This is a genomic window from Streptomyces virginiae, assembly GCF_040638905.1.
GTDB lineage: Bacteria > Actinomycetota > Actinomycetes > Streptomycetales > Streptomycetaceae > Streptomyces > Streptomyces virginiae_B.
Genome location: NZ_JBEZYV010000007.1, coordinates 54,128 through 168,250, shown reverse-complemented (window position 1 = coordinate 168,250; position 114,123 = coordinate 54,128). Strand labels below are relative to the sequence as shown.

Sequence of the window (114,123 nt, the reverse complement as noted above, 5' to 3'; positions counted from 1 at the left end):
ATCGACACCCCCGGCCACGCCGACTTCGGTGGTGAGGTCGAGCGCGGTCTGTCGATGGTGGACGCCGTCGTCCTGCTGGTGGACGCCTCAGAGGGTCCGCTGCCCCAGACCCGCTTCGTCCTGCGCAAGGCCCTGCAGGCGAAGATGCCGGTCATCCTCTGCATCAACAAGACCGACCGCCCGGACTCCCGGATCGACGAGGTCGTCAACGAGACCTACGACCTCTTCCTGGACCTGGACGCGGACGAGGACCAGATCGAGTTCCCGATCGTCTACGCCTGCGGCCGTGACGGCGTCGCCTCGCTGACCAAGCCGGAGGACGGCACCGTCCCCGCGGACAGCGACAACCTGGAGCCGTTCTTCTCCACCATCCTGGAGCACGTCCCGGCCCCGGTGTACGACGAGGAGGCCCCCCTCCAGGCCCACGTCACGAACCTGGACGCCGACAACTTCCTCGGCCGCATCGCGCTCGTCCGCGTCGAGCAGGGCGAGCTGCGCAAGGGCCAGACCGTCGCGTGGATCAAGCGTGACGGGACCATCTCCAACGTCCGCATCACCGAGCTGATGATGACCGAGGCGCTCACCCGCAAGCCGGCCGAGGTGGCGGGCCCGGGTGACATCTGCGCGGTCGCCGGTTTCCCCGAGATCATGATCGGCGAGACCCTGGCCGACCCGGAGAACCCGATCGCCCTGCCGCTGATCTCGGTCGACGAGCCGGCGATCTCCATGACCATCGGTACGAACACGTCCCCGATGGTCGGCCGCGGCGGCACCGGCAAGGGCGCGGACGCCAAGTCCGCGGTCAAGGACCGCAAGGTCACCGCCCGCCAGGTCAAGGACCGCCTGGACCGCGAGCTGATCGGTAACGTCTCCCTGCGCGTGCTCGACACCGAGCGCCCTGACGCCTGGGAGGTCCAGGGCCGCGGTGAGCTCGCGCTCGCCATCCTGGTCGAGCAGATGCGCCGTGAGGGCTTCGAGCTGACCATCGGCAAGCCGCAGGTGGTCACGCAGGAGATCGACGGCAAGGTGCACGAGCCGGTCGAGCGCATGACGATCGACGTCCCCGAGGAGCACATGGGCGCGGTCACGCAGCTCATGGGCGTCCGCAAGGGCCGCATGGACAACATGTCCAACCACGGCTCCGGCTGGGTCCGCATGGAGTTCGTCGTCCCGTCCCGCGGCCTCATCGGCTTCCGCACGGAGTTCCTGACGGGGACCCGCGGTACCGGTATCGCGCACTCCATCCACGAGGGCTACGAGCCGTGGTTCGGCCCGCTGGTGACCCGTAACAACGGTTCGCTGGTCGCGGACCGCGCGGGCTCGGTCACGCCGTTCGCGATGATCAACCTGCAGGAGCGCGGTGTCCTGTTCACCGACCCCGGCACCGAGGTGTACGAGGGCATGATCGTCGGCGAGAACTCGCGCTCCGACGACATGGACGTGAACATCACCAAGGAGAAGAAGCTCACGAACATGCGTGCGGCTTCGGCGGACAACACGGAGAACGTGATTCCGCCGCGCAAGCTCTCCCTGGAGCAGTCCCTGGAGTTCTGCCGCGACGACGAGTGCGTCGAGGTGACCCCGGAGGCGGTCCGCATCCGCAAGGTCGTCCTGGACCAGAAGGAGCGCTCGCGCACCGCGTCGCGCGCCAAGTCCGGCAAGTAACAGCCCCGTTCGGGCCGCCGGTCCCGGGTCCGCCCGGGCGGCGGCCGCGGCGGTCGTGGCCGGCCGCACGGGCGTGGTAGAACAGCAGCCCCTTCCCTCACGGACTCCGTGCGGGAAGGGGCTGTTCGCTTTTGTCAAGCGGATTTTTGCGTTCAGGTGTCCGCATACCGACCGTGACACTCCGGATGATGAGCTAACCGTCCGTTTCGCACGTGTCTGTCTCCTATCCGTTTGTCCGGATTTCGGGTTTCTGCTGCGGATCGATGTTGTGAAAACGAGACCACTTAAGTGTGGTTTACGGCCTGGCAGTCCCTGAGGATGGCTCCATTGAGCTCGGGTCAATGGGTCACGCGATGTGGGGATCGCGCCGACTCACGAGCACACTATGGGCAGGAAACCATTCGCCGTCAGGGGTGTCGGCGAGGTTTTCATGCCCCTCAAGTCGATCAGTGGACTCATGAGGAGGAAACCCATGCGCGGTGCCAAGAGCGCCAAGTGGGTCGTGGGCGCGGTTCTCGTCGCCCTGACCGCTACCGCCTGTGGCGGCGGTGACGGTGACAGCAAGGACAAGGGCAACTCTGCCGGCGGCGGCACGTTCCGCCTGGGCAGCACGGAGCCGGACACCATCGACCCGGGGCGTGCCCACGAGTCCACGGGCATCCTGCTGTCCAACGCCCTGTTCACCGGCCTGTACTCGAACACGCCGGACGGCCTGGCCGAGCCCGCGCTGGCCGAGTCGGCGAGCTCGGACGAGGGTTGCACCTCCTGGACCTTCAAGGTCAAGGCGGACACCAAGTTCTCCAACGGCGAGGTCGTCGACGCCGAGGCGTTCGCCCGCGGTTGGGCGCGTTCCGCGCACAAGGCCGCCGCGTCCGACGTGGCGTACCACTTCGCCGGCATCAAGGGTTACGCGGAGCTGCAGGACGGCTCGGCCAAGACCTTCTCCGGTGTCACCACCCCGGACCCGCACACCATCAAGGTCGACCTGTCCAAGGCCGACTGCGAGTTCGTGCTGAAGACGGCGCACACCGCCTACAGCCCCGTCCCGAAGGTCGCCAAGGTCGGCGAAGAGGACAAGGCGTTCGGCGAGGCCCCCGTCGGCAACGGCCCGTTCAAGATGGACGGCAGCTGGGAGCACAACAAGGCCATCAACCTCGTCCGCAACGACGACTACGGCCTGACGAAGGCGAAGCTGGACAAGGTCCAGGTCACCCTCCTCAACGACAAGACCGCGCACCAGCTCGAGTACGACGGCTTCCAGGCCGGCACCTTCGACTACGCGCACATCCCGACGCCGATGCTGAAGACGGCCGAGGCGAAGTTCAAGCCGCAGAACAAGTGGTTCGCCAAGGACACCAACGGCATGAACTACGTTCTGCCGATCGGTGACAACGGCCCGACCAACAGCAAGGACGCCCGTCTGGCGATCTCCTACGCGATCGACCGCCAGGCCATCGCCAAGGGTGTCTTCCAGGGCTTCCAGACCCCGTCGACGACCATCGTGCCGCCGGCGTTCCCGAAGGCGTACCAGAAGGACCTCTGCACCTCCTGCGTCAAGCAGGACGTCGCCAAGGCCAAGGAGCACGCCGAGAAGGCGGGCCTGAAGCCGGGCAGCGAGATCAAGTTCTCCTTCAACACCGGTGCGGGCCACGAAGAGTGGGTCCAGGCCGTCGCGCGTCAGCTCGAGGACGTCCTCGGCCTGAAGGTCAAGCTGGACGGCAAGGACTTCCCGGGCATGCTCAAGGAGCAGCAGGGCGCCCAGGCCACCGGCATCTACCGCTTCGCCTGGGGCGCGGACTACCCGACCCCGGAGAACTTCCTGTTCCCGCTGCTGCACTCGGCATCGATGAACAAGGACGCCGAGGGCAACGTGAGCGGTGACAACCGCGCCCGTTACAACAACCCCGAGTTCGACAAGCTGGTCGACACGGCCCGCGCCACCAAGGACGAGGCCGCGCGTACCGCGATGTACAAGCAGGCCGAGAAGATGGCCATGGACGACATGGCCCTCATCCCGACCTTCAACCGTTCCCAGTTCCGCCTGATGGCGACCGACAAGTTCAACGGTCTGGACGACATCAACTTCAACGAGGACCCGATCCTCGAGAAGATCTCGCTCAAGAAGTAATCGGTTCGGACGGTATATCCGTCAGGAGCGAACGTGCCGCGGCCCCCGGGTGACCGGTGGGCCGCGGCCCCGCTCGGCAGGCCGTTTTTACTTCGGCACCCCTCACATCCGCGGGCAATCCCCGCAGGCCGAGAGCCGGCCCGTTCACTGGGCCGGAGGCCGCTGCTCCCAGAAGCGGCCAGGTAGAGAGGCACAAACATGGGAAGGTACGTCGCCCGTCGCCTCGGGCAGATGGTCATAGTCCTCATCGGCGCGACCATGGTTCTGTTCGCTTGTCTGTTCGTTCTCCCCGGTGATCCCGTGGGTTCGATCGCGGGCAGCGACAAGGCTCGTGACCCAGCGGTGGTCGCGGAGCTCAAGGCGCGTTACGGGCTCGACAAGTCGCTGCCCGAGCAGTATGTGAACTACGTGTCGAAGGTCGCGACCGGAGACCTCGGCGAGGACTTCGTCCAGCGCCGCGAGGTGTCCGAGATCCTCGGCCCCAAGCTGGCGAACACCGCGAAGCTGGCCCTGCTGGCCATCGCTCTCGTGACGGTGTTCGGTATGGGCGTCGGCATCATCGCCGCCCTGTACAGATACAGCATCTTGGACATGGCCACGACATTCTTTACGACCATGGCCGTCGGCTTCCCGACGTTCGTGATCGGCATGCTGCTCATGAAGTGGTTCGCGGTCGAGCTCCAGTGGTTCCCGCAGCTCGGCGGCGACAAGCTCGAAGGCATGGTCCTTCCCGCGGTCACCCTCGCCATCACCGACATCGCGTTCGTCGCCCGCCTCACCCGCGGCACGATGCTCGAGGTGCTGCGAGCCGACTACGTGAAGACCGCCGTGGCCAAGGGACTTCCGCGCCGTCGCGTGCTCTTCAAGCACGTGCTCCGCAACTCGTCCATCCCGGTTGTCACTTACCTGGGCATCTCGTTCGGCGCACTTCTCGGTGGCGCGCTCATCACCGAGGCGATCTTCAACTGGGACGGTGTCGGTCTGGCACTGGTTCAGGCGATCCAGCAGCAGAACAACCCGATCGTGATCGGCGTGGTGACCTACAGCGTCGCCATCTTCGTCGTCCTCAGCCTCATCGTGGACCTGCTGTACGCGGCCCTCGACCCGCGTATCCGCCTCAGCTGACCGCCCCCCAAGGAGGATTTCCTCATGTCTGAGCTCGTCAAGAGCCCGGCGATCGGGGACGAGAGCCCCGTGCCGGCCACCCCGGCCGCCCCTGAAGCAACCCCCAAGCAGCTCACCCAGTGGGCCGAGATCCGCCACCGCTTCGTCCAGAACAAGCTGGCCGTCGTCGGTCTCGTGATCATCTGCCTGCTGTTCCTGACCGCGATCTTCGGCAACATGTTCGCGCCGTTCGACCCCGGCGCGCAGGACCTGGAGAACACCCTCGCGTCGCCCAACGCCACGCACTGGCTGGGCACCGACGCCCTGGGCCGCGACATGTTCTCGCGCCTCATAGCCGGTACCCGCGTGGCCATGTTCGTCGGCCTCGCCTCGATCTTCTTCGCCGTGCTGATCGGTGTCGCCCTCGGCGCCATCGCCGGTTACTTCGCCGGCTTCGCCGACACCCTCGTCATGCGCATCGCGGACGTCTTCCTCGCGTTCCCGCTGATGATCGGCGCCGTCGTCATCATCCTGGTCACCGGCCGCGGCATCACCCCGGTGATCATCTCGCTCGCGGTCTTCTCGTGGGCGACCGTTTCCCGACTGCTGCGCAGCTCGATCCTGTCGGTGCGCGAGATGGACTACGTCCACGCGGCCAAGGCGCTCGGCGCCAGCGGCGGCCGGATCGTCCGCAAGCACATCCTGCCCAACTCGCTGACCCCCGTTCTGGTCTACGCGACCTTCAACGTCGGCACCACGATCATCGGCGTCGCGGCCCTCTCCTTCCTCGGCGCCGGTGTCCCGGTCGACGTCCCGGAGTGGGGCAACATGCTGGCGGCCGGTCAGGCCTTCATCGGCGTCCACGACTACCTGTGGCTGTACCCCAGCCTCTTCGTCGTCGTCACCGTGCTCGGCTTCGCCTTCGTCGGCGACGGCCTGCGCGACGCGCTCGACCCGAAGCTGCGGTAGGGCCGCCCGATGCTCCGAGACAACATCAGCAAGCAGGACGAAGGTGGCGGCGTGACGACGTCGGAGATTCTCAGCGTTGCGGAGACGGGCGGCGGGTCCGCCGTGCCGCTGCTGGAGGTGGACAACCTCCAGGTCGAGTTCAAGACCCGTGACGGGGTCGCCAAGGCCGTCAACGGCGTGAGCTACAGCGTCAGCGCGGGCGAGACCCTCGCCGTGCTCGGCGAGTCCGGCTCCGGCAAGTCCGTCACCGCGCAGGCGATCATGGGCATCCTCGACAGCCCGCCCGGACGCGTCTCCGGCGGCGAGGTGCGCTTCCACGGCAAGGACATCCTGAAGATGTCCGACGAGGAGCGCCGCAAGCTCCGCGGCGACAAGATGGCGATGATCTTCCAGGACGCGCTGTCCTCCCTGAACCCGGTCTACTCGGTGGGCGACCAGCTCGGCGAGATGTTCCGGGTCCACCGCGGCATGTCCAAGAAGGACGCCAAGGTCAAGGCCATCGAGCTCATGGACCGCGTGAAGATCCCCGCCGCCAAGGCGCGCGTGGGGGACTACCCGCACCAGTTCTCCGGCGGCATGCGCCAGCGCATCATGATCGCCATGGCGCTGGCCCTGGAGCCGGACCTGATCATCGCCGACGAGCCCACCACGGCTCTCGACGTGACCGTCCAGGCCCAGGTCATGGACCTGCTCGCGGAGCTCCAGCGCGAGATGAACATGGGCCTGATCCTGATCACCCACGACCTCGGCGTGGTCGCCGACGTCGCGGACAAGATCGCGGTCATGTACGCGGGCCGGATCGTCGAGACCGCTCCGGTCCACGAGATCTACAAGCGCCCCTCGCACCCGTACACCCGGGGCCTGCTGGACTCGATCCCGCGCCTGGACCAGAAGGGCCAGGAGCTCTACGCGATCAAGGGCCTGCCGCCCAACCTGCTCCGCATCCCGGCGGGCTGTGCCTTCAGCCCCCGGTGCCCCATGGCGCAGGACATCTGCCGTACGGAGATCCCGGTCCTGCACCCGGTCACCGAGCAGGACGGCACCGAACTGCCCGGCCGCGGCAGCGCGTGCCACTTCTGGAAGGACCAGATCCATGGCTGAGCTCAGCAAGACGACCACCGAGCGCGAGCCGATCCTCCAGGTCCGCAACCTGGTCAAGCACTTCCCGCTGACCCAGGGCATCCTGTTCAAGAAGCAGGTCGGCGCCGTCAAGGCCGTCGACGGCGTGTCCTTCGACCTGTACCAGGGCGAGACCCTCGGCATCGTGGGCGAGTCCGGCTGTGGCAAGTCCACGGTCGCCAAGCTCCTGATGAACCTGGAGCGGGCCACCGCCGGCGAGGTCTTCTACAAGGGCCAGGACATCACCAAGCTGTCCGGCCGCGCGCTGAAGGCCGTGCGCCGCAACATCCAGATGGTGTTCCAGGACCCCTACACCTCGCTGAACCCGCGCATGACGGTCGGCGACATCATCGGGGAGACCTTCGAGATCCACCCCGAGGTGGCCCCGAAGGGCGACCGGCGCCGCAAGGTCCAGGAGCTCCTGGACGTCGTGGGTCTGAACCCGGAGTACATCAACCGCTACCCGCACCAGTTCTCCGGCGGCCAGCGCCAGCGCATCGGCATCGCCCGCGGCCTCGCGCTGAACCCGGAGATCATCATCTGCGACGAGCCGGTCTCCGCGCTCGACGTGTCGGTGCAGGCCCAGGTCATCAACCTGATGGAGAAGCTGCAGGACGAGTTCAACCTGTCCTACATCTTCATCGCGCACGACCTGTCGATCGTCCGGCACATCTCGGACCGCGTCGGCGTCATGTACCTCGGCAAGATGGCCGAGATCGGCAGCGACGCCGAGATCTACGAGCACCCGACCCACCCGTACACCCAGGCGCTGCTCTCGGCCGTCCCGGTCCCCGACCCGGCCGCCCGCGAGGGCCGCGAGCGCATCATCCTCACCGGAGACGTCCCGTCCCCGGCCAACCCGCCGTCGGGCTGCCGCTTCCGCACCCGCTGCTGGAAGGCCCAGGACAAGTGCTCCACCGAGGAGCCGCTGCTGGCGATCCCGGAGCGCTTCAAGGGCCAGGACACCCCGGCCGCGCACAACTCCGCGTGCCACTTCGCCGAGGAGAAGGCCATCCTGGCCGTCTGACGCACACGCTGGACCCCACGGCCGGCCCCCGGCGCCCCACGGCGCCGGGGGCCGGCCCCTTTTGCGGTCGGACACCGCGCAAACCGGTTGCGACCCAGGGATCCCGGGTCCGAGAGTGACGCAATGACCATCACCGTACGGCCCGCCGGTCCAGGGGACGCCACCGACATCTGCGCCCTGCTCAACACCGTGGACATGATCGAGATCGGCCGGCCCGAAACCGACCTCGGCACCGTGGAGTCCGACCTCAACGCTCCCGACGTGGACCTGGCCACCGATTCCTGGCTCGCCTTCGAGGGAGGCCGGCTCCTGGCCTACGCCATGGTCTGGGCGGACTCCGGACCCGGCCGCGTCGACGGTGACCACTACGTCCTGCCCGGCCACGACGAGGCCGCGACGCTGCTGCTGGAACGCATGGAGGCCCGGGCCCGCGAGATCACCGGCGGCACGGGCACCCTCAAGATCCAGCTCAACGTGGCACCCACCATCGACCTGGCCCTCCTGGCCGGGCGCGGCTACCGCACCGTCCGCCGCTACCAGGTCATGACGCGCTCCCTGTCCGCGGCCGCCGACCGCGCGCCCACCCCGCCCGCCGGACTCCTCCTGCGGGCGTGCGGCGACGACGAGGCCGACCGCCACCGGGTCCACGCCCTCGTCGAGGAGACCTTCGCCGCCCACTTCGGCCATGTGGACCGCCCGTACGAGACCTGGCTGGACCACGTCGAGGGCCGCGGGCTCGACTGGTCGCTGGTCTGGATCGCGAGCCTGCCCGGCGAGGGCGACGTGGCCGTACTGCTCACCCGGGACGACCGGACGAGCATGGCCTGGATCAGCCACATAGGCGTACGCAAGGACGTGCGCGGCCGGGGCGTCGGCGGCTTCCTGCTGCGCCACGGCTTCGCCGCCTACGCGGCGCGCGGCCGCGACACCATCGGCCTCGGCGTGGACACCCACAACGCCACGGGCGCACTCGCGCTCTACGAGGCGCACGGCATGGCCCTGCACTACGGCGTCGACGCATGGGAGCTGGCTTTGCACCCCCAGGGGTGACAGGGGCGTGACGCGAGGGTGCAATCGGTCCAACCATGCGCGTGGGGGACCGCACATAGGGTGACATTGGCCCCTAAGTGAGTCTTGGGAGCCATAGGAGGCACTCCATGCGCGGAGCCACCCACGCCAAGTGGGCCGCAGGTGCAGTGGCCGTCGCCCTCGTGGCGACGGCCTGCGGCGGCGGGAGCGACAGCGGCGGAGGTGGTGGCGAAGCAGGGATCGTCAGCTCGTCGTGGGGTGACCCGCAGAACCCGCTGGAGCCCGCCAACACCAACGAGGTTCAGGGCGGCAAGGTCCTCGACATGCTCTTCCGCGGCCTCAAGCGCTACGACCCCGAGACCGGCGAGGCCAAGAACATGCTCGCCGAGTCCATCCAGACGACGGACAGTCAGAACTTCACCGTCACACTGAAGGACGGCTGGAAGTTCAGCAACGACGAGCCGGTCACCGCGCAGTCCTTCGTGGACGCCTGGAACTACGGCGCGGACGTGCGCAACAAGCAGAACAACGCGCCGTTCTTCTCCGACATCGTCGGCTACGACGACGTGCACCCGACGTCCGGCGAGCCCAAGGCCAAGACGATGTCCGGACTGGTGGTCAAGGACCCCAAGACCTTCACCGTCGCCCTCAAGAACAAGTTCTCCACCTGGCCCGAGACCCTCGGCTACCAGGCCTTCTCGCCGCTCCCCAAGGCCTTCTTCACCGACCACACCGCCTGGCTGGACAAGCCCGTCGGCAACGGCCCCTACCTGGTGGACTCGTACAGCAAGGGCACCGGGATGAAGCTGCGCAAGTGGGACGCGTACCCCGGTGAGGACAAGGCGCAGAACGGCGGCGTGGACCTGAAGGTCTACACCGACAACAACACCGCCTACACCGACCTGATCTCCGGCAACCTCGACCTCGTCGACGACGTCCCGGCCCAGCAGCTGAAGAACGTCAAGAACGACCTCGGCGACCGGTACATCAACCAGCCGGCCCTCATCATCCAGACCCTCACCTTCCCGCTGTACGACCCGCAGTGGAGCAAGCCCGGCATGGAGAAGGTCCGCCAGGGCATCTCGCGGGCCATCAACCGCGACGAGATCACCAAGCAGATCTTCCGGGAGACCAGGACCCCCGCCAAGGACTGGACCTCGCCGGCGCTCGGCGAGAAGGGCGGCTTCTCCGCCACCGCCTGCGGCGACGCCTGCGTCTACGACCCGGCCGAGGCCAAGAAGCTCATCCAGGAGGGCGGCGGGCTCCCCGGCGGCAAGGTCACGCTGACCTCCAACGTGGACACCGGCTCGCACCGCGACTGGATGGACGCCGTCTGCAACAGCGTGAACAACGCGCTGGGCGAGGGACCCGTCTGCACGGTCAACCCGGTCGGCACCTTCGCAGACTTCCGCAACCAGCAGAGCAGCTACAAGCTGACCGGCCCCTTCCGCTCCGGCTGGCAGGCCGACTACCCGCTGATCCAGAACTTCCTGCAGCCGCTCTACTACACCGGCGCCTCCTCCAACTACGGGAAGTTCAGCAACAAGGAGTTCGACGCCCTCATCGACCGGGCGAACCAGGAGAGCGACGCGGCCAAGGCCATCACCAGCTTCCAGGAGTCGGAGAAGATCCTCGCCGAGCAGATGCCGTCCGTCCCGCTCTGGTACCAGAACGGCAGCGCCGGCTACTCCGAGCGGCTGGAGGACGTGGCCCTCAACCAGTTCAGCGTCCCGGTCTACGACCAGATCAAGGTGATCTGACCCCCACCCGGATCCCGGCCCCCCGCACCGCGGGGGGCCCGCCGCGCCCGCCAACAGCATGGAGCACTCCATGGGACGTTATGTGATCCGGCGGCTGCTCCAGATGATCCCGGTGTTCATCGGCAGCACGTTCCTGATCTTCTTCATGGTGTACGCGCTCGGTGACCCGGTCGCTGCCCTCTTCGGCGACAAGGCCCCCGACCCGGCCACCGCCGCCCGCATCCGCAAGGACCTCTACCTCGACCAGCCCCTGTGGAAGCAGTACCTGCACTACATGGGGCAGATCTTCCAGGGCGACTTCGGCACCGCCTTCAACGGGCAGTCCGTCACCGAGCTGATGGCCGGCGCCTTCCCCGTCACCCTGCGCCTGACCCTCGTCGCGATCTTCTTCGAGGTCGTCATCGGCATCACCCTCGGCGTGGTCAGCGGCCTGCGCCGCGGCAGGACCGTCGACACCTCCGTGCTCGTGCTCACCCTCGTCGTCATCTCGGTGCCCACCTTCGTGACGGGCTACCTGCTCCAGTTCCTCTTCGGCGTCACATGGGGCTGGGTGCGGCCCACCGTCTCCCCGGACGCCCCCCTCAACGAGCTGATCCTGCCCGGCATCGTCCTCGCGCTGGTCTCCCTCGCCTACGTCACGCGCCTCTCGCGCACCTCCATCGCCGAGAACGTCAAGGCCGACTACGTCCGCACCGCCACCGCCAAGGGCCTGCCCCGCCGCCGGGTCGTCACCCGCCACCTGCTGCGCAACTCCCTGATCCCGGTGGTCACCTTCATCGGCACCGACATCGGCGCCCTGATGGGCGGCGCCATCGTCACCGAGCGGATCTTCAACATCCACGGCGTCGGCTACCAGCTCTACCAGGGCATCCTGCGCAACAACTCGCCCACCGTCGTCGGCTTCGTGACCATCCTCGTCATCGTCTTCCTGCTGGCGAACCTGCTCGTCGACCTGCTCTACGCGGTCCTGGACCCGAGGATCCGTTATGCCTGATCCCGAGCGCCCCGGACCCGCCGGCTACGACCCGGTCGGCCCCCGCCCCAAGGAAGCCGTCTCGCCCACGGGCCAGGGGGGACCCATGGATCTCGCGCTCGACGAGGCAGAGAGCGTCGAAGGCATCGAGAAGACCGCCGGACCGGGCGCGTCCGGCCCCAGGGAGCGGGCTCGCTCCCTGTGGTCCGACGCCTGGCACCAGCTGCGCCGCAACCCCGTCTTCATCGTCTCCGCAGCTCTGATCCTCTTCCTCGTCGTCATCGCGATCTGGCCGCAGCTCATCGCGAGCGGCGACCCCCTGCAGTGCGACCTCTCCAAGTCCCAGCAGGGCTCCGCCCCCGGCCATCCCTTCGGCTACGACACCCAGGGCTGCGACGTGTACACCCGCACCGTCTACGGAGCCCGCGCCTCCATCACCGTCGGCGTCTGCGCCACCCTCGGCGCCGCCCTGCTGGGCTCCGCCCTCGGCGGGCTCGCCGGCTTCTTCGGCGGCTGGGGCGACTCCCTGCTCTCCCGGGTCGCCGACATCTTCTTCGGCATCCCGGTCGTCCTCGGCGGCCTGGTCTTCCTGTCCGTCGTCACCGGCACCACCGTCTGGCCCGTGGTCGGCTTCATCGTGCTCCTGGGCTGGCCGCAGATCGCCCGCATCGCCCGCGGCTCGGTGATCACCGCCAAACAGAACGACTACGTCCAGGCCGCCCGCGCCCTGGGCGCCGGCAACGCCCGGATGCTGCTGCGGCACGTGGCGCCCAACGCCGTCGCCCCCGTCATCGTCGTCGCCACGATCGCGCTCGGTACGTACATCGCCCTGGAGGCGACCTTGTCCTTCCTCGGCGTCGGCCTGCGCCCGCCCACCGTCTCCTGGGGCATCGACATCTCCAACGCGGCCTCGCAGATCCGCAACGCCCCGCACATGCTGCTCTGGCCCGCCGGCGCGCTCAGCGTCACGGTGCTCGCCTTCATCATGCTCGGCGACGCGGTGCGCGACGCCCTCGACCCCAAGCTGCGCTGAGGAGCCCCGCACATGCTGCTCGAGGTCCGCGACCTGCACGTGGAATTCAAAACGCGCGACGGAGTCGCGAAGGCGGTCAACGGAGTCGACTACTCGGTGGACGAGGGCGAGACCCTCGCCGTGCTCGGCGAGTCCGGCTCCGGCAAGTCGGTGACGGCCCAGGCCGTGATGGGGATCCTGGACGTACCGCCCGGCCGGATCGCCGCCGGCGAGATCCTCTTCAAGGGCCGCGACCTGCTGAAGATGAAGGAGGACGAACGGCGCAGGATCCGCGGCGCCGAGATGGCGATGATCTTCCAGGACGCACTGTCCTCCCTCAACCCGGTGCTGACCGTCGGCGCCCAGCTCGGCGAGATGTACGAGGTCCACCGCGGCACCTCCCGCAAGGAAGCCCGGGCCAAGGCCGTCGAGCTGATGGACCGGGTGCGGATCCCCGCGGCGAAACAGCGGGTGGGGGACTACCCGCACCAGTTCTCCGGCGGCATGCGCCAGCGCATCATGATCGCCATGGCCCTGGCCCTGGAGCCCTCGCTCATCATCGCGGACGAGCCGACGACCGCCCTGGACGTCACCGTCCAGGCGCAGGTGATGGACCTGCTGGCAGAGCTGCAGCGAGAGCTCAACATGGGCCTCATCCTGATCACCCACGACCTCGGCGTCGTCGCGGACGTCGCCGACAAGATCGCGGTCATGTACGCGGGCCGGATCGTCGAGGCGGCCCCGGTCCACGAGATCTACAAGGCGCCCGCGCACCCGTACACGCGCGGCCTGCTGGACTCCATCCCCCGCCTGGACCAGAAGGGCCAGGAGCTGTACGCGATCAAGGGCCTGCCGCCCAACCTGCTCCGCATCCCGCCCGGCTGCGCCTTCAACCCGCGCTGCCCGATGGCGCAGGAGGTCTGCCGCAGCGACGTCCCGCCGCTGTACCCGGTGACGGAGTCGCCCGTGCCGAGGGCCAGCGCCTGCCACTTCTGGAAGGAGTGCCTCCGTGGCTGAGCCCCTCCTCGAGGTGAAAGACCTGGTCAAGCACTACCCACTCACCCGGGGCGTCCTCTTCAAGAAGCAGGTCGGCGCGGTCAAGGCCGTCGACGGGGTCTCCTTCGACCTGCACGCCGGCGAGACGCTGGGCATCGTGGGCGAATCCGGCTGCGGCAAGTCCACCGTGGCCAAGATGCTGGTCAACCTCGAACGGCCGACCGCCGGTTCGATCGCCTACAAGGGCGAGGACATCAGCCGGCTGTCGGCGCGCGCCCTGAAGGCCGTGCGCCGCAACATCCAGATGGTGTTCCAGGACCCGTACACCTCGCTGAACCCGCGCATGACGGTCGGCGACATCATCGGGGAGCCGTACGAGATCCACCCCGAGGTGGCCCCCAAGGGCTCGCGCCGCGGGCGCGTCCAGGAGCTCTTGGACGTCGTCGGCCTCAACCCGGAGTACATCAACCGCTACCCGCACCAGTTCTCCGGCGGCCAGCGCCAGCGCATCGGCATCGCCCGCGGCCTGGCCCTCCAGCCCGAGATCATCGTCGCCGACGAGCCGGTCTCCGCCCTCGACGTCTCCGTCCAGGCGCAGGTCGTCAACCTGCTGGAGAAGCTCCAGGACGAGTTCGGCCTGTCCTACGTGTTCATCGCGCACGACCTCTCGATCGTCCGGCACATCTCCGACCGGGTCGGCGTCATGTACCTCGGCAGGATCGTCGAGATCGGCACCGACAGCCAGATCTACGAGCACCCGACCCACCCGTACACCCAGGCGCTGCTTTCGGCCGTGCCGGTCCCCGACCCGCAGGCCCGTGCCCACCGCGAGCGGATCATCCTCTCCGGAGACGTCCCGTCCCCGGCCAACCCGCCCTCGGGCTGCCGCTTCCGCACCCGCTGCTGGAAGGCACAGGACCGCTGCGCGACGGAGGTCCCGCTGCTCGCGGTCCCGGAGGTCTTCTCCTCCGGTCCGGCGGCGCATCCTTCGGCGTGTCACTTCGCGGCGGAGAAGCGGGTGGTCCCGCACGTACCGCCGGACGAGACCGACCGGCCCGGGGGACTGCACAAGGACTGAGACGCTCACCCCGGCGACCGATCATTTCCGGCCACCCGTCGCGTTCCGCTTGCGGGGGCGCGCGCGCTTCGTCAACTCGGTTTACGTGTCGGCAACTTGACCGTTTCTGCCCCGAGATCTGGGGCATGCAGGCTGGGTGCCGTGCGGCCGTGCGGGTGCCGACAGCCGGCCGGGGGGCGTAAACGCTCCCCGGCCGGCCTTTGTGTGACCCCGGCCGTGCGCGGCATGCGCCCCTTGTGCTGCCGGATTTCGATCGATGCGCTGGCACGGATAGTTATGATCCGTAGCGCACGGTGGGTATGACTCTCGCCGAGCACGAATACGCGTACCGATGTCCGCTCGACGTGGAGGTGAAACGCCGTGGCACTCTCGATCTCTGCCGTGGTGCTGCTGGCGATCATCGTCTTCCTGCTGGTCCGCCGCGCGGGCCTGAAGGCGGGACACGCGGTGGTCTGTGTGCTGCTCGGCTTCTACCTGGCGAGTTCCACCATCGCCCCGACCCTCAGCCAGCTCACCTCGAACGTGGCGAGCATGATCAGCGGCATCAAGTTCTGACGGGCGTCCCGGCGGCTGCCGCCGGGGCCCGCCGGGCGGGGCGGGCAGGCCTGTTCCGGCGCGGGGCACCCCCTACGCTAGGCCCATGAACGGTCTTCCCGCCCGTCGTCTGCTCTTCGTGCACGCGCACCCCGACGACGAGTCGATCAACAACGGCGTCACCATGGCCAAGTACGCGGCCCAGGGCGCCCACGTCGCGTTGGTGACCTGCACCCTGGGCGAGGAGGGCGAGGTCATCCCGCCCGGTCTGGCCCACCTGGCGGCCGACCGCGACGACACCCTCGGCGCCCACCGGATCGGCGAGCTCGCCGCGGCCATGGCCGAACTGGGCGTCCATGACCACCGGTTCCTCGGCGGCCCCGGCCGCTTCCGCGACTCCGGGATGATGGGCGCCCCGCAGAACCGCCGCCCGGAGGCCTTCTGGTCCGCCGACGTGGACGAGGCCGCCGCGTACCTCGTGGAGGTGATCCGGGAGCTGCGCCCGCAGGTGCTCGTCACCTACGACCCGGACGGCGGCTACGGGCACCCGGACCACATCCAGGCCCACCGGGTCGCCATGCGCGCCGCCGAACTGGCCGCGGAGAAGGCGTACCGGCGCGACCTCGGGGATCCCCACACGATCGGGAAGATCTACTGGAACCGCGTCCCGCTCTCGGTGGTCGAGGAGGGCTTCGCCCGGCTGAGCGCCGCCGGGGACGGGGTGTCCTTCCCGGGACTGGCCTCCCCCAAGGACGTGCCGGGGGTCGTCGACGACGAGCGGATCACCGCCGAGATCGACGCCGACGAGGCCCTCGTGGCGGCCAAGGCGGCCGCCATGCGGGCCCACGCCACCCAGATCGCCGTGGACGGGCCCTTCTTCGCCCTCTCCAACGACCTGGCGCAGCCGCTGTTCGCCCGTGAGTACTACGAACTGGTCGAGGGCAGACCGGGCGTCGCGGCGGGCGAGCGCGAACACGACCTCTTCGCGGGGGTGGACGCGTGACCGGCACCCTGACGGCGGGCCGGCTCGCCGGCTGCCTGGGCCTGCTGGTGCTGGGCGCGCTGACCGGCGCGGCCGGCTGGCTGGTCGTCGACCTGTGGTTCCCCGGCGGGCTGCTGCTCGCGCTGCTGGCCCTCTTCGGGCTGTTCCTCGGCGGCCGGCTCGCCCTCGGGACCGGCCTCGGGGTGGGCGGCGGCGCGGTCGGCTGGTTCCTCGCCTACGTGGTGCTCAGCCTCCCGCGCCCCGAGGGGGACTTCATCCTCAGTTCGTCCGGAATCGGCATGTACGCCTACCTTTTGGGCGGAACGGCGCTGGCTGTGATGTGCGCCACGATCACCCTTCCCGCCGATCGGCCGGTTTCGGCCTCCCGGCCCGTCAAGTGACGTGGTGTCGGACCTCGTAGGGCGCCCGGCGGACCGGTGGGGGCGGGGGCTCTCGTGGCGCTTCAGGGGGGTTTGACGGGCCCCAAAGGGAACCCCTGATTCCCGCCAGTCAGTTGCGCGCGGGCGGCGGCCAGTATGGTGGACGGGCCGCCGAGCTGCCCGCGCACGGTATGACGGGCGGCGGAGCCAACCGGGAGAACCTGCCTTGAGTCGTGAAACCGACAGTTCGTCCTCCGGGCCCAAGGGGCACGGGGGAGCCGCTTACCCCTCGGGTACGCCGCCGTACGGAACCGGCCAGTACCCGTCCACGACTGTGCCCGGGCCCGGCGCGGCGACCGCCCCGGAGGAGAACCCTGTGACCTCGAACCCGTCCACGCCCGAATCCGACGGGCCCAAGACCGAGACCACCCTGACGACCCGGATCCGGATCAACATCCCGGGCTCGCGGCCGATCCCCCCGGTGGTCGTGCGCAAGTCGATGGGCACCAACACCGGCACGTCCGGCGGGGCACCGACCCCGTCGGAGCCGGCGCCCGGGCAGCAGGCCGAGCCCCCGCTCCCGCAGCGATCCGGTCCCCGCCCGACCCGTGTCGAGGCCGCGCCCGAGCCGGACCCGGCCCCGGCGAAGGCCGAAGAGGCCGCCAGCAACTGGTTCGCGCCCCGCAAGCCGCCCGCCCCCGCCCCCACGGCGCCCGCGGCGCCCGCCGCGGCGCAGATGCCGCCGGCCGCCCCGGCGCCGCCGCTCGCCAAGCGGGTGCCCGGTGCGACGCCGACCCCGCCGCCGCCCGCGCCCGGCGCCGGCTTCGAGCCCCCGCGGCACACCCAGGCGCCGCCGGCGCCGGACGCCGCGTACGCGCCGCCGCGCACCCCGCCGCCGCCCGTCGCCGACTACGGCACGGGCTACGCCCCGCAGCAGGCGCCCGCCCCGGCGGCCCCGGTGCCCGGCGGTCCCGGCGTCGGCACGACCCAGGGCTTCCCCGCGTACGGGACCGGCCACGGCGACGGCGGCCCGTCCACCGAGGCGTTCCCCGTCTACGACAGCCAGGCCGACGGCCCCGCCGGCCCCACCGGCGGCCCGGGCTTCGGCTCCCGTCCCGCCGGCGGCGGCCCGTCCGCCGCGGAGGCCGCGGGCTGGCCCGGTCCGGACCTGGACGGCCCGCTGCCGACCCCCGTACCGGCCCCCGCGCCGGCCGCCCCCCGCTCCACGCAGCCCGCGGACAAGAAGACCGCCGCGAAGCCCGCCAAGAAGGGCCGCTCCAAGCTGGTCCTCATCGGCGGCGGCATCGTGGCGCTCGTCGGCGTCGCCTACGGCGCAGGGCTGCTTCTGAACCACTCCGACGTCCCCAAGGGCACTACCGTCCTCGGCGTCGACATCAGCGGCAGCCGCGACGAGGCCGTCTCCAAGCTCCAGACGGCCTTCGGCACCCGCGCCGCGGCACCGATCCAGCTGAGCGTCGGCGGCAAGCCGGTCGAGCTGAAGCCCGACAAGGCCGGCCTGACCCTGGACAGCCAGACCACCGTCCGCAACGCCGCCGGCAGCGACTACAACCCCGTCACGGTCATCGGCTCGCTCCTCGGCAACGAGCGGGTCGCCGACGCCGTGATGCCCGTCGACGAGGAGAAGCTCACGGTCGCGCTCCAGGAACTCGCCGGCACGGCGGGCTCCGTCACCGAGGGCACGATCACCTTCGACACCGGCAAGGCCGTCGCCGTCCCCGGCAAGGCGGGCACCACCCTGGACGTGGACGGCTCCGTCGACCTCGTCACCAAGGCCTTCCGCGATCAGGTCGGCACGGGGAAGGCCGCCGTCCTGCAGCTGCCGACCACCACCAGGGAACCGACGATCAACCAGGCCGAACTGGACCGTGCGATGAAGGAGTTCGCGGAGCCCGCGATGTCCGCCAACGCCACCGTCAAGGCCGGCCCCAAGTCGATCGCCTTCGGCAAGCTGTCGCTGCCCAAGATCCTCAGCATGCAGGCCGTGGACGGCCGCCTCACCGAGAAGTTCGACCTGGAGGCGCTCAAGGCGACCTACGGGAACACCTTCGACGGAGTCATGATCACCCGCGGCACCGGCGCCAAGACGGCGGTGACCCCGCAGGACGTCGTCGGCGCGCTCGCCAAGGCCCTGCGCGGCAAGACCCCGGCCGAGCGGACCGTGGTCATCGACACCAACCCCAGCTGAGACACGGCGTCGACGGTGCCCCCGCCCGGGATCCGGGCGGGGGCACCGTCATGTCCGCCGCATGGCATCCGCCACCTGGCGCGCACGACGCGGTGGCGATTCAAAACCTGGCGGCGCGCAACCGCGCCGGAGCGGTGCACGTGGCCCGCGAGAAGGGCTGTTCCTGACGGTCCGCGCCACCGCGGGGGCTCCGCCCCCGACCCCGGTCCTCAAAACGCCGGACGCCGGACGCCGGACGCCGGGCGCCGCGAGGCGGGGGCCGGTTCCAACGGGCCGGGCGCACGCCGGGGCGTCTCCTCGGGCGCCGAATCGGTTCTCGGGGTCGGCAGGTACGGCGGCGGTGCGTTCGGCGCCTGCGGGGATCGCCCCGACGTACACCCGGCCCCGCCGGAACCGGGGGTGGCGGAACCTGCTGTGGCGGACGGCGCCCGGCGCCGGGCGGAACCCGCACCTGGCGGGGCCCGCGGGACCCCGCCCCTGCCGGAGCCCCCGGCCCCGGCGGAATCCCCGCGCACCCCGGCCGGGCGGCGCCGGGCGCGGGCGGGCTCGCGGTCAGTTCAGGAGGGCGCGGGCCGAGACGGCTTCGGCGCGGATGCGGGCCGCCGCGTCGTCGTCCACCGCCGCGACGACTTCGGCGTACGCGTCGAGTTCGGCCGCCCCTTCCCGGAAGGAGCCCCGCTCCACCAGCAGCCGCGCCCGCTCGTAGCGCAGCGACGCCGGATGCGACGGCAGCAGCAGCGACAGCTCCAGCGCCCACAGCGCCACCCCGGACTGCTCCGGGCGGGTGGAGGCCCACGCGCGGATGTTGGTCAGGATCCGCAGCACGATGTCCAGCGTCCTGGCCGGTGCGCGAGGCCCCGACGCCAGCTCCGCCGGCCCGGCGCCCAGGGAGGCGCCGCCCGCGAACGGGTCCACCACCACGCCCTCCTCCGGGTCGCCGAAGCCCACCACGAAGTGGCCCGGCAGCCCCAGCCCGTACACCGGCGCGCCCGCCCGCCGGGCGACCTCCAGCCACACCACCGACAGCAGGATCGGCAGACCGCGCCGGCGCCGCAGCACCTCGTGCAGCAGCGAGGACGACAGCCGCTCGTAGTCCGCCGGGGTGCCGTGGAAACCGAGGCGCCCGCCCAGCAGTTCCGTCACCGCCGAGGCCCACGCGCGCCCGTCCCGCAGACCGTACGGCAGCATCCCGGCCAGCCGGTCCAGCTCGATCTGCGCCCAGTCCATGGCACGTTCGTCCAGCTCCGGATCCGCCTCAGCCGCCAGCAGCAGGCACATCAGCGCCAGGTCGGGCCGCTCCGACCGGGCCTGCGCCGCGAACTGCTCCCGCCAGGCCGGCGTGCTCACCGGGCCGCCCGGAAGTGGTGGTAGACGTGGTGCGTCGAGAAGCCCAGCCCGTCGTACAGCGCCAGCGCCCCCGCGTTGTCCGTCTCGACCTGCAGCCACGCCGCCGACGCGCCCTCCTCCAGCGCACGCCGCGCCAGGGCGGCCATCACCGCCGTCGCGAGCCCCTCCCGCCGGTGGGCGGGATCGACCGTCACCGCCGCGAAGCCGGCCCACCGGCCGTCCACCACGCACCGTCCGATCGCCCGACCCCCGGGCAGCGAGGCGAACCACACCGACGGGCCCTGCACCAGGACCCGCCGGGCCACGTCCGGGTCGGAGACCCTCCCGTAGCGCCCGAGCCACTCCTCGTCCGGGACACGGGTCAAAGTCACGGACCCGCTCGCGGGCGCGTCCACGTCGCCCACCGGGGCGAGCGCCCCGATCCGTACCTCCGCCGACGCCTCGGACGCCCAGCCCCGGCGCTCCAGCTCCGCGCACAGCAGCTCCTGCGTGCCGGCGGCCCCCGTGGCGGCCTGCACATAGGCCGGAAGTCCTCGTTCCGCATACCAGGAGGTCACTCGCGCGAGTGCACCGTCGAGCGGTATGCCCGGGTCGCCCGCCGGCAGCACGGAGTTCGCCCGCCGGGTGAACCCGGCGGCAGCGCGCAGCGTCCACCCGCCCAGGGGCTCGCTCTCCAGCGGCTGCCAGGCCCGCGCCGAGACCCTCGTCAGCTCCTCGAAGGAGGCCGCCGGACCGCGCCGCCGGGCCGGCGCCGCGGGCACGACCTTGCCCGCCACCAGCGAGGATTGCGTGATGCGGACGGACTGTCCGTTCTTCTTTGTGATCAGCAGCACACCCTGGTCCCAGGATGTGAGAACACCGACCGTGTCCGTGAACTCGGGTGATCCGCCCAGTCCGGTCTCCACCCGTCGTACAGAGACACGTTTACCCACGTCAGCCGGGGTGATTCGAACCTCCAGCAGTCCTCCGGCAGTGATTTCCACAGCTCTGTCCGCCCCTCCTGTTCGGATCGTGCCCGGGAACGGAGATACTAGGGGCGGGCATCGACGACGCCGCGCTCCCGCGCGATATGGAAAGCCCTACCGAGGAGGAACGAGAGCGTGACCTACGTCATCGCGGAGCCTTGTGTCGACGTCAAGGACAAGGCATGCATCGAAGAGTGCCCCGTCGACTGCATCTACGAGGGCCAGCGGTCCCTGTACATCCACCCGGACGAGTGCGTCGACTGTGGTGCGTGTGAGCCGGTCTGCCCGGTCGAGGCCATCTTCTACGAGGACGACACTCCGGAAGAGTGGAAGGACTACTACAAGGCGAACGTCGAGTTCTTCGACGAGCTCGGTTCGCCCGGTGGTGCCTCCAAGCTGGGCCTGATCGAGCGCGACCACCCCTTCGTCGCGGGGCTGCCCGCCGGCATCAACGGCGAGCACTGACCTTTCACGGCAGAAGCGCCCCCCGGTCCCGTACGGCCTGCCCGCCGCACGGGACCGCGGTGTTTTCCGACCCGTCCCACCAGCACTCAGAGAGAGCAGAGACCACCGTGGCCGCAGTATCCGACCGTCTTCCCGCCTTCCCCTGGGACAAGCTGGAGCCGTACAAGAAGACGGCGGCGGGCCACCCGGACGGCATCGTCGACCTGTCCGTCGGCACGCCCGTGGACCCGGTCCCGGAGCTGATCCGGCGGGCCCTGATCGACGCCGCCGACTCCCCGGGCTACCCGACGGTGTGGGGCACGGCCGCCCTGCGCGACGCCATCACGGGCTGGCTGCGCGGCCGGCTCGGCGCGAGCGCCGCCGAGCACCGCAACGTCCTGCCGGTCGTCGGCTCGAAGGAGCTGGTGGCCTGGCTGCCGACCCAGCTGGGCCTGGGCGCCGGCGACCAGGTGGCCTACCCCCGGCTCGCCTACCCGACGTACGAGGTCGGGGCGCGGCTGTGCGGCGCGGAGCCGGTGGTCTACGACGACCCGACCACCGACCTCGACCCGGCACGCGTGAAGCTGCTGTGGCTCAACTCCCCGTCCAACCCGACCGGCAAGGTCCTCGCCAAGGACGAGCTCGTCCGGATCGTGGCCTGGGCCCGGGAGCACGGGATCCTGCTCTTCAGCGACGAGTGCTACCTGGAGCTGGGCTGGGAGGCCGAGCCCGTCTCCGTCCTCCACGACGACGTGTGCGGCGGCTCGTACGAGGGGATCGTCGCGGTCCACTCCCTGTCCAAGCGCTCCAACCTGGCGGGGTACCGGGCGGCCTTCGTCGCCGGTGACGCGGACGTGCTCGGCGAGCTGCTGGAGATCCGCAAGCACGGCGGCATGATGACCCCCGCCCCGGTGCAGGCGGCCACGGTGGCGGCCCTCGGTGACGACCGGCACGTGGCGGAGCAGCGCGAGCGCTACGCGGCCCGCCGTGCGGCGCTCCGCGCGGCCCTGGAGGCGCACGGCTTCCGGGTCGAGCACAGCGAGGCGAGCCTCTACCTGTGGGTGACCCGGGACGAGCCCTGCTGGGACACCGTCGCCCACCTCGCGGACCTGGGCATCCTGGTCGCGCCCGGCGACTTCTACGGCGAGGCGGGCGCCCGCTTCGTGCGCGTCGCCTTCACCGCCACCGACGAGCGCGTCGAGGCAGCGGTCAAGCGCCTCGGCTGACCGGGCCCGTGACAGCCCGAGGGGGCCGGGAGTGTGCAACTCCCGGCCCCCTCGGTGTTTCCCGGGTGTCAGCCCTGCAGGCCGCCGCCGGGCAGTCCCGCCGGCAGGACACCGCCCACGGGCAGTGCGGAGACCGGCAGCTCCTGGGTCGTGGGCAGACCGCCGAGCAGGCCGCCGGCCTGGCCGGCCAGGTCGGAGGCGGGGGCCGGCAGGGTCTTGGCCGCGTCACCGGCGGTGCCGATGGCGTCGGTGGCCGTTCCCGTGGCCGTGTCGGCGGTCGCCGCGGGGGCGTCCGTGGCGGTGAGTGCGCCCAGCTGCGGCACGGACTCCAGACCGGCGGCGTTGGCCGCGCCGGCCGCACCGACCACGGGCGCTGCCCCGGCTGCGACGAGCAGCGCGGCACGGGCGATCCGACGGGTCAGGGGGAGGGACATGATGCTCCTAAGCGGTAGCGGCTGAGTACGCCTGACTAACCGCTCGGGGGGCGGGTGGAGTTGCGGCGCCACCGGGTAAAGGATCGGTAACGCATCGTTTAATCGGCTTCCGCGACAAGAGCATTGGATGCGCGCCGACCAGGGGTTCCGTCCCTCCGGGGCGTCCGTGCGGCGGGGTGCGGCGCGGTGGTGATCACCCCCGCAGGAGTGAACACCCGTACGCGCGGCCGGGTACCCGCGGCTGACCCGCGCCCGCTGCGCCGGGGCGCGGGCGATCAGCGGGCCATGAAGATCCGCACCTCGCCGGGAGCCGCTCCGTAGGGATCGCCGTCGCCGTTCTTCGCGCCCGCGTCCGCCTTGTCCTGCCACCGGCCCCGGTCCTTGCCCGCGACCCAGCCGCGCAGGTCGTAGGAGACCCGGGCGATCCCCATCCCGCGCGAATTGGCCACCGCCCAGTGGGCCATCGCCCGGCTGCGGCGGGTCGCGGCCTCACCCGCGTCCCGCTTCTCCACCATCGTGATCTCGGGCTCCTCGACGGCCCGGACGCCGCCGGCGCTGCGGCCGGCCTGACCGGCCTGGGCGCCCTGCGGGCCGAAGGTGTGCATCCCGTCCTTGCCGAAGATCCGTACCAGGCCCTCGCGCACCTTCTCCGGGTCGCCCGGCTGCGTGGGCGCCGGACCGCCGCAGTCGAGGCTGCCGCCGCCGGCGAAGGCCGCGGTCAGCACCGTCGCGTCGGGCTCGTGCTTGGCGTAGGCCTGCGGGTAACCGCTGCGCTGCACCTTCTGCGCGGCCACCGTCAGCGGCAGGCGCGAGTACCCCGGCACGTCGACGAGGTGGTCGTAGAAGATCCCGGCCGAGTAGACCGGGTCGGTGATCTGCTCGGGCGTGCCCCAGCCCATCGACGGGCGCTGCTGGAAGAGCCCCAGCGAGTCCCGGTCGCCGTGGTCGAGGTTGCGCAGGGCGGACTCCTGCATGGCGGTCGCCAGGGCGATGGTGACGGCCCGGTCCGGCAGGCCCTTGGCGATGCCGACGGCGGCTATGGTCGCCGCGTTCGCCGCCTGCTCCGGGGACATCTCGTACTTTTCGGAGCCGCCGCCACGGCTCGACGCGTCCGCGCTCGCGACGCAGAAGGGGGCGCCCCCGCCGTTCGAGGCGCGCTGCACGGCGAAGTACCCGGCCACCGACAGGAGAACGAGCAGGCCGACGACCACACGGAGCAGCCTGCGGCGGCGAGGACGGGGATCACGGATCTCGGACACGCGGCCCACCGTACTTGAGGCATATGACGCGTCCACCGGCCGGACGAGGGACGCTTCGCCACACCCCGGGGCGTTAGGGTCAGTTCCATGTCCGAATCCGAGCTGGACCTCACCCTGGACGCCGCCGAGCTGACCGCCCGGCTCGTCGACATCCCTTCCGTGAGCGGCGACGAGAAGGTACTCGCCGACCTCGTGGAAGACGCGTTGCGCGGCCTGCCCCACCTCACCGTGGACCGCTTCGGCAACAACGTCGTCGCCCGCACGGACCTCGGCCGCGCCGAGCGCGTCGTACTCGCCGGCCACCTCGACACCGTGCCGATCGCCGACAACGTCCCGTCGCGCCTCGACGAGAACGACGTCCTGTGGGGCTGTGGCACCACCGACATGAAGTCCGGCGTCGCCGTGCAGCTGCGCATCGCCGCGACCGTGCCCGAGCCCAACCGGGACCTCACCTTCGTCTTCTACGACCAGGAGGAGGTCGCCGCCGACCTCAACGGCCTCGGCAAGGTCGCCGAAGCCCACCCCGACTGGCTCACGGGCGACTTCGCGGTCCTGCTGGAGCCCTCGAACGCCGAGGTCGAGGGCGGCTGCCAGGGCACCCTGCGCGTGCTGCTGCGCACCGCCGGGGAGCGCGCCCACTCCGCCCGCAGCTGGATGGGCTCCAACGCCATCCACGCGGCGAGCCCGATCCTGGCCCGGCTGGCGGCGTACGAGCCCCGCAAGCCGGTCATCGACGGCCTGGAGTACCACGAAGGCCTCAACGCCGTCCGCATCGAGGGCGGCGTCGCGAACAACGTCATCCCCGACGCGTGCACGGTGACGGTCAACTTCCGCTACGCCCCCGACCGCAGCGAGGCGGAGGCTGTCGCCCACGTCCGCGAGGTGTTCGCGGACTGCGACATCGCCGAGTTCGTCGTCGACGACTCCTCCGGCGGGGCCCTCCCGGGCCTCTCGCACCCCGCCGCGGCGGCCTTCATGAAGGCGGTGGGCGGCCGGGCCATGCCGAAGTTCGGCTGGACGGACGTCTCCCGCTTCAGCGCGCTGGGCGTCCCGGCGGTGAACTACGGGCCGGGCGACGCCCTGCTGGCCCACAAGGTCGACGAGCGCGTGGAGACGAAGGCCATCCTGCACTGCGAGGAACGACTCCGCGCCTGGCTGACCTCCTGAATTCCGCTTCCCGTCACCTTCCTGCGCCTACCCTGATCCAACGATCAGCAGGAGGGAGCACATCATGGGCAACCCCGGCACTTCCGACGGGTCCGCTCGTCGCCGGCCCGAGGAGCAGCAGCTCGGGCCGGTGCTGAGGCGGCGGAGCCAGGTGCAGGCGGGCAGTACGACGGACCAGCGGCTGCTGGACTCCGCCGGGCCCTCCGAGTGGGTGCACACCGATCCCTGGCGGGTCCTGCGCATCCAGTCGGAGTTCATCGAGGGCTTCGGCACGCTGGCCGAGCTGCCGCCCGCGATCAGCGTGTTCGGCTCGGCCCGCACCCCGGAGGGCTCGCCCGAGTACGAGGCGGGCGTGCGGATCGGCAGCGCGCTGGTGGACGCAGGGTTCGCGGTGATCACCGGTGGCGGTCCGGGAGCGATGGAGGCCGCCAACAAGGGCGCTCGCGAGGCGAACGGGATCTCCGTCGGCCTCGGCATCGAGCTCCCCTTCGAGCAGGGGCTCAACCAGCACGTCGATCTCGGCCTGAACTTCCGGTACTTCTTCGTCCGCAAGACGATGTTCGTGAAGTACAGCCAGGGCTTCGTCGTGCTGCCCGGCGGGCTGGGCACATTGGACGAGCTGTTCGAGGCGCTGACCCTGGTCCAGACCCAGAAGATCACCCGCTTCCCCATCGTGCTCTTCGGCACGGAGTACTGGAGCGGCCTGGTCGACTGGCTGCGGGGCACGGTGATCGCCCAGGGCAAGGCCTCGGAGAAGGACCTCTACCTCTTCCACGTCACCGACGACGTGGAAGAGGCGATCGCCCTGGTGACGAAGGAAGTCGGGAAGTAGGTCCGGTCCGCGGGCCGGCCCCGGCCGGCCCGCGGGGACGAGCGCCGGCCTCCGGCCGGCGGCGGCTCAGGCCAGGCCGCGGCGGGCGACCGCGGGCGGCCGGTGGCCCTGGATCGAGCGGACCATGTGCAGGATCTGGCGGGTCTCCGCGACCTCGTGGACGCGGTAGACCTGCGCGCCCAGCCAGGCCGAGACGGCCGTGGTGGCCAGCGTGCCCAGCAGCCGCTCCTTGACCGGCTTGTCGAGGGTCTCGCCGACGAAGTCCTTGTTGGACAGCGAGACCAGCACCGGCCAGCCCGTCGCGGTCATCTCCTCCAGCCGCCGGGTCGCCTCCAGCGAGTGGCGGGTGTTCTTCCCGAAGTCGTGACCCGGGTCGATCATGATCGCGTCCCGGCGGACGCCGAGGGCCGCGGCCCGTTCGGCGAGCCCGACCGTGACCCGCAGGATGTCCGCCATCACGTCCTCGTACGCGATCCGGTGCGGCCGGGTGCGCGGCTCGACCTCGCCGGCGTGCGTGCAGACCAGGCCGACGTCGTAGCGTGCCGCCACCTCGGCCAGCTTGTGGTCCACCCCGCCCCACGCGTCGTTCAGCAGGTCCGCCCCGGCCTCGCAGACGGCTTCGCCGACCTCGTGCCGCCAGGTGTCCACGCTGATCACCACGTCCGGGTGGCGGCGGCGGACCTCGGCCACGAAACCGACCGTGCGCCGCGCCTCCTCGACCGCGTCCACGTGTTCGCCCGGGCCCGCCTTGACCCCGCCGATGTCGATGATCGCGGCGCCCTCGGCGACGGCCCGCTCCACCCGGTCCAGCGCGGGCTCGTCGCGGAACGTCGCGCCCTGGTCGTAGAAGGAGTCCGGAGTCCGGTTCACGATGGCCATGATCACCGGCTCGTGGGTGTCGAACTCGCGCCTGCCCAGTCGCAGCATCCTGGTCTCTCCTCCTCCGGCGGCCCTCGCGCCTCGCCTGCGACCTTAACCTGGTGGCCGGAGTCTCTCAGGGGAGTTGATCGTGTTCTTCTTCTTGATGATCGCGCTGGTCGTGGTCGTGGCAGCGGTCACCCTCGCGGTGATCGGCGGCGGCTCGGAGGCCGTCTTGCCGGAAGCGGAGCCGGACCGGGTGGCGGACGGGCTGCCGGAGACCCGGCCCGTGGTGCGGGAGGACATCGCCGCGCTGCGGCTGCCGGTCGCGCCGCGCGGCTACCGGATGGCCGAGGTGGACGACGTACTGGAGCGGCTCGCGGCGGAGCTCGCCGAGCGGGACGCGAGGATCGCGCTGCTGACGGGAACGGCGTCGCCCGGGGCCGCGGCCCCGCGGGACGCCTCCGGCCCGGTCGACCTCAGCAAGGGCGGTGAGCGGTGACCGGAGCGGTGGCGGGCCCGGACGGCCTGCTGCGCTGCCCGTGGGGGCTGTCCACGCCCGACTACGTCGCCTACCACGACTCCGAATGGGGCCGTCCCGTCCACGGCGACGACGCCCTGTACGAGCGGCTGTGCCTGGAGGCCTTCCAGTCGGGGCTGTCCTGGCTGACGATCCTGCGCCGGCGCGATGGCTTCCGTAAGGCCTTCTGCGACTTCTCCATCGCGGCGGTCGCCGAATTCGGCGACGCGGACGCGGAGCGGCTGCTGGCCGACGAGCGGATCATCCGCAACCGGGCCAAGATCGAGGCGACCCTGGCCAACGCGAAGGTCCTCGCCGGCTGGGAGTCCGGCGAGCTGGACACCCTGGTCTGGTCCCACGCCCCCCAGGAGCCCGGCCCGGCCCCGCTCACCGTCACCGAGGTCCCGGCGGTCACCCCGGAGTCCACGGCCCTCGCCAAGGCCCTCAGGAAGGCCGGCATCCGCTTCGTCGGCCCGACGACCGCCTACGCCCTGATGCAGGCGTGCGGGCTGGTCAACGACCACCTGGCCGCCTGCGCCCTGCGCGACCCGGCGTAGGGGGTGTCTCGCCGGTCACGCCGGGCTCGCGGGGCATGGCACCCTGGTCCGGCCTGACGGACGAGACACCCCGGACCCCCGCGGGACGGCAGCGCGGCTCAGCGGCCGAGGTACTTCGGGGGCTGCTTCGCCAGGAACGCCTGGACGGCGATGGAGTGGTCCTCGGAGGCCCCCGCACGGGTCTGCAGGACGTCCTCGTGCGCCAGGGACTCCGCGAGCGTGTGGGAGGCCCCGTACGCGAGGGACTCCTTCAGGGAGGCGTAGGCGACCGTCGGACCCGCGGCCAGGGCGCGGGCCACGGCTTCGGCCTCGGCGTGCAGGGAGTCCGAGGGCACCAGGCGGTTGACGATGCCGAGCTCGTACGCCTCCTGCGCCTTGATCGAACGCGGGAAGAGCAGCAGGTCCGAGGCGCGGGAGGCGCCGATCAGACGGGGCAGGGTCCACGAGACCCCGGAATCGGCGGTGAGCGCCACGCCGGCGAAGGAGGTGTTGAAGGAGGCGGTGTCCGCTACGACGCGGAAGTCGGCCGCCAGCGCGAAGCCGAAGCCGGCCCCGGCCGCGACGCCGTTGACGCCGGCCACCACGGGCTTCGGCATCTCGGTGAGCGCCCGCACGATCGGGTTGTAGTGCTCCTTGACCGTGTTCATGGTCAGCGAGGAGCCGGTCTCCCGGTCCGCGGCGAGGTTCCCGATGTGCTCCTTGAGGTCCTGACCGACGCAGAAGGCCCGGTTCCCGGCGGCGGTCAGCAGGACCGCCCGGACCGCGGTGTCCTCGGCCGCCGCCAGGGCCGCGTCGCGCAGGGCGACCTTGGCCTCGGTGTTCATCGCGTTCATCGCGTCGGGACGGTTGATCGTGATGGTCGCGAGTCCGTCGGTCACTTCGTAGAGCACACTGTCGGCCATGGCAGGGGGTCCCCCTTCGTCGCGGGCTTGGCTACCGGCCGGTACCGGCCGGTGCAAGGGCCAGCATGGCGGACCGGACGCCGAGCGCACATGTGATGTGTGTCAAAGAAAGCCGGAGCCGTTCCCCAGGTGCGGCGGCGAAGTATCGCAGGCGGATCCCCGAAATGAGTGGTTTTGGCCGAGCGCGTTGCCCAAGCGTTCCCGGGTGATGTTGGTCATCGGGTCCTGACATGCGGGATAATGGCTGGGAAGCAATGTGTTCGATGCCGGGTACTAGGCGCCTGAATGGGGCCGTCGGCTGACGATGAGCTGGTTTCAGGAAGGGGAACGAGCATGGCGGCCATGAAGCCGCGGACGGGCGACGGCCCGCTCGAGGTCACCAAGGAGGGGCGGGGCATCGTCATGCGCGTACCGCTCGAGGGCGGCGGTCGGCTTGTCGTCGAGCTGACCCCCGATGAGGCGGACGCCCTGGGTGACGCCCTGAAGAAGGTCGTCGGCTGACCCGCTGACAGCACTTCCACCTTCTGTTTTTCGCATTCTCTGCGCTGCCCCGACCGCGATCTGCGGCCGGGGCAGCGTTGTGTCGTGTCCCAGGGGTGTCCCGTCGGTCGGGCAGGGCTCGCGGCGGCCTGATCGGCCAGGACACCCCTGGCACCTGGGCCCCGGCGGAGCCGCACGTGACCTTCTCCCCGCCCGCGCCGCCGGCCTTCGCCGACTGCACCCCCGCCAGAAGGCGGCCCGCGTCCTGTCCGCCGCGGGCCCGTCTGGTGCTGCGGGCGCACACCCCGGCCAGCTGCTCGCCGGCACCGCTCTGGGCGGTACGGCGGCCCTCACCTTCACGCTCCTGAGCTGACCGGCCCGGGCGCCGGGGTGCGGACGGGTCAGCGGCGCACGGCGCAGAGCAGTCCGTCGCCCACCGGGAGCAGCGCGGCCTCCAGTGCCGGGCTCTCCCGGACGCTGCGCAGCAGCTCGCGGACGCGGAGCACCTCCACCGGCTGGGCCGCGGAGTCGACCGTGCGGCCGTCGGAGAAGACCCCCTCGAAGCACACCAGCCCCCCGGGGCGCAGCAGGCGCAACGATTCGGCGAGGTAGTCGAGGGACTCGGTCGGGTCCCCGTCGCAGAAGACGAGGTCGTACCCGCCGTCGGCGAGCCGGGGAAGGACGTCGAGTGCGCGGCCGGGGATGAAGCGGGCGCGGTTGCCCGCGAAGCCGGCGGCGCGGAAGGCCTGGCGGGCGAAGGCCTGCCGGTCCGCCTCGGGATCGACCGTGGTCAGGACCCCGTCGGGGCGCATCCCGTGCAGGAGGTGGATGCCGGAGACGCCGGTTCCGGTGCCGATCTCGGCGACCGCCTTGGCGTCCGCGGTTGCGGCCAGCAGGCGCAGCGCGGCGCCGGTCCCGGGGGAGACGGAGCGCAGGCCCGCTTCCCTGGACCGGTCGCGGGCCCATCGCAGAGCGTCGTCCTCGGCGACAAACGCGTCGGCGAACGCCCAGCTCGTCTGCCGGTTGCCGGTAATGACCCTCTCCTGTCCCCATAGTTGGCGCAACGGTGACTGTATCCGTTGACGTCGGGAACCCGCAGATGGGACCGGGCGTTGTGAGGGGTGGAGGCGGGACGAGAAGGACGGCGCCGGGCAGATCGGCGGCGGGGACCGCCCCGGGGCCTAAGGCTTGCGTAAAGATACTGCAAAAACCCTTATCCGGAGCTGACAGAGGGGGTGGCTATGGTAGGGACTCCACTGGACACCACCAGAGCCGACAGGGGAGGTGCGGCTGCGCCTGTGGATCGTGGGGGCGTGTTCAGACGCCTCTTCTGGTCGGCGGGTGAGCCGAAATCCGTGACCTACATTGCTGACCGCTTCCACACCGCAGACACCGCAACCACAGCGACCTTTGCCGCAGATGCGGGATCGCAGGCGTGGACCCCTCCCTCGTGGGAGGAGATCGTCAGCACGCACAGCGCGCGGGTCTACCGCCTTGCCTACCGCCTGACGGGCAACCAGCACGACGCCGAGGACCTGACCCAGGAGGTCTTCGTCCGCGTCTTCCGCTCGCTGTCCACGTACACGCCCGGCACGTTCGAGGGCTGGCTGCACCGCATCACCACGAACCTCTTCCTGGACATGGTGCGCCGCAAGCAGCGGATCCGCTTCGACGCGCTCGCCGACGACGCCGCCGAGCGGCTGCCGAGCCGTGAGCCGTCCCCCCAGCAGGTCCTCCACGACACGCACTTCGACGCGGACGTCCAGCAGGCGCTGGACACCCTCGCCCCCGAGTTCCGCGCGGCCGTGGTGCTGTGCGACATCGAGGGCCTGTCCTACGAGGAGATCGCCGCGACGCTCGGCGTGAAGCTCGGCACCGTGCGCAGCCGCATCCACCGCGGCCGCTCGCACCTGCGCAAGGCGCTCAAGCACCGGTCCCCCGCGGCCCGTGCCGAGCAGCGCGCGATGGCGGGTGTGGCGACGGGCGGGCCGGACGCAGGGAGAGAGGGCGGAGCCGAGTGACCGGAGCCAGTCCGTCCCCTGCCGAACAGCATCTCGGTGACCGGCTCGCCGCCCTCGTGGACGGGGAGCTGAAGCACGACGCGCGCGAGCGGGTCCTGGCGCACCTGGCGACCTGCGCCAAGTGCAAGGCCGAGGCCGATGCCCAGCGGCGTCTGAAGACCATGTTCGTGGAGAGCGCGCCGCCGCCGGTGTCCGCGGGCCTGCTCGCGCGCCTCCAGCAGCTTCCGGGAGGCGGTCTCGACGGCCCGTCCGGCCCCGCGGGTCCACCGGGACCGGGCTCCGCCCAGCCCGACCCCTTCGAGGCTTTCGCGTACGGGCTGCCCGTCGCCGCCGTCCGCCCGCAGCAGGAGGGCTTCCGCATCCACGAGGTGGGCCGTCCGCGCCGCCGGTTCGCCTTCGTCGCCGCCGGAGCGGTGTCGCTGGCGGCCCTCGCGCTGGGCGGCACCCTGCCGCTGGAGGGCACGGAGCCGAACGTCCGGGGTGATTCCCCTGCGCCCACATCCAGGCCCGGCCCCGCCCTGCCCGTGAGCGACGCGGCGATCCGTGACCGGCCGCCCACTCCTGCGGCCGTACCGACCCTCCTGACGGCCGTGGCGAGCCCGCCGGCGCCGCCCCAGCCCTCCCCGCCGGGCTCGGCCCGTCCGGTCTCCCTGCTGCGCTGACCCGGGACCTGGTTGAATCGGCCGGACATGCGCACAGGTACGCGGGGAGCGCCCATGGCCGACAGGCAGCAGACCGAACCGGCTCCGCAGTGGTGGAGCCGGCCCGAGGGCACGGCCGACAGCCGTCGGGACGGGGTTCCGGCCCCGCGGCCCGGGACCGCCGGCGAAGCCGTCGACGGAGACGGAGAGGGTGACGGCGCCGACGACGGCGGGAACGGGGCCGCCGAGCGGGTGGCGGCCCCTGCCCAGGAGCCGCCGGCCCACCAGGGCCGGTACGACCCCTGGGGCGAGCAGCCCCTCCAGGTCGTGGACCGGGGCCGGGACCGCCCCGGGTTCCGGCTGTGGCAGGTGGCCTCCCTCGCCGCGGGAACGGCGCTGCTCGCGGGCGGGATCGGCGGTTACGTCGGCGTGCTCGCCGAGCGGCAGAGCAGCACCAGGCTGGAGCTGCCGCAGGCGGCCGTCGCCGACAACGGCCGGGCGCCCGACAGCGTGGCCGGGATCGCGGCCACCGCACTGCCCGGCGTGGTGACCCTGCACGTGCGGGGCGCGAAGAGCAGCGGCACGGGCACCGGCTTCGTGCTGGACCCGCAGGGGCACATCCTGACCAACAACCACGTGGTCGCCGACGCCAAGGAGATAGCGGTCACCTTCAGCACCGGCGAGAGCGTCACCGCCGAGCTGGTCGGCCGCGACTCCGGCTACGACCTGGCCGTGGTCAAGGTCAGCGGGGTGCGCGGGCTGCGGCCGCTCAGCCTGGGGAACTCCGAGAACGTGAAGGTCGGCGACCCGGTCGTGGCCATCGGCGCGCCCTTCGACCTCTCCAACACGGTCACCGCCGGCATCATCAGCGCCACCGGCAGGCCCGTCACCGCGGGCGGCGACAAGGGCGACGGCAGTGACATCAGCTACGTCGACGCCCTCCAGACCGACGCCCCCATCAACCCCGGGAACTCCGGCGGCCCCCTCCTCGACGCCCGGGCGCACGTCGTCGGCATCAACAGCGCGATCCGCGGCGCCGACAAGGACGACCCCGACCGGCAGGGCGGCTCCATCGGCCTGGGCTTCGCCATCCCCATCAACCAGGGCAAGCGCGTCGCCGAGGAGCTCATCGCCACGGGCCACGCCACGCACCCCGTCATCGGGGTCACCCTCGACATGGACTACACGGGTGACGGAGCCCGGGTGGGGGACAAGGGCGAGGACGGCAAGCCGTCCGTGACCGCCGGAGGACCGGGCGCGCGCGCCGGCATCAAGCCCGGTGACGTGATCACCAAGGTGGACGGGCAGCGGGTCCGCGGCGGCGACGAGCTGATCATCAAGATCCGGGCCCACCGCCCGGGCGATCGGCTCACCCTGACCGTGCTGCGCGACGGCCGGGAGCACACGCTGGGCGTGGTCCTCGGGTCGGCGAACGGCTCATGATCCCGGGATGACCGGGGGGTGAAACCCCCACGGGGCCGGGACGCGTGTATGGGCCCGCGGGCAAGGCCGGGTACCGTGTGTTCGGGCCCGAAGTGACAGAGAGCCGAGGAGCGGCAAGGTGTTCAACGACATAGGCGCACTCGAACTCGTCACGATCGTGATCCTGGCCATCCTCGTCTTCGGCCCGGACAAGCTGCCCAAGGTCATCCAGGACGTCACGGGCTTCATCCGGAAGGTCCGTGCCTTCTCCGACAGCGCCAAGCAGGACATCCGCTCCGAACTCGGCCCGGAGTTCAAGGACTTCGAATTCGAGGACCTCAATCCGAAGACCTTCATCCGCAAGCAGCTGACGGAGAACGAGGACCTCAAGGAGATCCGCACCAGCTTCGACCTCCGCAAGGAGCTGAACGACGTCACCGACGCCGTCAACAACCCGGAACCCCACCCTGCCCCGGCCTCCCCGTCCGGCGCGGCCGCCGCCGGTGCGGACCTGCTGAAGAAGCCCGCGGCCCCGGCCGCCGAGCAGCGCGTGCGCTTCGACGCCGACGCCACCTGACCCAGCCTGCCCGGTGATCCGGGGTCCGGTGGCTATCCTCCATCTGTCCGGATCGCGGGACGCCCGAGGGAGGGGGTCCCCCCAGCGCAGCGAGGGGGAGGGCCGTTCCGGACCCCACGGAACGAGAGGCCGCCCAGATGGAGACGACGAGCAGCAGCCTGGTAGGCGCGCAGACCGCCGAGGCACCCGCCGCCGCAGACCCCGCACAGGAACCGCATACCAGTCCGCATACGAGCCCCCATACGGGCGACCGTGCCGAGGAGCAGCAGCCGGAGGCCGCCGCCCCCGTGCCGGCGGCCCGCCGGACGGCCGACGGCTTCCTGGCCGCTGATTTCCCCTGGTACGGGCTGGACGAGGCCTTCACCGGTCGCCGCTGGCTCATGCAGGTCGGCACCGCCGCCGACGGAACGGTCGAGCACGGCTCCACCGGCCACGGTGACGAGCCGTCCGCCCGGGGCGAGATCGCCACCGGCGAGAAGGAACGCTTCGCGGTGGTCATCACCGTGGCGAGCAACCCGCTGCGCCGCAGCGGCGACGGCACCGGAGTCCTGGAGGCCACCTCCGTCTCCTCGGCGGCCTGGCTGGCCGGCTCCGGGCTGCTGGCCTACAGCTGGCCCGGACAGATGGACCACACCCTGCGCGACGACTGGCTCGACCAGCAGACCGAGGCCGCGTGGGAGCTGGCCGACGACCTCGCCGGCGAGGACTGGTCCACGCTGTCGCTGCCGGTGGACGGGGAGCCGACCACCTTCCACTACCGCGAGTCCGAGTTCGGCTGGGTGCTCGCGGGCTCCACCGGGAGCGGGGTGCACCTGGGCGCCTACGGGCGCGGGATGAGCGCCTACGGCCTCGGCTTCTCGGCGATCTCCGACCTCGGCACGTACGAGTAGCCGCACCGGCCGGGCAGGGGCACGGGTACGGAAGAAGGGCACCGCCGGCCGGCGGTGCCCTTCCCTTCGCGACGGGGCCAGGCGGTGTCCTGTCGATCAGGCCCGATCAGGGAGCGGTGGATGCCGCCGAGGCGCGGCGTCATCCACCGCGCGCCCGGCATGCGAGACAGCTCCTAGAACTTGTTGCGCGGGGTGATGCCCAGGGACATGCCCGACAGGCCGCGCGCCCGGCCGCCCAGCTTGCCCGCGATCGCGCGCAGGGCCGCACCGGCCGGCGAGTCCGGGTCGGACAGGACGACGGGCTTGCCCTCGTCGCCGCCCTCGCGCAGCCGGACGTCGATCGGGATCTGCCCCAGCACCGGCACCGTCGCGCCGACCGTCCTGGTCAGCCCGTCGGCGACCTTCTGGCCACCGCCCGAGCCGAAGACGTCCACCATCTCGTCGCAGTGCGGGCACGGCAGGCCCGACATGTTCTCGACGACGCCGACGATCTTCTGGTGGGTCTGCACGGCGATCGAGCCGGCCCGCTCGGCCACCTCGGCGGCAGCCTGCTGCGGGGTGGTGACGACCAGGATCTCGGCGTTCGGCACGAGCTGGGCCACGGAGATCGCGATGTCACCCGTACCCGGCGGAAGGTCCAGCAGCAGCACGTCCAGGTCGCCCCAGAAGACGTCGGCCAGGAACTGCTGCAGGGCCCGGTGCAGCATCGGCCCGCGCCACACGACCGGGGCGTTGCCCGGGGTGAACATGCCGATGGAGATGACCTTCACGCCGTGCGCGGACGGCGGCATGATCATGTTCTCGACCTGGGTGGGACGGCCGTCCACGCCCAGCATGCGCGGCACGCTGTGGCCGTAGATGTCCGCGTCGACCACGCCGACCTTCAGGCCGTCCGCCGCCATCGCCGCGGCCAGGTTCACCGTGACGGACGACTTGCCGACACCGCCCTTGCCGGACGCGACCGCGTACACGCGGGTCAGCGAGCCCGGCTTGGCGAAGGGCACCTCGCGCTCGGCGGTGCCGCCGCGCAGCGTGGCGGCCAAGTCCTTGCGCTGCTCGTCGCTCATCACGTCGAGGGTCACGGCGACGGAGGTGACGCCGGCGACCTTCTCGACGGCCTCGGTGACGTTCTTGGTGATGGTCTCGCGCATGGGGCAGCCCGACACCGTGAGGTAGACCGTGACGGCGACCGCGCCGCCGTCACCGATCTCCACCGATTTGACCATGCCGAGGTCGGTGATCGGCCGGTGGATCTCGGGGTCGTTCACCGTCGCCAGAGCGTCCAGGATCGCGTCCTGCTCAGGCACGGCGGCGGAGCTTGTGTCGGTAGCCATGCCCCGATGGTACGGCTCGGTAGCACGGCTCAGGAAAGCCCGTCAGCGGTCGCCTTCATCACGTTCCGCCGGGAATAGACGGCGCTCGTCCATCTCCTTGATCAGGACCTGGAACTCCGACCTGATCCAGTCGCGCGTGGCGACCTCGCCCAGGCCCATCCGCAGCGCCGCGATCTCCCGCGTCAGGTACTCGGTGTCGGCGATGGAGCGCTCGTTCTGCTTGCGGTCCTGCTCGTGGGTGACCCGGTCGCGGTCGTCCTGCCGGTTCTGCGCGAGCAGGATCAGCGGTGCCGCGTAGGACGCCTGGAGCGACAGCATCAGCGTCAGGAAGATGAAGGGGTACTTGTCGAAGCGCAGGTCGTCCGGCGCGAAGACGTTCCACAGCACCCAGAGGATGATGACCAGCGTCATCCAGACGATGAACCGGCCCGTGCCCAGGAAGCGCGCCACCCGCTCCGACAGCCGCCCGAAGGCCTCCGGGTCGTATTCGGGCAGCAGGGACCGGCGCGGCGCCCTCGGGAGGTCCAGGCGCACGCGCGGGCGCGTCAGCGCGCTCGACCCGCTCGACGGCTTCGCCGCGCGCTCGGCGGAACGTTCCGCCGCCTCCGCCGCCAGCCCGTGCTCGCGCGCCTGCATCCGCGCCTGCTCGCGCCGCTCCCGGATCTGCTCCCGGCGCCGCTCGCGCGCCTGTTCGCCACGCCCCCGGTCGAAGCGTCCTCGCTCAGCGGCCACCGACGGCCTCCTCGGAATGGAATTCCGTCTCCCGCCAGTCGTCCGGCAGCAGGTGGTCCAGTACGTCGTCGACCGTCACCGCGCCCAGCAGCGAGCCGCCCTCGTCGACCACCGGCACCGCGACCATGTTGTAGGCGGCCAGGTGCGTGGTCACCGCGGGCAGCGAGGCGTTCGGCCGCAGCGGCGGCAGGTCCGTGTCCACGATGGAGCTGACCAGGGTGAACGGAGGATCGCGCAGCAGCCGCTGGAAGTGCACCGTGCCCAGGTATTTGCCCGTCGGCGTCTCGTCCGGCGGCCGGCACACGTACACCTGCGCCGCCAGCGCCGGCGACAGGTCCGCCTGCCGTACGCGGGCCAGCGCGTCCGCGACCGTCGCGTCCGGGCGCAGCACGATCGGCTCGGTCGTCATCAGACCGCCGGCGGTGTTCTCCTCGTAGGACAGCAGGCGGCGCACGTCGGCCGCGTCATCGGGCTGCATCAGCGTCAGCAGCCGCTCCTTGTCGTCCTCCGGCAGCTCCGACAGCAGGTCGGCCGCGTCATCGGGGTCCATCGCCTCCAGGACGTCGGCGGCGCGCTCCTCCTTGAGCTTGCCGAGGATCTCCACCTGCTCGTCCTCGGGCAGCTCCTCCAGGACGTCCGCGAGCCGGTCGTCGTCGAGGGCATTGGCCACCTCGGCGCGCCGCTTCGGAGTCAGGTGGTGCAGGACGTTCGCCACGTCGGCGGGGCGCATCTGCTCGAAGGTGGCGACCAGGTTCTCGGCGCCCTGCCCGTGCTCCTCCAGCGAGAAGCCCGTCACCGCCGACCACTCCACCGTCAGGGCCTCGCCGCGCCGGCGCAGCGCACCCGACTTGCCCTTCCGCACGAAGATCCGGTCGATCTCCCAGTCCCGGCGGGCCGGCAGTTGCTGGATGGCCACGTCCAGGACGGTGACCTCCTCGCCGCTGGCGACCAGGGTCACCCGCCGGTCCAGCAGTTCGCCCAGGACCAGCCGCTCGGTGGGGCGCTGCTCGAAGCGCCGCATGTTGATGACACCGGTGGTGATGACCTGACCGGACTCGACCCCCGTGACCCGGGTCATCGGCAGGAAGATTCGCCGCCGGCTGACCACCTCGACCACCAGGCCCAACAGCCGCGGCGGACGGCCGCCGACCCGGAGCATCGCGACGAGGTCGCGGACCCGGCCCACCTGATCGCCGTTGGGATCGAAAACGGGCACACCCGACAGATGCGAGACGAAGATCCGCGGGGCGCCTGCAGCCATCCGAGCGCCTCCTAGAGCGTCTGTCGACAGTCGTGCCGCCCCTCAGGCTAGCCCGTGCCGCGGGAAGGCGTCCTGGTGGGGAGGTCCGCCCGGGGACCGCCGGACCGCGGGGGAGCGGTCGCGGGCCGCCGCACACGGACGGGTACGCTGCCTGCTGGCCGCAGACGAACGACGAGAGGCACCTGCCCGTGACCGCCTACTTCCCCGCCGCGCGGCTGCGCCGGGCCGCCTTCATCGGTGTGCTGTGCGCGGGTCTTGCCGTGACCGGGACGGGGTGCGGGGACGACCCGGACGAGGGCACGAACGGCGTCGGCAAGCTCTCCGCCGACAAGATCGAGGAGAAGGCGAAGGCGGCCGCGACCGGCGCCGACTCGGTGCACCTGTCCGGCACGCTGGTCAGTGGCGGCAAGTCCTTCACCGTCGACATGCGGCTGAAGGCGGACGGCGGCTCCGGCGAGGTGAAGTCGAAGGAGGACACCTTCCAGCTGCTGCGCGTGGGGGAGCAGCTCTACCTGAAGGCCAGCGCGGCGTTCTGGGGCCAGTCCGACTCGGCCGGCAAGCTCGGCGACAAGTACGTGAAGGTGCCCGAGGGCGACCCCTCCTACAAGCAGTTCCGCGGCTTCACCGACATGGACGTCCTGCTGGACGGACTGCTGGGCCTGGAGGGCAAGCTCGCCAAGGGCTCCTACACCAAGGTCGGGCACACGCGCGCGGTCCAGGTCACCGCGGACGAGGGCAAGGGCGGCAAGCTCTCGGTGTCCCTGGAGGGGACCCCCTACCCGCTGCTCATGGAGCGCGCCGGCGGCGCCGGCCGGGTGGAACTCGCGGAGTGGGGCAAGCCGTTCCAGCTGGACCCGCCCGCGCAGGACCAGACGGTCGACTACGGCAGCCAGCTGCCGACGACGAAGGACCAGGGCGGCGAGGCGGCCCCGGCCCCCTCCAAGGGCTCGGGCCAGGGCGCGAACCCCACCAAACCTTAGGGAGTACGCCCGGTCAGCCCCGGGCGGCCTTCTTGCGCTTCAGCAGGAGCTTCGGCAGGGCCGCGGGGACCGGCCTGCGGGTCGTCGCCGGGGAGCCCAGCGGGGCCGCGGCCAGCGAGCCGTCCGGCAGTTCGGACCGCACCGATTCCGGCTCCAGCCGCAGCAGCCGGCACTCGCGCGCCCACCGCTCGGTCATGTCCTCCGAGTCGGGCGCGTTCAGCCGCTTGCCCTTGAGCTCGGCCACGGCCGCGTGCCACTCCTCGCTGCGGGGCGCGAGCTCCCGTACGGTCGCCGTCCAGGCCACCAGCCGGCCGCCCTTGTCCTTGCTCCGCACGGTCACCTCGGCGCCCGCGCCGTCCGCCAGCCCCGGGAACGGCTGCTCGCCGGGCCCGTCACCCAGGACGTGGGCCGCGCCGTTCACCCAGGCGTGCCACAGGGCGCGGTCGGCCCCGGCGCCGCGGACCCAGATCAGGCCGGACTTCTTGGTGGCCTCCTCGACGAGGGCCAGGTCGAGCGTGCTGAGAGTCATGCGGACAGGGTAGGGGGTCGCCGCGCGGGCCCTGGCGGGTGTCCTGCCGTCGGGCCGGGCGGCCGACGCCATGTTGCGGAACTCCCTAGAGCCAGCCGTGGCGGCGCAGCGCGCGGTGGATGGTGAAGCAGGCGCCGAAGATCGTCGCCATCACCATCGGGTAGCCGTACTCCCACCGGAGCTCGGGCATGTGGTCGAAGTTCATCCCGTACACCCCGCAGATCATCGTCGGCACGGCGATGATGGCCGCCCAGGAGGTGATCTTGCGCATGTCCTCGTTCTGGGCGACCGTCGCCTGCGCGAGGTTGGCCTGGAGGATCGAGTTCAGGAGCTCGTCGAAGCCCACCACCTGCTCGTGCACCCGCGCGAGGTGGTCGGCCACGTCCCGGAAGTACTTCTGGATGTCCGGGTCCACCAGCCGCATCGGCCGCTCGCTCAGCAGCTCCATCGGCCGCAGCAGCGGCGAGACCGCCCGCTTGAACTCCAGCACCTCGCGCTTGAGCTGATAGATCCGCCCCGCGTCGCCGCCGCGCGCGCTGCCCTTGGCGGGGGCCGCGAAGACATCGCTCTCCACCTCGTCGATGTCGTCCTGCATCGCCGCCGCGACCGCGATGTAGCCGTCGACGACGTGGTCGGCGATGGAGTGCAGGACGGACGAGGGCCCCTTGGACAGCAGCTCGGGGTCGTCCTGGAGGCGGTGGCGCAGCCCCTTGAGGGACCCCTGGCCGCCGTGCCGGACGGTGATGACGAAGTCCGGGCCGGTGAAACACATCACCTCGCCCGTCTCCACCACCTCGCTGGTGGCGGTCAGTTCGGCGTGCTCCACGTAGTGGATGGTCTTGAAGACGGTGAAGAGGGTGTCGTCGTAGCGCTCCAGCTTCGGCCGCTGGTGCGCGTGCACCGCGTCCTCCACGGCCAGCGGGTGCAGTCCGAAGGTGGCCGCGATCCCCGCGAACTCGGCCTCCGTCGGCTCGTGCAGGCCGATCCACGCGAAGCCGCCGTCCTCACGGACCCGGCGGATCGCCTCACGGGGCGTCAGACACGCCCGGCCCAGCACCCGGCGGCCGTCGCGGTACACGGCGCAGTCGACCACCGCGCTGCTCGCCGACGGGTCGCGGGTCGCGTCGTAGCCGGGCTGTGCGGGGTTGGGCTTGCGCAGGGACGGGCGTACGGCCGCACGCAGGTAGGGCAGCATCGACATGGCAGGCTCCTTCGCACGCACGGCTGTGGACCGTACGGGTGGGAGACCCTCCGACACGCGGGGCGGGCAGGCCCGGGCAGGCGGGAGGGAACAGGACGGGAGGACAACGTTCTGCCGTCGCTCTTCTACTGATCGGAAGATCACAGAGGGCGGGAAGCGCCCGCCGGAGAAGCGGAAGAGCGATTGGTACTGCACGATCGACTTCGATCCACCGCAGCCCCACCTCCTCCGGCCGGTCCCCCGTGGGGGACGTCCTGTCTCCGGGGCCTTGAAACAACGCTTCTGCGTGCGGCCCCGAACAGCTGTCAACACTATCAGCCGACGGATGGTCAAGACCCGCCCTTTACCCGGCTGATACGAGTTCTATGCTCGCTGCATGGCAGAAATTCTGGCCCTCGTCGAGGCCCGGCTGCGCACCGCGTTCGGTGAACCCGACGCCCGCGCCGCCGTCACCTTCCTGGGCACCGACCGCATCGAGGTACTCCGTTTCGCCGAGGGCGACCTCGTCCGGTACGCGACCCTCGGGATGTCCGCGAACCCGATGACCGATCCGACCGCCGTGGTCGCCGACCCCGTACGCGGCCCGCGCGCCGAACTGGTGCTGACCGTACGGGCGGGGCTGGCGGACACCGACAAACTGCTCAGGCCGCTCGCGGTGCTTGCCGCCTCCCCGCAGGTCGAGGGGCTGGTCGTGGCCCCGGGTGCCTCGCTCGATGTGGGCGAGCCGCTGTGGGAGGGGGCGCCGTTCAGCTCGGTCCTCGTGGCGGAACCGGGCGGTCTCGTCGAGGACCTGGAGCTCGACGAGCCCATGGAACCGGTGCGGTTCCTGCCGCTGCTGCCGATGACGGCGAACGAGGCGGCCTGGAAACGGGTTCACGGTGCGGCCGCCCTCCAGGAGCGCTGGCTCGCGCGCGGAACGGACCTGCGGGATCCTCTGCGTAGCGCTGTCGCACTGGACTGACAGCCCGGACGGGTGACCGTGCCTTGACTGGCGGCCGGGCGGGGAGGAGCGTGGCTACCTATGAGGGGTGAACCAAGTTGCCCGAAGTGCGGTGGCCGGGTCAGGGCGCCCGGACTCTTCTCCGACTCCTGGCAGTGCGCGGCGCACGGCGCCGTCCACCCCCTGCAACCCGTCATCCCGCCGAGCGTGGAGGGCCTGGGCGTGGTCGTGCACCGGGCGCGGGTTCCCGTGTGGATGCCGTGGCCGCTGCCGCTGGGGTGGCTCTTCACCGGCGTGGCGTCCGCCGGTGACGACCGCAGCGGGGGCCGGGCGACGGTGGTCGCCTGCTCGGGTCCCGGGCCGGTGGGGGGTATGGGGGAACTGCTGCTGATCGCGGAGGAGCTGGGCGTAGGCCTGGGCGCGCGGTACGCGGGGATCGACGGTCCGGACCCCGGCCCGTCCATCAACATGGCCGGGCCGCCCCACACCAAGGTCGTCGCGGCGGGCCGTCCCACGCCGCTGTGGCACGTGGGCGGAGGCCCGGACGACCGGGCCGTCTTCGCCGGCGAGGCGCGCGGCCTGTGGCTGTGGGCGATCGTCTGGCCGCAGCAGTCGGGGCTCCTGCTGTACGACGAGCTGGTCCTGACCGACCTGCGCGAAGGGGGCGCCGAGGTCGAACTCCTCCCGTGCGGGGCGCTGAGCCCGCGCATCCTGGGTCCCGTCTAGGGCCGGGTGCCCCGGCGTAGATCCTTCCGGCGAAACCGGACCTTCCGCCCGGTTATCCTGGGGTGTCCCCCCGTCCGTACGACCCATGGAGCTCGGCTGTGCGCATCGACCTGCACGCGCACTCCACGGCGTCCGACGGTACGGACACCCCCGCCGAGCTCGTGCGCAACGCAGCCGCCGCCGGGCTGGACGTGGTCGCGCTGACCGACCACGACACCGTCGGCGGGTACGGCGAGGCCCTCGCCGCCCTTCCCGCCGGACTGACCCTGGTGACCGGCGCCGAACTGTCCTGCCGGCTCGACGGGATCGGCGTGCACATGCTCGCCTACCTCTTCGACCCCGAGGAGCCCGAGCTCGCCCGCGAGCGGGAACTCGTCCGGGACGACCGCGTCCCGCGGGCCCGGACCATGGTCCGCAAGCTCCAGGAACTCGGCGTGGCCGTCACCTGGGAGCAGGTGGCGCGGATCGCCGGTGACGGTTCGGTCGGCCGGCCGCACATCGCCACCGCCCTCGTCGAGCTGGGCGTCGTGCCCACCGTCTCGGACGCCTTCACGCCGGACTGGCTCGCCGACGGCGGCCGCGCGTACGCCGAGAAGCACGAGCTCGACCCCTTCGACGCCGTACGCCTGGTCAAGGCCGCCGGCGGTGTCACCGTCTTCGCGCACCCCGCCGCCGTCAAGCGCGGCCGGTGCGTGCCGGAGTCCGCGATAGCCGCGCTGGCGGCCGCGGGCCTGGACGGCATCGAGGTGGACCACATGGACCACGACGCCGACACCCGCGCGCGGCTGCGCGGCCTGGCGGCGGACCTCGGGCTGCTGGCCACCGGTTCCAGCGACTACCACGGCAGCCGCAAGACCTGCCGCCTGGGCGAGTACACGACCGACCCCGAGATCTACGGCGAGATCACGCGCCGCGCGACCGGGGCCTTCCCCGTGCCGGGCGCCGGCGGACGCGGGCGCTGACCGGCCACTTAGCGGCCCGCTCGACCCGTCCCTGACTTCTTCTTCGCGACACCCCTCTCTCCTGCAAGGCATCACTGTGTTCGACTTCGCCGTCTTCGGATCCCTTTTTCTCACCCTTTTTGTGATTATGGACCCACCGGGGATCACGCCGATCTTCCTGGCGCTGACCTCCGGCCGTCCCGTCAAGGTGCAGCGCCGCATGGCCTGGCAGGCCGTCTGCGTGGCCTTCGGCGTCATCGCGGTCTTCGGCCTCTGCGGTCAGCAGATCCTCGACTACCTGCACGTCTCCGTCCCGGCGCTGATGATCGCGGGCGGTCTGCTGCTCCTGCTCATCGCGCTCGACCTGCTCACCGGCAAGAACGACGAGCCCAAGCAGACCAAGGACGTGAACGTCGCCCTGGTCCCGCTGGGCATGCCGCTGCTGGCCGGGCCCGGTGCGATCGTCTCCGTCATCCTGGCCGTGCAGAAGGCGGACGGGGCGGCCGGCCAGGTCTCGGTCTGGGCCGCGATCATCGCCATGCACGTCGTGCTGTGGATCACCATGCGCTACTCGCTGGTGATCATCCGGGTCATCAAGGACGGCGGTGTCGTCCTCGTGACCCGGCTCGCCGGCATGATGCTGTCGGCGATCGCCGTCCAGCAGATCATCAACGGGGTGCTCCAGGTGGTCCAGGGATCCTGACCGCTCCCGCCCCGTCCCCCGCCGCTCGTACGCGAACGCCCCCGCACCGGTCCCGGTGCGGGGGCGTGGACGTTTCGCGCGGAGCGTCAGATGGACGCACTCTCGGCCGGTCGGATCAGGATGCGCTGGCCGACGTAAGCGGCCTGCTGCACGATCCGGTTGACGGAGGCCGCGTCCACGACGGTGCTGTCCACGGCGGTCCCGTCGACGTCGTCCAGGCGCAGAATCTCGAAGCGCACGGGGCTTCTCCCTTCGTCAGTGTTCTCCTTGCACTGGTTCAACGAAGTGTAAGCCGCAATCATTCCCTACGCTAAGGAAATTTTTTGGCTGGCTAACTACATGGCACTGGCGGCGTCCCAGAACGACGCCAGCGCGGCAGCCGTCGTCGCCGGGTCCTCGGCGTTCGGGGAGTGCTCGGTCCCCGGCACGACCACCCGCCGCGCGCCCAGCCGCTCGGCCATCGCGTCCATCAGCGGGACCGGCCAGGCGTAGTCCACAGCCCCCGACAGCACCAGCTTCGCGAGCCGGACCCGGCTGAGTTCGTCCACCCGGTCGGGCTCGCAGATCAGGGCCCGGCCCGTGACGATCAGCTGCTCGGGGACGGTGGCCAGCCACCGCTCGCGCAGGAAGTGCGTCAGCTCGGGGGAGTCCTCGGCCGCGTCCTGCGGGTCGTGGGCCCGCATCGCCGCCCAGATCCCCGGCATGTCGTCCCCCATCGCCTCCAGCGCCGCGACCAGCAGCTTCGTACGCGCCTGCTGCTCCTCGGCGATCGCCGCCGGCCCGCTGCTCAGCAGGGTGAGCGAGGCGAAGGGCGACGGGTCGCGCAGCACGGCGGCGCGTGAGATCAGCCCGCCGAGCGAGTGGCCGACCAGGTGCACGCGGCCCGCACCCAGGGCGCGGACCTGGGCGAGGAGGTCGCGCGCCAGCTCCTCCAGGCCGTACGCCGACTCATCGCGCGGGCCGGGCGTCTCGTACTGGCCGCGCCCGTCGACGGCGACCACCCGGTAGCCGGCGGCGGCCAGCGGCTCCAGCAGGGCGACGAAGTCCTCCTTGCTGCCCGTGAAGCCCGGGACCAGCAGGGCGGTACCGCGGACCGGCTCGCCGGCCTCGTGCACGGCGAAGCAACCGCGGTCGGTGGACAGGCGGTACGCACGGGCGGCGGACGGCAGCGTAAGGCGCGGGGGCTTGCTCATGGCCCGAGGTTACCGGCCCGTAGCCCATGGCACAGCCCGGGTACGCCGACGGCCCCGGCCCCCTCGGAAGGGGGCCGGGGCCGTCGGTCGGGTGCTGTGGTCCTACGCCTCCGGAGCGGCCTCCGCGACCTTGCGGGTCCGGGTGCGCTTCGGCTTGGCCGGGGTCTCCTCGGCCACCGCGGCGGTCTCGGCGGCCTCCGGAGCGGCCTCCGCGACCTTGCGGGTCCGGGTGCGCTTCGGCTTGGCCGGGGTCTCCTCGGCCACCGCGGCGGTCTCGGCGGCCACCGGAGCGGCCTCCGCGACCTTGCGGGTACGGGTCCGCTTCGGCTTGACGGGAGCCTCCTCCGCCACGGCGGCGGTCTCGGCGGCCTCGGCGACCGGGGTCACCGGGGCGGCCGCCGCCTTGCGGGTGCGCCGCGCCCTGACGGGCTCGACGGGCGGAGCCATCTGGAAGTCCGGCTCGGGGGCCGTCTCCACGACCCGGCGCGGGCGTCGCGCCCGGACGGGAGCCGGCTCGACGGGCGGGGCCATCTGGAAGTCCGGCTCCGGGGCGCTCTCCACGGCCTTGTGGACGCGGGCACGCCGAGGCTTGACCGGGGCCTCCTCGGCGACCGGGGTCACCGCGGCCACTGCAGCCGCAGCCACGACGGCTTCGGCCACGGGAGCCTCGGCCACCGCCGGCGCGGACTGCACCGGCACCGCACCCACACGGGTCCGGCGGCGGCGCGGCCTGCGCGTCTCGTCGCCCACGGCCGGTGCCTGCGGGGCCTCGGCCACCGGGGACACGGCCGCCTGCTCGGCGCCGGCCTCGGACCCGCCCCGCGTACGGCGGCGCTGCCGCGGCGTACGGGTACGGGCCGGACCCTCCTCGGTCACCGCGGCGGCCTGCGCGGAGCGGCCGCCACGGCCACCGCGGCCGCCGGTCTCGCCCAGGTCCTCCAGGTCCTCGGCCTTCAGGCCGGCCCGCGTGCGCTCGGCGCGCGGCAGGATGCCCTTGGTGCCGGCCGGGATGTTCAGCTGCTCGAACAGGTGCGGCGACGTGGAGTACGTCTCGACCGGCTCGTGGAAGTCCAGCTCCAGCGCCTTGTTGATCAGCTGCCAGCGCGGGATGTCGTCCCAGTCGACCAGGGTGACGGCGATGCCCTTGTTGCCCGCGCGGCCGGTACGGCCCACACGGTGCAGGAAGGTCTTCTCGTCCTCGGGCGTCTGGTAGTTGATGACGTGGGTCACACCCTCGACGTCGATGCCGCGCGCGGCGACGTCGGTGCACACCAGCACGTCGACCTTGCCGTTGCGGAACGCGCGCAGGGCCTGCTCGCGCGCGCCCTGGCCCAGGTCGCCGTGGACGGCGCCGGACGCGAAGCCGCGGCGCTCCAGCTGCTCGGCGATGTCGGCCGCCGTGCGCTTGGTACGGCAGAAGATCATGGCCAGGCCGCGGCCCTCGGCCTGCAGGATGCGGGAGACCAGCTCCGGCTTGTCCATGTTGTGCGCACGGAAGACGTGCTGCTTGGTGTTGGCGACGGTCGCGCCCTCGCCGTCCTCGGAGACGGCGCGGATGTGCGTCGGCTGGGTCATGTACCGGCGGGCCAGGCCGATGACCGCACCCGGCATGGTCGCGGAGAACAGCATCGTCTGACGCTTGGCGGGCAGGTAGCCCATGATCTTCTCGACGTCGGGCAGGAAGCCCAGGTCGAGCATCTCGTCGGCCTCGTCCAGGACGAGCGCGCGGACGTGCGACAGGTCGAGCTTGCGCTGTCCGGCCAGGTCGAGCAGGCGGCCGGGGGTGCCGACGATCACGTCGACGCCCTTGTTGAGGGCCTCGACCTGGGGCTCGTAGGCGCGGCCGCCGTATATGGCCAGGACGCGGACGTTGCGGACCTTGCCGGCGGTGAGCAGGTCATTGGTGACCTGGGTGCACAGCTCGCGGGTCGGAACCACCACGAGGGCCTGCGGGGCGTCGGTCAGCTTGTCGGGCGTGGCCCGGCCGGCCTCGACGTCCGCGGGGACGACGACCCGCTCCAGCAGGGGAAGGCCGAAACCGAGCGTCTTGCCGGTGCCGGTCTTGGCCTGGCCGATGACGTCCGTGCCGGAAAGGGCGACGGGGAGGGTCATCTCCTGGATCGGGAAGGGGGACACAATGCCGACGGCCTCAAGGGCTTCGGCCGTCTCGGGAAGGATCCCGAGGTCTCGGAACGTAGTCAGGGTGCTGCCTCTTCTGTGAGACGCGGCGCGAGGCGGCGAGGGGGGTCCTACCGTGCTGTGCTTGCAGTACTGCCACGTACGAAGCTGCGCGGGACCACTAGCCTTCGCTCAAGCGCATCTGCCGCTGAGGGGGCCCCTCGTGGGAGGCGGTACGCATGGACGTACGCACCACACCGAGGGCGGTCGGTTGGAGCCGATCGGGCCACCGACCGGGCATCCTCATTCGGATGGCCCGCCGACTATTCGGCAGGCGCATTACCACTGTACCCCGGAATCGCGCAGGTGTGTCGGGTGAATTCACCGGGCAGGTGGGTTTAGGTGGACAGGCTACGAGCACGCGTGGTGACCTGAGGCGCCATTCGGCGGGCTATTGTGCGGAGCATGCCGACCGTAGAAAACGCCTCGCCCGCCGACGACAGCACCCCCGCCGAAGCCACGGGGATCGCCTCGCAGGACTGGGCGACCGCATCTGCCTCGCCGCAGTACCGGGCCGCCGTCGTGGACCTGCTCGGCGCGCTCGCGTACGGGGAGCTCGCGGCCTTCGAGCGCCTCGCGGAGGACGCGAAGCTCGCGCCCACCCTGGACGACAAGGCCGAGCTCGCCGCGATGGCCTCCGCCGAATTCCACCACTTCGAGCAGCTCCGGGACCGCCTCGCGAAGATCGAGGTCGAGCCGACCGCCGCCATGCAGCCCTTCGCCCAGGGCGTCGACGACTTCCACCGCCAGACCGCTCCGTCGGACTGGCTGGAGGGCCTGGTCAAGGCGTACGTCGGCGACTCCATCGCCAGTGACTTCTACCGTGAGGTCGCCTCCCACCTGGACACCGACACCCGCGCCCTGGTGCTCGGCGTGCTCGACGACACCGGCCACGGCAACTTCGCCGTGGAGAAGGTGCGCGCCGCGATCGAGGCCGACCCGCGCTGCGGCGGCCGGCTCGCGCTGTGGGCCCGCCGCCTGATGGGCGAGGCCCTCTCGCAGGCCCAGCGCGTGGTCGCCGAGCGCGACGCGCTCTCGACCATGCTGGTCGGCGGTGTCGACGGGATGGCGGCGGGCTTCGACCTCGCGGCCGTCGGAGAGATGTTCACCCGCATCACCAAGGCCCACACCAAGCGGATGGCGGCCCTCGGCCTCGCAGCCTGATCTGACGGTCCCTTACGTCGTCGGCCCCGGCGCGCCGTGTGCGCGCCGGGGCCGACGTACGCGGTCCGGGGGACCGGGCCTCGGCGGCCCGGCCTCAGGAATCATCCCCGCGACGGGAGCGAAAACGGAGTCCTGTGGGGACGCCTGCGGGGCCCGTGGGCCGGACGGAGCAGCAGGGACAGCACCACGGCCGAGACCAGCACCGCGCCGACGAAGGTCGCCATCAGGGTGTTGTGCCCCGGGCCCAGCGCGAAGTGGGTGAGATAGGCGCCGAACAGCGCCCCCACCACCCCGCTGCCCAGCACCGTCCTTCGGGAAGGAAGTCGGGGCGCGAGCACTCGGACGGCCGCGGCGGACAGGGCGAGGCCCAACAGCGCGGAGCCGAGCACTTCCATCAGCACCATGAGGTCTCTCCCATACGTCAGGGCAAACCGGGTCACTGCGGTCCTACCCGAAGCCCAAGAAAGGGAAACGGCCCGGTGGAATCAACCACCGGGCCGTTTCGGACAGTTCCCAGAGCTTCTCAGAGCGCTCCGAAACCGACCTTGCGTGCGGTCGGCTCACCCAGGTCGACGTACGACAGGCGGTCGGACGGCACCAGGACCTTGCGGCCCTTGTTGTCGGTGAGGCTCAGCAGCGGCTCGTTGCCGGACAGCGCGGCGCTGACGATGCTCTCCAGCTCCTCGGCGCTCAGGTCGCTCTCCAGCACGATCTCCCGGGGTGCGTGCTGCACGCCGATCTTGACCTCCACGGCTTTGTCCCTCCGACGATCCGGTTCGCGCGATCAGCCGCGCCGTACGCGGTCCACATTAGCCCGGAGAGGGGATGCGGACCGCGCAGAGCGGACACGCTGGCAGCGAACACCGCGAGGACCGCGCGGCGACCGTCAGGATTCCGTGCCGTGCAGCGGGAAACCGGCGATGCCGCGCCAGGCGAGGGAGGTCAGCAGGCCGACCGCGGTGTCGCGGGCGACCGGGCTCTCGCTGGAGAGCCAGTAGCGGGCCACGACCTGGGAGACCCCGCCCAGGCCCACGGCCAGCAGCATCGACTCGTCCTTGGACAGGCCGGTGTCCTCGGCGATGACGTCGGAGATGGCCTCCGCGCACTGGAGGGAGACACGGTCGACGCGCTCGCGCACCGCGGGCTCGTTCGTCAGGTCGGACTCGAAGACCAGCCGGAAGGCGCCGCCCTCGTCCTCCACGTACGCGAAGTAGGCGTCCATCGTGGCGGCCACGCGAAGCTTGTTGTCCGTCGTCGACGCCAGCGCGGTGCGCACGGCCAGCAGCAGCGACTCGCAGTGCTGGTCCAGCAGGGCCAGGTACAGGTCGAGCTTGCCGGGGAAGTGCTGGTAGAGCACCGGCTTGCTCACTCCGGCGCGCTCGGCGATGTCGTCCATGGCGGCAGCGTGGTACCCCTGGGCGACGAAGACCTCCTGGGCCGCGCCCAGCAGCTGGTTGCGCCGGGCTCGGCGCGGCAGTCGCGTGCCCCGCGGACGCGCTGCCTCGGTCTGCTCGATGGCTGTCACGCCGCCTCCCACTTTCTCTCAGAACACAGGCGCTCTGCGCCGCGCCGCCATCGTACTTTTCGGTAACCGAATCTGGGGGGTCCGAGCCGAGTTTTCTCGCGGTACGGACGGCCCGGAGGCGCTGGTCAGCGGTCGCTCGACAGTCGGTCAGCGGTAGTCGTCCTCGTCCAGCCGCACCACCCGCGCCTGCTCGGCGGCGTCGCCGTCCGCGGCCTGTTCGGCCTGGCCGGCCTGCCGGCCGTTGTCGGGATCGTCGTCGTCAGGCCGGAGATCGGCCTGCTGTTCCGCCACATCCGCCTCGGGGGCCTCAGGATCGAGGGATTCCGCAAACCGCTCCCGGAAGGTGTCCGGCTCCGCAGGGTCGACAGTCATCGCCGCTCCCCTCGCTTCCTTGTGTCACTTACGAGCCTAGGAGGATCGCGGGGGCACCGCTATGCGGATACCAGGATCCGCGATGTGTCTGTGACCGCGAACACAACAAGTGGAGCGTGATCCTCTCGTAACATTGCCCGCATGTCTTCGACCGAGCTGCCGGGCGTGCGGTCCACCGCCGAACTGTCCTCCCCCCTGGGAGCGGTCCGGGTGGCCGACGGAGAGCAGCTGCGCACCGCCGCTCTGCCCGGACTGGATCTGGCCGTCCGGGTGCGCCCGCCGCGGCGCACCGACCTGCCGCCCGCCCTCTTCGTGCACGGGCTGGGCGGTTCCTCGCAGAACTGGTCGGCGCTCATGGAGCAGCTGGCGGACACCGTCGACGGCGAGGCCGTGGACCTGCCCGGCTTCGGCTGGTCCCCGCCACCCGCCGACCGCGACTACTCCGTCACCGCGTTCGCCCGGGCCGTGATCCGCCACCTGGACGCCGCCGGTCGCGGACCCGTCCACCTCTTCGGGAACTCCCTCGGCGGCGCCGTCTCCACCCGGGTCGCCGCCGTCCGCCCCGACCTTGTGCGCACCCTGACGCTCGTCTCGCCGGCCCTTCCCGAGCTGCGCGTGCAGCGGTCGGCCGTACCGACCGCGCTCCTGGCGCTGCCCGGGGTGGCCTCGCTCTTCAGCCGGATGACGCGGGGCCTCACCGCCGAACAGCGCACCCGGGGAGTGACGGACCTCTGTTACGGAGACCCCTCCCGGGTGACTCCCGAGGGGTTCCGCAACGCCGTGGAGGAGATGGAGCGCCGGATGGCCCTCCCGTACTTCTGGGACGCGATGACCCGCACGTCACGCGGCATCGTCGACGCCTACACCCTCGGCGGCCAGCACGGACTGTGGCGCCAGGCGCAGCGGGTGCTCGCCCCGTGCCTGCTGGTCTACGGTGGCCGGGACCAGCTGGTCTCGTACCGTATGGCGCACAAGGCCGCCGCTTCCTACCGGGGTTCACGGCTGCTGTGTCTGCCCGAGGCCGGGCACGTGGCGATGATGGAGTACCCCGAGGTGGTGGCCGCCGCCTTCACGGAGCTGCTGCGCGACACCCGCGCGGGGGCTGCGGACGGGGACACCGAAGACGGCAGGGGCTGAGGGGTCGTGGGACGACACAGTCGAAAATCCGGGGCGCCCGCTCCGGAGTCCGCTCCGGCGCAGGCGCCCGCCGCAGCGCGCCCGCAGGCGCACCCCGATCCCGCCGGGTACGGGGACCAGTACGCGAACGACGTCTTCGGGAACCAGGTCTTCGGGAGCGAAGCCTCGGCGAACGAGGCCTTGGGCAACGACGTCTTCGGCAACGACGACCCGTTCGCCGGGTGGCCCGAATCGACCGTCACCCACCAGGGGTACGTGCCGCAGGACCTGCCCGCCTCCGGCACGCGTGCCGGAGGCCACCCCCAGCAGTACGAACCCGGCGGCGCCTGGGGCGCCCGGCCCGACTCCGCCTCCGACTCCGGTTCTGTGTACGGGGACTGGCGCGGGGTGCCGCGCCCGCGCACCGAGTCCCCCGCGGCCGGGGTGGCGGCCCACGCCGCGCGCCTGGACTCCGGCACCCCGCCCTCCGGTACCCCGGCCTTCGGCACCCCGCCCTCCGGTACCCCGGCCTTCGGCACGCCCGCCGTGGGCTTCCCGCAGGTCATGCCCGAAGAGGCCGCGCCCGACCCCCGCACTTCCACCGGCTCGCACCGCCGGGTACCCGGCCCGCGGGTGCCGGCCGACCCCGTCGTGGAGCCGGCCGGGTCCGAGTCCGGCTCCGGTCGCAGCCGCAAGGTGCGTACCTACACCGGCATGGCCGCGGCCGCGGTCACCACCGTCCTCGCGGTGGTCGTCGCGGGCCAGGCGTACCTCGACGGCGACGCCGACGAGGCCAGGGCCGGCGCGCCCGCCGCCACCGGGAAGGACCGCAGCGACACCGCCGCCTCCCGCTCCGACGGCCGCCCCACCCCGAACGGCGGCGTGGCCGCGCCCGTGGCGCCGTCCGCCGCGGCGCCCGCGCCCGAGCTGACGTACGAGCAGCAGATGGCGGCGCAGCTGCCCCTCGACCCCAAGCTCACCGGGCCCGGGACCTTCGACACCGTGCCCGGCGTGGCCAAGGCCCCCGGCAAGGGCAAGACCGTGCGTTACAGGGTCGACGTCGAGCAGGGCCTGGGCCTGGACCCGCAGCTGTTCGCCGAGGCCGTCCACCGCACCCTCAACGACGACCGCAGCTGGGGCCACGGCGGTACGAAGACCTTCGAACGGGTACCCGGCGGCGAGGCCGACTTCGTGATCACCCTCGCCAGCCCCGGCACCACCGGCGTCTGGTGTGCCAAGTCCGGCCTCGACACCATCGTCGGCAACGTGTCCTGCGACTCGGCGAAGACCGAGCGGGTGATGATCAACGCCTTCCGGTGGGCCCAGGGCTCCGAGACCTACGGTCCCGACCAGATGCTCACCTACCGCCAGATGCTCATCAACCACGAGGTCGGCCACCGGCTCGGCCACGGCCACGTCAACTGCCGCACCCCCGGCGCGTTGGCCCCGGTCATGCAGCAGCAGACCAAGTCCCTCAACATCGACGGCATCCAGTGCAAGCCCAACCCCTGGGCATTTCCCGAGAGTTGACGCCGCGTCGGCGGAGCGCCGTGACGGTCGCGTTGACAAGCCGTCCGATCATCGGTCATGGTTCTCCGCATGTCGCACCGCCACACCCTGACCGCGAGCGCCGCCATTGAGCTGGCGCTCCTCGGTGTGGCCGCGCACAGCGTGGCCGACATCTTCTGTCGCTGACGCCGGCCCGACCGCGCAGCGACCCTCTTCGTCCTTTTCGTGACGCCGCCGCGCCCGGGCACACCCATGCCCGCAGGCGCGGCTTCCTCCTGTTCGGTGCCGGTCCGGTACCGCCGCTGATCGCTGATCGCCGCCCCTCGCGTGGCCCTTCCGTTCTTCCTTCACGCCGAGAGGTCCTTCTCCGATGTTGCGTCAGTCCCACATACCGCGCCGCGTGGCCGCGGCCGCCGTCAGCCTCGTACTGGCCGGGGGCGCCGCCGCCTGCGGGCCCAAGGACGGCGCGGACGGGGCAGGCGCCGCCGGCGGCAAGCCCGGCGCCGCTGGTGCGCCGCAGAAGGGCGGCACGCTGACCGTCCTCAACTCCGAGCCGCAGAACGACTTCGACCCGGCCCGGCTCTACACCTCCGGCGGCGGAAACGTTCCCTCGCTGGTGTTCCGTACGCTGACCACCCGCAACCGCGAGGACGGCGCGGCCGGCACCAAGGTCGTGCCCGACCTGGCCACCGACACCGGAAGGCCCAACGCCGACGCCACCGAGTGGACCTACACCCTCAAGGACGGCCTCAGGTACGAGGACGGCTCCCCGATCACCACCGCCGACATCAAGTACGGCATCGAGCGCTCCTTCGCCGCCGAGCTGTCCGGCGGAGCCCCCTACCTGCGGGACTGGCTGGTCGGCGGCGAGTCCTACGAGGGCCCCTACAAGGACGGCGGCAAGGGGCTCGACTCGATCGCCGTGCCCGACGCGAAGACGATCGTCTTCAAACTGCGAAAGCCCGAGGGCGAGTTCCCCTTCGTCGCCACCCAGACGCAGTTCGCCCCCGTCCCCAAGGCCAAGGACACCGGCGCCACGTACGAGGCGCACCCGGTCTCCTCGGGCCCCTACAAGGTCGTCAGGAACGAGAACGACGGCGAGCACCTCACCCTGGAGCGCAACGAGCACTGGGACGAGAAGACCGACGAGGAGCGCAAGGCCTACCCGGACAAGATCGACGTCCGCTCCGGCCTCGACTCCGCCGTCATCAACCAGCGCCTGACCACCAGCGCCGGCCCCGACGCCGCCGCCATCACCACCGACACCAACCTCGGCCCGGCGGAGCTCGCGCAGATCGGCGACTCCGCCGACAAGAACGGGCTCGCCGGCCGCGTCGGCACCGGCCACTTCGGTTACACCAACTACATCGCCTTCAACCCGAAGGTCGCGCCCTTCGACAACCCGAAGGTGCGCCAGGCGATATCCCACGCGATCAACCGCACCAGCGTGGTCAACGCCGCCGGCGGCTCCGCGCTGGCCGAGCCCGCCACCACCTTCCTGCCCGAGCGCGAGGCCTTCGGCTTCACCCCGTACGACCACTTCCCGGCGGGCAGGACGGGAGATCCGGCCAAGGCGAAGGAGCTGCTGAAGGAGGCGGGCTTCCCCGACGGGCTCACCGTCACCCTGACCCACTCCACCGCGCAGAACCGCCAGACCAGCCCCGAGGTCGCCACCGCCGTCCAGCAGGCCCTCGCCGCCGCCGGCATCACCGTCAAGCTGGAGGGCCTGGAGAACAACGCCTTCAACGAGCGCCGTTGGGACGCCAAGAACACGCCCGGCTTCTTCCTCTCCCGCTGGGGCGCCGACTGGCCCTCCGGCGGCCCCTTCCTCGCCCCGATCTTCGACGGCCGCCAGATCGTGACCGGCGGCTCCAACTACAACCACGCGCAGCTCGACGACCCGGCCGTCAACGCCGAGATCGACGAGATCGCCAAGCTGACCGACCTCGCCGCGGCCGGCAAGCGCTGGGGCGCACTCGACAGGAAGATCGGCGAGCAGGCCCTCACCGTGCCGCTCTTCCACCCGGTCTACAAGCGGCTCGTCGGCAAGGACGTCAAGAACGTCGTCATCAGCGACTGGACCGGCGTCCTCGACATCTCGCAGGTCGCGGTCAAGTGAGCCTCGCCCTCGAACGGTCCGCACCGGCGCCCGGGGCCGTCCCCCCGGGCGCCGGCGCCGGACGCCGACTGTGGCGGCGGGTACGCCGACGGCCCTCCGCCGTCGCGGCCGCCGCCGTCCTGGCCCTGCTCGTCCTCCTCGCGCTCGCCGCCCCGCTGCTCGCGCACCTCACCGGACAGGACCCGGGCGCGTACCACGACGACCTCGTGGACTCCGCCCGCGGCGGCGTCCCCCTCGGCTCCTTCGGCGGGATCTCCGCCGACCACTGGCTCGGCGTCGAGCCGGGCACCGGCCGCGACCTGTTCACCCGGCTCCTCTACGGCGCACGGATCTCCCTGCTCGTCGCCCTCGGCGCGGTCGCCGTGCAGACGGCCGTCGGCGTGGGCGTCGGACTCGCCGCCGCACTCGGCGGCCGGGTCGCGGGCCGGCTCATCGGCCTGGCCACCGACGTGATGATCGCCCTGCCGATGCTGGTCATCGGCATCGCCCTCACCGCGGTCGTCCCGCCCGACTTCCCGCGCCCCCTGCTCCTCATCGTCCTGATCGGGCTCTTCGACTGGGGCGGCACCGCCCGCATGGTGCGCGCCCAGACCCTCGCCCTGCGCGGCCTCGACTTCGTGGACGCCGCCCGCCTCTCCGGCAGCGGCACCCTGCGGATCGCCCGCCGCGAACTGCTGCCCTCGCTGGCCGCCCCCGTCATCACCATCGCCGCCCTCAAGGTGCCGACCGCCATGGTGGCCGAGGCCTCCCTCTCTTTCCTGGGGGTCGGCGTCAAGCCGCCCACCCCCTCCTGGGGGCAGATGCTCTCCAGCGCCCAGACGTGGTTCCGGGCCGACCCGGCCTACGTCCTGCTGCCCGCCGGGCTGCTCTTCGTCACGGTGCTCGCCTTCACCGTCCTCGGCGACGCGGTCCGCACGGCCCTCGACCCGCGCGAAGGCTCCCGCCTGCGGGTCGGCACCGGAAAGGAGAGCAAGGCGTGAGGCGCTTCGTGCTCCAACGGATCGGCGGCGCACTGCTCGTGCTGCTCGCCCTGTCCGTCCTCATCCACGTCCTCTTCTACTTCGCCCCGGGCGACCCCGCCCGCCTCGCCTGCGGAGAACGCTGCAACCCGCAGCAGATCGCCCAGGTCCGCGAACAGCTCGGGCTGAACGAAACGGCCGTCGCCCAGTACCTGCACTTCCTCCAGGGGCTGGTGGCCGGCCGGGACTACTCCGCGGGCGCCGGGCAGGCCCTGCACTGCGACGCGCCCTGCCTGGGATTCTCGTACCAGACCGACCAGCAGGTCACCGGGCTGATCCTGACCAGACTGCCCGCCACCCTGTCGCTCGCGCTGGGCGCACTGGCGATCTGGCTGCTGGTCGGCGTCGGCACCGGGCTGCTGTCCGCGCTGCGCCGCGGCGGCATCACCGAACGCCTGCTGACCGTCCTCACCCTCGCCGGGACCGGCACGCCCGTCTTCATCCTGGGGCTGCTCCTGCTCATGGCCGTCTGTGCCCACCTCCAGTGGCTGCCGTTCCCGACGTACGTGCCGCTGACCGAGGACCCCGAACAGTGGGCCTGGAACCTGCTGCTGCCCTGGCTGACCCTCGGCCTCTTCGAAAGCGCCAAATACGCTCGTCTCACCCGCAGTTCGACCCTGGAGACGCTCGCCGAGGACCACATCCGCACCTTCCGCGCCTACGGGGTGGGGGAGCGGGCCCTCGTCACCCGGCACGCGGTGCGCGGCGCCGTCGCCCCCGTGATCGCCCTCAGCGCCGTCGACTTCGGCACGATGATCGGCGGCGCGGTGCTGACGGAGTCGCTGTTCGGGATCCCCGGTCTCGGCAAGACCCTCATCGACGCGGTGCGGGTCGTGGACCTGCCCGTCGTGGTGGGCGTCGTCCTCGCGATCGGCGCGGCCGTCGTCCTCGCGGGTGCGATCGCCGACCTGCTCTACGCCGCCGCGGACCGAAGGGTGGCCCTCGCATGACACAGCCACTCGTCGAGGTCGCGGGCCTCGTCGTCGACTTCCCGGTCGGTGCGGCGGGCGACCACGTACGGGCCGTGGACGGGGTCTCCTTCACCCTCCGGAAAGGCCGCGCCCTGGGCATCGTGGGCGAGTCCGGCAGCGGCAAGTCCACCGTGGCCGCGGCCCTGCTGGGCCTGCACCGCGGCACGGGCGCACGGCTGGCCGGCACCGTCCGGGTCGACGGCACCGACGTGGCCGCGGCCACGCCCGCCGAACTGCGCCGCCTGCGCGGCGGGACCGCCGCCATGGTCTTCCAGGACCCGCTGAGTTCCCTGGACCCCTACCTCGCCATCGGCGACCAGATCGCCGAGGTCCACAGGATCCACTCGGGCGCCTCCCGGCGCGCCGCCCGCGCCCGGGCCGTCGAGGTGCTCGACCGGGTGGGTATCGCGGACGCCGTACGCCGCTCCCGGGCGCGGCCGCACGAGTTCAGCGGCGGCATGCGGCAACGGGCCCTCATCGCCATGGCGCTGGCCTGCGACCCGCGGCTGCTGATCGCCGACGAGCCGACCACCGCACTGGACGTGACGGTCCAGGCCCAGATCCTGGACCTGCTGCACGGCCTGCGCGAGGAGCGCGGACTCGGCCTGCTGCTGGTCACCCACGACGTGGGCGTGGCCGCGGAGAGCGTGGACGAACTGCTGGTCATGCGCGACGGCTCCGCCGTGGAGCGCGGGTCGGTGGCCTCCGTGCTGACCGCCCCCGCCGAGCCGTACACGCGGGAGCTGCTGGCTGCGGTGCCGAGGCTGGACGGGCCGCGCCGTTCCCGGGACCCCGCCCCGGACCCCGCGCCCCGAACGCCGGCGAGGCCGCAGGTGCCCGTCGTCGAAGCCGTCGGACTGCGGCGCGAGTTCGGCAGGCGGGGGCGGCGGGTCGCCGCCGTCGCCGGAGTGTCCCTCACCGTGCGCGCCGGGGAGACCCTCGGCATCGTCGGCGAGAGCGGCTCCGGCAAGAGCACGCTCGGGCGGATGCTCGTCGGACTGCTGCAGCCCGACTCCGGGCAGATCCGGCGCGGGGGGCACCCCGCCACCGGCGTCGCGGGGGGCGTGCAGATGGTCTTCCAGGACCCCGTCTCCTCCCTCAACCCGCGCCGGTCCGTCGGCGAGTCCATCGCCGACCCGCTGCGCGCGGCCGGGGAACGGGACACGGCGGCCCTGCGGACCCGCGTCGGGGAACTGCTGGAGCGCGTCGGACTGGAGGCCGGGCACTACGACCGCTACCCGCACGAGTTCAGCGGCGGCCAGCGCCAACGGGTCGGCATCGCGCGGGCGTTGGCGCCCAGGCCCCGGCTCATCGTCTGCGACGAGCCCGTCTCGGCCCTCGACGTGACCACGCAGGCACAGGTCACCGCCCTGCTGGCGGAACTCCAGCGGGAGTCCGGCATCGCCCTGGTCTTCATCGCGCACGACCTGGCGGTGGTCCGGCAGGTCAGCGACCGGGTCGCCGTCATGCGGGCCGGTGAGATCGTGGAGGAGGGCCCGGTGGACGAGGTCTACGACCGTCCGGCCCATCCCTACACCCGCCAACTGCTGGCCGCGGTACCGCAACCAGGGAGTGTCCGGCGGGTCGCGGTCGGATAGCGCGGACGCCCGGTGTCGCGCCAGGAGGCTTGTGCCGTGGCGTAGTTGCGAGCCCAGGTCGGGCCTTGCGAGGCCGTACTTCTAGCGCGCTCGAACGCGAACCGTACGGGAAAGTTACGACTCTTCACCCCTTCCGGTGGCGCGACGGACAACCGTCCGTCGCGCCTTCGGCATATCCGCTTGAGTTCTCCCGCGGCGGGTCGCCGGACCGACGGCGACCGCCTGGACGGGAGATCGGGGGTGCCACTCGTGCGGATCGGACTGCTCACGGAAGGTGGTTATCCGTATGCGACGGGCGAGGCCAGGCTGTGGTGCGACCGGCTCGTGCGCGGACTCCCGCAGCACGAGTTCGAGCTCTACGCGTTGAGCCGCAGCGCCGAGCAGGAACGCGCCCGGGTCCCGCTGCCCGAGCACGTCACCCACGTCCGCGCGGCCCCCCTGTGGGCCCCCGCCGACGACGGGCGGACCTACTCCCGGCGCGAGCGCCGACGGTTCGCGGACTGCTTCGAGGAGCTGGTCCACGGGATCTGCGCCGGCGCCCCCGATGCCTTCGCCGCCGGGCTGTACGGGCTCGCCGGCCTCGCCCGCGAACAGGGCGGGCTGTACGCGGCACTGCGCTCCGAATCCGCGGTGCGGGCCCTGGAGGCCGCCTGCCGGGCCCCCGGCGCGAGCCGCACCGTACAGGCGGCGCAGGTGACCGACCTGCTGGAGTTCGTCGACGAACTGGAGGGCATGCTCCGGCCGCTGTCCCTCGACTGGTACGAGGAGAACGCCCGCGGCGAGGGCCTCGGCGCGGTCGACGTCTGCCACGCGGCCGCCGGCGGGGTGGCGGCGCTCCCCGGTCTGCTGGCCAAACGCTTCTTCGGGGTCCCGCTGCTGGTCACCGAGTACGGGGTCCAGCTGCGCGCGCACTACCTGGCTCACCTCGGCGGCGCCGGCGAGGGCGAGGAGCCCCGCCCCGCCGTACGGGCCCTGCTCGCCGCCTTCCACCTGCGGCTGGCCACCGAGATCTACGCCCGGGCCGACTTCCTCACCCCCGGCAACGGCCACGCCCGGCGCTGGCAGGAGCGCTGCGGCGCCACCCGTGACCGGCTGCGGACGGTCTACCCGGGGATGGAGGCGGACCGATTCACCAGCGTCGGGGACGCCGCCGACCGCGGGGACCCCGACACGCTGGTCTGGGTCGGCCGGGTGGAGCCCGCCAAAAACCTCATCGCCCTGCTGCACGCCTTCGCCGAGGTCCGCAGGGCCGAGCCGCGCACCCGGCTGCGGATCTTCGCCACGGCCGCGGACCCCGGCTACCTCGCCGACTGCCGCTCCCTCGCAGCGCAGCTGTTCCCCGACGAGGCCGCCGACTGCGTCAGCGTCGGGGAGAACCCGGTCGCCTTCGAGGAGATCGGCGGACCGGAAGTCCCCTCCGCTGCCGAGGCGTACGGAGCCGGGCGCGTCGTCGTGCTGTCCTCCGTGATCGAGGGCTTCCCCGTCACCCTGGCCGAGGCGATGCTCTGCGGGCGCGCCACCGTCTCCACCGACGTCGGCGCGGTCTGCGAGGTCATCGGAGGCACCGGCCTCGTCGTCCCGCCGCGCAACCCGCGGGCACTCGCCGAAGCCTGCCTGTCCCTGCTCGGGGACGCCGAGCGGGCGGAACGCCTCGGCGCCGCCGCACGGGCGCGGGCCCTGGAGCTGTTCACCGTCGAGCAGAACGTCGCCGCCTTCCAGGAGATCTACCTCCGGCTGCTGGCCAAGGGCTCCGAACGGCCCGACGGCGGCGTCCCCTTCGCCCGGCCCCCGGAGGCGCGGGTGCCCGGCCACTGGACCAGCCCGACCTGGGCCAAGCCCGCACCGGACCCCACCTCGGAGGCCGCCGTATGACCACCGTCGACCCCGGCACCGCGGCCCTGCCGGGACGTGAGGCGCGGGAGTCCGGGGGCAGCGCCCCGGCCCCCGGCGCATCACCGGACCGCGCGCCGCAGGACGCGGTCGCGGCTGCGGCACCGTTGCCGGGGCGCAGCACCGGACCCCGCGGCTCGACCGCCGGCGAGGCCGGAACCGCCGGGGCCGCCGCCTTGCGCCCCGGCGGGGCCGAAGTCGTCCGGGGAGCGAAGCCGCAGGCGCGACCGCGGGCCGGCGGGGACCCCGTCAAGGCCCTGCTGCACCGGCACCGCGAGCTGTGCGAGCGGGCCGTGGACCCCCTGGAGATCGCCGCCGGACTGGAGGCCCACGGCATCACCGACCGCACCGCCGCCCGCTTCCGGCACCGGGACGTCTTCTCCCTCGCCGAGGAGCTGTACGCCCGCAGCCCGCGCGGAGAGGTGCCCGCCGCCGCGCCGGCCCCGGTCCCGGCCGGGCCCTCCGCCTACCGCGCCCTCGGCTGTGCGCTGCTGCCCGGGGCCCTCGCCGCCGGCGCGGCCGCCGCGGGACAGGCGTGGGCCGGGCCCGCCGCCGTGGCCGCCACCGTCGCCGCCCTGGTGTGGCCGGTGCGGGCCGCCGGGAGCCGGTTCCCGTGGCTCGCCCACCTGCTCGCCGCGGCCGTGGCCGGCTGGGCCGCCCACCGGCACGGCAGCGCCCTCGCGGTCGGGCTCGCGCTGGCCGTCGCCCCCGGGCACCTGCTCGCCGCCGCCTTCGCCGCCGGTGCCCGGGCCCGGCTCGACGGGAGCCGCGCCCTGGAGGACTTCGCCGACCGGGCCCGCCCCCTGCTGTTCGCGTCCGTCGCCGTCTTCACGGCGGCCGCGGCCGCCGTCGCCGCCGTCGCCGGCACACCGCTGCCGGTGGCCGTGCCGCTCGCCCTGCTGCTCTTCCTGACCCGGCTCCTGCTGCGGCACGGAACCCGCCGCGGCCCCGTCGCCGCCGCACTCGCCCTCGCCCTGATCCCGGTCCCGGCGGCGGCCCCCGCCGCCGCGGCCGCACTCCTCGTCCACGCACTCCTCGCCCTGTCCCGCGCGTCCGCGCACGCGAGGCCATGACGCCCCCCGGGACCACCACAGCCCTCAGGGGGTGTCATGTCGACCATGCCGGGCTCGCGGCGCCTGCCACCGCGCCTCGCCGCGCTGTCCTCACTCGACGACGCTCCGCCCGCCTCCCTCGTCCGCCTTGCGATTTCCCCTCGGCCCTGCGGGCCTGGGGAGGCCCCATGGCGTCATCCACTGCTCCCTGATCCGGCCTGATCGGCAAGACACCCCCTGGGAGCCGACGCCGAGGCGCACTGCCCGTACCCCGCCCCGTCCATTCACCCGTCCGCAAGGAGAAACAGACATGACCGGCCAGCCAACCGACCAAGGGGTCTCGCGATGAGGGTGCTGCTGATCGGAGCCAACGGATACCTCGGCCGCTACGTCGCCGACCGGCTGCTCGCCGACCCCGCCGTCCAGCTCACCGCGCTCGGCCGCGGCGACGACGCCGACGTCCGCTTCGACCTCGCCACCGGCAGCCCCGGAGCGCTCACGCGCTTCCTCGACGCCGTCCACCCGGGCGTCGTCATCAACTGCGCCGGAGCCACCCGGGGCGGGGCCCGGGAACTCACCCGGCACAACACCGTCGCCGTCGCGACGATCTGCGAGTCGCTGCGCCGCAGCGGCTGCGGGGCCCGGCTCGTCCAGCTCGGCTGCGCCGCCGAGTACGGGCCCAGCCAGCCGGGATCCTCCACGGCCGAGGACGCCGTGCCCAGACCCGGCGGACCGTACGGCGTCAGCAAACTGGCCGCCACCGAACTGGTGCTGGGCTCCGGGCTGGACGCCGTCGTACTGCGGATCTTCTCGCCCGTCGGCCCGGGCACCCCCGCCGGGTCCCCGCTCGGCCGGCTCGCCGAGGCCATGCGCCGCGCGATGCAGTCCGGTGACGGCGAGCTCAAGCTCAGCGGGCTCGGCGTGCAGCGCGACTTCGTCGACGTACGGGACGTGGCACGGGCCGTGCACGCCGCATCCCTGTCCGCCGCCCAGGGCGTGGTGAACATCGGCACCGGCCGCGCCGTGCGGCTGCGTGACGCGGCCGCCGTCCTCGCCCGCGTCGCCGGGTACGGGGGCGCCCTGCACGAGCTCGACGTACCGCACGGCGGACCGCAGCAGGGGCACGGGCACCCCGGCCGCCCGCCGGTCGGGCTCACCTCCATCGGGTCCCCCCGCTCCGAGGTCACCGCCGAGCAGCTGGCCGCATCGGCCCCCCAGCCGTACCCCTACCCGGACGGCTGCGGGGCCTGGCAGCAGGCCGACGTGCGCACCGCCCGCGACCGGCTCGGCTGGCGGCCCCGGATCAACCTGGAGGAATCCCTCGCGGACATCTGGATGGAGGCGGCGTGCCGCATCTGACCACTCCGCCGGGTGCCCTGACGGCGGCCGCGACCGGGGCCGGCCGCCTCGGACTGGGCATCCCCGGCTACGCGCACCCGCTGCTCGCTCCCGTGGAATGGGCCGAGCTGACCCGCCCCGGCACCCCGCTGCACTGGGCCGTGCTGAACGTCGCCGACGGCCCGGGCGGGCGGCCCGATCCGCACTGCACCGAAGCGGCCGCGAAGCTGCACGCCGCGGGCGGCACGGTCCTCGGCCATCTCGCGATGCGGGACGGGTCACGGTCCTTCGGGGAGCTGGTCTCCGACGCCCACCGCTTCCGGGACTGGTACGGGGTCGGCGGCTTCTACCTCGCCGGGGTCCCGGCGGACAAGGCGGAGCTGGCCCCGGTGCGTCGCGTCGTCGACTCGGTGCGCGGCCTGGGGGAGGACCTGCGGATCGTGCTCGAGCACGGCACGCACCCGTACGAGGGCTACGCGGACGCCGCCGACCAGCTGGTCACCTTCTCCGGGGCCTGGGCCGACTACCGCTGGTCGCAGGTGGCGGAGTGGACGGCGGACCACCCGCCGGAGCGGTTCTGCCACCTGGTCCACGGGGTGCCGCGCACGCACCTGGAGGAGGCGATGCGGATCGCGCGCTGGCAGGGCGCAGGCACCATCTGGTTCACCGACCGCCGCGCCGTCGGGGACCGCGACCCCTGGGCGTCCATGCCCGGGTACTGGGACGAAATCGTCTCACGCATCGGAACAGGTGTCTTGGAATGAAGACGGGCGTGGCAGTGTTACGGAGAGAACCACCGTTAAGTCGTCCCCATCTACGGAGTCCCCGTGTCGCTGCCACCCCTGGTCGAGCCGGCTGCTGAGCTCACCGTTGACGAGGTCCGTCGGTACTCCCGCCACCTGATCATCCCCGATGTCGGGATGGACGGCCAGAAGCGCCTGAAGAACGCGAAGGTGCTGGCCGTGGGCGCGGGCGGACTCGGCTCGCCCGCCCTCATGTACCTGGCCGCGGCCGGCGTCGGCACGCTGGGCATCGTGGAGTTCGACGAGGTCGACGAGTCCAACCTGCAGCGCCAGATCATCCACAGCCAGTCGGACATCGGCCGCTCCAAGGCCGAGTCCGCCCGCGACAGCGTGCTGGGCATCAACCCGTACGTGAACGTGGTCCTTCACGAAGAGCGGCTCGAGGCCGAGAACGTGATGGAGATCTTCAGCCAGTACGACCTCATCGTCGACGGCACGGACAACTTCGCCACGCGCTACCTGGTCAACGACGCCTGCGTGCTGCTGAACAAGCCGTACGTGTGGGGTTCGATCTACCGCTTCGACGGCCAGGCCTCGGTCTTCTGGTCCGAGCACGGCCCGTGCTACCGCTGCCTCTACCCGGAGCCGCCCCCGCCGGGCATGGTCCCGAGCTGCGCCGAGGGCGGCGTGCTGGGCGTGCTCTGCGCGTCCATCGGCTCCATCCAGGTCACCGAGGCCATCAAGGTGCTCACGGGCGTGGGCGAGCCGCTGGTCGGCCGCCTGATGATCTACGACGCCCTGGAGATGCAGTACCGCCAGGTCAAGGTCCGCAAGGACCCCGACTGCGCGGTCTGCGGTCCGAACGCGACCGTCAAGGAGCTCATCGACTACGAGGCCTTCTGCGGCGTCGTGTCGGAGGAGGCCCAGGAGGCGGCCGCCGGCTCCACGATCACTCCGAAGCAGCTCAAGGAGTGGATCGACACGGACGAGCCGATCGAGATCATCGACGTCCGCGAGGTCAATGAGTACGAGATCGTCTCGATCCCGGGCGCGAAGCTGATCCCCAAGGGCGAGTTCCTGATGGGCACCGCCCTGCAGGATCTGCCGCAGGACAAGCGCATCGTCTTGCACTGCAAGACGGGTGTCCGCAGTGCGGAAGTCCTCGCGGTCCTGAAGTCCGCGGGCTTCGCGGACGCGGTGCACGTGGGCGGCGGCGTCATCGGCTGGGTCCACCAGATCGAGCCCGAGAAGCCGGTCTACTAAAGACAGTGGCGATCTGACGAAGGGGTGCTCCCTGCGGGGCACCCCTTCGTCATGTCCGTCATGAACTCTTCCCGCCACCGCTGTCGGTGCCCGTCCCTACCGGGACCCCGGGCGGGCCCGGGCGGCCCGGCTGTGCTCAGGCGCCGACGGGTTGCGCCGGGGCCGGGGCCGACGGCCGGGCGGGGGACTGGGAGGCGTCCGGGGCGGGGGTGCAGACGGTGTTCGCGGCGGGCACCTTCCCGTCCAGCAGGTAGGAGTTCACGGCTCCCTGCACGCACGGGTCGCCGCTGTTGTACGCCCCGTGCCCCTCGCCCTTGTACGTGAGTTCCACGCCCACGCCGGGCCCGAGTCGCTCCACCATCTTGCGGGCGCCCTCGTACGGGGTGGCCGGGTCGCCCGTGTTGCCGATCACCAGGATCGGGTCGGCTCCGGGGGCGGAGACGTCCGGGGTCTCCGCGGTGCCGGGGACCGGCCAGCCGGTGCAGCCCATCATGGCCCAGCCGAGGAAGTCCCCGAAGACCGGCGAGGCGGCACGGAAGGCGGGCAGCTTCGCCTTGGTCTGCTCCAGGGTGTAGCGGTCCTTGGAGTCGACGCAGTTGATGGCGGTGTTGGCGGCGCCGATGTTGCTGTAGTCGCCGTTCTGGGAACGGCCGTTGAGGGCGTCCGACAGGGCCATCAGCAGCTGGCCCTGGCCGCCCTCCGCCTCGTCCAGGCCCTGCTCCAGCAGCGGCCAGAGCTCCTGCGAGTAGAGGGACTGGGCGATGCCGTTGGTCGCCGAGGACTCCGTCAGCATCCGGTCGCCGATCCCCGGGATGGGCTTGGCGGCCAGCTGCTTCTGCAGCTTGATGATGTTGTCCTCGATCTCTTTGGCGGTACTGCCCTGGAGCCGGCACTCGTCGCCCCGGTCCACGCAGTCCTGCGCGAAGTTGCCGAGGGCCAGCTGGAAGCCCTTGGCCTGGCCGAGCGCCCCCTGCTCGGAGGTCGCGGTCGGGTCGACGACGGCGTCGAAGACGGTCCGGCCGACCTTCTCCGGGAAGAGGTGGGCGTAGACGCCGCCGAGCTCGGTGCCGTAGGAGATCCCGAAGTAGTTGAGCTTCTCGTCGCCGAGGGCCTGGCGGATCCGGTCGAGGTCGCGGGCGGCGTTCTCGGTGCCGACGTACGGGAGCACCTTCCCGGACTTCGCCTCGCAGGCCCGCTGGTACTTGCGGGTGTTCTCCAGGTACGCCTTCTCCGCCTCCGGGGTGTCGGGGGAGGAGTCCGAGGCGTAGTACGCGTCGAGCTGCTTGTCGTCCAGGCACAGGACGGGGGCGCTGCGGCCCACCCCGCGCGGGTCGAAGCTCACGAGGTCGTAGCGCCGGCGCAGGGCCTCGTACTCTTTGGCGGCGCCGGGCAGCGTGGTGATCCCGGACCCGCCGGGTCCGCCGAAGTTGAACACGAGGGACCCCAGACGCTCGCCCTGATTCCTCGCCTTCGCCCGGATCAGGGCGAGAGGAATCGTTTCTCCTTCAGGGTCTGCGTAGTCGAGCGGCACGTGGAGCGTGGCGCACTGCCAGTCCTTGGGCGGAGCCTGCCCGCCCCCCTCGGCGGCCGTCGGGGCCTCGCAGTCCCCCCACTTCAGGGGCGGCGCCCCCTCCGTGCCGCCGGCCTTGGGCGTCTTCTCCTGCCCGCTGTCGGAACAGCCACTGGTACCGGCCGCCCCGGCCATGAGAGCGACGGCGACGGCGACCCGCAGGAGGTATTTGGGCATGTCACCATCGTGCGCGCCCCCGTCGCCCCCCGCCCGCGCGCTGACCCGTTCGGGTAAGCCGGGAGCCGCTACGCCGGCACCGGACCGGGCGGCCGCGCCGCCGCGCGGCCCGCCGCCACGTACGCCGGTACCCCATGCCCTCGTAGGCGGCGCCGCACAGCGCGAGGCCGGGAGCTTGGTCCCAGCGGGTCACGCCCGCCGCGACCGGCTCGCCCAGCGGCCCCACCGCAGGGCGGAGCTCGGTGATCACCGTGCGGATCGGTGTCGGTCCGGGCGGCCACCTGCCCGCTGTGCGGGGCAACAGGTACAGCCCTCGCGGTGCGGGACGGCAGCGGCCGAATCCCGCCCCGCCGGCGTTTTGAGGCGGGCGCGGCGCGGAGCGCCGTCGGGGGTGCAGCCAGGCCCGCCCGGCAGGGGCGAAAACCCAGGCTGGGGGCGCAGCACCAGCGCCCCCGCAGCCCGAGCCGGAGGCAAGAGGCGGGCCCGGCCGGAGGCTAGATGGCCTCCTTGCGGGTCAGGAAGTTGAACGAGATCCACCCCGGCAGCACCGGCAGCCAGAACGTCATCAGGCGGAACAGCAGCACCGCCGAGATCGCGACCTCCTTCTCCAGCCCGGCCGCGACCAGGCCCAGCGTCAGGGTGGCCTCCACCGCGCCCATGCCGCCCGGTGTCGGCGCGGCCGAACCGAGTGCGTTGCCCGCCAGGAACACCACCGCGATGCTCGCGTAGCTGATGGCCTCGCCGCCCCCGAACGCCCGGATCGACGCGTCCAGGCACATCACGAAGCAGCCCGTCAGCAGCAGCATCCCGCCGATGCCGGTCACCAGCTTCTTCGGCCGCTGGAGCACGTCCAGCATGCGCGGCACCACGCCCGCGAACAGCGCCCGGACCCGGGTCACCACGAACTTCCGCATGAACGGCACCGCCGTCACCACCAGCACCAGGACCGCCACCGTCAGCAGACCCGCGATGACGGTCCGGGACGGGGTCATCTCCGGGGTCTTCTCGGTCCCGGTCAGATAGCCGAAGGAGAGCAGCAGCAGGATGTGGCTGGCCAGACCGAACAGCTGCGAGGCGCCGACGCTCGCCACCGCGAGCCCCGGCCGGATCCCCGCCCGCTGCAGGAAGCGCGTGTTCAGGGCGACACCGCCGACCGCCGCCGGCGCGACCAGCTTCACGAAGGACCCCGCCACCTGCGCGACCACGGTCCGCAGGAACGGCACCCGCTCGGGCACGAAGCCCAGCAGGCTCATGGCCGCCGCGACGTAGCTGAGCGCCGAGAAGGCCAGGGCCGCACCGACCCAGCCCCACTCCGCGTCCGCGACGGTCTCGGCGAGGGGGACGTGCGCGAGCTGCGTCAGCAGGAAGTACGCGCCGAAGGCGCCGGCGATGAACGAGACCAGCGTGCGCGGCCGGATCCGCTCCAGCCGGGCCGGCTCCACCGGCGCCTGCGGGCGGATCAGCAGCACCTGTTGGCGGATCTGGCTGAGCAGGTCCTCCTCGCGGGCCTCGTCCAGGGCGTCGTCGAGCGCCCTCTTCTCGGCCTTGCGGTCGGCCGCTGCCGAGGTCGGGGCAGCGGCGGCGGAGGCCGCGGCCTCCGCCTCGCGCGCGGCCTTCGCCGCCCGCGAGGACTCCAGTACGGCCTCCCGCTCCCGCTCGGCCCGCTCCCGGGCCAGCTTGCGCAGCGTCGCCCGGGTGGAACGGCTCAGCGCGATCGGCTGGAGCAGCGGCAGGCAGTCCGCCACCGTGTCCGGGCCGAGCACCGACACCGCCGAGGCCACCGCGCGCTCCGCGCCGACCCGCAGGCCGAGGGTGGCCAGCAGCTGCGCGACGTCCATCCGGAGCACCAGGTCGCCGGCGGCGATCTCCCCGCCGCGCAGGTCGGTGAGGATGACATTGCCGGAACGATCCACCACGAGCGCGTCCCCGGTGAGCCTGCGGTGGGCGATCCGCCGCGACTGCAGGGCGCGCACCTGCTCCCAGGCGTTGCGGCTCAGCTCGTCGGTGATCTCCTCGTCGGGCAGGGAGTCCAGGGTCCGGCCGCCCAGGTGCTCGTACACGAGCATCACCGCGTCCGGGCCCAGCTCGGAGGTGGCGATCAGCTTCTGCGCGTTCGCCCCGGCCGCGATGGCCGCGTACGCCAGGAGCGCCTCCTGCTCCAGGGCCTGGCGCAGCGACTGCAGGCTGCGGCGGGTGGTGATGCCGCGCAGGGTGAGCCGGCGCCAGACCCGGTAGAAGAAGCCCTGGGCCTGCTGTTCCCGGTCGACGACGGTGACGTCGAGCGCAGGACCGTCCTCCAGGGTGACGTGGTAGCGCCGGCCGCGGTCGCCGGTCTCGGACGCCTCGGGACCCTCGGGCGTCTCGGCGCGCATCGCGCTGACCGGCTGGAAGCCGACGCGGCGCAGCCCGGCGAGGAGGTGCTGCCCGGTGGGGCGCACGTTGGGGGAGCCGACGGCGTAGAGGGTGCCGTAGGCCACGCTCCAGCCGATCAGCACGGTGAGGATGATCGAGAAGGGGGTGGTGTAGCCGTTGACCAGCATGGTGAGCGCGTTGAGCAGCAGGACGACCCAGAGCGCGACGCGCCAGTGGGGCCTGCGGGTCATGCCCACCGCGGTCATGTACGCGATCACGGGCGCGAGGTAGCCGTGCACGGGATCGGTGAGGGCCCCGCCGCCCGCGGAACGGGTCAGGGCGTCCTGGATGGTGTCGGGGGCGGCCTGGGAGACCCACAGGTCGGTGGCCAGGGTGACGCCGTGCGCGAGGACGGCGGCGAGCACGCCGTCGGCGATGCGCAGCCCGTCGCGTTTGATCAGCCGCTCGATGGCGAAGGCGACGGGGAGCAGCAGCACCGCGATGCTGGAGACCAGCGCCGCGACCTTGATCAGGAGGTCCGGCGCCTGGCCGGTGCCCTTGCTGATGTCCTCCTCGAGGCCGACCGTGGTGCCGTGGGCGAAGGCGGCGATGCCGAACAGCACGGCGATGCCGAGGAGGCCGACGAGGAGGCGTACCAGGTCGGACGGCCGGTGCACGCGGGCGGCGAGCAGCGGTTCGTCGACCTCGACCTGGTCGGCGGCGGTCGGGGCGTGGCCGTGCGGGGCCTCCGCGTCCTCCTCGCCGCCGCGGGCGCGGCCGGCCGCGGGGCCGTGCGCGCCGTGCGCGAGACCTGGCGCCGGGTCCGGTGCCGGGTCCGGCGCCACGTCTCGCGTCAGATCCGGCGCGAGGTCCTGGGGGCGGTTCTGCGGGCGGGAGGCGGGGCCGTCGTCAGGGCGCGCGCCGTCGTCCCCCGCCGCGCCTTCCGGAGGGCTCACACCCTGCTCCTTCGTCGTCACATCCGTCTCTTCTTGATCACGTATCACCAGTCACCGCCCGGAAGATGGTGGCACGGACCGAGGGGCCGCCGGGGCATCAGGGTGCGCGCCGGTCCGGAACCACAACTTCCGCCGACGGGTGGCCGGGGTACTGCACCATGTGCTGAATGAGTGAGGAGCTGCCCGCGTACGCGGAGCGCGTACTGGAGGTCGTCGAGCGTATTCCGCCCGGCCGGGTGATGACATACGGGGACGTCGCCGAATGGCTCGGCGAAGGGGGACCGCGCCAAGTCGGGCGTGTCATGGCCCTGTACGGGGGAGCCGTGCCCTGGTGGCGCGTGGTGCGGGCGGACGGCATGCCGCTGCCCGGCCACGAGGCGCGCGCCCTGGAGCACTACCGGACGGAGGCCACCCCGCTGCGCCTGACGGCCGGCGGCGAGCCGCGTCTGGACATGCGCCGGGCGCGCTGGGACGGGGACCCGGACCCCGGACGGGACCCCGGAAGGGACGGCGGGCGCGACGAGGCTCACACCTGACAGCTTCCGCCATGCGGCGCCGGGGCGGGCGATCGGGCGACGGTGCGAACGCCCGTCCGGGGTACCCGGGGGGACTGCGCGGCGTCGGCGGGTTGCCGTAGCGTTGCCTCTTCGGCTTCCGCCTCGGCTCCCGCGCGAGCCGTCACGGCAGCACCGCCACACCCCGCAGACCCACCAGGACCGGCACCCCACGTGATCACCTCTTCCTCCGACCGCACCGAACGGCGGCGTACGCGGACCCCCGACGCGTACCGCCTCGTGCGCACCGGGCCGGAACGGGTGGATCCCCCTGTGCTGGACGCAGCGCAGCGGGCGGTGGTTGACCACCCCGGCGGACCACTCCTGGTCCTGGCCGGACCGGGCACCGGGAAGACGACCACGCTGGTCGAGGCCGTCGCCGCCCGCGTGGAAGCGGGGACGGACCCCTCCCGGATCCTCATCCTCACCTTCAGCCGCAAGGCGGCGGTGGAACTGCGCGACCGGGCCGCCCTGAGGCTGGGCGGTGCCCGCGCCCCGCAGGCCACCACCTTCCACTCCTTCTGCTACGGCCTGGTCCGCGCCCACCAGGACACCGACCTCTTCGCCGACCCGCTGCGGCTGCTGTCCGGCCCCGAGCAGGACGTGATGGTCCGCACCCTCCTGGAGGGCCAGCGCCGGATCCGCTCGATCCGCTGGCCCGACGACCTGCGGGCCGCGCTGACCACGCGCGGGTTCGCCGACGAGGTCCGGGCGGTCCTCGCCCGCGCCCGCGAGCTGGGCCTCGGCCCGCAGGCCCTCGCCTCCTTCGCGGACCGCATCGGCCGCCCCGACTGGAAGGCGGCGGCCGCCTTCCTCTCCGAGTACCTGGACGTCCTCGACATGCAGGGGACGCTGGACTACGCCGAGCTCCTGCACCGCGCGGTGCTCCTCGCCGAGCGCACGCCGTCGCTGGCCTCCGCCTACGACGCGATCTTCGTGGACGAGTACCAGGACACGGACGCCTCGCAGCTGCGGCTGCTGCGGGCCCTGAACGGGCGCGGCGGGACGCTCGTCGCCTTCGGCGACCCGGACCAGTCGATCTACGCCTTCCGCGGGGCCGACATCAACAACGTGCTGGACTTCGAGTCCGCCTTCCCGGGCGCGCAGGTCAGGGCCCTGACGGTGGGCCGCCGCTCGGGCGCCGCCCTCCTGCAGGCGACCCGCCTCCTCACGACCCGCATGCCGCTGCCCCGCCTCCCCGCGGCAGCGGTCCGCGCGCACCGTGACCTGCGGGCCACGCGGGAGGGCGGCCGGGTGGAGGTCTTCACGTACCCGACGGCCGGCGCCGAGCTGGACAACATCGCCGACATCCTGCGCCGGGCCCACCTGGAGGACGGGGTGCCCTGGCAGGACATGGCCGTCCTGGTCCGCGCCGGCGGCCGCACCCTCCCCCAGATGCGCCGAGCCCTGATCGCGGCGGGAGTCCCGGTCGAAACGGACGGTACGGACACCCCCCTCCGCCACGAACCAGCGGTCTCCCCCCTCCTGACCGCCCTCCGCCTCACGGCCACCTGGCCGCCCGCAGACGAGTCCGGCCCGACCCGCGCCACCGACGCGGAGCCCGCATCCCTCCCCCCTGCCATGGGCGGGCCCGGCGCGCAGGCCGACCCCGCGGAGCCGGCCCCGGGCACGGCCGGCGCCGCAGGCGAGCCCGGTGCGCAGACCGACCGCGCGGACGCGGACCCGGCCGCGGGCCCCGTGCTGCCCGCCGCGGGTGGTGCGGCGGCCCCCGCCGAGGCCGGCCCGTCGGCCGCCCTCGGCGAGCCCGGTGCGCGGGAAGGCGCCTCGGTCGCGGCGCGGCCCGCCGCTGCCATCGAGCCATCCAGCCCGGAGGCGGACCCCGCCACCGCCGCCCACCCGCAGGCCGCAGGCCTCGCCCGCGACGGTGTCCACACCGAAGGCGATGCGGGGGCAGGGCAGGGGGCGGGGGTGGGTTCCGGGGAGTCCGGCGGCCCCGCCGGAGGCGTCGAGGCTGCGCTCACCCTGCTCGCCTCCCCCCTCGGCGGCATGGACGCCGCCGACCTGCGGCGGCTCGGCCGCGCCCTGCGTGACGAGGAGCGCGCCGCCGGCGTCAAGGTGCCCGCGCCCTCCGACGTCCTGCTCGCCCGCGCCCTCGCCGAGCCCGAGCGCCTCACCGCGCACGACCCCGCCTACGCCCGCGGCGCGCAGCGCCTCGGGCTGCTCCTGCGCAAGGCCCGCGAGCTCCTCCAGGGCGGCGGCACTGCCGAAGAGGCCCTGTGGATCCTCTGGGACGGCACCCCCTGGCCCGACCGGCTGGAACGCCAGGCCCGCCGCGGCGGCGCGGCCGGCCGCAACGCCGACCGCGACCTCGACGCCGTCTGCGCCCTCTTCGACACCGCCGCCCGCGCCGAGGAGCGCACCGGCGGCAGCGGCGCGCTCAACTTCCTCGAACAACTGGAGGCGGAGGACATCGCCGCCGACACGTTGACGGCCCGCACCACCCGCCCCGACGCCGTCCGACTGATGACCGCCCACCGCTCCAAGGGCCTGGAGTGGTCCCTGGTCGTCGTCGCGGGTGTCCAGGAGGGCCTGTGGCCCGACCTGCGCCGCCGCGGCTCCCTCCTGGAGGCCGACCGCATCGGCCGCGACGGCCTCGCCGAGCCCCTCACTCCCGGCGCCCTCCTCGCCGAGGAGCGCCGCCTCTTCTACGTCGCCGCCACCCGCGCCCGCGACCGTCTCGTCGTCACCGCCGTCAAGGCCCCCGCCGAGGACGGCGACCAGCCCTCCCGCCTGCTCACCGAGCTCGGCGTCACCCCGAAGGACGTCACCGGCCGGCCCCGCCGCCCCCTCGCCGTCCCCGCTCTCGTCGCCGAGCTGCGCGCCACCACCGTCGACCCGGACGCCTCGCCCGCCCTGCGCGACGCGGCCGCCCGCCGCCTCGCCCGCCTCGCCGCGCTCACCGACGACGAGGACCGCCCCCTGGTCCCCGCCGCGCACCCGCAGCGCTGGTGGGGCCTGTACGAGCCCACCCGCAGCAGCGTCCCGCTCCGCGACCGGGACCGGCCCCTCGCCCTCTCCGGCAGTGCCCTGGACCAGCTCGCCAACACCTGCTCCCTCCAGTGGTTCCTCGGCCGCGAGGTCAAGGCCGACGCACCGTCCACCGCCGCCCAGGGCTTCGGCAACGTCGTCCACGTCCTCGCCGACGAGGTCGCCTCCGGCCGCACCCCCGCCGACCTGGCCGTCCTCATGGAACGCCTCGACTCGGTCTGGGACGCCCTCGCCTTCGACGCCCCCTGGAAGTCGGCCCAGGAGAAGGAGAACGCCCGCGCCGCCCTCGAACGGTTCCTGCGCTGGCACACCACCGACCGCGGGGGCCGGCAGGCCGTGGCCACGGAGCACGAGTTCGACGTCACGCTCGAAGCCGGCGACGTAGCCGTCCGCATCCGCGGCTCCATGGACCGGGTCGAGGCGGACCCGCAGGGCCGTGCGTACGTCGTCGATTTCAAGACCGGGAAGTCCGCGCCCACCAAGGACGAGGTCGCCCGCCACCCCCAGCTCGCCGTCTACCAGCTCGCCGTCCGCGAGGGCGCCGTCGACGAGGTCTTCGACGGACGGCGCCCCGAACCCGGCGGTGCAGAGCTCGTCCAGCTCCGCCAGGGCGCCGCGATCCGCGACGGCGGTGAAACGGTCCCCAAGGTCCAGGCCCAGGAGCCGCTCGACGGGGAGTGGGTCGGCGATCTGCTCGCGACCGCCGCCGGGCGGGTGCTGGACGAGCGGTTCGCGCCCGCCGCCGGCCGCCACTGCGACCACTGCTCCTTCCGCAGCTCGTGCAGCGCCCGCCCGGAGGGCCGCCAGACCGTCGAGTGACCTCGGGGCGGGCGGTCTGCCGGCCTGCCGGCCTGCCGGCCTGCCGGCCTGCCGGTCGGGCGGTCGGGGTTGTCGGTGGGGGCGGCTAGCCTTTTTACGTGTCCGCGCGTGCGTCCGTACTGACCGATCCCGAGCAGCTGAAAGAGCTCCTCGGGATCCCTTTCACGCCCGAACAGATGGCCTGCGTCACCGCTCCGCCCGCCCCGCAGGTGATCGTCGCCGGTGCCGGATCCGGCAAGACCACCGTCATGGCCGCCCGCGTGGTCTGGCTCGTCGGCACCGGCACGGTCGCGCCCGAGCAGGTCCTCGGCCTCACCTTCACCAACAAGGCCGCCGGTGAGCTGTCCGAGCGCGTACGCACCGCCCTGGCGCGGGCCGGCATCACCGACCCCGACCCCTCCCCGGCCGACGCCGCCGCGGCCGGCGGGGAGCCGCGCATCTCCACGTACCACGCCTTCGCCGGCCAGCTCCTCAAGGACCACGGCCTGCGCATCGGCCTGGAGCCCAGCTCCCGGCTCCTCGCCGACGCCACCCGCTTCCAGCTCGCCGCGAAGGTGCTGCGCGACGCCCCCGGCCCGTACCCCTCGCTCACCAAGTCCGTCCCCGACCTCGTCGGCGACCTCCTCGCGCTCGACGCGGAACTCTCCGAGCACCTGGTCGACCCCCAGAGCCTGCGCCTCCACGACACCGCGCTGCTGGACGTGCTCGCCGGCACCCGCCTCACCAACGAGGACCTGCGCAAGGTCCCCGAGGCCATGCGCGGCCGCCTCGAACTGCTGGAGCTCGTCGGCCGCTACCGCGCCGCCAAACGCTCCCGCGACCTCTTCGACTTCAGCGACCAGATAGCCCTCTCCGCGCAGCTCGCCACCACCCGGCCCGAGGTGGGCGCGCTGCTGCGCGAGGAGTTCCGGGTGGTCCTGCTCGACGAGTACCAGGACACCTCGGTCGCCCAGCGGCTGCTGCTGTCCGGCCTGTTCGGCGCGGGCACCGGCCACGCCGTCACCGCCGTCGGCGACCCCTGCCAGGCGATCTACGGCTGGCGCGGGGCCTCCGTGGCCAACCTCGACGACTTCCCCGAGCACTTCCCGCACGCCGACGGCACCCCCGCCACCCGGCTCTCCCTCAGCGAGAACCGACGCAGCGGCGGCCGCCTCCTGAACCTGGCCAACGACCTGGCCGCCCCGCTGCGCGCCATGCACGAGGGAGTGGAGGCGCTGCGTCCGGCGCCGGGCGCCGAGGGCGCCGGGCAGGTCCGCTGCGCCCTCCTGGAGACGCACGCCCAGGAGCTCGACTGGGTCGCCGACTCCGTCGCCCACCTGGTGCGCACGGGTACGGAGCCGCGCGAGATCGCCGTCCTGTGCCGGTCCGCCGGGGACTTCGCGCAGATCCAGGCCGTGCTGGTGGACCGGGACGTCCCGGTGGAGGTCGTCGGCCTGTCCGGGCTGCTGCACCTTCCCGAGGTCGCGGACCTCGTCGCCGTCTGCGAGGTCCTCCAGGACCCGGGTGCCAACGCCTCCCTCGTCCGGCTCCTCATCGGCCCCCGCTGGCGGATCGGCGCGCGCGACCTGGCGCTGCTGGGCCGCCGGGCGCGGCTCCTGGTGGCCCGCACGCCGGCCGGGGCCGACCCCGACGAACGGCTCGCGGCGGCCGTGGAGGGCGTGGACCCGGCCGAGATCGTGTCCCTCGCCGACGCCCTGGAGACCTTCCTCGACGGCGCCGGCCAGACCCCGGACGACCTCCCGTTCTCCCCCGAGGCCCGGGTCCGCTTCGCGCACCTCGCGCAGGAGCTCCGCGACCTGCGCCGGTCGCTCGCCGACCCGCTGATGGACGTCCTGCACCGGGTGCTGTCCGCCACCGGCCTCGAAGTGGAACTGTCCGCGTCCCCGCACGCGCTTGCGGCCCGCCGGCGCGAGACCCTGTCGAACTTCATGGACGTCGCCGCCGGTTTCGCCGCGCTCGACGGGGAGGCCACGCTGCTGGCCTTCCTGGCGTTCCTGCGCACGGCCGCCCAGTACGAGAAGGGCCTCGACCACGCCCTGCCGGGCGGCGAGAACACGGTGAAGGTCCTCACCGCCCACAAGTCCAAGGGCCTGGAGTGGGACGTCGTGGTGGTCCCGGACCTGTGCGCGGGGTCCTTTCCGAAGGAGAAGGCACCGGAGGCCTGGACCTCGTACGCGAAGGTCCTCCCGTACGCGCTGCGCGGCGACGCCCCCACCCTGCCCGCGGACCCGGCCTGGACCTCCGCCGGCCTGAAGTCCTTCAAGGCCGCCCTCAAGCACCACAAGTCGGTGGAGGAGCTGCGCCTGGGCTACGTGACCTTCACCCGCCCGCGGTCCCTGCTGCTGGCCTCGGGCCACTGGTGGGGCCCGACCCAGAAGAGGCGCCGCGGCCCGTCGGAGTTCCTCACCGCCCTGTACGAGCACTGCGCGGCCGGTTTCGGTGAGATCGAGGCCTGGGCGGACGAGCCCGAACCGTCCGCCGAGAATCCGGCCCTCGCGGGGGAGTCCGCGGCCGACCACTCCTGGCCGCTGCCGCTCGACCCGCACTCCCTCGCCCTGCGCCGCGCGACGGCCGCCCTGGTGGAGTCCTATCTGGCGGCCCCGCCCCCGCCGGACCAGGACGACGCCCACCTCTGGCCACCGGACTGCGAGGACCCCGCCTACGACGACGAGCCCTGGCCCGCCGACCCCTGGCCGCAGCCCGACCTCGACCCGGCCGAGGGCTGGGGCCCCGAAGGGGACGCCTCCGCGGCGCCTGCCGGCCCCGGCCCGGCCGAGGGCGAGGACGACGCCCCCCTGTGGGGCGGCCCGGCATCCCTCCCGCACCCGGCGCAGCCGCCCGCGGCCCTTCCCGGCGCGCCCGCCGGAGCGGTCCCGGCCCCCGGCGGGGAGCCGCAGGCCGACGCGCCGTCCGCTTCGCCCCGGGGCGAAGCAGTCCCCGGCCCCGCCGAGGCTTGGGGCGCCGGCGCCCTTGCGGGCGACCCGGTCGGCACCGGGCAACGGGCGGGGCCGCCTGCGGCGCCTGCCGGTTCCGTATCCGACGGGGCCCCCGCGGCCGACCCGGCCGCGCCGGGCGGAACGGCTCCGGACCGCAACGCACCGGCCTCGGCCGAGTACGGGGACACCGACGCCCTCCGGGGTGACGGCGCCGCCACGCCGGGCGGCGCCCCCGACCGCACGGGCGGCCCTGCCGCGCCCGGAGCGGCGGGTCGCGCGCGAGCCGCCGACACGGCGGCGCCCCCCGCCGCCACGGCCCGGGCCGACGACTTCGGGGGCGGCGCCGACCGGGCCGCAGGCCCGAGCCCCCGCGCCGGCGGCCGGCGCGCCGTGCCCCGGGCGCGCGGCTCGTGGGCCGACGAGGCCTGGGCCGCCGACCCGGCGGCGCAGCCGCGCTCCGGCGCGCGTACACCCGCCTTCCCGGCCGACCCGCAGGGTGGCCCCGCCCTCGGGGGCGGCGAGCCCCGCCCGGCAGAGCCGTACCCCGCGCCGGGCGGAGCCGTCCCGGCGCGCGGCACCTGGGCCGACGAGGCCTGGGCGGACGAGGCCTGGGCGGACGAGGCCTGGGCGGACGAGGCCTGGGCGGACGAGGCCTGGGCGGAGGAGACCCGGGCCGGGGACCCCGCGGCGCAGCCCGCCGTCCCCGCGGCGCAGCCGCACTCCGTGCCGCGGCCCGGTGTGCCCGGCCTCGCCGGCGGGGCGCGGCTCACGCCCGAGGAGGCCCGGGCGATCGCCTCCTGGGACCGGGACCTCGACGCCCTGGAGGGCGAGCTCCGCCGTGCCCGGTCGGCCGTCCGCGACGTGGAGCTGCCCCCCGCCCTCTCCGCCAGCCAGCTGCTCCGGCTCGCCGCCGACGAGCAGGGCTTCGTACGCGACCTCGCCCGCCCCATGCCCAAGCCCCCGCAGCCCGCGGCCCGCCAGGGCACCCGCTTCCACGCCTGGGTCGAGTCCCGCTTCGACGAGCTCCCGCTGCCCTTCCTCGACGTCCTCGACCCCGTCGCCGACCTCCCCGGCGCCGCCGGATCCGGCTCCGGCCACGACATCGCCGACGAGGCCGACCTCGACGCCCTCAAGGCCGCCTTCGAACGCAGCCCGTACGCCGACCGCCCGCCCCACCGCATGGAGGCCCCGGTCCAGCTCACCCTCGCCGGCCGCGTCATCCGCGGCCGTATCGACGCCGTCTACAAGACCACCGACGGCAACGGCGACGACGCCTACGAGATCGTCGACTGGAAGACCGGCCGGACCACCGAGGCCGATCCGCTCCAGCTCGCCGTCTACCGCCTGGCCTGGGCCGAGGCCACGAACACCCCGCTCGACCGGGTCACCGCCGCTTTCCTGCACGTCCGCAGCGGCCGTGTGATCCGCCCCCGCAACCTCCCCGGCAGGGCCCGCCTTGAGCGGATCCTCCAAGGCGAATCGGGCCCCGACGGTGACCACCGGGCGGACGGCTAGGCTCGGGGCATGAGCGACACCCAGCCGGACAGCGTCGTCCGCACGTACATCGACACCCACCGCGCCGCGTTCCTCGACGACCTCGCCGAGTGGCTGCGCATCCCCTCCGTCTCGGCCCAGCCCGAGCACGCGGACGACGTACGCCGCAGCGCCGAATGGCTCGCGGGGAAGCTCAAGGAGACCGGGTTCCCGGTCGCCGAGGTCTGGGAGACCGACGGCGCTCCCGCCGTCTACGCGCACTGGCCGAGCGAGGACCCCGACGCCCCGACCGTCCTCGTGTACGGCCACCACGACGTGCAGCCCGCCGCCCTCGCCGACGGCTGGGACACCGACCCGTTCGAGCCGGTGGTCCGCGACGGCCGGATGTACGCGCGCGGCGCCGCCGACGACAAGGGCCAGGTGTTCTTCCACACGCTGGGCGTGCGGGCACACCTGGCGGCCACCGGAGCCGCTGCCCCCGCCGTGCACCTCAAGCTGATCGTCGAGGGCGAGGAGGAGTCCGGCTCCGCCCACTTCCGCGAGCTCGTCGAGAGCCGCGCCGGCGAACTCGCCGCCGATGTCGTGATCGTCTCCGACACCGGCATGTGGTCCGAGACCACCCCCACCGTCTGCACCGGCATGCGCGGCGTCGCCGACTGCGAGATCGACCTGCACGGCCCCGACCAGGACATCCATTCCGGCGCCTTCGGCGGAGCCGTGCCCAATCCGGCCACCGCCGCCGCCCGCCTGGTCGCCGCCCTGCACGACGACGAAGGCCGCGTCACCGTCCCCGGCTTCTACGACGGCATCACCGAACTCACCGACGCCGAGCGCGCGCTCATCGCCGAGCTGCCGTTCGACGAGTCCGAGTGGCTGCGCACGGCCAAGTCCCACGCGGCCGCCGGCGAGGCCGGGTACAGCACCCTGGAGCGCGTCTGGGCCCGACCGACGGCCGAGGTCAACGGCATCGGCGGCGGCTACCAGGGCCCCGGCGGGAAGACCATCGTGCCCTCCTCCGCCCACGTGAAGCTGTCGTTCCGCCTGGTCTCCGGACAGGACCCGTACGAGGTCGAGGCGGCCGTCAGGGAATGGGTCGCGGCCCGGATCCCGGACGGCATCCGCCACTGCACAACCTTCGGCGCACCGACCCGCCCGTGCCTGACCCCGCTGGACCACCCGGCCCTGCAGGCCGTCGTCCGGTCCATGGGTCGCGCCTTCGGCCAGAAGATCCGCTTCACCCGCGAGGGAGGATCCGGACCCGCCGCCGACCTCCAGGACGTCCTGGGTGCGCCCGTGCTGTTCCTCGGCATCTCGGTGCCGTCCGACGGCTGGCACGCACCGAACGAGAAGGTCGAGCTGGACCTGCTGCTCAAGGGCGTCGAGACGGCCGCCTACCTCTGGGGGGACCTGGCCGCCGGACTCCACGCCCACCGCACGCCCCGCACACCCGCCTGACCCGGCGCACACACCTGTCGTACCGAGCCTGCCTGTCCCACCACCGGGGGAGTTGGAAGTACCAGTGAGCACCCATACCGAGCGGCCTCTGTCGCTCACCGCGCCCAGCGGCATCGACCGTTCCGCGCACCACCGCCTCGACGAGGCATGGCTCGCCGCCGCCTGGAGCCACCCGACGACCCGCGTCTTCGTCGTCTCCGGCGGCCAGGTCCTGATCGACGACACCCCCGACGGCGGCACCGGCATCGTGATGACCCCGGCCTTCGAGGCCCCGGTCACCGAGACCCACCGCTACTTCCTGGGCACGGACGAGGACGGCGTACGGTACTTCGCGCTGCAGAAGGACGCGCTGCCCGGCCGCATGGACCAGTCGGCCCGCCCGGCCGGCCTGCGCGAGGCCGGACTGCTGCTGAACGACCGCGACGCCGGACTGATGGTCAACGCGGTGGCGCTGGAGAACTGGCAGCGGATGCACCGCTTCTGCTCCCGCTGCGGGGATCGCACGGTCGTCGCGGCGGCCGGGCACATCCGGCGCTGCCCGGGATGCGGCGCCGAGCACTACCCCCGCACCGACCCGGCCGTGATCATGCTGGTCACCGACGAGTACGACCGCGCGCTGCTGGGCCGCCAGGTGCACTGGCCGGAGGGCCGCTTCTCGACGCTCGCCGGGTTCGTCGAGCCGGGGGAGTCGATCGAGCAGTCCGTCGTCCGCGAGGTGTGGGAGGAGGCGGGCGTCAGGGTCGGACAGGTCGAGTACGTGGCCAGCCAGCCGTGGCCCTTCCCCTACAGCCTGATGCTGGGCTTCAACGCCCGCGCCACCAGCTCCGAGATCACCGTGGACGGCGAGGAGATCCAGGAGGCCCGCTGGTTCTCCCGGGACGAGCTGCGCGCGGCGTTCGAGTCGGGCGAGGTGCTGCCCCCGTCGGGCATCTCCATCGCCGCGCGGCTGGTCGAGCTCTGGTACGGCGAGCCGCTGCCGAAGGCCGCGGCGTAACGTTCGTCACTCCGTGACCGCGGAAGGCCCCCGCCCGGGAGGGCGGGGGCCTTCCGCGGACGCGGGAGCCGCTCAGACGGCGAGGGCCTGCTTGACCTGGGCGAGGCTCGGGTTGGTCATGACGGACTCGTTGCCGGCGGCGGACGTCACGAGCACGGTGGGCACGGTCTGGTTCCCGCCGTTGGCCTTCTCGACGAACGCCGCGGACTCCGGGTCGAGCTCGATGTTGATCTCGTTGTACGCGATGCCTTCCCGGTCCAGCTGGGTCTTCAGCCGACGGCAGTAGCCGCACCAGGTCGTGCTGTACATCGTGACGGTGCCCGTCTCCTGCATGCTGCGCTCTCCTTCGTGAAGGCTCGGTGGTCCGAGTACTCGAACGTACGCGATTCCGCGGCCATTCCCGTGCGTGCACGTCCACACCGCCGGTGTGACTGATATGACGTATCTGTGATGCCTGTGGACAGATTTCCCGCCCGGCTCACGAGACCTGGCAGCATGGCGGAGTGACAGCAGCAACGCACTCCTCATCCTTCACCGCCGCAGCGGACTCGGCCGACGCGGTGCTCCAGGGCCTCGACCCGGAGCAGCGCGAGGTCGCGACGAGCCTGCGCGGACCGGTGTGCGTGCTGGCCGGAGCCGGTACGGGCAAGACCCGTGCGATCACCCACCGGATCGCCTACGGGGTCCGGTCGGGCCAGCTCATGCCGGCCAGCGTGCTCGCCGTCACCTTCACGAACCGGGCCGCCGGCGAGATGCGCGGCCGGCTGCGCGCGCTCGGCGCGGGCGGCGTCCAGGCCCGGACCTTCCACTCCGCCGCCCTGCGCCAGCTCCAGTACTTCTGGCCCAAGGCCGTCGGCGGGGACGTGCCCCGGCTGCTCGAACGCAAGGTCCAGTTCGTCGCCGAGGCCGGCGCCCGCTGCCGCATCCGGCTCGACCGCGGCGAGCTGCGCGACGTCACCGGCGAGATCGAGTGGGCCAAGGTCACCCAGACGGTGCCCGCCGACTATCCGGCGGCCGCCCTCAAGGCGGGCCGCGAGGCACCCCGGGACATGGCCGAGATCGCCCAGATCTACGGGACGTACGAACAGCTCAAGCGCGACCGCGGAATGATCGACTTCGAGGACGTGCTGCTCCTGACGGTCGGCATCCTCCAGGACCGCCACGACATCGCCGAGCAGATCCGCACCCAGTACCAGCACTTCGTCGTCGACGAGTACCAGGACGTCAGCCCGCTCCAGCAGCGGCTGCTCGACCTGTGGCTCGGCGAGCGCGACAGCCTCTGCGTCGTCGGCGACGCCAGCCAGACCATCTACTCCTTCACCGGCGCCACCCCCGACCACCTGCTGAACTTCCGCACGCGCTACCCGCAGGCCACCGTGGTCAAGCTGGTCCGCGACTACCGCTCCACCCCCCAGGTGGTGCACCTCGCCAACGGCCTCCTGAACCAGGCCAAGGGGCGGGCCGCCGAGCACCGCCTGGAGCTGGTCTCCCAGCGCGAGTCCGGCCCCGACCCGGTGTACGCGGAGTACACCGACGAGCCCGCCGAGGCCGAGGGCGTGGCCCGCCGCATCCGTGACCTGATCGCCGCGGGCGTCCCGGCGGGCGAGATCGCCGTGCTCTTCCGCATCAACGCCCAGTCCGAGGTCTACGAGCAGGCCCTCGCCGACGTCGGGGTTCCGTATCAGCTGCGCGGCGCCGAGCGCTTCTTCGAGCGGCAGGAGGTCCAGAAGGCCATCCTCGCCCTGCGCGGAGCGGCCCGTTCCGGCGGGAACGACCCGCTGCTGGAGGACATCGTCGACCTGGGCTCCCAGGTCCGGGCGGTGCTCAGCTCCACCGGCTGGACCACCGAGCCGCCCGCCGGCTCCGGCGCCGTGCGCGACCAGTGGGAGTCGGTGGCCGCGCTGCTCCGGCTCGCCGAGGACTTCGCCCGCACCCGGCCCGGGGCCACCCTGGCGGACCTCACGGTCGAGCTGGACGAGCGCAGGGCCGCCCAGCACGCCCCGACCGTCCAGGGCGTAACCCTGGCCTCGCTGCACGCGGCGAAGGGCCTGGAGTGGGACGCGGTGTTCCTCGTCGGTCTCACCGACGGCATGCTGCCGATCACCTACGCCAAGACCGACGACCAGGTCGAGGAGGAGCGCCGGCTGCTCTACGTCGGCGTCACCCGGGCCCGGCTGCACCTGACCCTCTCCTGGGCGCTCTCGCGCGCCCCCGGGGGAAGGGCCTCCCGACGCCCCAGCCGCTTCCTGAACGGCCTGCGGCCGGGCTCCGCGGCCCCGGGGAACCGGCCGGGCTCCGCGGGCGAGCGGCCGCCGCGGCCGCGCGGCCGCCGCGGCCCGGTGCTCTGCCGGGTCTGCGGCAGGACGCTGACCGAGGCCGGCGAGCTGAAGCTGATGCGCTGCGAGGACTGTCCGTCCGACATGGACGAGGGTCTCTACGAGCGGCTGCGGGACTGGCGAGCCGCCCAGTCGAAGGAGCAGGGCCTGCCCGCCTACTGCGTCTTCACGGACAAGACGCTGATGGCGATCGCGGAGGCCGCGCCCTCCGAGGCGGGGGAGCTCGCGATGATCTCCGGAGTGGGTGCTCGTAAGCTTGACCGGTACGGAGCCGATGTCCTGGCCATCTGTGCAGGTCAGGACCCTGGGGGTGAGGATTCTGACGACGCGTAGAAACTCGTCGGAAAAATAGTTTGCACATGCCCAGCGAAGACCCATAGGTTCTTAGCAACGGAAACGGTGGCTTCTCCGAAGCCCTGGATCCGTGCTGTACTTATCCGAATACGTATGGGACAGGCCCTCGGGCCGGGTCCCCGAGACGCCGAGAGGAGGCGAGACCAGTGACCAGCTTCATGACCTTCACCAAGATGACCGATCGCTCGGTCGATGCCTCCTGCCTGCTCGGTTCCGTCTCTGCTCTGGGTGCCGGTGCGTCCGCGATTTCCGCCGACCGCCCCGCCCTGCTCGCGACCCTTGCGGTCAGCGAGCGCAATGAGCGACCGACCCAGGCACCGGTGGCAGTACTGGCAGCAGAAGCGCAGGCGCATGGCGCCTATGGATTCGCCGCCGCGGCCGGTGCCGGATCCCTGAAGAAGCAGACGAAGCAGCAGCACCACCTGATGTGGGCCTTCCGTGGGCTCGAACCCTGGAGTGATCCAGCCTGATCGCATGATCAGGCCGGCGCCTTCAGGGCCGCGGAACCCCACCCGGGATCCGCGGCCCTTCTGTTTGTCCCCGACCGGGGGCTACGACAGAGAAGGGGCCTCGGGACTGGCAGAACCAGGTACCAGCCGAACCCGGCCGACCGGCCGGAACGACTAGCCGAACAAGACGAGGAAGAAAACACCGTGCAACTCGAAGCGCACGCCCCGTCCGTACCTCAGACCCAGACGATCTCCCCGCCCGCAGTCCCGGAGGACCACACCTTGACCCCGCTCACCGCGCTGACCGCGCTCGACGACGCCATCGAGAACCTGGGCGTCCCGGTTCCCTGCCGTACCTTCGACCCCGAGGTCTTCTTCGCCGAGTCCCCGGCCGACGTCGAGTACGCCAAGTCCCTCTGCCGCACCTGCCCGCTGGTCGAGGCCTGCCTCGCCGGAGCGGTCGAGCGCCGCGAGCCCTGGGGTGTCTGGGGTGGCGAGCTCTTCGTCCAGGGTGTCGTCGTAGCCCGGAAGCGTCCCCGTGGCCGTCCGCGCAAGAACCCGGTTGTCTCGGCATGACCGCCATCGGAACCATCGACCGCCCCCTGACGCACGACCCCCTGAAGCAGGCCCTCATGACCGCCCACACCACGAGCGAGCAGCCCCACGGCGCCGCCCACGCAGACTTCATCACCACCGGCGCGATCACCTCGCGTCAGAACAGGACCCGCGAAATGCAACTCATCCCAGAAGCCCTGGCTCGTGCCCATATGGACGAGCTCATGCGTGAGGTGGACGCCGAGCGTCACGCCGTGCGCCTGGTCGCCGCCCGCCGCATGCAGCGGCGAGCCGAGCGCGTCTCGATGCGCGCCCGGCGTGCGCTGGCCATGGCCGTCATGCACTAAGAGCTGAAAGCAGCATTCCGGGGGGACCGGTCCGAACGGACCGGTCCCCCCGGTGCGTTGCGCAGGGCCGTGCACTCCTGCCGGAGGTATCGTCGGCAGGTGGACCAGCCGACACCCCAGCCCGACCCGTCGGGATCCGAGGCCCAGCCCGTCGTCGTCTGCGCGCGCTGCGGCACACAGTCCCCCGGCGGAGTCCCGCCCACCTGGACCTGTTCGGTGGAGAACGGGACCAGAGAGTACTTCTGCGTCGAATGCGCCCGCGCCAACCTCAGGGCGATCGAAGGCAGGCTCGACTCCTCCTGGTGGTGATCTCCCCGGGGGCGGGACACCCCCTGGGACCTCACTCGGCGGAGGTGAACCCGGGCAGCCAGGTGTCCAGTTCCTCGCGCAGCCGCACCGTCGCCCCCAGCTGGCACAGCACCCCGATGGTGCTCAGCGTCACCCGGTGGATCAGCAGGTACGAAGGCGGCAGGTTGATCTGCCGGCCCAACTGGTGCGCGGGGGAGCGGGGATCGGCGATCCGCGCCGCCTGACCGCGCAGCCACGGCCGGGTGAAGGTGAACTCCTCCGCCTCCGCGGGCTCGATGATCGGCTTCAGGTAGTCCAGCACGGCGTCCGGGTCCAGCTCGACGGATTCCTTCACGAACCCCTCGGCGCACAGGTGGCCGTAGACCCCCTCGGCATCGCCGTCCAGCGTCATCCGCAAGGACCTGCCGATGGGCTTGGGCCAGCCGCCGGGAAGCCGGTCGACCGTGCCGAAGTCCAGCACGCCCAGCCGCATCCGGCCGTCCGCACCCGGTATCAGCCGGAAGTTGCCCGGGTGAGGGTCGGCGTGCAGCAGCCCGGTGCGGGCGGGGCCGGAGAAGAGGAACCGGGCCAGCAGCTGCCCGGCGCGGTCGCGCTCCTCCTCGGTGCCGTCGGCGATCACCTCCGACAGCGGGGTCCCGTCCAGCCACTCGGTCACGAGCACCTGGTCGCCCTGGTGCACCACATCAGGGACGATCACATCGGGGTCGTCCACGAAGGCGTCCGCATGCGTCCGCTGGGCCTCGGCCTCCAGCTCGTAGTCGAGCTCCTCCGACACCCGGTCGCGCAACTCCTTGATCAGCGGCTTGATGTCCATGCCGGGGACCAGCGGACCCAGCAGCCCCGCGAACCGGCCCAGCTGCTTCAGGTCCGACAGCAGAGCCTCCCCGGCCCCCGGGTACTGGACCTTGACCGCTACCTGCCGGCCGTCGTGCCACACCGCCCGGTGTACCTGTCCGATCGAGGCGGCCGCGGCCGGCTTGTCCTCGAACTCCTCGAACAGCTCCCGCCAGTCCGCACCGAGACGGTCTGCCAGCACCTGATGCACCGTCGATGTCGGCAGCGGCGGAGCCGCCTCCTGGAGCTTGGTCAGCGCCGCCCGGTAGGGCCCCGCGACCTCCTCGGGCAGCGCCGACTCGAAGACCGACAGGGCCTGCCCGAACTTCATCGCACCGCCCTTCAGTTCACCCAGGGTCCGGAACAACTGCTCGGCGGTGCGCTGCTGGAGCTCGCGCGCCACGATCTCCGCCGACTTGCCCCCGATCCGCTTGCCCAGCCCCCATGTGACCCGACCCGCGATGCCGAGTGGCAGCGCGGCCAGCTTGACGGTACGGGTGACCGCCTTCCGGGGAAGATCAGACATGCGCCCCTCCAAATCCCAGACAGCTGCGCCGCAAGCGGCGGTTCGGCAGAACTCTCGGTCCCGAAGCATCCTGTCACGGCCCTCCCGGCGGGCTCGCTCCCGATCCTCTCAGGGGGGCCTGACCCGCCGGCCGGAGCCGCTCCATGGACTCCGAGGCCGCCCCGCAGGGGCAGTCGGGGTGCGGGCGGACCGGAGCGGACTCCCAGTGGAGGGTGGGCAGGGCCGCCTCCCAGCGGGATCCCGTGGAGGCCGGCAGCTGGCCGTCGAGGAAGGCGAGCGCGTGGGCGGCGGCCAGCCCGGCCACCGCCGTGGACAGGCCCAGGTCGCAGGATGCGCTCCCGCGGCGGCGGTGGGACGAGCGCCACTGCACGAGCATCCTCGGCCAGGCCGCGTCCCCGTCCACGCGGTCGCGCTCCATGCACCCCGCGCACGCCGTCGTGCCCGGCAGCACCAGCGGCCCCACCAGACCCGTGCCCTCCAGCACCCCCGCGTACAGGTGCGGAGTGCCCGAGGCGACCCAGTCGGCCGCGGTGTCCGGATCTGGGGCCCACGCGTGCAGCCCGTCCCGGGGCGCGACCACCACCAGGGCCAGCCCCGGCTCCGGACCCTCCTCCTCTCCGGCCCGCGGGCCGGGACCCGGGGCCGCGGAGCGGACCGTGGCCGCCGCGGCCTCGGCCCGCATCCGGCCCACGCTCGCGGTCCCCAGGCCGCCCGGCGCCACATCCGCCGGCTCCACCCGGCCCCCGTCGAGCACCTCGACGCGCCCCACGCCCGCTCCCGCCAGGACTGCCGCGATCACGGCGCCCACCCGGCCGCTCCCGCGCACCCGGACCCGTATCGCCCGGCGCGCGGCGATCCCCCGCAGGTCCCCGCCGGGCTCCCGGTGGACCAGCGAGAGCGAACCCAGGTCCGGGCCCAGCCGCTCCAGGGTCTCCGGATGCCTGCGCACGGCCTGCGCCCGCGGGCCGCCCGCCGAGGAGTCGTCGAGCAGGCCGGCCCCGGCCAGCCGTCTGACCAGGGCGTCGGCCAGGCCGTCCGGCAACCCCATCCGCGCGGCCTCGGCCCGCAGCAAATCCATCCCCCGCGTCCCGTCGATCCGATCGATGAGCGCGCCCGTCGCCGTGTCCACGGGCCCCAGCACCACCGCATGCGCCGGCGTCACCCCGAACTGCACCGTCTGCAGATCCCGCCAGGCCCGCGCCAGCGCCGGCTTCACCCTCGGAAACATGTCCGACCCCCTCCCTGTCCGTGCGGACTCGCACCGCCGTATTTCCCGCTCCCCGGCAACAGTGCCCCTCCGCCGGAATCCGTGCAGTAATTTGTCCACAGGCAGGAGGTATTCGGCATATGAGATGAAGAGCATTGCCGCGTCGGAAACCGGCGCCGAACCGCCCGTGTTCGAACCCCGGACGAGCGGGACTTCCGCCACCGGCACCGGGTAACGTCGTGGCGTGTCCGCCGACCCCCCGCAGCGCGCCGTCGAAGTCCGCCGGAGCGCGCGCCGCCGCAGGACCGTATCCGCCTATCGCGAGGGTGACCGTACGGTCGTCCTCATCCCTGCCCGGATGTCCGAGGCCGAGGAGCAGCGCTGGGTGGGCGTCATGCTCGAGAAATTGGCCGCGCAGGAGAGCAAACGCACCCTCGGGGACGCGGAACTCACCGAACGCGCCGAGCGTTTGTCCGAGCAGTACTTCGACGGCCGCGCCCGCCCCCGCTCGGTCCGCTGGGTCACCAACCAGAACACCCGCTGGGGCTCCTGCACCCCGGCCGAGGGCAGCATCCGGCTCTCGCACCGCCTCCAGGGCATGCCGGAGTACGTGGTCGACTACGTACTCCTGCACGAACTGGCCCACCTCCTCGTACCCGGCCACGGGCCCCGCTTCTGGGAACTGCTGGAGGCGTACCCGCGCACCGAGCGGGCCCGCGGCTACCTGGAGGGCGTGGTGGCGGCCGAGCGCCTGCCGAAGGTGCCCACCGCCCGCGAGGAATGACCCCGCCGACCGGAGCGGCCGGGCCAGCCGGCGCCCGGACCACCACCCCGTCATGTCACACAGTGTGATGTGTACCGGCTTGGTACCGGCTTGGCCGGATGTCGGCAGATGCCGTTAGCCTGAGCGGCACGAAAAGCTCAGTCGGGATGGGGGACGTCGTTACGTATGGCAAGGGAATTCCAACGCGGCCACAAGGCCAAGGTCAGTGATCTCACGGCGGGCACCGATCTGTACGTAGGCGTCCAGATCGCCGGCCCCGGGCTCACCTTCGACATCAGCTGTTTCGGCCTCGACGCCAATGAACAGCTCTCGGACGACCGCTACTTCGTCTTCTTCAACCAGCCGAAGTCGCCGGAAGAGTCCATTCAGCTGCTCGGCGCGCAGGCCGGTGACACGGAATCCTTCCGAGTGACCCTGGACCGCGTTCCGGCGTCCATCCACAAGCTGTCCTTCACCGCCACCATCGACGGTGCCGGACAGATGTCGCAGATCGGGCCGGGCCACATCCGGATCGTGGCCGGCGGCGAAGAGGTCGTCCGGTACGCCTTCACCGGCGCGGAGTTCAGCACCGAACGGGCCGTCATGCTCGGCGACTTCTACCTGAAGGACGTGTGGCGCTTCGCCGCCGTTGGCCAGGGCTTCGACGGCGGACTCGACGCCCTCCTGAAGAACTTCGGCGGCGAGGTCGCCGAGGAGGAGCAGCCGCAGCAGCAGGCCCCGGCGGCCGGCGCCCCCGGCTTCGCCCCGCCCCCGCAGGCGGCCGCCCCGGCTCCGGCCCCGTCCTTCGGGGCCCCCGCTCCGGCCCCGCAGGCCCCGGCTCCTGCCCCGTCCTTCGGCGCGCCCGCCCCGGCCGCCCCCGCCCCGTCCTTCGGCGCGCCCGCCCCGGCCCCCGCGCCCGCGGCTCACCAGCCGCCGCAGTACCAGCAGCCCGCGGCCCCGGCCCCGGTGCACGCCGCGCCGACGATGGCCGCGCCCCTCGCCCCGCAGGCGCCCGCGCCCTACGGCCAGCCGCCGCAGCAGCCCTCCTACGGCCAGGTCCCCGGGCAGTACCCGGGCCAGGTGCCGCCGCCCGCCCCGGCCCCCGGTGGCCACGGGCAGCAGCCCTCCTTCGGCCAGGTCCCGGGCCAGGTCCCGGGCCAGATGCCCGGCCAGCAGCCGGGCTACGCCCCGCAGGCCGCCGCCCCCGCGGCCGGCCTCGCCGCGGCCCTCCAGCCGTACAAGGAGGCCCCGACCGGCTCCCGCTGGACCCCGCAGAACCAGCAGCTCATGCGCGTCGACCTGTCGATGGGCGGCCAGGCCGTCCTCGCCCGCCAGGGCAGCATGGTCCTGTACCAGGGCAAGGTCGACTTCAGCTACAAGGGCGCCGGCTTCGCCGGCCGCATCGTCGGCAACGCCACCGGCCAGGAAATGCAGCTCATGCGCTGCACCGGCCGCGGCCAGGTCTTCCTCGCGGAGAACGGCGCGCACCTGCACGCCATCGAGCTCCAGGGCGACGCCATCTGCGTCTCCGCGGAGAACGTCCTCGCCTTCGACGAGTCCCTCCAGCACGAGGTCCGCCGGATCGAGGGCCACGGCATCCCCGGTGGCGCCCTGTTCACCATGCAGTTCCAGGGCACCGGCACGGTGATCGTCAAGACCCACGGCGTCCCGGTGGTGCTGCCCGTCACCCCGACCACCTTCGCGGACAGCAACGCCATCGTGGCGTGGTCGGCCGCTTCCCAGGTGATCCTCTCCAGCCAGGTCCGGCTGCGGCGCAACGCCTACCCCGGCCACAGCGGGGAGACCGTGAACCTCCAGTTCCGCGGCGCCCCCGGCAACTTCATCGTCGTCCAGCCGTACGAGGTCTGAGGGAGCCCGACATGAACGCAATGAACCAGCAGCTCGCGGGCTTCGCCCCGACCCCCGTCACGGCCCGCATGGAGAACCACGGGCGGTCCATGCTCAAGGTCGCCATGCAGAGCGGCCAGGACCTCTTCGCCCGCACCGGCTCGATGGTCGCCTACGAGGGCTTCGTGCAGTACGAGCCCAACCCGCCGGCCGTCCGCCAGATGGCCTCGCAGTGGGTCACGGGCGAGGGCGCACCCCTGATGAAGTGCACCGGTGACGGCCTCCTGTACCTCGCCGACTACGGCGCCGACGTCGTCGTCATCAACCTCAACAACGACTCGCTGTCGGTCAACGGCACCAACCTGCTCGCCTTCGACGCGCACCTCCAGTGGGGCGTCGAGCGGGTCAAGGGCCTGGCGAAGTTCGCCGGTCAGGGCCTGTTCAACGTCGAGGTCGCGGGCACCGGCTGGGTCGCCCTGACCTCGCGCGGCACCCCGATCGTGGTCGACTGCGGCCGCGGCGAGGACGAGACGTACGTAGACCCCGACGCGCTCGTCGCCTGGTCGCCGAACCTGAAGGTCAAGGGCAAGCGCAGCTTCAAGGCCTCGTCGATGCTCGGCCGGGGCAGCGGAGAGGCCTACCAGATGGCCTTCTCAGGCCAGGGCATCGTCGTCGTACAGCCCAGCGAGGACAGCACCGACCGGCTCCGGGCCCGGGGCTGAGGGGGAGCGGACACATCATGCAGAGCGCACTTTTCGCACACGCCGAGGCGCAGTCCCAGGACCGGTACACCGTCCAGAACCCGCAGCTGCTGCGGGTCTCGCTGACCGGCTCCGACGACGTACTCGCCCGCAAGGGCGCGATGGTCGCCTACCAGGGGCTCATCGACTTCGACGGCGAGTACCAGAGCAGCAGCCAGCGGGGCGCCCGCCGCCGTACCGGCGAGGGCCTGGACCTCATGCGCTGCTCCGGGCAGGGCACGGTCTACCTCGCCAACCTGGCCCAGTACGTCCACGTCGTGGACGTGGAGCAGGAGGGCCTCACGGTCGACAGCAGCTACGTCCTGGCCCTGGACTCCACCCTGCACACCGAGGTCATCGCGGTGGACAGCCAGTACGGAATCTCCGGGTCCGGCAAGTACCAGCTCAACATCTCCGGCCGCGGCAAGGTCGCCCTGATGACCTCCGGGCAGCCGCTGATGATGCACGTCACGCCCGACAAGTACGTCAACGTCGATGCGGACGCCATCGTCGCCTGGTCCACCTCGCTGCGGGTGCAGATGCAGGCCCAGACGCACTCCAGCGGCGTCTGGCGGCGCCGCGGCAACACCGGCGAGGGCTGGGAGCTGAGCTTCCTCGGCACCGGCATCGCGCTGGTACAGCCCAGTGAGGCGCTGCCGCCGCAGAACGCCCAGATCGGACAGGGCGTCGCCGCGCAGTTCGGCGTGGGCCAGCACGGTGCCCACGCCCAGAACCAGAACAACGCCTGGAACTGATCCGGGACGGCGGAAGGGGCGGCCCGCGAGGGACCGCCCCTTCGTTGTGCTCCGGGCAGCCCGCACGCTCCGGGCAGCCCTTGAATCAGCCCGCTGGCTCAGCCCTCGGCGGCGAGGCGCGACAAGGTCGCCTCCAGCAGCAGGACGACCGAGGTGTCGGCCACCGAGGCCACCTCCTCGTACGGGAACCAGCGCAGGTCGAGGGACTCGTCGCTGATCTCCGCCACGGCCCCGGCCGGGGCCAGCGCCGCGTACTGCACGTCCAGGTGCCAGTTGCAGGGCGCCGGGATCGGATGCCGGTCCAGGCGCACCGGGCCGCCGGGCACCAGGGTCAGGCCCCGCTCGATGCCCGACTCCTCGCGGCCCTCGCGCAGCGCCACCTCCGCCAGCGTCGCGTCACCGTCCTCGCAGTGCCCGCCCATCTGCAGCCACATGCCCAGCTTCTTGTGCAGGGTCAGCAGTACGCGCTCGCGCACCGGGTCGATCACGAGCGCGCTGGCCGTGAGGTGGCCCGCCCCGCAGGGCTTGTAGACCCCGTCGGGGTGGGCGTTCAGGTGCTCCAGGTACAGATCGCGCAGCTCGGTCTGGTCCTCGTAGCCCTTCAGGACCAGGACCGCGTCTTCGTGCAGGCTCACTTCGTCTCTTCGCCTTCGTCGTCGCCCTGCTGCCCACGCTTTTCGGCGGCCTCGCCGAGCATCTTGTCGATCTCGGAGAAGTCCAGCTGCTCGCGGTGCACGAAGCCGTCCGGGTCGTCCAGGTCGGTGGCCGTCGGCAGCATGTCCGGGTGCTCCCACAGCCCGTCGCGCCCGTCCACACCGCGCGCGTCGGTGAGCGAGGCCCACAGGCGGGAGGCGTCCCGCAGCCTGCGCGGGCGCAGCTCCAGGCCGATCAGCGTCGCGAAGGTCTGCTCCGCCGGGCCGCCCGAGGCGCGCCGCCGGCGCATGGTCTCCCGCATGGCGTCCGCCGAGGTCAGCCGCGGCTTGGCGGCCTCGTGCACCACTGCGTCGACCCAGCCCTCGACCAGCGCGAGCGCCGTCTCCAGGCGGGCCAGGGCCGCCTTCTGCTCGGGGGTGTCCTCCGGCTGGAACATGCCGCCCTGGAGTGCCTCCTGGAGCTGCTCCGGGTTGGACGGGTCGAGCTGCCCGACCACGTCCTCCAGCTTGGAGGTGTCGACCTTGATGCCGCGGGCGTAGCCCTCGACGGCTCCGAACAGGTGCGAGCGCAGCCAGGGGACGTGCGCGAACAGCCGGGCGTGCGCCGCCTCGCGCAGCGCCAGGTACAGCCGCACCTCGTCCGAGGGCACGCCCAGGTCCTTGCCGAAGCCCGCGATGTTCAGCGGGAGCAGCGCGGCCTTGCCCGCCGGGCCCAGGGGCAGCCCGATGTCGGTCGAGCCGACGACCTCGCCCGCGAGCGTGCCCACGGCCTGGCCGATCTGCTGGCCGAACATCGCCCCGCCCATGGAGCGCATCATGCCCAGCAGCGGGCCCGCCATGGCCTGCATCTCCTCGGGCAGCACGCCGCCCATGGCCGCGCCGACGCGCTCGGCGACCGGGTCCACGAGCTCCTTCCACACCGGAAGGGTGGCCTCCACCCACTCGGCGCGGCTCCACGCCACGGCCGTGGTGGCACCCGAGGGCAGCGAGGTCACGCCGTCCAGCCAGTGGTCGGCCAGGCGCACGGCCTCCTCGACGGCCGACTTCTCGGCGATGCCGACACTCGTGTCCTTCACGCCGTCCGCCGTGCCCTGAGCGACGGTCTGGCGGGCGATGTTCTTGGCCATGTCCCAGTTCACGGGACCGCCCTCGTAGCTGAGCATCTGGCCGAGCTGCTGGAAGGCCGCACCGAGGTCGTTCGGGTTCATCGAACCGAACATCGCGGCGAACGGATTGTCCGCGCCGCCGGGGCCACCGGCGCCCGGCAGCCCCATGCCGGGGAACCCGAAGGGATTCGCGGGGCCGCCCTGACCGCCCTGGTCGCCCTTCTTCTTGCCTTCGTCGCCGTTGTCCGGCTCCTCCGGCGGAAGGCCGAATCCGAATGGGGTGTCGCTCACGGGTTTCCTCGGCTCGTAGGGCCGCCGGCGGGGGCCGGCGGGCAACGGTCAGACAACACCACCCAGCGTAGACACCGCGGCCCGCATCCGGGCTCGGTGCTCCGCCGGCTCCTGGGCTGCGGCAGGATGGACATCACCTGGTCGGTACGCGTCACGGCGCGTCCCTACTGAAGACAACCGCTGGAGACGCCCGGTGAGTTCCCCAGATCCGCACGTTTCGGATAAGCGCAGCCGCGCGACGCAGGACGAAGACCGCCCCGAGCACGGTGACGGCGCCCCCGGCGTTCGCCAGCCGCGAAACCCCGAAGGCCCCCGTCGGCACAGCCCGGTGATCGCCGTGACCGGCGCCGCCACGGGCGTCGGCGCGGCCCTCGTGAGCCGCCTGGCCGCCTCCGACGAGGTCAAGCAGGTCGTCGCCATCGACGAGCGGCGCGGGGACTGCGCGGCCGCGCAGTGGCACGTCCTCGACGTACGGGACCCCGCGATCGCCGAGAAACTGCGCGGGGCGGACGTCGTGGTCCACCTCGCCCTCGACCTCGACCTGGAGACGGACCCCGCCGCCCGTACGGCGTACAACGTGCGCGGGACCCAGACCGTCCTCACGGCGGCCGCCGCGGCCGGTGTGCACCGGGTCGTACTCTGCACCTCCGCGATGGTCTACGGGGCCCTGCCCGACAACGACATCCCGCTCTCGGAGGACTCCGAGCTGCGGGCCACCGCCGAGGCGACCGGCGTCGGCGACCTGCTGGAGATCGAGCGGCTCGGCCGCCGGGCCCCCCGCGCACACCCCGGCCTCAACGTCACCGTGGTCCGCCCCGCGGTCCTGGTCGGCGGCACCGACACCGCCCTGACCCGGTACTTCGAGTCCCCGCGCCTGCTCGTGGTCGCGGGCTCCCGCCCCACCTGGCAGTTCTGCCACGTGGAAGACCTGGTCAGCGCCCTGGAGTACGCGGCCCTGGAGAAGGTCGAGGGCGAGCTGGCCGTGGGCTGCGAGGGATGGCTGGAACAGGAGGAGGTCGAGGAGCTGAGCGGCATCCGCCGCATGGAGCTGCCCTCGGCGGTGGCGCTGGGCGCCGCGGCCCGCCTGCACCGCATCGGGCTGACCCCGTCCCCGGCCGGAGACCTCGCGTACACGATGCACCCCTGGGTGGTGAGCGTCAGCGGGCTGCACGCGGCGGGCTGGCGTCCGCGCTGGACCAACGAGGAGGTCCTCGCCGAGCTCCTCCAGGAGGTCGCGGGCCGCCACACGGTCGCCGGACGCCGGCTCGGCCGCAGGGACGCCGCCACGGCCGCCGGTGCGGCGGGCGCGACGGTCGCCCTGCTGGGCGCGGCCGCGGCGGTCCGCCTGGCCCGCAAGCGGCGCGGGATCTGATCCCGGGCCGCCGGGTCCTGTAGGAGGCTCCCAAGGCGGGGACCGCGGGCCGGGCGAATCAGCTATTTCGCCCTGTCAGCGGCTAGGGCACGATGGACGGTATGGCACCGCACTTCGACCACCCCGGCGAGCAGGCCGCCCAGGACCCCGTCCGGCTGCTCGAGATCCGTGACACCCCGCTCTCGATCGACGAGGTCTTCCGGGCCGTCGGCGACGACGCCACGGGCGGCACGACGCTGTTCGTCGGCACGGTGCGCAACCACGACGGCGGGGCGGACGTCGACTCGCTCGGCTACTCCTGCCACCCGACGGCCGAGGCCGAGATGCGCCGGATCGCCGAGCGCGTCGTGGCCAAGTACCCGGTCCGCGCCCTGGCCGCCGTGCACCGCGTGGGCGACCTCGCCGTCGGTGACCTGGCCGTGGTCGTGGCCGTCTCCTGCCCCCACCGCGGGGAGGCCTTCGAGGCCTGCCGGATGCTGATCGACGACCTCAAGCACGAGGTGCCGATCTGGAAGCACCAGACCTTCTCGGACGGCTCGGAGGAGTGGGTCGGGGCCTGCTGACCCCGGCCGCGCAGCGGCGGTGGCCGACGGGTAGCCTCACACCCGTTCGGCCGCGCAACACGCCCTCGATTTGCGTAACCCCCTCACGGGCACGAGCGTTGAAGCCACCAACGAAACGCACTTCGGGGTAGGGAGACACGCCCATGGCATCTCTGGCGTGGTTGCTGATTCCGCTGTTCGCCGCGATCGGTGCGGCGATATGGGGCAGCTGGGCGGCGCGTGACCGCACGCAGGGCGACATATCCGAGCTCGCGGGCTACGCACGGTTCCGTGAAGCCATGGGCAACGGCCAGGGTCACGGCAATGCCGATCGGACGAGGGCCAAGGCCGAGGCGGCCTCCGCCTCCGACGCCGTCTGAGATTCCGCTGAGAGTTTCGCGCACGAAGACCCTACGGACCGGCCCCGAGGGCCGCTCGCCAGTGCCGTCCCGTACTGTCGGATCCATGCCACGCCGCACCGCGACGATGCTCGCCTCCACCCTGGTGCTGTTCGCGCTGCTCTGCGCAGGAGTGTTCATGAAGGTCCCGTACTCCGAGATGAGCCCGGGCCCGACCGTGAACACGCTCGGGGACTCGCACGGCGAGCCCGTTCTCAACATCTCGGGACGCAAGACGTACCCGACCAGCGGCCACCTCAACATGACGACGGTCCGCGTCACGGGCGCCGACTACGAGATGAACCTGCTGGAGGCCGTCTACGGATGGCTGGCCGGCGACAACATCGTCGTCCCGCACGAGAACCTCTACCCGAACGGCAAGACCGACGCGGAGTCCACCCAGGAGAACGCCGAGGAGTTCAGCCAGTCGCAGCAGAGCGCCAAGGTCGCGGCCCTCAAGCAGGTCGGCATCCCGGTCACCGCCCGCGTGATCGTCGCCACGGTCGTCAAGGACAGCCCCTCCGAGGGCAAGCTGCACGCCGGTGACGTGGTCAAGGCCGTGGACGGCGCTCCGGTCACCGCCCCCGAGGACGTGGCCAAGCTCGTCACCAGGCACAAGCCCGGCGAACCGGTCGAGTTCACCATCGTGCCCGCGGCCGATGCCGCCGCTGCCGCGAAGGCGGGCCGCGAGCCGGCCGGCACCTCCAAGGTCACGATCACCGCGGGCAAGGCGGAGGGCGACGGCCGTGCCATCGTCGGCATCCGGGCCGGCAGCGACCACACCTTCCCGTTCACGATCGACATCAAGCTCGCCGACGTCGGCGGCCCGAGCGCCGGGCTGATGTTCGCCCTCGGCATCGTCGACAAGCTCACCCCGAAGGACCTGACCGGCGGGAAGTTCGTCGCGGGCACCGGCACCATCGACGACGCCGGCAAGGTCGGTCCGATCGGCGGCATCCAGATGAAGACCATCGGCGCCCGCAAGGCCGGCGCCGAGTACTTCCTGACGCCCGCCGACAACTGCGCCTCCGCCGCCTCCAACGTGCCCGACGGACTGACGCTGGTGAAGGTCTCCACCATCGACGACGCCACGAAGTCGCTGGAGAAGATCAGCAAGGGGGACACGGCCGGGCTGCCGCAGTGCAGCGCCAAGCCCTGACCGGTCCGCCCGCCCCGACCGCCTAGGCGAAGGTCGCCGCCAGTGCCTCGGCCAGGCCGGGCACCAGGCCCCCGCCGGTGAGAACCTCCGTCGAGGAGTCCTTCTCGCGCAGCCGTACGGCGGACTCGCGCGAGCCGTCGCGCAGCACGGCCACCGTGAGGCGGACCTCCTGCCGCTCCGGGTGTCCGGCGACCCACTTCGCCAGCTGCTTGTCGTTCAGGCCCTCGGGTACGGAGGCCTCCGCGGACGGCGGCAGCATGAGGCGCTCGACGGTCAGCGCACAGCCGACGACGGCGTCGGGCCAGGCGATGGTGCCGAGGAACTTGTCGAGCGGGGTCCCGGACGGGACGGTGTCCTGCTCGATCGGGGTGAGGGAGCTCTTGCCGGCGTCGTCCTTGTCGAGGCCGAGCTGCGAAGCCAGGCGCGGCTCCTGCTTCTTGAGCCGGGCGGTGTCGACCAGCGCGAACAGCCGCGCGGGCTTGTCCCAGCCGAGGCCTGCCGCGTACTCGTCGATCTCGAGGCAGGCGCGGGTCAGCGGGCTGGCCGCCATGGGGGTGCCGGGGGAAGGCGAAACGTTGGACATGGACAACATCCTGCCTCCTTTCCGCCGTATACCGGGAACTGACCGGAGCCTCAGTAAGTTGCATGAATGGGCTCTACGATCGGGGGTCCGTTCAATACCAGTACTCAGCGACTTTCGAGGTGCGCACCTTGGCTTTCCAGATGCCGGACCGCGGCGGAGGCCCTTCCGGGCCACGGATGAGAGTCGGCCGCCCCTCCCGGCGAGCACGCACTCTCCTCATGACTTTGGGCGTGCTGGCCGTCCTGGCCATGCTCTTCATCATGTTCGCCGGCTTCTGGACGGACTGGCTCTGGTTCCGCTCCGTGAAGTACTCCACCGTCTTCACCACCACGCTGTGGACCAAGATCGGCCTCTTTGCCGTCTTCGGCCTGCTGATGACGGGTGCGGTCGGGCTGAACATCTGGCTGGCGCACCGGCTGCGGCCGCCACTCAGCGCGATGTCGATGGAGCAGCAGAGCCTCGACCGCTACCGGATGAGCATCGCCCCGTACAAGAAGTGGCTGCTGCTGGGCATCTCGGTGCTCGTCGGCCTGATCGCCGGAGCGTCGGCGGCGGGTCAGTGGAAGACCTGGCTCATGTACGTGAACGGGGTGCCCTTCGGCACGAAGGACCCCCAGTTCCACATGGACGTGTCCTTCTACACCTTCGACCTGCCCTGGTACCGCTTCCTGCTCGGCTTCGGCTTCGCCGCCGTCGTCCTGTCGGTGATCGCCGCGACCGTCGTGCACTACCTCTACGGCGGACTGCGCGTGACCAGCCCGGGCGCCCGGGCCACCGCGGCCGCGACCGGGCACCTCTCGGTGCTGCTGGGCCTCTTCGTGACGCTCAAGGCGGTCGCGTACTGGCTCGACCGGTACGGGCTGGCCGTGAAGTCCAGCGACTTCAAGGCCGCCGACAACTGGACGGGCCTGCGGTACGTCGACGCCAACGCGTACCTGCCGGCGAAGACGATCCTCGTGGCCATCGCCGCGATCTGCGCCGTGCTGTTCTTCGCGACGCTGTGGCGCCGCACCTGGCAGCTGCCGGTGATCGGCTTCGGCCTGATGGTGCTCTCCGCGATCCTGATCGGCGGGCTCTACCCGGCGATCGTGCAGAAGTTCCAGGTCCAGCCGAACGAGCAGGCCAAGGAATCGCCGTACGTCCAGAAGAACATCAAGGCCACGCGCGACGCCTACGGGATCGCCGGCTCCGAGGTCACGGACTACCCGGGGGCCCCGCAGACGGAGGACCGGGGCAAGCTGCGGCCGCAGGCCGACACCACGGCCAGCATCCGCATCCTCGACCCGAACATCGTCTCGCCGGCCTTCCAGCAGCTCCAGCAGGTCAAGGGCTACTACGCCTTCCCCTCCACGCTCGCCGTGGACCGGTACAGCGGCCAGGACACCGTGATCGGGCTGCGCGAGCTGAACATCGGCGGCATCCCGAAGAACAACTGGATCAACGACCACTTCAAGTACACGCACGGCTACGGCGTGGTCGCGGCCAAGGGCACCTCGGTCAAGGACGGCGCCCCCGACTTCACCCAGTCCGACCTCCCGTCCAAGGGGATGTTCGGCACGGAGTTCGAGCAGCGCATCTACTACGGCGAGCAGACGAAGCAGTACTCGATCGTCGGCGGTCCGCAGAAGGAGCTCGACTACTCCGACGACAAGGGTGAGAAGGAGACCAGCTACCAGGGCGACTCCGGTGTCAACCTGGGCAACCCGGTCAACCGGGCCGCCTACGCGCTGACCTTCAGCGAGCCGCAGATCCTGTACTCGGGTGCCATCGGCGACGGTTCCCGCATCCTCTACAACCGCACGCCCAAGCAGCGCGTCGAAGCCGTCGCGCCGTGGCTGACGATCGACGGGGCTCCGTACCCGGCCGTGATCGACGGCCGGATCAAGTGGATCGTCGACGCGTACACGACGACCAACGGCTACCCGTACGCCTCGCGCACCACGCTGGGCCAGAGCACCGCGGACTCGCTGACCAACAGCCAGCGCGCGGTGGTCGCCCAGGAGAACCAGGTCAACTACATCCGCAACTCGGTGAAGGCCACCGTCGACGCGTACGACGGCTCGGTCGACCTGTACCAGTGGGACACCGAGGACCCGGTCCTGAAGACCTGGATGAAGGCGTTCCCGGGCACGGTGAAGCCCAAGAGCGCGATCGACAAGCCGCTCATGGACCACCTCCGTTACCCGCAGGACCTCTTCAAGGTCCAGCGCGAGCTGCTGACCCGGTACCACGTCACCGACCCGCAGACCTTCCTCAGCGGCAGTGAGGCCTGGGCCGTCCCGGACGACCCGACGACCAAGGCCGGTACGGCGGTTCCGCCGTACTACCTGTCGATGAAGATGCCGGGCCAGAAGGAGAAGGACCAGGTCTTCTCCCTCACCACGACGTTCACGCCGAACGAGCGGCCGAACCTGAGCGCCTTCATGGCGGTCAACGCCGATCCGGGCACCCCGGACTACGGCAAGATCAGAATCCTGAAGATGCCGACCAGCAAGCCGCCGGACGGCCCCGGCCAGGTGCAGAGCAAGTTCCAGTCCGAACCGAAGATCGCCGAGTCCATCCGCCTGCTGCGCGGTGGTGACTCGGAGATCGAGTACGGCAACCTGCTCGCGGTGCCGCTCGACGGCGGGATGCTCTACGTCGAGCCGGTGTACGTCCGCAGCTCCGGCCTGAAGTACCCGCTGCTGCGCAAGGTGCTGGTGACCTACGGAAACCAGACCGCCTTCGAGGACACCCTGGAGAAGGCGCTGAACGTGGTCTTCGGGGCCGAGGCCCCGACCACGCCGGTGCCGCCGGCCCAGCCGCCGGGCGAGGGCACCGTCACGCCCCCGACCAACCAGGACCCGACGGTCAAGGCGGCCCTCGCCGACGCGCAGCGGGCCGTCGAGGACGCCGAGAAGGCCAGGCAGTCCGGTGACTGGGCGGCCTACGGCAAGGCCCAGGACGAGATCAAGGCCGCGCTGAAGCGGGCGATCGAAGCCGAGGCGAAGGCCACGCCCCCTCCGTCGGGCGGCTGATGATCAATGGTGAAGGCTCCGTCCCGCGTCGTGATACTGTGGTTTCACCGACGCGGGGTGGAGCAGCTCGGTAGCTCGCTGGGCTCATAACCCAGAGGTCGCAGGTTCAAATCCTGTCCCCGCTACTGAAAACGAAGGCCCGGATCCATGGGATCCGGGCCTTCGTCATGTCCGGAGAGGACACGCGGTAGCTGGGGCGGGTGAGTTGGGGTAGGAGCGTGTTTGACTTACCTCACTGTGGGCATGTCGACAAAACGCTGTAGTGACCTCACTGACTGCGACATACCAGGTGTACGCGGGTAGCAGGTGATGCGACGATGGGATTTATGGGGGACAGGTCAACTCTGCTGGAGACAGGGCGGTTTGTGAGGGCGCAGGCCGAAGCGGGCACAGGAGCCAACGAGTCGGCACCCGTTGCCGACACGCAGACCGCACTGACCGATGCGGATTTCGCGCAGGAGATGTTCGCCGAGACCGACGCGGCGAGCGACGCCGAGCTGGAGGCCCGGTACCGGGTGGCCGCCGACAAGGGCGACCCCGGTGCCATGAGCGTGCTCGGCGCGCTGCTGCTGCGCCGCGGAGACCTGGACGGCGCCGAGCCGTACCTGCGCGGGGCCACCGGCGAGGGGGACCGCGCCGCCGCCAACAACCTGGGCGTCCTGCTGCTCCAGCGGGGCTACCCCGAAGAGGCCGCGGGCTGGTGGCGGGTCGCCGCCGTGGCCGGTTCCGCACCCGCCGCGCACGCCCTGGGCCGTCATTTCCGCGAGCGAGGGGACGAGCCGGCCGCCGAGTACTGGCTGCGCCAGGCGGCGGAATCCGGCCATGCGCTGGGCGCGTACGGGCTGGCCGACCTGCTGGAACACCGCGGGGACAAGGGCGTGGAGCGGTGGTTCCGCGCCGCTGCCGAACAGGGCCACCGCGAGGCCGCGTACCGGCTGGCGCGGCACCTGCGCAAGGGCGACCCGGCCGAGGCCGAGCAGTGGTACCGGCAGGCCGCCGCCCGGGGACACCGGCGCGCCGCCCTGCACCTGGGCGCGCTGCTGGAGGCGCGCGGGGAGCTGAAGGAGGCCGGGCGCTGGTACCTGACCTCCGCCAAGCAGGGCGAGGCACGGGCCGCGTGCGCGCTCGGCTTCCTGCTGCGCGACGCCGGGGACGAGGACAGCGCGGCCGCCTGGTGGCACCGGGCCGCGCAGGACGGCGACGGCAACGCCGCGAACGCCCTGGGTGCGCTGCACGCCGCGCGGGGCGAGACCCAGACCGCCGAGCGCTGGTATCGGACCGCCATGGACGCGGGCGATCAAAACGGGGCGTACAACCTTGCTCTGCTGTGCGCCGCACAGGACCGGACCGCCCAGGCCGAGCAGTGGTACCGGCGCGCCGCCTACGCCGGACACCGCGAGGCGGCCAACGCGCTGGCCATCATGCTGCTCCAGGTCGGCGACGCGGCAGGGGCCGAGCCGTGGTTCTCCAAGGCCGCCGAGGCGGGCAGCGTGGACGCCGCGTTCAACCTCGGGATCCTGTTCGCCAGCCGCGACGAGGACCGTACGGCGCTGAAGTGGTACGAGCGGGCCGCCTCGGCCGGGCACACCGACGCGGCGCTCCAGGTCGGCATCGCCCTGGTGCGGGACGGGGAGGAGCGGGCCGCCGAGCGGCACCTGCGGTGTGCGGCGGGCGGCGGCAGCGCTGAGGCGGCGTTCCGCCTGGCCGCGCTGCTGGAGTCGCTGGCTCCGCCGCCGGAGCCGCCGGCGTTGGGCGAGCCGGTGGGCGGCGCCCCGCGCACCGAGAGCGAGGAGTGGTACGAGCGGGCCGCCGAGCTGGGGCACCGCCGGGCCCAGGTGCGCGTCGGCATGCTGGCTGCCGCCCGCGGTGACATGGAGGCGGCCGCCCGCTGGTACCGGGAGGCGGCCGAGGCCGGGTCCCGCAACGGCGCGTTCAACCTGGGGCTGCTGCTGGCCCGCGAGGGGAGCGAGCCGGAGGCCGCTCTGTGGTGGACCCGCGCCGCGGTGGCGGGCCACGGCCGGGCCGCCCTGCGGCTGGGCCTGCTGGCGGCCCGCCACGGGGACCTCGCGGAGGGCCAGAAGTGGTGCGCCCGCGCCATGGAACTGGGCCCGGCGGAGGTCTCGGAGCGTGCCGCCCGGCTGCGCGAGGCGCTGGCGGAGGAACTCTCGGCGTGACCCCGGCCGGGGTCCGGACCGGGGCCCGGACCGGGGGCCTGGGCCAGCCCCGGCCGGCCTCCGTTAACCGATTTGCATCTGCCGGGGGCGTTCACGTAACGTTGGGTTTACCGACGCGGGGTGGAGCAGCTCGGTAGCTCGCTGGGCTCATAACCCAGAGGTCGCAGGTTCAAATCCTGTCCCCGCTACTGAAGACTCAGGGCCCGGATCCAATGGATCCGGGCCCTGAGTCGTTTCCGCGGGCGAAGCGTCCTGGGAAACGGGTAAGGCCCGGACCCCACAGGGTCCGGGCCTTACCCGTCGTCCGGGCTCAGGCGCCCGCGCAGTTCGGGCACACTCCGCGGTACGTGACCTCGACCGCCGACACGACGAAGCCGAAGCGCTCCGAATCCGGCAGGTCGGCCAGCGGGTTCCCCGCCGGGTGGACGTCCCGGATGGCGCCGCACTGTGCGCAGACCAGGTGCTGGTGGGGCCGGTGGGCGTTCGGGTCGTACCGCTTGGCACGCCGGTCCGTGGCGACTTCCAGGACCTCGCCGAGGGAGACGAGCTCGCCCAACGTGTTGTAGACGGTCGCGCGCGAGATCTCGGGCAGCTTGGCCACGGCGCGCGCGTGCACCTCGTCGGCCGTCAGGTGCACATGGTCGCCGTCGAGCACCTCGGCCACGACGCGCCGCTGTGCCGTCATGCGAAAGCCGCGTCCGCGAAGTCGTTCCAGCAGGTCACTCATAGACACCAGCCTAACAGTGAGGGGGATTCGGTGTAACTCCCGAACCAGTGCGGAATTGGATGCTTGCTTGACTTGGACAATGTCCATTGTAGGATCGAGTACGGCAGACACCGAGGACAGGACCGCAGTGATGACGCAGGAGGCGCACGTGACGCAGGGACCGCTCACCACGGAGGCCGGGGCGCCGGTGGCCGACAACCAGAACAGCGAGACGGCCGGCATCGGCGGCCCCGTTCTGGTCCAGGACCAGCTCCTGCTGGAGAAGCTCGCGCACTTCAACCGCGAGCGCATCCCGGAGCGCGTGGTGCACGCCCGCGGCGCCGGCGCGTACGGCACCTTCACGCTGACCCGTGACGTCTCGCAGTGGACGCGCGCCGCGTTCCTGTCCGAGGTCGGCAAGCAGACCGAGACCTTCCTGCGCTTCTCCACCGTCGCGGGCAACCTCGGCAGCGCCGACGCGGTGCGCGACCCCCGCGGCTGGGCGCTGAAGTTCTACACCGAAGAGGGCAACTACGACCTCGTCGGCAACAACACCCCGGTGTTCTTCATCAGGGACGCCATCAAGTTCCCCGACTTCATCCACACCCAGAAGCGCGACCCGTACACCGGTTCGCAGGAGGCGGACAACGTCTGGGACTTCTGGGGTCTGTCGCCCGAGTCCACCCACCAGGTGACCTGGCTGTTCGGTGACCGCGGCATCCCGGCGTCCTACCGCCACATGAACGGCTACGGCTCGCACACGTTCCAGTGGAACAACGAGGCCGGCGAGGTCTTCTGGGTCAAGTACCACTTCAAGACCGACCAGGGCATCAAGAACCTGACCCAGGCCGAGGCCAACCGGCTCGCCGGCGAGGACCCCGACAGCCACCAGCGCGACCTGCGCGAGGCCATCGAGCGCGGCGACTTCCCGACCTGGACCGTGCAGGTCCAGATCATGCCGGCGGCCGACGCGGCGACGTACCGCTTCAACCCGTTCGACCTCACCAAGGTGTGGCCGCACGCGGACTACCCGCCGATCGAGATCGGCAAGCTGGAGCTCAACCGCAACCCGGAGAACGTCTTCGCCGAGGTCGAGCAGAGCATCTTCTCCCCGGCGCACTTCGTCCCCGGCATCGGTCCCTCCCCGGACAAGATGCTCCAGGGCCGTCTCTTCGGCTACGGCGACGCCCACCGCTACCGCGTCGGCATCAACGCCGACCACCTGCCGGTGAACCGTCCGCACGCCACCGAGGCGCGCACCAACTCCCGTGACGGCCACCTGTACGACGGCCGCCACAAGGGCGCGAAGAACTACGAGCCCAACAGCTTCGGCGGCCCGCACGAGACCGGCCGTCCGCTGTGGCAGCCGGTCCCGGTCACCGGTGGCACGGGCAACCACGCCGCCGCCGTGCACAGGGAGGACAACGACTTCGTCCAGGCCGGCAACCTCTACCGCCTCTACTCCGAGGACGAGAAGGCCCGTCTGATCGAGAACCTCTCCGGCTTCATCGCCAAGGTCTCCCGCGACGACATCGTCGAGCGCGCCATCGACAACTTCCGCCAGGCGGACGGCGACTTCGGCAAGCGGCTCGACGCCGCGGTCCAGGCCCTTCGTGGCTGACGTGCACCGCTCGCCGTAGCAGGACGCCGGGCCGCAGCCCTCCCCGGAGGGCTGCGGCCCGGCGTCGTCTCACGCCGGCACGGTGCGCCGCGCCGGGGCCCAGCAGCGGATGACGTCGCGCACCGACACGATGCCCACCGGTCCCCCGTGCTCAAGGACGATCAGGTGCCGGAAACCGCCGTGCGCCATCGCCTCGGCGGCTTCCTGCACTGTGGCGTCGGGGGTGCAGAAGACGACGTTGTTGGTGGTGTGCGCGCCCACCGACTCCCGGTCGGGATCGTGGCCGGCGCCGATCGAGTTGAGGATGTCGCGCTCGGTCAGGATGCCGATTCCGCTGTGGTCGGGGTCGAGGACGACGGCCGCGCCGACGCGCCGGCCGGACATCAGGCAGGCCGCCTGTCGAAGGGTGTGTGCGGGGCCGAGGGTGAGGATCACGGTGCTCATTGCGTCACGGACGAGCATGAAGAGAGCCACCTCCTGGGGTGAGTCCCCCCGCTTGGGTGGGTGCGCAGCGCGAAGACGTCTCCAGTGAAACGCTTCACAAGGGCACAAGCGGGGGGATCCTCAGATTCCCACGGACCGGAGGGGCCAGCAAGGAGGCGTGCGAAAGGAGCACGCCCGGCGCGCACGCGCGTCAGGCGCGGGGGCGGAGCAGACCCAGCATCTCCTCATGGAGCAGGCCGTTGGACGCCGCCGCGTTCCCGCCGTGCACGCCGTCGACCCCGTCCAGGCTGGTGAAGCGGCCGCCCGCCTCCTGCACCACCACCGCGATGGCCGCCATGTCCCACAGGTTCAGCTCCGGCTCGGCACACAGGTCCAAGGAGCCCTCCGCGACCATCATGTACGGCCAGAAGTCGCCGTAGCCGCGGGTGCGCCAGCACGCCCGCGTCAGGTCCAGGAAGCCGGGCAGCCGGCCCTGCTCCTCCCAGCCGCTCAGCGAGGAGTACGCGAACGAGGCGTCGCCCAGCCCGGCCACCCGCGACACACCGATCGGGGCGGTCTCGCCGAGGGCGCCGCCCGAGTAGGCGCCACCGCCCTGCGATGCCCACCAGCGGCGGCCCAGCGCCGGCGCGGACACCACGCCGACCACGGGGCGGAACACGCCGTCCTCGCCCTGCGCCATCAGCGAGATCAGGGTCGCCCAGACGGGGACCCCGCGCACGTAGTTCTTCGTACCGTCGATCGGGTCCACGACCCAGCGGCGGGGGCCGCTGCCCTTGAGCCCGTACTCCTCGCCCAGGATGGCGTCGTCGGGCCGGGCCGCCGTGATGCCGGCCCGGACGACCTCCTCCGCGGCCTTGTCCGCCTCGCTCACCGGGGTCATGTCCGGCTTCGTCTCGACCTTCAGGTCGAGGGCGCGGAACCGCTCCATCGTGGCGACGTCCGCCGCGTCGGCGAGTTCGAGGGCAAGGCGCAGGTCATCGTCATACTCGGGCATGCCCGAACAGTATCGGGGCTCCCGGACCCCGGCCAGCGAGGTCCACAGTGCGGCCGGACGGGCCCCTTGACGGCGCAGGCGCCCTTGACAGGCCCTGGCGCCCCATCAACTCTGGCCGGAGAGCCGAGCGGGGAGGCGCGGATGCCGGCAGCCCGGGATTCCTTGCTGGACGCGGCGGCAGCGGCGCTCTCGGCGCGCCCCTGGCCCGACGTCCGGATGGTCGACGTGGCCGCCGCGGCCGGGGTGTCGCGGCAGACCCTCTACAACGAGTTCGGCGGCAAGGCGGGCCTGGGCCGCGCCCTGGTGCGGCGCGCGGCCGACCGGTACCTGGAAGGGGTGGACCGGGCCCTGTCCACCCCGGCCCGGGCCCCGGAGCGGCTCGCCGCGGTCGCGGAGTGGACCGTGGGGGCGGCCCGCGCGCACCCCCTCGTACGGGCCCTGCTGACCGGCAGCTGGGGGCCGGGCCTGCCCGCGGCGGGCCGGCGCGAACCGGGGCCCGGCGAGCTCGCCCGTGCCGTGCGCGACCGGGCGGCCGCCGCGCTCACGCCGGGGGAGGGCCCGCAGCGGTGCGAGCTGGCGGTACGGCTCGCCCTCTCCTACGTCATCGCCCCGGGGGAGGAACCGGGACCGGGGGAGCTGATCGGGCTGCTCAGTGCGCCGATCCCGACAGCTGGAGCCCGATGACCCCGAGGATGACCAGCGTGATCGAGACGAGTTTGAGCGTGGAGACCAGGTCGCCGAGGAAGACCATGCCGTAGATCGCCGTACCGGCCGCGCCGATGCCCGTCCAGACCGCGTACGCGGGACCCACGTCCAGCTTCTTCAGGGCCAGGGTCAGCAGGCCGAAGCTGCCGAGCGCGAAGCACGCGAAGGCGACGGTCGGCCACAGCCGGGTGAATCCGTGGGAGAGCTTGAGGCAGACCGCGAAACCCGTCTCCAGGAATCCCGCGACCACGACCAGCAGCCACGCCATGGCGAATGCCTCCCCGCGTCATGTGACATCACGTCACTTGGTGCGATTATGCACTTGTCCAGACGGGTACTCCGACAAACACGGCATACCCGCCGGGTCGGTCAGTCGCCCTCGCGGCGCTCCCGCGTCTGCAGCAGCCGCCGCAGCGAATACAGCCGCGCCGGATCCGCGTGGCCGTCCTCCACCCACTTGTCGAGCGCGCAGTCCTGCTCGTCGTGGCTGCACGCCCGCGGGCAGCCCTCCGTACCCGGCACCAGCTCGGGGAAGGCCAGGATCACCCGGGAGGGGTCCACGTGGTGCAGGCCGAAGGAGCGCACGCCCGGGGTGTCGATGACCCAGCCGTTGCCCGAGGGCAGCGGCAGCGCCAGCGCGGAGGTGGTCGTGTGCCGGCCGCGGCCCGTGACCGCGTTCACGTGCCCGGTGGCGCGCTGGCGGCCCTTGGCGACCAGCGAGTTCACCAGGGTGGTCTTGCCGACGCCGGAGTGGCCGACGAAGGCGGTGATCCGGCCGTTCAGACGTTCGCGGACCCGCTCGGCAGCGTCGCCGGCGGCCAGCTCCTCGCGGTTGGTGACCACGTAGTTCAGACCGAAGGTCGAGTAGATCTCCAGGATCTTGTCCGCGGAGGTCAGGTCGGACTTGGTGAGCACCAGCAGCGGCTCCAGGCCGGCGTCGTACGCCGCCACCAGGCAGCGGTCGATCATTCGGGGCCGCGGCTCCGGATCGGCCAGGGCCGTGACGATCGCCAGCTGGTCGGCGTTGGCGACGACCACCCGTTCGTACGGGTCGTCGTCGTCCGCGGTGCGCCGCAGGACGGACTTGCGCTCCTCGATCCGCACGATCCGGGCCAGGGTGTCCTTCTTGCCGGACAGGTCACCGACGATCCAGACCCGGTCGCCCACGACCGCGGCCTTGCGGCCCAGCTCCCGGGACTTCATCGCGGTGATCGTGCGGCCGTCGACCAGGCAGGTCAGCCGGCCGCGGTCGACGGTCAGGACGAAGCCCTCGGAGGCGTCCTCGTGTTTGGGCCGGATGTTCGTACGCGGCCGGTTGCCCTTGGGGTTCGGGCGCTGGCGGATGTCGTCCTCATCGGTGTGCTTGCCGTACCTGCGCATGACGGGCCCTACGCTCCCGCACCCGCTCCGGGGCCCGCGTCCCCGGCCAGCATGTCCGTCCACATCTTCGGGAAGTCCGGCAGGGTCTTCGCGGTCGTGGCCACGTTCTCGATCTGCACGCCCTCCACCGCCAGGCCGATCACCGCGCCGGCGGTGGCCATCCGGTGGTCCTCGTACGTGTGGAACACCCCGCCGTGCATCCGGCGCGGCCGGATGCGCAGGCCGTCCTCGGTCTCGGTGACGTCGCCGCCGAGCGCGTTGATCTCCTTGGTCAGCGCGGCCAGCCGGTCCGTCTCGTGCAGTCGCAGGTGGGCGACACCGCGCAGCACCGACTCGGAGTCGGCCAGGGCGGCCACCGCCGCGATGCCCGGGGTGAGCTCGCCGACCTCGCTCAGGTCCACGTCGATGCCGTGGATCTTGCCGGTGCCGGTGAAGACCAGGCCCGCGTCCGTGAGTTCGCAGGACCCGCCCATCTCCGTGAAGATCCGGCGCAGCGCGTCACCGGGCTGCGTGGTGCGGCGCGGCCAGTCCGGGACGGTGACCGTGCCGCCGGTGATCAGGGCCGCGGCGAGGAACGGCTGGGCGTTGGACAGGTCCGGCTCCACGACCATGTCGCGGCCCAGCAGGGCGCCCGGGGAGACCCGCCACACGTCCTTCTCGCCGCCGGCCTCGGGGGTGTCCACCTGGGCGCCCGCCGCGCGCAGCATCTCCACCGTCATCCGGATGTGGGGCATCGACGGCAGTTTTCCGCCGACGTGCCGTACCTCGACGCCCTGGTTGAAGCGGGGGGCGGAGAGCAGCAGGGCGGAGACGAACTGCGAGGAGTTGCTGGCGTCGATCTCGACCGTGCCGCCCTCCAGCGCCCCGCCGCCCTGGACGGTCATGGGCAGCGCGCCGCGGCCGTCGTCGTCGATGCGGGCGCCGAGCGTGCGCAGAGCGGTGATGACCTGGCCGAGCGGGCGCTCGTAGGAGCGCGGGTCGCCGTCGAAGCGGATGTCTCCGTCGGCGAGGGTGGCGACGGGCGGCAGGAAGCGCATGACCGTGCCGGCGTTGCCGACGTCGACCGTGGTCGGGCCATGCAGGGCCGCCGGGATGACCCGCCAGGCCTCGCCGCTCGCGGCGGCGCCGGCGGAGCTGGAGGAGACGGTCTCCTCGATGCCCACACCCATCGCGCGCAGCGCGTCCGACATCAGCTGGGAGTCGCGCGAGCGCAGCGGGCGGCGCACCCAGCCCGGCTCGGAGGCGAGGGCGGCGAGGACGAGGGCGCGGTTGGTGACCGATTTGGACCCCGGCACCGTGACGGTGGCGTGGACGGTCCCATCGGCGAGCGGAGCGGGCCAGAGGGCAGGGGCGGGGGTCTCGGTCATGGCCCCCACTTTAGTGGCTCCGTCCGGGCCCGGATCTTGATCGCCGTCCGGTCTCAGAGGGTGGTCACAGGCCGAGCAGCCAGCGGCCGCCGCCGATCAGCGAGCAGAGCGCGACCACGTGGAAGAAGAGCAGCCACACCACCGGGTGCAAGTGGGTGAGGCGCCCCAGCTGGTCGGCGTCGGAATCGGGCGCCCCGCCGTTCCTGCGCTTGGCACCCAGCTCGAAGACCGGCCGGACCCCGCCGAGCAGCAGGAACCACACGACGAGGTAGGCGAAGCCGGCCTGCACCTCGGCCGGGGTCAGCCACGACACCAGCAGGAAGGTTCCGCCGGTCAGGATCACCGTCAGCGCCCCGTACGCGTTCCGGATCATCACGAGCATGACCACCAGCAGGGCCGTCGCCGCCCACAGGAGCAGCGTGATCCGGTGGGCCGACAGCAGGGCCGCACCGCCGAGCCCGAGCAGCGAGGGCGCGGTGTACCCGCCGGCCGCGGTCAGGATCATCCCCAGGCCCGTCGGCTTGCCCCGGCTGACGGTGACCCCGCTGGTGTCGGAGTGCAGCCGTATCCCGCTCAGCCGCCGCCCGGTGAGCAGCGCCAGCAGGCCGTGCCCGCCCTCGTGCGCGATGGTGATGGCGTTGCGCGACAGCCGCCACAGCGGGCGGGGCCCCACGGCGGCCAGCGCGACCAGGCCGGTCGCGATCACGAGCCACTGGTCCGGCGAGGTCTGTATGCCCGTGAGCCGGTCCCACAGGCCGGCCGTCGTGCTGCTGTCCATGAGGTGGCGGACTCCTTGCGGTGGTGTGTGGTGGACATGGCAGTGTGACAGCCATGTGCGGACGGTATGCAGCGAGTCGTGGACCGCAGGACCTCGTGGAGGCCTTCGGCATCGAGAAGTGGGAGCCGGAGGAGGCCCTGGCCCCCGACTTCAACGTGACGCCGACGAAGGAGGTCCACGTCGTCCTCGACCGCCCCCTGAAGGACGCTCCGGATCCGCGTCCGGTTCGCCAGCTGCGCGTCCTGAAATGGGGCCTGGTGCCCTCCTGGTCCAAGACCCCCGACGGCGCCGCGCGGATGATCAACGCCCGGTCGGAGACCCTGCACGAGAAGCCGTCCTTCCGCCGGGCGTTCGCGCAGCGCCGCTGCATCATCCCCGCCGACGGGTACTACGAGTGGGTCACCGCCCACGACGAGCGGCAGCTGGAGGTGGAGGGGAAGAAGAAGAGGGCCCGCAAGCAGCCCTACTTCGTGCTCCCCTCCGACGGCTCCCTCTTCGCCATGGCCGGCGTCTACGAGTTCTGGCGCGACCGGACCCTGCCCGACGAGCACCCCCTCGCCTGGTGGGTGACCTGCTCGGTGATCACCACCGAGGCCGAGACCGGGCCGCTGGGGGTCGCCCCCGATGAAGGGCCGCGCTCACTGTCCGAGATCCACCCGCGGATGCCACTGATGCTCACCCCCGACCGCTGGGACGCCTGGCTGGACCCCGCGAACACCGATACGGAGGGCACCCTCCGGGAACTGCTCGCATCCCCGCCGGCCGGCCTGATGCGCGCCTACCCGGTGTCCACCGCCGTGAGCAACGTACGCAACAACGGGCCCGAGCTGCTGACGGAACTGGCCGCGCCGGAGGAGGGCACACTCTTCTGACCGGCCGGGGCGGCACGATGGGCGCATGACCACGCGTACCGAGATTGTCGGCACCCCGGCGGGCGAGGCCCGCGTCACCTGGCACACCGCTCCCCGCGCCCGGCTCGTCCTCGCCGTGAGCCACGGCGCCGGCGGCGGCATCGAGGCCCGGGACCTCCAGGCGCTGGCCGCCGCGCTGCCCGCCCGCAGGATCACGGTGGCGCTCGTCGAACAGCCCTGGCGGGTCGCCGGGAAAAAGGTCGCCGCCGCCCCCAAGGTGCTGGACGAGGGCTGGCGCGGGCTGTGGCCGGCGCTCGCCGAGCCCGGATTGCCGGTGGTCGCGGGCGGGCGCAGCGCCGGCGCCCGCGTGGCCTGCCGCACCGCCGCGGAACTGGGCGCCGCCGGCGTGCTCGCCCTCGCCTTCCCGCTGCACCCGCCGGGCCGGCCCGAGAAGTCCCGCGCCGAGGAGCTCACCGGGGCCGGCCGGCCCACCCTCGTGGTCCAGGGCGGCCGCGACCCCTTCGGCCGCCCCGACGAGTTCCCGGCGCCGACCGGGCGGCACCCGTACGAGCTCGTCGAGGTCGCCCACGGCGATCACGGCTTCGCGGTGCCGAAGAAGGCCGGCACCACCCAGGAGGACGCACTGCTGACGATCACCGAGGCGGTCGGGGACTGGCTCGCGCGGCTCCCCGCGTGACACCGGCCACACCCTCCCGGCGCCGGCCCGGTGAAGGCCGAAAAC

104 protein-coding genes and 2 tRNA genes (1 of these 106 running past the window's edge) are annotated in these 114,123 nt (G+C 72.3%); 72 read left to right on the top strand and 34 right to left on the bottom strand.

Annotation, left to right across the window (positions count from 1 at the left end):
- The 16 genes from typA to AB0F82_RS12900 all read left to right on the top strand — a co-directional run.
- Positions 1-1,665: the 3' portion of a translational GTPase TypA gene (gene typA, locus AB0F82_RS12975; protein WP_356815319.1), read on the top strand. The gene continues 240 nt to the left of window position 1, outside the view; 1,665 of the gene's 1,905 nt are visible here — the last part of the coding sequence; the start codon falls outside the window, past its left edge; the stop codon is at positions 1,663-1,665.
- Between the two features lie 472 nt (positions 1,666-2,137).
- Positions 2,138-3,793, top strand: coding sequence for a peptide ABC transporter substrate-binding protein (locus AB0F82_RS12970; protein ID WP_362626388.1), 1,656 nt, complete (start codon positions 2,138-2,140; stop codon positions 3,791-3,793).
- Positions 3,794-4,024: 231 nt separating this feature from the next.
- Positions 4,025-4,918, top strand: a complete 894-nt coding sequence (locus AB0F82_RS12965) for an ABC transporter permease (RefSeq protein ID WP_391694212.1) — start codon at positions 4,025-4,027, stop codon at positions 4,916-4,918.
- Positions 4,919-4,942: 24 nt separating this feature from the next.
- Complete coding sequence (locus AB0F82_RS12960) at positions 4,943-5,866, top strand: ABC transporter permease (RefSeq protein WP_356815322.1); 924 nt, start codon at positions 4,943-4,945, stop codon at positions 5,864-5,866.
- Positions 5,867-5,875: 9 nt separating this feature from the next.
- A complete protein-coding gene (locus tag AB0F82_RS12955; protein ID WP_356815323.1) occupies positions 5,876-6,967 on the top strand; it encodes an ABC transporter ATP-binding protein in 1,092 nt (363 codons plus the stop codon).
- Complete coding sequence (locus AB0F82_RS12950) at positions 6,960-8,012, top strand: ABC transporter ATP-binding protein (RefSeq protein ID WP_356815324.1); 1,053 nt, start codon at positions 6,960-6,962, stop codon at positions 8,010-8,012. Before AB0F82_RS12955 ends, AB0F82_RS12950 begins: the two co-directional genes overlap by 8 nt.
- Positions 8,013-8,135: 123 nt before the next feature.
- Complete coding sequence (locus AB0F82_RS12945; RefSeq protein WP_362626382.1) at positions 8,136-9,062, top strand: GNAT family N-acetyltransferase; 927 nt, start codon at positions 8,136-8,138, stop codon at positions 9,060-9,062.
- A gap of 107 nt (positions 9,063-9,169) precedes the next feature.
- Entirely contained in the window at positions 9,170-10,801 is a 1,632-nt protein-coding gene (locus tag AB0F82_RS12940) for a peptide ABC transporter substrate-binding protein (RefSeq protein WP_362626379.1), read from the top strand.
- 70 nt (positions 10,802-10,871) lie between these two features.
- Entirely contained in the window at positions 10,872-11,795 is a 924-nt protein-coding gene (locus AB0F82_RS12935; RefSeq protein ID WP_362626376.1) for an ABC transporter permease, read from the top strand.
- Positions 11,796-11,880: 85 nt separating this feature from the next.
- Positions 11,881-12,807, top strand: coding sequence for an ABC transporter permease (locus AB0F82_RS12930; protein WP_362626627.1), 927 nt, complete (start codon positions 11,881-11,883; stop codon positions 12,805-12,807).
- Positions 12,808-12,819: 12 nt separating this feature from the next.
- A complete protein-coding gene (locus tag AB0F82_RS12925) occupies positions 12,820-13,803 on the top strand; it encodes an ABC transporter ATP-binding protein (RefSeq protein WP_362626373.1) in 984 nt (327 codons plus the stop codon).
- Positions 13,796-14,860 carry an ABC transporter ATP-binding protein gene (locus AB0F82_RS12920; RefSeq protein ID WP_356815330.1) on the top strand — a complete coding sequence of 355 codons (1,065 nt, stop codon included), beginning with the start codon at positions 13,796-13,798 and terminating at the stop codon, positions 14,858-14,860. The genes AB0F82_RS12925 and AB0F82_RS12920 overlap by 8 nt, the downstream gene beginning before the upstream one ends.
- 360 nt (positions 14,861-15,220) lie before the next feature.
- Positions 15,221-15,415 carry a hypothetical protein gene (locus AB0F82_RS12915; protein ID WP_030036986.1) on the top strand — a complete coding sequence of 65 codons (195 nt, stop codon included), beginning with the start codon at positions 15,221-15,223 and terminating at the stop codon, positions 15,413-15,415.
- A gap of 85 nt (positions 15,416-15,500) precedes the next feature.
- Positions 15,501-16,397, top strand: coding sequence for an N-acetyl-1-D-myo-inositol-2-amino-2-deoxy-alpha-D-glucopyranoside deacetylase (mshB, locus tag AB0F82_RS12910; RefSeq protein ID WP_362626369.1), 897 nt, complete (start codon positions 15,501-15,503; stop codon positions 16,395-16,397).
- Complete coding sequence (locus AB0F82_RS12905; protein WP_356815332.1) at positions 16,394-16,777, top strand: DUF6113 family protein; 384 nt, start codon at positions 16,394-16,396, stop codon at positions 16,775-16,777. The genes mshB and AB0F82_RS12905 overlap by 4 nt, the downstream gene beginning before the upstream one ends.
- A gap of 205 nt (positions 16,778-16,982) precedes the next feature.
- Positions 16,983-18,962 (top strand): hypothetical protein, encoded by a 1,980-nt coding sequence (locus AB0F82_RS12900; protein WP_436842079.1) that lies wholly within the window; start codon positions 16,983-16,985, stop codon positions 18,960-18,962.
- 552 nt (positions 18,963-19,514) lie between these two features.
- Here the strand turns inward: AB0F82_RS12900 and AB0F82_RS12895 are convergent.
- Positions 19,515-20,240, bottom strand: coding sequence for a transglutaminase-like domain-containing protein (locus AB0F82_RS12895; RefSeq protein WP_362626624.1), 726 nt, complete (start codon positions 20,238-20,240; stop codon positions 19,515-19,517).
- Between the two features lie 65 nt (positions 20,241-20,305).
- Entirely contained in the window at positions 20,306-21,292 is a 987-nt protein-coding gene (locus AB0F82_RS12890) for a GNAT family N-acetyltransferase (protein WP_362626363.1), read from the bottom strand.
- 117 nt (positions 21,293-21,409) lie between these two features.
- Here AB0F82_RS12890 and fdxA point away from each other — a divergent pair, with 117 nt between their 5' ends.
- On the top strand, positions 21,410-21,739 hold the full coding sequence (fdxA, locus tag AB0F82_RS12885; RefSeq protein ID WP_030027294.1) for a ferredoxin: 330 nt from the start codon (positions 21,410-21,412) through the stop codon (positions 21,737-21,739).
- A 107-nt stretch (positions 21,740-21,846) separates the two neighbouring features.
- The gene (dapC, locus tag AB0F82_RS12880; RefSeq protein ID WP_362626360.1) at positions 21,847-22,944 is read left to right on the top strand and encodes a succinyldiaminopimelate transaminase; all 1,098 of its coding nucleotides are present in this window, start codon (positions 21,847-21,849) and stop codon (positions 22,942-22,944) included.
- 68 nt (positions 22,945-23,012) lie between these two features.
- Here the strand turns inward: dapC and AB0F82_RS12875 are convergent, their stop codons facing one another.
- Both AB0F82_RS12875 and AB0F82_RS12870 read right to left on the bottom strand, forming a co-directional pair.
- Complete coding sequence (locus AB0F82_RS12875) at positions 23,013-23,378, bottom strand: ATP-binding protein (protein ID WP_362626357.1); 366 nt, start codon at positions 23,376-23,378, stop codon at positions 23,013-23,015.
- A 275-nt stretch (positions 23,379-23,653) separates the two neighbouring features.
- The gene (locus AB0F82_RS12870) at positions 23,654-24,637 is read right to left on the bottom strand and encodes a hypothetical protein (RefSeq protein ID WP_390077805.1); all 984 of its coding nucleotides are present in this window, start codon (positions 24,635-24,637) and stop codon (positions 23,654-23,656) included.
- A gap of 87 nt (positions 24,638-24,724) precedes the next feature.
- On the opposite strand from AB0F82_RS12870, the gene dapE reads away from it, so the two are divergent.
- Positions 24,725-25,804, top strand: a complete 1,080-nt coding sequence (gene dapE, locus AB0F82_RS12865) for a succinyl-diaminopimelate desuccinylase (protein WP_362626354.1) — start codon at positions 24,725-24,727, stop codon at positions 25,802-25,804.
- A gap of 64 nt (positions 25,805-25,868) precedes the next feature.
- Positions 25,869-26,636 (top strand): TIGR00730 family Rossman fold protein, encoded by a 768-nt coding sequence (locus AB0F82_RS12860; RefSeq protein WP_356814772.1) that lies wholly within the window; start codon positions 25,869-25,871, stop codon positions 26,634-26,636.
- Positions 26,637-26,702: 66 nt separating this feature from the next.
- Here the strand turns inward: AB0F82_RS12860 and folP are convergent, their stop codons facing one another.
- Positions 26,703-27,563, bottom strand: a complete 861-nt coding sequence (gene folP, locus AB0F82_RS12855; protein ID WP_362626351.1) for a dihydropteroate synthase — start codon at positions 27,561-27,563, stop codon at positions 26,703-26,705.
- 76 nt (positions 27,564-27,639) lie between these two features.
- Here folP and AB0F82_RS12850 point away from each other — a divergent pair, with 76 nt between their 5' ends.
- Positions 27,640-27,996 (top strand): DivIVA domain-containing protein, encoded by a 357-nt coding sequence (locus AB0F82_RS12850; RefSeq protein ID WP_356814774.1) that lies wholly within the window; start codon positions 27,640-27,642, stop codon positions 27,994-27,996.
- Positions 27,993-28,571 (top strand): DNA-3-methyladenine glycosylase I, encoded by a 579-nt coding sequence (locus AB0F82_RS12845; RefSeq protein WP_362626347.1) that lies wholly within the window; start codon positions 27,993-27,995, stop codon positions 28,569-28,571. Before AB0F82_RS12850 ends, AB0F82_RS12845 begins: the two co-directional genes overlap by 4 nt.
- Before the next feature lie 98 nt (positions 28,572-28,669).
- On the opposite strand, the gene AB0F82_RS12840 is transcribed toward AB0F82_RS12845, so the two are convergent.
- Positions 28,670-29,473, bottom strand: a complete 804-nt coding sequence (locus tag AB0F82_RS12840) for an enoyl-CoA hydratase/isomerase family protein (protein ID WP_362626344.1) — start codon at positions 29,471-29,473, stop codon at positions 28,670-28,672.
- 333 nt (positions 29,474-29,806) lie between these two features.
- On the opposite strand from AB0F82_RS12840, the gene AB0F82_RS12835 reads away from it, so the two are divergent.
- Positions 29,807-29,974: a DUF3117 domain-containing protein gene (locus AB0F82_RS12835; RefSeq protein WP_003966491.1), complete on the top strand. Its 168-nt coding sequence runs from the start codon at positions 29,807-29,809 to the stop codon at positions 29,972-29,974.
- Positions 29,975-30,354: 380 nt separating this feature from the next.
- Here the strand turns inward: AB0F82_RS12835 and AB0F82_RS12830 are convergent, their stop codons facing one another.
- Positions 30,355-31,017, bottom strand: coding sequence for an O-methyltransferase (locus AB0F82_RS12830; RefSeq protein ID WP_030032218.1), 663 nt, complete (start codon positions 31,015-31,017; stop codon positions 30,355-30,357).
- 177 nt (positions 31,018-31,194) lie between these two features.
- Here AB0F82_RS12830 and sigE point away from each other — a divergent pair, with 177 nt between their 5' ends.
- From sigE to AB0F82_RS12805, 5 genes are all read left to right on the top strand, one after another.
- Positions 31,195-31,974: an RNA polymerase sigma factor SigE gene (sigE, locus tag AB0F82_RS12825; RefSeq protein ID WP_362626340.1), complete on the top strand. Its 780-nt coding sequence runs from the start codon at positions 31,195-31,197 to the stop codon at positions 31,972-31,974.
- On the top strand, positions 31,971-32,636 hold the full coding sequence (locus AB0F82_RS12820; RefSeq protein WP_362626337.1) for an anti-sigma factor family protein: 666 nt from the start codon (positions 31,971-31,973) through the stop codon (positions 32,634-32,636). Before sigE ends, AB0F82_RS12820 begins: the two co-directional genes overlap by 4 nt.
- Before the next feature lie 54 nt (positions 32,637-32,690).
- Positions 32,691-34,058, top strand: coding sequence for a S1C family serine protease (locus tag AB0F82_RS12815; RefSeq protein ID WP_362626334.1), 1,368 nt, complete (start codon positions 32,691-32,693; stop codon positions 34,056-34,058).
- Positions 34,059-34,176: 118 nt separating this feature from the next.
- Complete coding sequence (locus AB0F82_RS12810) at positions 34,177-34,614, top strand: sec-independent translocase (RefSeq protein WP_362626331.1); 438 nt, start codon at positions 34,177-34,179, stop codon at positions 34,612-34,614.
- Between the two features lie 137 nt (positions 34,615-34,751).
- The gene (locus tag AB0F82_RS12805; protein WP_362626328.1) at positions 34,752-35,504 is read left to right on the top strand and encodes a hypothetical protein; all 753 of its coding nucleotides are present in this window, start codon (positions 34,752-34,754) and stop codon (positions 35,502-35,504) included.
- 173 nt (positions 35,505-35,677) lie between these two features.
- On the opposite strand, the gene AB0F82_RS12800 is transcribed toward AB0F82_RS12805, so the two are convergent.
- The 3 genes from AB0F82_RS12800 to AB0F82_RS12790 all read right to left on the bottom strand — a co-directional run bounded on the left by AB0F82_RS12800 (position 35,678) and on the right by AB0F82_RS12790 (position 38,831).
- Complete coding sequence (locus AB0F82_RS12800) at positions 35,678-36,838, bottom strand: Mrp/NBP35 family ATP-binding protein (protein ID WP_390077797.1); 1,161 nt, start codon at positions 36,836-36,838, stop codon at positions 35,678-35,680.
- 42 nt (positions 36,839-36,880) lie between these two features.
- A complete protein-coding gene (locus AB0F82_RS12795; protein ID WP_356814795.1) occupies positions 36,881-37,474 on the bottom strand; it encodes a DUF1003 domain-containing protein in 594 nt (197 codons plus the stop codon).
- An 85-nt stretch (positions 37,475-37,559) separates the two neighbouring features.
- A complete protein-coding gene (locus AB0F82_RS12790; protein WP_031151459.1) occupies positions 37,560-38,831 on the bottom strand; it encodes a magnesium transporter MgtE N-terminal domain-containing protein in 1,272 nt (423 codons plus the stop codon).
- A 188-nt stretch (positions 38,832-39,019) separates the two neighbouring features.
- Here AB0F82_RS12790 and AB0F82_RS12785 point away from each other — a divergent pair, with 188 nt between their 5' ends.
- Entirely contained in the window at positions 39,020-39,811 is a 792-nt protein-coding gene (locus AB0F82_RS12785; protein WP_356814783.1) for a hypothetical protein, read from the top strand.
- Between the two features lie 13 nt (positions 39,812-39,824).
- Here the strand turns inward: AB0F82_RS12785 and AB0F82_RS12780 are convergent, their stop codons facing one another.
- Together AB0F82_RS12780 and AB0F82_RS12775 are read right to left on the bottom strand one after the other, a co-directional pair.
- Positions 39,825-40,340 (bottom strand): hypothetical protein, encoded by a 516-nt coding sequence (locus tag AB0F82_RS12780; protein ID WP_356814784.1) that lies wholly within the window; start codon positions 40,338-40,340, stop codon positions 39,825-39,827.
- A gap of 85 nt (positions 40,341-40,425) precedes the next feature.
- Entirely contained in the window at positions 40,426-41,541 is a 1,116-nt protein-coding gene (locus AB0F82_RS12775) for a magnesium and cobalt transport protein CorA (protein ID WP_356814785.1), read from the bottom strand.
- 376 nt (positions 41,542-41,917) lie between these two features.
- Between AB0F82_RS12775 and AB0F82_RS12770 the strand changes: the two genes are divergently transcribed.
- The 4 genes from AB0F82_RS12770 (at position 41,918) to AB0F82_RS12755 (ending at position 44,851) form a co-directional block, all read left to right on the top strand.
- Positions 41,918-42,502 carry a suppressor of fused domain protein gene (locus AB0F82_RS12770; protein WP_356814786.1) on the top strand — a complete coding sequence of 195 codons (585 nt, stop codon included), beginning with the start codon at positions 41,918-41,920 and terminating at the stop codon, positions 42,500-42,502.
- Between the two features lie 60 nt (positions 42,503-42,562).
- Complete coding sequence (locus tag AB0F82_RS12765) at positions 42,563-43,207, top strand: DUF6758 family protein (RefSeq protein WP_356814787.1); 645 nt, start codon at positions 42,563-42,565, stop codon at positions 43,205-43,207.
- Positions 43,208-43,305: 98 nt separating this feature from the next.
- Positions 43,306-44,169 (top strand): PHP domain-containing protein, encoded by an 864-nt coding sequence (locus tag AB0F82_RS12760; protein WP_356814788.1) that lies wholly within the window; start codon positions 43,306-43,308, stop codon positions 44,167-44,169.
- 76 nt (positions 44,170-44,245) lie between these two features.
- Positions 44,246-44,851, top strand: a complete 606-nt coding sequence (locus AB0F82_RS12755) for a MarC family protein (RefSeq protein WP_356814789.1) — start codon at positions 44,246-44,248, stop codon at positions 44,849-44,851.
- A gap of 86 nt (positions 44,852-44,937) precedes the next feature.
- Here the strand turns inward: AB0F82_RS12755 and AB0F82_RS12750 are convergent, their stop codons facing one another.
- From AB0F82_RS12750 to AB0F82_RS12740, 3 genes are all read right to left on the bottom strand, one after another.
- Complete coding sequence (locus AB0F82_RS12750; protein WP_167344722.1) at positions 44,938-45,090, bottom strand: hypothetical protein; 153 nt, start codon at positions 45,088-45,090, stop codon at positions 44,938-44,940.
- A gap of 96 nt (positions 45,091-45,186) precedes the next feature.
- A complete protein-coding gene (locus tag AB0F82_RS12745) occupies positions 45,187-46,044 on the bottom strand; it encodes an alpha/beta fold hydrolase (RefSeq protein WP_356814790.1) in 858 nt (285 codons plus the stop codon).
- Positions 46,045-46,146: 102 nt separating this feature from the next.
- On the bottom strand, positions 46,147-48,156 hold the full coding sequence (locus tag AB0F82_RS12740; RefSeq protein ID WP_362626320.1) for a DEAD/DEAH box helicase: 2,010 nt from the start codon (positions 48,154-48,156) through the stop codon (positions 46,147-46,149).
- Between the two features lie 471 nt (positions 48,157-48,627).
- On the opposite strand from AB0F82_RS12740, the gene AB0F82_RS12735 reads away from it, so the two are divergent.
- The gene (locus AB0F82_RS12735; protein WP_030029457.1) at positions 48,628-49,386 is read left to right on the top strand and encodes a ferritin-like fold-containing protein; all 759 of its coding nucleotides are present in this window, start codon (positions 48,628-48,630) and stop codon (positions 49,384-49,386) included.
- A gap of 101 nt (positions 49,387-49,487) precedes the next feature.
- Here AB0F82_RS12735 and AB0F82_RS12730 read toward each other — a convergent pair whose 3' ends face one another.
- From AB0F82_RS12730 to AB0F82_RS12715, 4 genes are all read right to left on the bottom strand, one after another.
- Positions 49,488-49,790, bottom strand: a complete 303-nt coding sequence (locus tag AB0F82_RS12730; RefSeq protein WP_436842078.1) for a hypothetical protein — start codon at positions 49,788-49,790, stop codon at positions 49,488-49,490.
- 119 nt (positions 49,791-49,909) lie between these two features.
- Positions 49,910-50,137: a DUF3107 domain-containing protein gene (locus AB0F82_RS12725; protein WP_030831015.1), complete on the bottom strand. Its 228-nt coding sequence runs from the start codon at positions 50,135-50,137 to the stop codon at positions 49,910-49,912.
- Positions 50,138-50,272: 135 nt separating this feature from the next.
- Entirely contained in the window at positions 50,273-50,911 is a 639-nt protein-coding gene (locus AB0F82_RS12720) for a TetR/AcrR family transcriptional regulator (RefSeq protein WP_356815673.1), read from the bottom strand.
- Positions 50,912-51,058: 147 nt separating this feature from the next.
- Positions 51,059-51,283 carry a hypothetical protein gene (locus tag AB0F82_RS12715; RefSeq protein ID WP_362626316.1) on the bottom strand — a complete coding sequence of 75 codons (225 nt, stop codon included), beginning with the start codon at positions 51,281-51,283 and terminating at the stop codon, positions 51,059-51,061.
- 141 nt (positions 51,284-51,424) lie between these two features.
- Between AB0F82_RS12715 and AB0F82_RS12710 the strand changes: the two genes are divergently transcribed.
- The 12 genes from AB0F82_RS12710 to moeZ all read left to right on the top strand — a co-directional run bounded on the left by AB0F82_RS12710 (position 51,425) and on the right by moeZ (position 65,901).
- Positions 51,425-52,420 carry an alpha/beta fold hydrolase gene (locus tag AB0F82_RS12710; protein ID WP_362626313.1) on the top strand — a complete coding sequence of 332 codons (996 nt, stop codon included), beginning with the start codon at positions 51,425-51,427 and terminating at the stop codon, positions 52,418-52,420.
- A 6-nt stretch (positions 52,421-52,426) separates the two neighbouring features.
- On the top strand, positions 52,427-53,929 hold the full coding sequence (locus AB0F82_RS12705; protein WP_362626310.1) for a DUF3152 domain-containing protein: 1,503 nt from the start codon (positions 52,427-52,429) through the stop codon (positions 53,927-53,929).
- 69 nt (positions 53,930-53,998) lie between these two features.
- Positions 53,999-54,094: an Ms4533A family Cys-rich leader peptide gene (locus AB0F82_RS12700; protein WP_312847296.1), complete on the top strand. Its 96-nt coding sequence runs from the start codon at positions 53,999-54,001 to the stop codon at positions 54,092-54,094.
- A gap of 184 nt (positions 54,095-54,278) precedes the next feature.
- Positions 54,279-56,027, top strand: coding sequence for an ABC transporter substrate-binding protein (locus AB0F82_RS12695; protein WP_362626307.1), 1,749 nt, complete (start codon positions 54,279-54,281; stop codon positions 56,025-56,027).
- A complete protein-coding gene (locus AB0F82_RS12690; RefSeq protein ID WP_362626304.1) occupies positions 56,024-57,007 on the top strand; it encodes an ABC transporter permease in 984 nt (327 codons plus the stop codon). Before AB0F82_RS12695 ends, AB0F82_RS12690 begins: the two co-directional genes overlap by 4 nt.
- On the top strand, positions 57,004-57,996 hold the full coding sequence (locus tag AB0F82_RS12685) for an ABC transporter permease (protein ID WP_356815665.1): 993 nt from the start codon (positions 57,004-57,006) through the stop codon (positions 57,994-57,996). The genes AB0F82_RS12690 and AB0F82_RS12685 overlap by 4 nt, the downstream gene beginning before the upstream one ends.
- Positions 57,993-59,615: an ABC transporter ATP-binding protein gene (locus tag AB0F82_RS12680; protein ID WP_362626300.1), complete on the top strand. Its 1,623-nt coding sequence runs from the start codon at positions 57,993-57,995 to the stop codon at positions 59,613-59,615. The genes AB0F82_RS12685 and AB0F82_RS12680 overlap by 4 nt, the downstream gene beginning before the upstream one ends.
- Positions 59,616-59,864: 249 nt before the next feature.
- Positions 59,865-61,487, top strand: coding sequence for a DUF3492 domain-containing protein (locus tag AB0F82_RS12675; protein WP_362626617.1), 1,623 nt, complete (start codon positions 59,865-59,867; stop codon positions 61,485-61,487).
- On the top strand, positions 61,484-62,578 hold the full coding sequence (locus tag AB0F82_RS12670; protein ID WP_362626297.1) for a hypothetical protein: 1,095 nt from the start codon (positions 61,484-61,486) through the stop codon (positions 62,576-62,578). The genes AB0F82_RS12675 and AB0F82_RS12670 overlap by 4 nt, the downstream gene beginning before the upstream one ends.
- Positions 62,579-62,902: 324 nt before the next feature.
- A complete protein-coding gene (locus AB0F82_RS12665) occupies positions 62,903-63,916 on the top strand; it encodes an NAD-dependent epimerase/dehydratase (RefSeq protein WP_362626294.1) in 1,014 nt (337 codons plus the stop codon).
- Positions 63,904-64,659, top strand: coding sequence for a spherulation-specific family 4 protein (locus tag AB0F82_RS12660; protein WP_362626291.1), 756 nt, complete (start codon positions 63,904-63,906; stop codon positions 64,657-64,659). Before AB0F82_RS12665 ends, AB0F82_RS12660 begins: the two co-directional genes overlap by 13 nt.
- Before the next feature lie 63 nt (positions 64,660-64,722).
- Positions 64,723-65,901, top strand: a complete 1,179-nt coding sequence (gene moeZ, locus AB0F82_RS12655) for an adenylyltransferase/sulfurtransferase MoeZ (RefSeq protein ID WP_030772761.1) — start codon at positions 64,723-64,725, stop codon at positions 65,899-65,901.
- A gap of 136 nt (positions 65,902-66,037) precedes the next feature.
- On the opposite strand, the gene AB0F82_RS12650 is transcribed toward moeZ, so the two are convergent.
- Together AB0F82_RS12650 and AB0F82_RS12645 are read right to left on the bottom strand one after the other, a co-directional pair.
- Positions 66,038-67,648: an alpha/beta hydrolase gene (locus AB0F82_RS12650; RefSeq protein WP_362626288.1), complete on the bottom strand. Its 1,611-nt coding sequence runs from the start codon at positions 67,646-67,648 to the stop codon at positions 66,038-66,040.
- Positions 67,649-68,142: 494 nt separating this feature from the next.
- Positions 68,143-70,956, bottom strand: a complete 2,814-nt coding sequence (locus tag AB0F82_RS12645; protein WP_436842077.1) for a lysylphosphatidylglycerol synthase transmembrane domain-containing protein — start codon at positions 70,954-70,956, stop codon at positions 68,143-68,145.
- A 167-nt stretch (positions 70,957-71,123) separates the two neighbouring features.
- Between AB0F82_RS12645 and AB0F82_RS12640 the strand changes: the two genes are divergently transcribed.
- The 5 genes from AB0F82_RS12640 to nudC all read left to right on the top strand — a co-directional run bounded on the left by AB0F82_RS12640 (position 71,124) and on the right by nudC (position 82,217).
- Positions 71,124-71,492, top strand: a complete 369-nt coding sequence (locus AB0F82_RS12640; protein WP_356813647.1) for an MGMT family protein — start codon at positions 71,124-71,126, stop codon at positions 71,490-71,492.
- Between the two features lie 258 nt (positions 71,493-71,750).
- Positions 71,751-75,338: a UvrD-helicase domain-containing protein gene (locus AB0F82_RS12635; protein WP_436842084.1), complete on the top strand. Its 3,588-nt coding sequence runs from the start codon at positions 71,751-71,753 to the stop codon at positions 75,336-75,338.
- A 98-nt stretch (positions 75,339-75,436) separates the two neighbouring features.
- A complete protein-coding gene (locus tag AB0F82_RS12630; protein ID WP_362626279.1) occupies positions 75,437-79,789 on the top strand; it encodes a UvrD-helicase domain-containing protein in 4,353 nt (1,450 codons plus the stop codon).
- Between the two features lie 9 nt (positions 79,790-79,798).
- On the top strand, positions 79,799-81,223 hold the full coding sequence (locus tag AB0F82_RS12625; RefSeq protein WP_362626276.1) for a dipeptidase: 1,425 nt from the start codon (positions 79,799-79,801) through the stop codon (positions 81,221-81,223).
- A 52-nt stretch (positions 81,224-81,275) separates the two neighbouring features.
- A complete protein-coding gene (nudC, locus tag AB0F82_RS12620; protein WP_356813643.1) occupies positions 81,276-82,217 on the top strand; it encodes an NAD(+) diphosphatase in 942 nt (313 codons plus the stop codon).
- Positions 82,218-82,289: 72 nt separating this feature from the next.
- Here the strand turns inward: nudC and AB0F82_RS12615 are convergent, their stop codons facing one another.
- Complete coding sequence (locus AB0F82_RS12615; protein ID WP_356813642.1) at positions 82,290-82,550, bottom strand: mycoredoxin; 261 nt, start codon at positions 82,548-82,550, stop codon at positions 82,290-82,292.
- A 170-nt stretch (positions 82,551-82,720) separates the two neighbouring features.
- Here AB0F82_RS12615 and AB0F82_RS12610 point away from each other — a divergent pair, with 170 nt between their 5' ends.
- The 5 genes from AB0F82_RS12610 to AB0F82_RS12590 all read left to right on the top strand — a co-directional run bounded on the left by AB0F82_RS12610 (position 82,721) and on the right by AB0F82_RS12590 (position 86,567).
- Positions 82,721-84,886: an ATP-dependent DNA helicase UvrD2 gene (locus AB0F82_RS12610; RefSeq protein WP_362626272.1), complete on the top strand. Its 2,166-nt coding sequence runs from the start codon at positions 82,721-82,723 to the stop codon at positions 84,884-84,886.
- 167 nt (positions 84,887-85,053) lie between these two features.
- On the top strand, positions 85,054-85,377 hold the full coding sequence (locus AB0F82_RS12605; protein WP_390077765.1) for a hypothetical protein: 324 nt from the start codon (positions 85,054-85,056) through the stop codon (positions 85,375-85,377).
- 183 nt (positions 85,378-85,560) lie between these two features.
- Positions 85,561-85,932 (top strand): WhiB family transcriptional regulator, encoded by a 372-nt coding sequence (locus tag AB0F82_RS12600; RefSeq protein ID WP_030029453.1) that lies wholly within the window; start codon positions 85,561-85,563, stop codon positions 85,930-85,932.
- Complete coding sequence (locus AB0F82_RS12595; RefSeq protein ID WP_356813639.1) at positions 85,929-86,258, top strand: hypothetical protein; 330 nt, start codon at positions 85,929-85,931, stop codon at positions 86,256-86,258. The genes AB0F82_RS12600 and AB0F82_RS12595 overlap by 4 nt, the downstream gene beginning before the upstream one ends.
- A gap of 99 nt (positions 86,259-86,357) precedes the next feature.
- Positions 86,358-86,567 (top strand): hypothetical protein, encoded by a 210-nt coding sequence (locus AB0F82_RS12590; RefSeq protein ID WP_356813638.1) that lies wholly within the window; start codon positions 86,358-86,360, stop codon positions 86,565-86,567.
- Positions 86,568-86,598: 31 nt separating this feature from the next.
- On the opposite strand, the gene AB0F82_RS12585 is transcribed toward AB0F82_RS12590, so the two are convergent.
- Both AB0F82_RS12585 and AB0F82_RS12580 read right to left on the bottom strand, forming a co-directional pair.
- On the bottom strand, positions 86,599-87,927 hold the full coding sequence (locus AB0F82_RS12585) for an ABC1 kinase family protein (RefSeq protein WP_356813637.1): 1,329 nt from the start codon (positions 87,925-87,927) through the stop codon (positions 86,599-86,601).
- Between the two features lie 73 nt (positions 87,928-88,000).
- Complete coding sequence (locus AB0F82_RS12580) at positions 88,001-89,155, bottom strand: TOMM precursor leader peptide-binding protein (RefSeq protein ID WP_362626267.1); 1,155 nt, start codon at positions 89,153-89,155, stop codon at positions 88,001-88,003.
- A gap of 223 nt (positions 89,156-89,378) precedes the next feature.
- On the opposite strand from AB0F82_RS12580, the gene AB0F82_RS12575 reads away from it, so the two are divergent.
- The 4 genes from AB0F82_RS12575 (at position 89,379) to AB0F82_RS12560 (ending at position 93,240) form a co-directional block, all read left to right on the top strand.
- Complete coding sequence (locus AB0F82_RS12575; RefSeq protein ID WP_356813635.1) at positions 89,379-89,918, top strand: M48 metallopeptidase family protein; 540 nt, start codon at positions 89,379-89,381, stop codon at positions 89,916-89,918.
- A gap of 165 nt (positions 89,919-90,083) precedes the next feature.
- Positions 90,084-91,766 (top strand): TerD family protein, encoded by a 1,683-nt coding sequence (locus AB0F82_RS12570; RefSeq protein WP_362626264.1) that lies wholly within the window; start codon positions 90,084-90,086, stop codon positions 91,764-91,766.
- Positions 91,767-91,786: 20 nt separating this feature from the next.
- On the top strand, positions 91,787-92,467 hold the full coding sequence (locus tag AB0F82_RS12565) for an AIM24 family protein (protein WP_030829249.1): 681 nt from the start codon (positions 91,787-91,789) through the stop codon (positions 92,465-92,467).
- A 17-nt stretch (positions 92,468-92,484) separates the two neighbouring features.
- Entirely contained in the window at positions 92,485-93,240 is a 756-nt protein-coding gene (locus tag AB0F82_RS12560; RefSeq protein WP_356813633.1) for an AIM24 family protein, read from the top strand.
- A gap of 98 nt (positions 93,241-93,338) precedes the next feature.
- Here the strand turns inward: AB0F82_RS12560 and AB0F82_RS12555 are convergent, their stop codons facing one another.
- Together AB0F82_RS12555 and AB0F82_RS12550 are read right to left on the bottom strand one after the other, a co-directional pair.
- Positions 93,339-93,875 carry an NUDIX hydrolase gene (locus AB0F82_RS12555; RefSeq protein ID WP_362626261.1) on the bottom strand — a complete coding sequence of 179 codons (537 nt, stop codon included), beginning with the start codon at positions 93,873-93,875 and terminating at the stop codon, positions 93,339-93,341.
- Complete coding sequence (locus AB0F82_RS12550) at positions 93,872-95,290, bottom strand: zinc-dependent metalloprotease (RefSeq protein WP_356813631.1); 1,419 nt, start codon at positions 95,288-95,290, stop codon at positions 93,872-93,874. Before AB0F82_RS12550 ends, AB0F82_RS12555 begins: the two co-directional genes overlap by 4 nt.
- A 193-nt stretch (positions 95,291-95,483) precedes the next feature.
- Here AB0F82_RS12550 and AB0F82_RS12545 point away from each other — a divergent pair, with 193 nt between their 5' ends.
- The 4 genes from AB0F82_RS12545 to AB0F82_RS12530 all read left to right on the top strand — a co-directional run bounded on the left by AB0F82_RS12545 (position 95,484) and on the right by AB0F82_RS12530 (position 98,761).
- On the top strand, positions 95,484-96,662 hold the full coding sequence (locus AB0F82_RS12545) for an SDR family oxidoreductase (protein ID WP_362626258.1): 1,179 nt from the start codon (positions 95,484-95,486) through the stop codon (positions 96,660-96,662).
- A 101-nt stretch (positions 96,663-96,763) separates the two neighbouring features.
- Positions 96,764-97,225 (top strand): molybdenum cofactor biosynthesis protein MoaE, encoded by a 462-nt coding sequence (locus AB0F82_RS12540; protein ID WP_030829262.1) that lies wholly within the window; start codon positions 96,764-96,766, stop codon positions 97,223-97,225.
- A gap of 143 nt (positions 97,226-97,368) precedes the next feature.
- A complete protein-coding gene (locus AB0F82_RS12535; RefSeq protein WP_356813629.1) occupies positions 97,369-97,584 on the top strand; it encodes a hypothetical protein in 216 nt (71 codons plus the stop codon).
- Between the two features lie 85 nt (positions 97,585-97,669).
- Complete coding sequence (locus AB0F82_RS12530; protein ID WP_362626255.1) at positions 97,670-98,761, top strand: YlbL family protein; 1,092 nt, start codon at positions 97,670-97,672, stop codon at positions 98,759-98,761.
- Positions 98,762-98,783: 22 nt separating this feature from the next.
- Here the strand turns inward: AB0F82_RS12530 and AB0F82_RS12525 are convergent, their stop codons facing one another.
- On the bottom strand, positions 98,784-99,353 hold the full coding sequence (locus AB0F82_RS12525; RefSeq protein ID WP_356813627.1) for a PPA1309 family protein: 570 nt from the start codon (positions 99,351-99,353) through the stop codon (positions 98,784-98,786).
- 131 nt (positions 99,354-99,484) lie between these two features.
- Here AB0F82_RS12525 and AB0F82_RS12520 point away from each other — a divergent pair, with 131 nt between their 5' ends.
- The 4 genes from AB0F82_RS12520 (at position 99,485) to AB0F82_RS12505 (ending at position 104,723) form a co-directional block, all read left to right on the top strand.
- Positions 99,485-102,361, top strand: a complete 2,877-nt coding sequence (locus AB0F82_RS12520) for a UPF0182 family membrane protein (RefSeq protein ID WP_362626612.1) — start codon at positions 99,485-99,487, stop codon at positions 102,359-102,361.
- A gap of 51 nt (positions 102,362-102,412) precedes the next feature.
- Positions 102,413-102,486 (top strand) — tRNA-Met (locus tag AB0F82_RS12515).
- Between the two features lie 192 nt (positions 102,487-102,678).
- The gene (locus tag AB0F82_RS12510; protein ID WP_362626251.1) at positions 102,679-104,535 is read left to right on the top strand and encodes a tetratricopeptide repeat protein; all 1,857 of its coding nucleotides are present in this window, start codon (positions 102,679-102,681) and stop codon (positions 104,533-104,535) included.
- A gap of 114 nt (positions 104,536-104,649) precedes the next feature.
- Positions 104,650-104,723, top strand: a tRNA-Met gene (locus tag AB0F82_RS12505).
- Between the two features lie 122 nt (positions 104,724-104,845).
- On the opposite strand, the gene AB0F82_RS12500 is transcribed toward AB0F82_RS12505, so the two are convergent.
- Positions 104,846-105,262, bottom strand: a complete 417-nt coding sequence (locus tag AB0F82_RS12500; protein WP_362626248.1) for a Fur family transcriptional regulator — start codon at positions 105,260-105,262, stop codon at positions 104,846-104,848.
- Between the two features lie 130 nt (positions 105,263-105,392).
- On the opposite strand from AB0F82_RS12500, the gene AB0F82_RS12495 reads away from it, so the two are divergent.
- On the top strand, positions 105,393-106,862 hold the full coding sequence (locus AB0F82_RS12495) for a catalase (protein ID WP_362626245.1): 1,470 nt from the start codon (positions 105,393-105,395) through the stop codon (positions 106,860-106,862).
- A 69-nt stretch (positions 106,863-106,931) separates the two neighbouring features.
- Here the strand turns inward: AB0F82_RS12495 and AB0F82_RS12490 are convergent, their stop codons facing one another.
- Positions 106,932-107,324 (bottom strand): CBS domain-containing protein, encoded by a 393-nt coding sequence (locus AB0F82_RS12490; RefSeq protein WP_362626242.1) that lies wholly within the window; start codon positions 107,322-107,324, stop codon positions 106,932-106,934.
- A 172-nt stretch (positions 107,325-107,496) separates the two neighbouring features.
- The gene (hisN, locus tag AB0F82_RS12485; RefSeq protein WP_356813623.1) at positions 107,497-108,300 is read right to left on the bottom strand and encodes a histidinol-phosphatase; all 804 of its coding nucleotides are present in this window, start codon (positions 108,298-108,300) and stop codon (positions 107,497-107,499) included.
- Between the two features lie 141 nt (positions 108,301-108,441).
- On the opposite strand from hisN, the gene AB0F82_RS12480 reads away from it, so the two are divergent.
- Positions 108,442-108,984, top strand: coding sequence for a TetR/AcrR family transcriptional regulator (locus tag AB0F82_RS12480; RefSeq protein ID WP_362626239.1), 543 nt, complete (start codon positions 108,442-108,444; stop codon positions 108,982-108,984).
- On the opposite strand, the gene AB0F82_RS12475 is transcribed toward AB0F82_RS12480, so the two are convergent.
- The 4 genes from AB0F82_RS12475 to AB0F82_RS12460 all read right to left on the bottom strand — a co-directional run bounded on the left by AB0F82_RS12475 (position 108,950) and on the right by AB0F82_RS12460 (position 112,530).
- The gene (locus AB0F82_RS12475; RefSeq protein WP_356815873.1) at positions 108,950-109,273 is read right to left on the bottom strand and encodes a DMT family transporter; all 324 of its coding nucleotides are present in this window, start codon (positions 109,271-109,273) and stop codon (positions 108,950-108,952) included. The genes AB0F82_RS12480 and AB0F82_RS12475 overlap by 35 nt on opposite strands.
- A 101-nt stretch (positions 109,274-109,374) precedes the next feature.
- Positions 109,375-110,385, bottom strand: coding sequence for a ribosome small subunit-dependent GTPase A (rsgA, locus tag AB0F82_RS12470; RefSeq protein WP_362626235.1), 1,011 nt, complete (start codon positions 110,383-110,385; stop codon positions 109,375-109,377).
- Positions 110,386-110,393: 8 nt separating this feature from the next.
- Entirely contained in the window at positions 110,394-111,752 is a 1,359-nt protein-coding gene (gene aroA, locus AB0F82_RS12465; RefSeq protein ID WP_356815876.1) for a 3-phosphoshikimate 1-carboxyvinyltransferase, read from the bottom strand.
- 64 nt (positions 111,753-111,816) lie between these two features.
- Positions 111,817-112,530 (bottom strand): M50 family metallopeptidase, encoded by a 714-nt coding sequence (locus AB0F82_RS12460; protein WP_356815877.1) that lies wholly within the window; start codon positions 112,528-112,530, stop codon positions 111,817-111,819.
- Positions 112,531-112,583: 53 nt separating this feature from the next.
- Between AB0F82_RS12460 and AB0F82_RS12455 the strand changes: the two genes are divergently transcribed.
- On the top strand, positions 112,584-113,402 hold the full coding sequence (locus tag AB0F82_RS12455; RefSeq protein ID WP_362626231.1) for an SOS response-associated peptidase: 819 nt from the start codon (positions 112,584-112,586) through the stop codon (positions 113,400-113,402).
- A gap of 25 nt (positions 113,403-113,427) precedes the next feature.
- Positions 113,428-114,078, top strand: coding sequence for an alpha/beta hydrolase family protein (locus AB0F82_RS12450; RefSeq protein ID WP_362626228.1), 651 nt, complete (start codon positions 113,428-113,430; stop codon positions 114,076-114,078).
- The last annotated feature ends 45 nt before the right edge of the window (positions 114,079-114,123 follow it).

What these genes read in the sequence shown, in the direction of transcription:
- AB0F82_RS12970 (WP_362626388.1), top strand. Translation starts at nt 2,138, where the DNA reads ATGCGCGGTGCCAAGAGCGCCAAGTGGGTCGTGGGCGCGGTTCTCGTC.
- AB0F82_RS12965 (WP_391694212.1), top strand. Translation starts at nt 4,025, where the DNA reads ATGGTCATAGTCCTCATCGGCGCGACCATGGTTCTGTTCGCTTGTCTG.
- AB0F82_RS12960 (WP_356815322.1), top strand. Translation starts at nt 4,943, where the DNA reads ATGTCTGAGCTCGTCAAGAGCCCGGCGATCGGGGACGAGAGCCCCGTG.
- AB0F82_RS12955 (WP_356815323.1), top strand. Translation starts at nt 5,876, where the DNA reads ATGCTCCGAGACAACATCAGCAAGCAGGACGAAGGTGGCGGCGTGACG.
- AB0F82_RS12950 (WP_356815324.1), top strand. Translation starts at nt 6,960, where the DNA reads ATGGCTGAGCTCAGCAAGACGACCACCGAGCGCGAGCCGATCCTCCAG.
- AB0F82_RS12945 (WP_362626382.1), top strand. Translation starts at nt 8,136, where the DNA reads ATGACCATCACCGTACGGCCCGCCGGTCCAGGGGACGCCACCGACATC.
- AB0F82_RS12940 (WP_362626379.1), top strand. Translation starts at nt 9,170, where the DNA reads ATGCGCGGAGCCACCCACGCCAAGTGGGCCGCAGGTGCAGTGGCCGTC.
- AB0F82_RS12935 (WP_362626376.1), top strand. Translation starts at nt 10,872, where the DNA reads ATGGGACGTTATGTGATCCGGCGGCTGCTCCAGATGATCCCGGTGTTC.
- AB0F82_RS12930 (WP_362626627.1), top strand. Translation starts at nt 11,881, where the DNA reads ATGGATCTCGCGCTCGACGAGGCAGAGAGCGTCGAAGGCATCGAGAAG.
- AB0F82_RS12925 (WP_362626373.1), top strand. Translation starts at nt 12,820, where the DNA reads ATGCTGCTCGAGGTCCGCGACCTGCACGTGGAATTCAAAACGCGCGAC.
- mshB (WP_362626369.1), top strand. Translation starts at nt 15,501, where the DNA reads ATGAACGGTCTTCCCGCCCGTCGTCTGCTCTTCGTGCACGCGCACCCC.
- AB0F82_RS12895 (WP_362626624.1), bottom strand. Translation starts at nt 20,240, where the DNA reads ATGTGCCTGCTGCTGGCGGCTGAGGCGGATCCGGAGCTGGACGAACGT.
- AB0F82_RS12875 (WP_362626357.1), bottom strand. Translation starts at nt 23,378, where the DNA reads ATGTCCCTCCCCCTGACCCGTCGGATCGCCCGTGCCGCGCTGCTCGTC.
- dapE (WP_362626354.1), top strand. Translation starts at nt 24,725, where the DNA reads ATGTCCGAATCCGAGCTGGACCTCACCCTGGACGCCGCCGAGCTGACC.
- AB0F82_RS12860 (WP_356814772.1), top strand. Translation starts at nt 25,869, where the DNA reads ATGGGCAACCCCGGCACTTCCGACGGGTCCGCTCGTCGCCGGCCCGAG.
- folP (WP_362626351.1), bottom strand. Translation starts at nt 27,563, where the DNA reads ATGCTGCGACTGGGCAGGCGCGAGTTCGACACCCACGAGCCGGTGATC.
- AB0F82_RS12840 (WP_362626344.1), bottom strand. Translation starts at nt 29,473, where the DNA reads ATGGCCGACAGTGTGCTCTACGAAGTGACCGACGGACTCGCGACCATC.
- AB0F82_RS12835 (WP_003966491.1), top strand. Translation starts at nt 29,807, where the DNA reads ATGGCGGCCATGAAGCCGCGGACGGGCGACGGCCCGCTCGAGGTCACC.
- sigE (WP_362626340.1), top strand. Translation starts at nt 31,195, where the DNA reads ATGGTAGGGACTCCACTGGACACCACCAGAGCCGACAGGGGAGGTGCG.
- AB0F82_RS12815 (WP_362626334.1), top strand. Translation starts at nt 32,691, where the DNA reads ATGGCCGACAGGCAGCAGACCGAACCGGCTCCGCAGTGGTGGAGCCGG.
- AB0F82_RS12805 (WP_362626328.1), top strand. Translation starts at nt 34,752, where the DNA reads ATGGAGACGACGAGCAGCAGCCTGGTAGGCGCGCAGACCGCCGAGGCA.
- AB0F82_RS12800 (WP_390077797.1), bottom strand. Translation starts at nt 36,838, where the DNA reads ATGGCTACCGACACAAGCTCCGCCGCCGTGCCTGAGCAGGACGCGATC.
- AB0F82_RS12795 (WP_356814795.1), bottom strand. Translation starts at nt 37,474, where the DNA reads ATGCAGGCGCGCGAGCACGGGCTGGCGGCGGAGGCGGCGGAACGTTCC.
- AB0F82_RS12790 (WP_031151459.1), bottom strand. Translation starts at nt 38,831, where the DNA reads ATGGCTGCAGGCGCCCCGCGGATCTTCGTCTCGCATCTGTCGGGTGTG.
- AB0F82_RS12780 (WP_356814784.1), bottom strand. Translation starts at nt 40,340, where the DNA reads ATGACTCTCAGCACGCTCGACCTGGCCCTCGTCGAGGAGGCCACCAAG.
- AB0F82_RS12775 (WP_356814785.1), bottom strand. Translation starts at nt 41,541, where the DNA reads ATGTCGATGCTGCCCTACCTGCGTGCGGCCGTACGCCCGTCCCTGCGC.
- AB0F82_RS12770 (WP_356814786.1), top strand. Translation starts at nt 41,918, where the DNA reads ATGGCAGAAATTCTGGCCCTCGTCGAGGCCCGGCTGCGCACCGCGTTC.
- AB0F82_RS12765 (WP_356814787.1), top strand. Translation starts at nt 42,563, where the DNA reads ATGAGGGGTGAACCAAGTTGCCCGAAGTGCGGTGGCCGGGTCAGGGCG.
- AB0F82_RS12745 (WP_356814790.1), bottom strand. Translation starts at nt 46,044, where the DNA reads ATGAGCAAGCCCCCGCGCCTTACGCTGCCGTCCGCCGCCCGTGCGTAC.
- AB0F82_RS12740 (WP_362626320.1), bottom strand. Translation starts at nt 48,156, where the DNA reads ATGACCCTCCCCGTCGCCCTTTCCGGCACGGACGTCATCGGCCAGGCC.
- AB0F82_RS12735 (WP_030029457.1), top strand. Translation starts at nt 48,628, where the DNA reads ATGCCGACCGTAGAAAACGCCTCGCCCGCCGACGACAGCACCCCCGCC.
- AB0F82_RS12730 (WP_436842078.1), bottom strand. Translation starts at nt 49,790, where the DNA reads ATGGTGCTGATGGAAGTGCTCGGCTCCGCGCTGTTGGGCCTCGCCCTG.
- AB0F82_RS12715 (WP_362626316.1), bottom strand. Translation starts at nt 51,283, where the DNA reads ATGACTGTCGACCCTGCGGAGCCGGACACCTTCCGGGAGCGGTTTGCG.
- AB0F82_RS12710 (WP_362626313.1), top strand. Translation starts at nt 51,425, where the DNA reads ATGTCTTCGACCGAGCTGCCGGGCGTGCGGTCCACCGCCGAACTGTCC.
- AB0F82_RS12700 (WP_312847296.1), top strand. Translation starts at nt 53,999, where the DNA reads ATGTCGCACCGCCACACCCTGACCGCGAGCGCCGCCATTGAGCTGGCG.
- AB0F82_RS12695 (WP_362626307.1), top strand. Translation starts at nt 54,279, where the DNA reads ATGTTGCGTCAGTCCCACATACCGCGCCGCGTGGCCGCGGCCGCCGTC.
- AB0F82_RS12680 (WP_362626300.1), top strand. Translation starts at nt 57,993, where the DNA reads ATGACACAGCCACTCGTCGAGGTCGCGGGCCTCGTCGTCGACTTCCCG.
- AB0F82_RS12670 (WP_362626297.1), top strand. Translation starts at nt 61,484, where the DNA reads ATGACCACCGTCGACCCCGGCACCGCGGCCCTGCCGGGACGTGAGGCG.
- AB0F82_RS12665 (WP_362626294.1), top strand. Translation starts at nt 62,903, where the DNA reads ATGAGGGTGCTGCTGATCGGAGCCAACGGATACCTCGGCCGCTACGTC.
- AB0F82_RS12650 (WP_362626288.1), bottom strand. Translation starts at nt 67,648, where the DNA reads ATGCCCAAATACCTCCTGCGGGTCGCCGTCGCCGTCGCTCTCATGGCC.
- AB0F82_RS12640 (WP_356813647.1), top strand. Translation starts at nt 71,124, where the DNA reads ATGAGTGAGGAGCTGCCCGCGTACGCGGAGCGCGTACTGGAGGTCGTC.
- AB0F82_RS12625 (WP_362626276.1), top strand. Translation starts at nt 79,799, where the DNA reads ATGAGCGACACCCAGCCGGACAGCGTCGTCCGCACGTACATCGACACC.
- AB0F82_RS12615 (WP_356813642.1), bottom strand. Translation starts at nt 82,550, where the DNA reads ATGCAGGAGACGGGCACCGTCACGATGTACAGCACGACCTGGTGCGGC.
- AB0F82_RS12595 (WP_356813639.1), top strand. Translation starts at nt 85,929, where the DNA reads ATGACCGCCATCGGAACCATCGACCGCCCCCTGACGCACGACCCCCTG.
- AB0F82_RS12585 (WP_356813637.1), bottom strand. Translation starts at nt 87,927, where the DNA reads ATGTCTGATCTTCCCCGGAAGGCGGTCACCCGTACCGTCAAGCTGGCC.
- AB0F82_RS12580 (WP_362626267.1), bottom strand. Translation starts at nt 89,155, where the DNA reads ATGTTTCCGAGGGTGAAGCCGGCGCTGGCGCGGGCCTGGCGGGATCTG.
- AB0F82_RS12570 (WP_362626264.1), top strand. Translation starts at nt 90,084, where the DNA reads ATGGCAAGGGAATTCCAACGCGGCCACAAGGCCAAGGTCAGTGATCTC.
- AB0F82_RS12565 (WP_030829249.1), top strand. Translation starts at nt 91,787, where the DNA reads ATGAACCAGCAGCTCGCGGGCTTCGCCCCGACCCCCGTCACGGCCCGC.
- AB0F82_RS12560 (WP_356813633.1), top strand. Translation starts at nt 92,485, where the DNA reads ATGCAGAGCGCACTTTTCGCACACGCCGAGGCGCAGTCCCAGGACCGG.
- AB0F82_RS12540 (WP_030829262.1), top strand. Translation starts at nt 96,764, where the DNA reads ATGGCACCGCACTTCGACCACCCCGGCGAGCAGGCCGCCCAGGACCCC.
- AB0F82_RS12535 (WP_356813629.1), top strand. Translation starts at nt 97,369, where the DNA reads ATGGCATCTCTGGCGTGGTTGCTGATTCCGCTGTTCGCCGCGATCGGT.
- AB0F82_RS12530 (WP_362626255.1), top strand. Translation starts at nt 97,670, where the DNA reads ATGCCACGCCGCACCGCGACGATGCTCGCCTCCACCCTGGTGCTGTTC.
- AB0F82_RS12525 (WP_356813627.1), bottom strand. Translation starts at nt 99,353, where the DNA reads ATGTTGTCCATGTCCAACGTTTCGCCTTCCCCCGGCACCCCCATGGCG.
- AB0F82_RS12520 (WP_362626612.1), top strand. Translation starts at nt 99,485, where the DNA reads ATGCCGGACCGCGGCGGAGGCCCTTCCGGGCCACGGATGAGAGTCGGC.
- AB0F82_RS12510 (WP_362626251.1), top strand. Translation starts at nt 102,679, where the DNA reads ATGGGATTTATGGGGGACAGGTCAACTCTGCTGGAGACAGGGCGGTTT.
- AB0F82_RS12500 (WP_362626248.1), bottom strand. Translation starts at nt 105,262, where the DNA reads ATGAGTGACCTGCTGGAACGACTTCGCGGACGCGGCTTTCGCATGACG.
- AB0F82_RS12495 (WP_362626245.1), top strand. Translation starts at nt 105,393, where the DNA reads ATGACGCAGGAGGCGCACGTGACGCAGGGACCGCTCACCACGGAGGCC.
- AB0F82_RS12490 (WP_362626242.1), bottom strand. Translation starts at nt 107,324, where the DNA reads ATGCTCGTCCGTGACGCAATGAGCACCGTGATCCTCACCCTCGGCCCC.
- hisN (WP_356813623.1), bottom strand. Translation starts at nt 108,300, where the DNA reads ATGCCCGAGTATGACGATGACCTGCGCCTTGCCCTCGAACTCGCCGAC.
- AB0F82_RS12480 (WP_362626239.1), top strand. Translation starts at nt 108,442, where the DNA reads ATGCCGGCAGCCCGGGATTCCTTGCTGGACGCGGCGGCAGCGGCGCTC.
- AB0F82_RS12475 (WP_356815873.1), bottom strand. Translation starts at nt 109,273, where the DNA reads ATGGCGTGGCTGCTGGTCGTGGTCGCGGGATTCCTGGAGACGGGTTTC.
- rsgA (WP_362626235.1), bottom strand. Translation starts at nt 110,385, where the DNA reads ATGCGCAGGTACGGCAAGCACACCGATGAGGACGACATCCGCCAGCGC.
- aroA (WP_356815876.1), bottom strand. Translation starts at nt 111,752, where the DNA reads ATGACCGAGACCCCCGCCCCTGCCCTCTGGCCCGCTCCGCTCGCCGAT.
- AB0F82_RS12460 (WP_356815877.1), bottom strand. Translation starts at nt 112,530, where the DNA reads ATGGACAGCAGCACGACGGCCGGCCTGTGGGACCGGCTCACGGGCATA.
- AB0F82_RS12455 (WP_362626231.1), top strand. Translation starts at nt 112,584, where the DNA reads ATGTGCGGACGGTATGCAGCGAGTCGTGGACCGCAGGACCTCGTGGAG.
- AB0F82_RS12450 (WP_362626228.1), top strand. Translation starts at nt 113,428, where the DNA reads ATGACCACGCGTACCGAGATTGTCGGCACCCCGGCGGGCGAGGCCCGC.